Below are 111,094 nucleotides of genomic sequence, written 5' to 3' on the forward strand. Positions count from 1 at the left end.
CAGCCCGGCAATCGCGATGGCGTAGCCGATCAGCTGCGCGATCAGGCTCAGGCGGTAGAAACCGTGGTCGTCCCACAGCCAGAAGTTGCTCAGCAACAACGGCAGCAGCAGGATCGGCGCCAGACGGCGGATCAGTTTGTGGCTGATCAGCGCAATCGAATACAGGCCGTGCTTGAGTGGATTGAGCAGTTCGCGGCGCTGCGCCAGGCTTTGCAGGCCGCCGACAGTGACCCGCTGGCGGCGGCGAAACTGTTTGTCCGCTTCATCGACGCCGTGGTCGATCACCTGCGCTTCGGGTACGTAGACAATGCGCTTGAACGCCACCGGTGCACAGGTGCTGATGAAGAAATCGTCGTTGACCTCCGCCGGTACGTTCTGGAACAGCTCGCGACGCAGGGCGAGCAGCGCGCCGTCGGCCGAGACCATGCAGCCGGTGCGGTTTTCCACGCGGCGCAGCCAGCCTTCGTAATGCCGGTACAGGCTGTCGCCGACGCTCAGGCCGCCGCCGGTGACCGGGATCACCATATGCCCGGCGCAAGCGCCGACCTGCGGATCGCTGAGCGGCGCCAGCAAGTGGCCGAGGGTGTCGCGCGACCACTGGTTGTCGGCATCGGTGAACACCAGGATGTCGCCTTGCGCCAGGGCGGCGCCGGCATTGAGCGTCGCGGCTTTGCCCTGGCGTGGCAGGTCGAGAACGCTGATGCGTGGATCGACGACTTTGCGCGCGCAGGCCACGGTGGCGTCCGTCGAGCCGTCGCTGGCGAGAATGATCTGCAGGCTGGCCGGCTGGTAATCCTGGGCCAGCAGCGTGCGCAGCTTGTGCTCGATGTGCCGCGCCTCGTTGTGCGCGGCAATCACGATACTGATGTGCAGCGGCGGCGCCGGGGTGTGGCGCCACGCCGGGAACAGCGGCGCGAGCAGGGTCAGCAGCAGCGGATAGCCGACGTAGGCGTAGACCGGCAGCAGCAGGCACAACCAGAAAATGAATTCAGCCACGGGCAGGCCTCCTGGCGTTCCAATGACACAGACTGAGAATGAATGCCGCCCCGGCCAGGTGCAGACGCACCCAGTGCAGGCCCCACAGTTGCAGGGTCAGGCACAGATCGTGGTGCTTGCCGCTCTGGCGCACGCTGAGCACCAGCCCGGGCAGCAATGTCAGCATCACCATGATCGCGGCGTGGTGCGGGAAGCCGTCGAGCAGGGCCGAGATCGCCAGGAAATCCAGGAGCCAGACCACAATCGACAGCAGCGGAAAGCGCAGCAGGCGCAGGCTGAAACCGTGGGTGCGCAGCAGTTGCAGATGACTGCCCTGGCGCCACAATTCCTTGCCCATCCATTCGCGCCAGTTCATTTCGTAGCCCCAGTGCAGGGCCACGCTGTCGTTGACCGAGAAGATCTTCGCGCCCTGTTCGTGCAGGCGCAGGGTGAACTCCTTGTCTTCGCCGGTGCGCAGGCTTTCGTTGAAGCCGCCGACCTTGTCGAACCAGCGTCGGCGCATCAGCAGGTTGGCGCTGGGCAGCCAGTCGACGGCGTGCGCGGCAGCGGCCGACGGGCGCAGGGTGCGGCGCTGCCAGGCGGTGGCGTACCACGGCGCGGCGGCCGGGGTATGCAGATCCAGCCCGAATACATCGGCCTGGCCCGCGGCCTCCAGCTCGAACAGCGGTTTGAGCCAGTCTTCGGGCATCTCGATGTCGGCGTCGATGAACGCCAGCCATTCCCCGCGGGCGATGGCCGTGCCGCGATTGCGCAGGGCACCGATCAGCAGGCCCGGCAGCACCAGCACCTGGGCGCCGAACTGGCGGGCGATCTGCGGGCCGTCATCGCTGGAGCCGTTGTCGACCACAATCAGCTCGCAATCGATATTGGCCGCGTGGGCGGCCTTGCGGGCGGCGAGCAGGGTGCGGCCGATGTGCCGTGCCTCGTTGTACATCGGGATGACGATGCTGATCCGGCTCATGCCCTGGCCTCCGGTAGCGCGGCCTGCTCGGATTTCAGGCGCAGGACGCTGGTCAGCGCGAGCATGATCCACAGGTATTTCTGGTTCGGCGCGCTGAGGAACATCAGGAACAGCGTCAGCGACAGGAAACTCATGCCCAGGTGCGTCATCAGATCGGCCTGCTCCCAGTCGCCTCGCTGCATCCACGCCTTGCGCGCGCGCAGCAGGTTGTACAGGCCCAGGCCGAGCATGCCGACGAACAGCAGGCCGGCGGGGATTCCCAGTTCACTGAAGATTTCCAGGTAGGTGTTGTGCGCCCGGCGATACAGGTCGCCGATCTTGCGGTTAGCGGAAAACGCCTTGGCATAACCGGTGGTCGCGTAGTGCAGCGGAAAGGTGCCGGGGCCGGAACCGAGCAGCGGGTTCTCGCGGATCATCTGGCTGCCGACCACGATGTACGAAGCCCGGCGGCCGAGAGATTCGTCGTCGTGCCCCTTGGCACCGGCGCTGAGCACGCTCAGCGACTGAATGCGCGCGATGTAGCCGGCGGGCATCGCATAGATCGCCAGGGGAATCAGGATGACCACCGCGAGCATGGCAAAGCCGAAATGCCGTGGGCGGATGCGCTTGAGGTTGGCGCGGTAGTGCCACAGGCCGATGGCCAGGCTCAGGGCCAGTACCACCAGCCCGGAACGCGATTCGGTCTTGGTCATGCCGCCCAGCAACAGCAGGCAGCAGGCGCCCCAGAGCAAGCGTTGCAACAGGTTCGGGCTGCGGATCACCAGCAGCAGGCCCAGCGGCACGGCGAAAGCGATCAGCAGGGCGAAGGCGTTGGGGTCTTCGAGGAGGCCGGCGGCGCGGCCCTGGTCCTGGAATTTGCTGGAGAACATGGCCATGGCGCAGGTGGCGCTGACGGCCAGGGTGACCAGGCGGGCGAACAGCTCCAGGTTGAGTTCACGGCCGATCAGCAGGGTAATCACGAACAGGATCAGGCCGACGCTGAGTTCGCGCAGATGCCCCAGGGACATGCCGAGGTCATCGGTGTTCAGCGTGCTGAGCAGATACAGCGCGAGAAACCACACGAGGAAACGCCAGATGTTGCTGCGCAGGCGATCGGCGGGGATCTGGTGCAGCGCCAGTTGCAGCATCAGGATCACCGCCAGCGAAGCACCGAGCAGTTTGCTGCCGGACAGCGAGCTGTCCTTGAAGAAACCTTCGAACGGTACCAGTGCGGCGATGCCGAGCAGGCCCCAGGTGGGTTTGCGAAACAGCACCGCGAAACCCACCAGGCCCAGCACCGCTCCCGGCGCCAGGTACGGATAAGGGCTGGCCAGCAAAGCGATGCAGACCAGACCGAGCAGACTGACGATCGAGAGCGGGAAAATCATGCGCGTGCCTCCCGTGCCGTGCGGATGTACAGCTGCGACCAGCGTTCGGCCAGGGCCTTGAGGTCGTAGCGATCCTGTTGCGTGCGTTTTGCGTTGTCGCACAGCTTGCGCGCCAGGCCCGGTTCGCTCAGCAGCGTATCGAGCTGGCGGGCGAGGGCGGCGCTGTCGGTCGGCGCGGCCATCAGGCCGTTCTGCCGGTGTTCGAGCACATCGGGAATGCCGCCGACGCCGAACGCCACGACCGGCACCCCGGCCTGCATGGCTTCGAGCAGAATCATCGGCGTACCTTCGGTGCGCGAGCTGATCACCAGCGCATCGAGTTGCTGCCACCAGCGGCGCATGTCGGTCTGATACCCCGGCAGGCGAATGCGCTGCTGCAGGCCTGCGGCATCGATGCGCGCCTGCAGCGCTTCGCGTTCCGGGCCGTCGCCGAGCATCACGGCGTCCAGTTGCGGCTGTTGCAGACACAACGGGATCAACGCGTCGAGAAACAGATCCGGGCCTTTCTCGCTGCTCAGGCGCCCGACGTACGCGGCGAGCCAGCGCTGGCGGTCTGCGGTCGGAGTCAGCGTGGCGCTGGCCGGCAAGCCGTTGGGGATCACTTGCAGCTTCTCGGCCCGCACGCTGGCCTGGCGGTGCAGCACGGCGATGCTTTCGGCCACGCACACCACCCGATCCACCGAGGCGGTGCGGCACAGTTGCAGGCTCAGCCAGGTGTAGAACTTCTGCTTGCGACTGCGCGGGGTGAAGCCGTGCTGGGTGATGACCAGCGGCAGGCGCAACAGCGTCGCGCCGACCCAGCCGAACAGCAGCCCCTTGAAATTATGCGTGTTGAGCAACGGCCGCTCGGCCTGGCGCTGGCGCAGGTGCCGCAGCAGGCCACCGAGGCCGGCGCAACCCTGCGCGTCGACCCCGGCCTGGCGGAAGCGCTCGATCAACGTTGCCGGCGCGTCGAGGAATAGCACCTGATGCTGTCCCGGTGTCGCCAGGCAATGATCGAGCAACATCCGCTCGGCCCCATAGAAGCCGCCGCTGCTGAGCAAATGAATGATCGGCAGGGCGGCGTGCGGGGCGGCCGGCGTGTTCAATTGCGCACCCAGTGGACGAAGCTTGGCACGGTCCAGTTCTTGTGCGGATTGCTCGGCAAGGCATTTTCATCGTTGATCACCAGCAGGACCGGCAGGCCCAGCTCGTGGCTGATCTGCGCCGGATGCTTGAAGCGGTGATCGAAGAACTCACGCACATAGACCAGGGCAATCGCCAGCAGCAGACCGGTGAACAGACCGAACGGAATGATCAGCAGCGGTTTGGGGAACGCCGCTTCGGTCGGTTCGAACGGTGGGCTCAGCACCCGCGCATTGGACAGGTCATCGTTGAGGGCACCGGTGGTGCTGCTTTCGGCGAAGCGCTGGGCGTAGGTCGAGAACGCGGCGTGCAGGGCGTCGATCTCGGTGTCCATCTGGCGCAGCTTGCTCTGGGTCTGCTGCAACTGATGGATGCGGTCCTTGAACTCGGCGATGCGCGCGGTTTTCTGATCGATCACCTGCTTGACCACGGCCAGGTCGTTGGTGCGCTCCTGGATGCGGTTGCTCACCACTTTGAGGAACTGCTGGCGAGTGCGGGCGATCTGTTCGCGGGTCAGCAGCATCGGCTCGCTGCCGGGCTGGAACACGGCAAGGTCGTTCATGTAGCGGCTGACCTGGGTGGTCAGTTGCTCGCCGAGCTGTTTGATCTCGCGATCCTCGAACGCGACGTTATCCACGGTGGTGGTGAAGGTGTAGGGGAAGGTGTAGTCGTTGAGTTTGTTGTTGCTGGCGGCAGCCAGACTGGTTTTCAGGTACTCCAGCCAGCGTTGGCTTTGCAGCAGGCGATCCTGGTACAGGTTCAGCGCCTGCTCTTCGGTGTTGATCGCGTTCAGGCGGAAGGTGATTTCCTCCTTCGGATCGGAGGAGCCGACACTTTCCAGCAACGCCTGGCGGTTGCCTTCCAGGCCATCGAGACGCACCTGATACAGGTGCTTCTTGGTTTCGTAGAACGACTGCGGCAGGTCGATCGATTGCAGGGCCTGACGGCTGACCAGATAGTTCTGCAGCAGGGCGGCGACGAACGTCGTGCCTTGATGCGGATCGGGGAAGCTGTAGACGATCGAGATCACGTTGGAGCCGGGCAGGGTCTCGATCTTCAGGCTGTCGATGGCTTGCTGGGTCAGTGCGTCGAGCGCGGTGTCGCGCACCGGATCGGTCTCCAGGCCCAGAGCGTTGCGCACCGGATTGACCACGTACTGGCGCAGTGGCGAGCTGACATAGCGCTTGAACGGTTCGCTCACCAGGCGGTTGAACATGCCGGGCGGCGGGGTGTATTCACCCTTGTCGCGCAGTTCGCTGATGGTCTGGCGGATCAGCGCCGGCGAGCGGAGGATGTTGCTCTCGGTTTCCATGTCCGCCAGCGATGGCGGAATGAACGTGGCGTTGTCCACCGTCAGCGACGTGGTGGCGTCGCCCTGGGAGAGTTTTTTCGACTGCACGATCACCTGGGCGGTGATATCGAAGCTCTGTTTGAGCAACAGCGGCAGCACCAGCGCGATCACTGCAAAGATCAGGAAGACACGCTTCACCAGTTGCTTGTTGGCGAAGAAGATCCTGAAGAACTCATGCAGGTAGTTTTCCTTTGGGTTCATGTCGGTCACCTGAGAGTCAGTTGTTGTTGCTGTCTTTGTTGTCGACGCGGTAGCCGAAGCTGAACCCGACGCCCTGGAACAGCACCACGTCGGCCAGTTGCCGGGCGAGTTCGCCGGCGCTGGCCAGTTTGGTTTTCGGCACGTACAGCATGTCGTCCGGTTGCAGGTAGGCGATTTGCGGGGCGTCGCCGGACAGGGCCTTCTCGACGTCGTAACGCACGGCCTGCACCTGATTGCCGTTGCGGCGCATGATCACTACCGAATCCAGCCGCGCCTTGACGTTGGTGCCACGGGCCAGGGTCAGCGCTTCAAGCACCGAAACCGGCCGGCGGATCGGATACGAACCCGGCTGGGCGACCTCGCCGAGCACATAGATCTCGTTGCCGGCGGTGGACTTGAGCAGCACATCGACGGTCATCCTTCCCGGCAATTGCGCGTACTTCTGGTTGAGGAAGGTTTCCAGCTGATTGACGGTCATGCCTTGCAGTGGCACGGCGCCGATTTCCGGAAAGCTCGCGTAGCCGTCGGTGCCGACGGTGATCTCGCGGCTCATGCCGGTGGCCGGGTGATTGAGGGCGCTTTTCAGGTTCTGCTCGTTGGTCAGCGGGCTGATGATCTGCACCGTCAACTGATTGCGGTTGGGCTGAAACAGTTGTTTGCGCTGGTAGGCGCGCTGGATTTCCTCGCGTGCTTCGTCGCTGGTCAGTCCGGCGATTTTCACCGAGGTGTTGGCGCCGGGCAGTTCGATGGTGCCGTCGGGCAGCACCAGTTGATTGCCGTTGAGCTGGCTGGCCGCGGTGAAGTTGAGGCCGATCTGGTCACCCGACTGCACGCGGTAGGCGTCCGAGCCGCTGGTGCTGATGTGGAAGATCACATCCAGCACGTCTTGCGGGCGCAGGGTCTGCTCGACCTTGGGCATGTCGGTAGCCTGGGCGTTGGCCGGGGTGGCGGTGAGGATATTCACCGGCATGTTCTGCGTTTCGGAGGTGCTGGAGCAGCCTGCAAGCGGCAGCATCAGCAGCACAAGAATCTTGGCGTTCATGGCGTCATCCTTTGCGTTTGCTTACAGGTTTTTGTAGAGCCACTTGGGCATGTAGTACTTGCGGCGGTTGAAGACGCTGCCGACCACCTTCGCTCCGGCCTGGGTCAGCCGTTGCACCGCGGCCTGGGCGACTTCCCAGCGCGTGTCCTCGGCGCGGACCACAAACACCACGCCGTCGACCTGGGTGCTCAGCACCAGGGTGTCGGCGGCCGAGTACACCGCGTCGCCGTCGATCACCACGAAGCGGTACTGGCTGCCCAACTGGTCGAGCAGCGGGCTCAGGCGTTCGGCGGTCAGGTGTTCCGTGGTGCGCACCGGCCGGCCGTTGGGCAGCACATGGAACGGCAGGCTCGACACCTGCACCACGCAGTCCTGCAGCAGCGGCGGGTTGTCCGGGTTGAAAAGCAGGTCGCGCAGGCCGCGCTCCTTGCTCAGGTTCAACTGCTGGGTGAGGTTGTTCGCCGACTGACTGGCGTCGACCAGCAGCACCTGGCCGCTGCTCATCTGTGCCAGTTGGCCGGCCAGCGCCAGGGCACTGGTGGTGGTGCCGGCGCCAGGGTTGGCGGCGGTCAGGAACAGGATCCGCAGATCCAGGTCCAGCACGGTGGCGGTCAGGTTCGACTCGCTGGGGCTGGCGATGCTCAGGCTTTTGTTGGTTGAACCGTCCATTAGCTTGCTCCGTGGCCGCTGAATACTTTGAAGGGGGTTTTCAACAGAATCTTCAGATCAAGCAAAAGGCTCTGCTCGGCGATATAGCTGAGGTCCAACTCAACGCGCTGGTCGAAGTCGATATTGCTGCGCCCGGAGATCTGCCACAGGCCGGTCATGCCGGGGTAGATGCTCAGGCGTGCGAGGTGATTGTCCTTGTAGCGGTAGGCGTTGAACGAGGTCGGCCGGGGACCGACCAGGCGCATGTCGCCGGTCACCACGTTGATCAGGTTGGGCAATTCATCGAGGCTGGTACGCCGCAGGAAGCCGCCGATGCCGGTGATGCGCGGATCGCGGTCGATCTTGAAATCGATGGCGTCGACACCGTGCTTGTTCAGGTGGCGCAGCGACTCTTTCAGTTCTTCGGCGTTGGCGACCATGGTGCGGAACTTGAACATGCCGAACTTGCGCCCGCGGTAGCCGGTGCGTTTCTGCACGAACATCACCGGGCCCGGGCTGGTGAACTTGATGGCCAGCGCCAGACCGAGCAGCAGCGGCGAAATCAGCAGCAGAATCAGCAGCGCGCCGAGGCAGGCGACGACCCGGTTGGTGCGCGACAGGGTCCATGGCCGGCCGCCGTCGCGGCCGGTGACCCAGCCACGACCCTGGCGGTGGATCGCGGCGTCGAGGCGCATTCGTTGTTCCGGGTCCATGCGTTTGTCACGACGCAGTTCCTGAATCGGTACACCTTTCTCATGTCCAGTCATGGAGTCCTCCGCTGATGTTCAGCCGCGAGCGGCGCGTGGGCGATAGGCAGTGGGGTAGTAGTCGCGGAACCAGGCGACGAAGCGCCCCAGTCCCTCATCCAGCTCGATGCGTGGCTGGAATCCGGTGGCCTGGGCCAGGTCGGCCGTTTCGGCGCAGGTGTTGAGCACATCGCCCGGTTGCAGCGGCAGCAGCTCGACGATGGCTTTCAGGCCCAGGTGTTTCTCCATCAGCGCCAGGTAGGTTTTCAGCGCGACCGGGTGATGCCCGCCAATGTTGAACAGGCACCACGGGGCCATGCTGCTGCCGGCGTCGGGGTGCTCGCGGTCCCACTCCGGGTGGGCGTGCGGCGGATGCGTGACGAGGCGGGCGATGCTCTCGACGATGTCGTCGATGTAGGTGAAGTCGCGCTGATGCTCGCCGTAGTTGAACAGCTTCAACGGCGTGCCGTCGGTGATCGCTCGGGCGAACTGGATCGGCGACATGTCCGGCCGTCCCCACGGCCCGTACACCGTGAAAAAGCGCAGGCCGGTGCACGGCGTGCCGAACAGGTGGCTGTAGCTGTGAGCCATCAGCTCGTTGGCTTTTTTCGTCGCCGCGTACAGCGACAGCGGGTGGTTGACGCCGTCTTTCACCGAGTAGGGCGTGTGCTGGTTGGCGCCATACACCGAGCTCGACGAGGCGTAGATCAAATGCTCGACCGGATGATGGCGGCAGCTTTCGAGGATATTCAGGAACCCGTTGAGGTTGCTGTCCAGATAGGCCCGTGGATTCTCCAGCGAGTAACGCACGCCGGCCTGTGCCGCGAGATGGATCACCACTTGCGGCTGTTCGCGGACGAACACGCTGTCGATCGCCGCCGCATCGGCAAGATCCGCCGTGACCAGCTGGAAATCGCCGACCTGGGCGCGCACCCAGCTCACGCGGTCATGCTTGAGCTGTGGGTCGTAGTAGGTGTTGAAATTGTCCAGGCCGACCACGTGATGGCCGTCGCGCATCAGCCGCAATACGCAATGGGCACCAATGAAACCGGCCGCACCGGTGACGAGCACCTTCATGGCCGCAGACCTTCGGGCGCGATGTGCCGCAGGCCGATACCGCTGTAGTGCAGGCCGGCGGCCGCGACGTGTTCCGGGTTGTAGAGATTGCGCCCGTCGATCACCACCCGCGCGCGCAGCTTGCTGGCGAGCAACTCGAAATCCACCACGCGAAAGTTTTTCCACTCGGTGCAGATCACCAGGGCATCGGCATCCTCCAGGGTGTCGTCGCGCGTGGCGCACAGGTGCAGGTCATTGCGGTAACCGTAAAGACGCCGGCACTCGGACATGGCTTCCGGATCGTAGGCCTGCACGCTGGCGCCTTCGGCCCACAGCGCGTCCATCAGGTAGCGGCTGGGGGCTTCGCGCATGTCGTCGGTATTGGGCTTGAACGCCAGGCCCCAGATGGCAATCGACTTGCCGGCCAGGCCCTGGGGGAACTGCGCCTTGAGCTTGCTGAAGAGGATGTGCCGCTGCGCGTCGTTGACGTCGGTGACGCTGCGCAGCAGTTTCAACGGCATGCCGTTGTGCTCGGCGGTGTGCAGCAGGGCGCGCAGGTCCTTGGGGAAGCACGAGCCGCCAAAGCCGCAGCCGGGGTAGATGAAGTGGTAGCCGATGCGCGGATCGGAGCCGATGCCCTTGCGTACCGCTTCGATGTCGGCGCCGAGCAATTCGGTGAGGTTGGCCAGTTCGTTCATGAAACTGATGCGGGTGGCGAGCATCGCGTTGGCCGCGTACTTGGTCAGTTCGGCGCTGCGGTTGTCCATGAACATGAGTTTTTCGTGATTGCGGCAGAACGGCGCGTAGAGTTCGCTCATCTGCTCGCGGGCCTCGTCGTCACGGGTGCCGACGATGATCCGGTCGGGGCGCATGCAGTCGGCGAGGGCGCTGCCTTCCTTGAGAAATTCCGGGTTGGACACCACCCGTACCAGCAGGCTGCCCTTGCCGCGCCGCTGCAGTTCCTCGCTGGCAGTGGCCAGCACCTGGTCCGCGGTGCCCACCGGTACTGTGGACTTGATGATCAGGGTGCGATCGGCCTCCATGAAACTGGCAATCTGCCGGGCGACGTTGAGCACGTGGCTGAGGTCGGCGGAGCCGTCCTCATCGGCCGGCGTGCCGACCGCAATGAAGATCAGTTCGGCATGTTCCACCGCATCACTGGCCTGGGTGGTGAATAACAAGCGGCCGGCCTTGATGTTTTCTTCCAATGTCGCGGACAAACCCGGTTCGCTAATAGGCGGCACGGCTTGTTGCAGTTGTTTAATCTTGTTCGGATCAATATCAACGCATAAAACGCGATGTCCGACATCGGCAAGTGCCGCTGCTTGAATCAGGCCAACATAGCCCGTACCAAATACGCTCACGTCCATATTGGCGTGCCTCGTAAGACGGTGGAAGAAGATCAAATTGGAACTGTCAAAAGGGGTATAGCGCAGGGTGGGAAAAGCGTGTCAGCAAAATGACATGTTGCACGTGTATAACAGCCCCATTTTTGGGGGCGATTGGCCATCAAGTGCTTGCTGCTGCTGGATTTGTCGCAGTCTTGACGGGTTTTTCACAATTAAAAGAAAGCGATAAACGGTCGCAAGCCTCGAAATACAAGGCTTGTAGCCGCGCGAGTGTGTCAGATTTGAGTCAACGTTTTTTTGACGCTTTTGCTAAAAGTCCGACACTTCTTGCGCTTTGATGGCCGGGTGCTAGTGTCAGATTTTGACCGACAAACTATTGACCTCACGTCGTCGGACGCACCCGGAATCGCCATGTTTCGATATTTGAAAGAACTGCTTCTAGTTATTTATCTGCTGCTTTATTCCGATTATTACCTTGAGCGTTTAAACGCTATCGGCATCGGTTTGGCAGTACTTCTTTTTGGCGCGATGTTTTTGGCACTTACTTTCGCATTATTACTAACGGCCTATATACGTCAGACTTTCATTCGGCATTTATTCGCATTGGCGATGTTTGCCTCGGCAGTATTCTTCGATGTTTATAGTCGCGTCACGGCGGATTACCTGACCTACAGCAGTTTTGTCTCGCTGGTGTACTCCGGCGGCTTCATCCAGGAAGCGGCGTACCAGTATCGCGACGCGATCCTCCATGGCGTGCTCAATGGCCTGTTGCTGCTGTTCGGCGTCGGCCTCAAGCCGCGGCATCCGCTGGCCATTGCCAATGGACTGCGAGTGGCGGCGCCGTTTGTCGGGGTGCTGTTGCTCAGTGGCGTGTTGTTCGTGCGCGCCGGCGAAGGTGCCCGTGGCCTGCCGATCATGTTCACGCCGCTGGCCTATCTCAACCTGTTCGCCTATGAAGCGCTGCACAACACGGTCGGCCCGCGCGAGCCGGTGACCCTGGCGCGCACTGCGCAAGCAGTCGGCCATGACATCGTGCTGATCGTCGACGAAAGCATCTCCGGCAATTACCTGGACATCAACGCGCCGTTCGGTGTGCACAGCAACCTCAAGCAAGCGCCCCCGGGCGTCGCCATCTTCAATTACGGCTACGCCGCGTCCATCGCCAATTGCAGCGCCGACACCAACGTCACCCTGCGCTACGGCGGCACCCGTGACGACTACGTGCGGATCAACAGCACCTTGCCGTCGATCTGGCAATACGCCAAACAGGCCGGAATGCGCACCGTGTATATCGATGCCCAGCGCACCGGCGGCAACCTGCAGAACCTGATGAACGAAACCGAGAAGAAGGACATCGACGAGTTCGTCCAATTCGATCAGACCAGCGTGCGCGACCGCGACATGGCGGCGGCCGGCAAACTGATCGAGTTGCTCAACGACGACAAAGCCGAGCTGATCCTGATCAACAAGGTCGGCGCGCATTTCCCGGTGCACGACAAATACCCCGATGCGTTCATGGCCTATCGCCCGACCTTGCCGCGCGGGCAGTTCACGGAAGTGGCCGACACTGCCAAACGTGATGGCTTCAGCGGGCAGACGGATGACTGGGTGCTTTATCGCAACGCCTACAAGAACACCGTGCTATGGAATGTCGGGGAGTTTTTCGCTCGGGTGTTCGCCCAGGCCAACCTGAACAATGCGCTGCTGATCTACACCTCCGATCACGGCCAGGACCTGCATGAACGCGGCAACCCCGGGCTGAACACCCATTGCGGCGGCGATCCGGTGGAGGAGGAGGGGCTGGTGCCGCTGGTGGTGATCCAGGGCGAACAGTTGCACACGCTGGACTGGGCGGCGCAACTGGCGGCGAACAAGGACCGCTCCAGCCACTACAACATTTTCCCCACCTTGCTGCAGTTGATGGGCTACGACCTGGCGGCAGTCGAGGCGGTGTACGGCAAGCCGCTGACAGTGCCGACGGCGGACGCCTTCACCTTCAACTACCGCTTCAATGCACGCCTGGGCGCCACGCCCGAGTGGAAGCACATTGATCTGCACAGCATCGTGACGCCGACGCAGGCACCGACCAGTGTGGCGGTGGAGCAGCCCTCGCCGTAGTCCACCTCGGCGCAACGACGCAGCGCTCGGGTGATTTTTCTGTGCGCTGCAATTTGCAGTCGGGCTCAGGTGTTGCCAAGCATGCCGAACGGTGCGCGTTCCCTCTCTGCCCATACGCAGAGGACTGCAAGCGCGGCGATCCGCTATCCTTGGCCGACATTGACCGATCAGGTGGCGGCATGCTGCGCGTTGAAAATGTCTTCAAGAGTTACCTCACCCCGCAAGGGCCGTTGCCGGTGCTGCAAGGCGTCGACCTGACGCTCAAAGCGGGCAGCAGCCTGGCACTGATGGGCGAATCCGGCAGCGGCAAGAGCACGCTGCTGCACCTGATCGCCGGGCTCGACAAGGTTGATCGCGGCAGCATCCACAGCGGTGCGCATCGCCTCGAGCAAATGAACGAAACGCAACTGGCTCACTGGCGACGCAGCGAAATCGGCCTGGTGTTCCAGCAGTTCAACCTGATCGGCAGCTTGCGCGTGGAGGACAACCTGGCGTTTCAGGCGCGCCTGGCCGGCCGCCATGATCCGCGCTGGCAGCATCACCTGGTACAACGCCTGGGCTTGAGCGATCTGCTCAAGCGTTACCCCGAGCAACTGTCCGGCGGCCAGCAGCAGCGCGTGGCACTCGGTCGAGCGTTGGCGTCGCAGCCGAAGCTGTTGCTGGCCGACGAACCCACCGGCAGCCTCGACGAGGCCACCAGCGATGAAGTGCTGCGGCTGTTGCTGGAATTGCTCGACGATACCCCGACCACGCTGCTGATGGTCACCCACAGCCAACGCGTGGCGTCTCGCCTGGCGGAGCGGGCCGTACTGTCCAGCGGGCGGTTGACGTGATCGTTCTCCGGCAAACCCTGATCGCGCTGCTCAGCCACTGGCGGCGCCATCCGGTACAGTTTTTCAGCGTGCTGACCGGGCTGTGGCTGGCCACCAGTCTGCTCACTGGCGTGGAGGCGTTGAACAGCCAGGCGCGCGACAGTTATGCCCGCGCCAGTCAGTTGATCGGCGGCCAGCCGCAGGCGAGTCTCAGCGCCCCCAACGGCGCGACGTTCGCCCAGCAATGGTTCGTCGATCTGCGCCGCGAGGGCTGGCCGGTGTCGCCGGTGCTGCAGGGCCGGCTGATCCTCAAGGGCCACGAAACCCAGCGCCTGCAACTGATGGGCATCGAACCGGTGTCCTTGCCGGGTGACAGCGCCGTGGCGGGGCAGGCGATGCCGATCGAGCGCGTGGTTGAGTTCTTCAGCCCGCCGGGCAGCACCTGGATCTCACCGGAAACCCTGCGGGCGTTGAATCTGGCGGAGGGCGCCACGCCTCAGAGCGAAAGCGGCCGCACGCTGCCGCCGCTGCGCGCGCAACCCGACATGGCGCCCGGGGTGTTGCTGGTCGACATTGGCGTGGCGCAGTACGTGCTCGATCAACCCGGGCAACTGTCGCGCCTGTTGCTGCCCAAGGATTTCCACGGCGAGCTTCCCGCCGCGTTCAAGGGCCTGTTGCAACTCAAGAGCAGTGCTGAGGAAAACAACCTCGCGCGGCTCACGGAAAGCTTTCACCTCAATCTCGATGCGCTGGGTTTTCTGTCGTTCATTGTCGGCCTGTTCATCGTGCACGCGGCGATCGGCCTGGCCCTGGAGCAACGCCGCGGCCTGCTGCGCACCCTGCGCGCCTGTGGGGTCAGTGCGCGGCTGCTGATCGCTTGCCTGGTGGTCGAACTCGGCGTGCTGGCGCTGATTGGCGGTGTGCTCGGCGTGCTCAGTGGCTACTGGCTGGCGAGCGTATTGCTGCCGGATGTCGCCGCCAGCCTGCGCGGGCTGTATGGCGCGGAAGTGGCGGGGCAATTGCGCCTGAGCCCCTGGTGGTGGATCAGCGGGATCGGCCTGAGTCTGCTCGGTGCGATGCTGGCGGGCGCCAACAGTCTGCTGCGGGCGGCCCGTCTGCCGTTGCTGGCGGTGGCCGATCCGCAGGCCTGGCACCAGCAGCACGCACGCTGGTTGCGCCAGCAGGGTTGGGTGGCCACGGTGTTTGCCGCCGTGGCCGTGGTGGCGCTGATCTGGGGCGACAGCCTGGGCAGCGGGTTCGTGCTGATGGCCGGGCTGTTGCTCGGCGCCGCGCTGGCGTTGCCGGTGCTGCTCAGCGCGGTGCTGAACGGCTTGCTCGGGCGCAGCCGCTCGGTGCTGGGCCAATGGTTTCTCGCCGATTGCCGCCAGCAGTTGCCGGCCCTGAGTCTGGCCCTCATGGCGCTGTTGCTGGCGATGGCGGCGAACATCGGCGCCGGCAGTATGACTTCGGGTTTCCGCCAGACTTTCAACGACTGGCTGGAACAACGCCTGAGCGCCGAGCTGTACCTCAACCCGAGCAATCCGGCGCAGGCCCGCGAGATGTACAGCTGGCTCAAGCAGCAAGCGGACGTCACCGCGGTGCTGCCGAACTGGCAGGTGTCGGTCACTTTGCAGGGCTGGCCGGCGGACGTGTTCGGGGTGATCGATCATCCGCACTATCGCCAGCACTGGCCGCTGCTCGAAGCGCACGGGGACCATCCATGGGCGGCGCTGGCCAGCGATGATGCAGTGATGCTCAGCGAGCAACTGGCACGGCGGCTGAAGGTGCATCCGGGCGATCACCTGACCATCCCGACACCGGGCGGGCCGTGGTCGCCGCGCATTGTCGGGATCTACGCCGATTACGGTAATCCCAAGGGCCATGTGCTGGTCAGCAGCAACCATCTGCTGCGCAGCTGGCCGCAATTGACGCCGAACCGCTTCAACCTGCGCATCGAACCGAAAAAAATTGCGCCGCTGCTCGTGGCCTTGCAGGCACGGTTCCAGCTCGACGACAGCCGCATCGTCGATCAGGCGCAGCTCAAGGGCTGGTCGGTGCAAGTGTTCGAGCGCACATTCGCCGCCACGGCTGCGCTCAACAGCCTGACCCTGGCCGTGGCGGGTGTAGCGCTGTTCATCAGCTTGCTGACGCAGAGCCAGAGCCGCCTCGGCCAGCTTGCGCCGTTGTGGGCGCTGGGTGTCACGCGACGCCAGTTGATGCTGCTCAATCTCGGCCAGACCTGGTTGCTGGCCGTGCTGACGCTGGTCCTGGCGCTGCCGTTGGGCATTGCGCTGGCGTGGTGCCTGGACGTGGTCATCAACGTGCAGGCCTTCGGCTGGCGCCTGCCGTTGCGGGTATTTCCGTGGCAGCTGCTGCAACTGCTCGGACTGGCGCTGCTGGCGACTCTGCTGGCGTCGGCATGGCCGCTCTATTCGCTGTACCGCACCCAACCGGCGGATTTGCTGAGGACTTTTGCCCATGAGGATTAACGCCGTGCTGGTGCTGTTGGCGCTGTCGCTGGCGGGCTGTGATCAGCCAGTGCCGGAACAGAAAGGATTCGCCGGCCTGGGCAATCAGGCGCAGGCCTTTACTCCTGTGACACCGGGGCGCGTCTTCAGCTTCCCGGCGGATCACGGCGCCCATGACGGCTTTCGCATCGAGTGGTGGTACGTCACCGCCAATCTCAAGGATCAGCAAGGGCATGATTTCGGCGTGCAGTGGACCTTGTTTCGCAGTGCGCTGAATGCCAGGCCGCAGCAGCCCGGGTGGGCCAATCAGACCATCTGGCTCGGTCATGCGGCGGTGACCTCGGCGAGTGCGCATCACGCCGCCGAGCGGTATGCCCGGGGCGGCGTCGAGCAGGCTGGCGTGCGGCTCGCACCGTTCGAGGCGTGGATCGACGATTGGCGCTTCGCCAGTCAGGCCGACGATCCGCTGAGTGATATGCAGCTCAGTGCGCGTGACCGACAGTTCAGCTACCAACTGCACCTGACGTCCAGCCGCCCGCTGGTGCTGCAAGGCAGCGATGGCTTCAGTCAGAAATCCGAACAGGGCCAGGCCTCGTACTACTACAGCCAACCGTTTTTCCAGGCCAGCGGCACCGTGCAGATCGACGGCCAGACCCACACCGTCAGCGGCCCGGCATGGCTCGACCGCGAATGGAGCAGCCAGCCGCTGACCGCCAACCAGACCGGCTGGGACTGGTTTTCCCTGCACCTGGACAGCGGGGAGCACGTGATGCTGTACCGCATGCGCCAACGGGACGGCGCGCCGTACCTGACCGGCACCTGGATCGGCGCTGACGGCCAGACGCAAACGCTGCGCGCCGAGCAGATCCGACTCACCCCGCAGGCCACCGCGAAGGTGGCTGGCCGCACGATGCCGGTGGGCTGGTCGATCGGCATTCCCGAGCGGCACCTCGACATCCACCTCGAGGCACTGAACCCGCAAGCCTGGATGAACCTGCGCATTCCTTACTGGGAAGGACCGGTGCGCATCAGCGGCAGTCAGGGCGGGCAAGGCTACCTGGAAATGACCGGCTACTGACAGGCAGCGCGTATCACCACTCGGTAACTCGATGGAACCGCGCACGCCCTGACAGCCTCTACCGGGAAACCGGGCCAGTGATGCGGCCCGTTACCCCGTCGAGGAATTCCCATGAGCGATGACCTGCAACCTCCCGACCTCGCCACCTGGCAACGTCTGTTCGATGACGAAACCTACTGGCAGCAGTCCCCCGATGCGCACTATTTCGATCTGCAGCGCATTGCCGACGACATGCTGGGGCAGGGCGCCATCGACCTGGAGCAATGGCAACTCCTGCGCGCCAAGGCCGACGAGCTGCATCGGGATTCGCCCGGCGTCAACGTCACCCGGGAACTCGACGACCCTGAAGCCTGAGGACAACCACCATGAAACCTGTATCGCAGAACGAACATCCCGACGAGCCGCGTCCAGCCGGCGAGGTCGAGCGCGACAACGATGCGTTGCGCCCCACCGACCCCAATCGCCGCCAGGACAGCGGCAAGCCGACGCCGAGCGGCGAGTCCACTGCGCAAGAAACTGCGAAGGAGCGCTGAGCAGCGTCTATGCTCCTTGGCACGCACGGCACTGAAGCCGATTCGGCGCCGTGTGCTGCCATCCATCACAGGGAAAGTATCGCTCATGAAGCTCCATGCACTGACGCACGCCATCGCTCTTGTCACCTTGCTGTCCGCCACCAGCCTCTCGGCATTTGCCGCTGATATTCCGCTGTCCGCAGCGGTCGAAGCCGATCGGGTCACCACCAAGGTGCTGGCAGTCGACCCGGCCAACCATCAGGTCGTCCTTGAAGGCGCGGAAGGCCGGCAAGTGCATGTCCAGCTCAGCGACAAGGCGAAAAACCTCGATAACCTCGAGGTCGGTGACCTGGTCAAGCTTGAGGTCACCCATTCGGTAGCCGCTTATCTGGACACCGATGTGGATAAAGGTCTGCCTGGCTCCACCGAGCGTACTGGCGAACTGCGCAACGCACCGGGCAGCAGCAATCCCGGTGGCGAGGCATTCCGCCAGATTCAAGTGCAGTTGAAAATCACGAAAATTGATTTGAAGAAAAATCAGGTGACCTTGGAGAACCCGGCCGGGCAATCGAAAACCCTGAATGTCGAGAAGCCGGAAATTCAAGCCAAATTGAAAGACCTCAAAGTCGGGCAGAGCGTCGTGGTCACTTACACCGATGTATTAAAAGTGACCAGTCAACACGAAAGTTGAGCATTAACTCTACAGGGTGATTGTTCTTGTACAGGTTGTTGTATGAGAACAATCATATTAATTGCTCACTTTGCCGATCTGAAAGTTTCGCGAAAGCATTCGTCGATAAATATCTATTAACTCTTTTGTACATAAAATTTTATGTGTTTGCCTGACGACATATCTGCCAACTTCTATTAAAATCCTTCCCGTTCGCCCAGTGTCAGGGCTCTTTACCGGTGCATGGATTGCCAGGCCATTACACTGGGCGAACACCTCCCAGGAGCGAATCAATAGAATTCAGGCAGAAAAAAGGGCGACTTTGTAGTCGCCCTTTTTTCTACCCGTGAGTTAACCGGATATTTGCCACCCGGTCTTGCCGCGTTGGCTCTGCAAGCGCTTGAGCGTGGCCTGGTACATTTTCGTGCGCCGGTGATTTTTGCCGTAGGTGCCTGCCGCTGCGACCGTTCCTGCCTGAATGTGCTCCAGATAGCGGAATATCTTGCGCGGCGATAACAGCCTGATGCCATAACCCAAGCCCGTCATGCGATCTTGCAGGGTATAACCGGGCACTCGATCATCCATGCAAAAGTGCAGGCCTTCGGACTTGATCAAGCGCGCATTCCATAAAGTGCAGAAACTCTTGAGGTGAGTTTCCCGGTATGGCTTGGGTTCTTTGGAACGCCAGCCCAAGTGTATTTTTGCCCGCCGCACATAGTGTTTGCAGAATCGCGAAGTTAGACGCCAGGTGTCTCGCAGCAGCCCGCGATTGAGTTGTTCGACACAGCCGACGGCGGCGGTGTTCGGACTTTTCAGGCACGTCTGCATCATCATTTCGAACACTTCTGGATCGTGGATCAAGGTATCGGTGTGCAGTAAAAACACATAATCGGTTTCGATCTTTTCCAGCGCCAGATCCAATGCCTTGCCATGCGCAATATGACCGGCTTCCTTATTAGGTGCTGGGCGCTCGAGCAAATTGATCCAGTCGAGCGAGCGCAAGTAGTCGAGACTGGCATCCGCCGAATCATTATCCACGACCCACACCGCAATGCGCTGCGCCTTGACGTAGTCACGCAACAACTCCATGCACATCCGGGTCATGTCCGCAGTCTTGTAATTGACCAGAACCAGGCTGAAGTTCGAGAGTGGTTTGGTTGCTGAATCAAACGCTGTCATTTCCGAAGGACTCACTCGCAGGTCAAGGGGCCACAGGGGTTTCTTGAGCCGCAGAGTAGCGACGCAACCTTAGTTCAAGCTTAATGCCGGCCGAACGCGGCGAGTCGCGAGCCCGATTGCGTTGCGAAATACGCAAGTGCCGGCGAGCGTTACCGGCTAAAATGCGTGCCCCATCACGGCTCAAGGACGACCCGGCAATCGCCGTCGCATCACGGATGAAACCACTGTCGCTGTACCATCCCGCGCTGTACTGGCTGCGCGTCTGGCAAAAAAGACTGTTCCGCCAGATCGCCTGGCGCTGCTCTGGCAAACGCTACGCGCGCCCCCTGGCCGTGGCCGATCGCCTGCCGTTCCGCTACCTCAAACACACCTCAAAACTGATCCGTAAGCTCGGCGACTCCGACCTTGTCTTGCAGCACAACAAAGTCACCAACCTCAAACTCGCCGTTGCCGCCATCGACGGTGTGCTCATCGCCCCGGGCGAGTATTTTTCCTTCTGCCGCCTGGTCGGCCGTCCAACCCGCAAGCGCGGCTACGTCGAAGGCATGGAACTGTCCTTCGGCGAAGCGCGACGCGGCGTCGGAGGCGGTATCTGCCAACTGAGCAACCTGATCCACTGGATGGCCATCCATTCGCCCCTGGTCGTTGTCGAGCGCTCCAACCACAGCTTCGACCCTTTCCCGGACGACGGCCGCGTCCTGCCATTCGGTTCCGGCGCGGCGATCTTCTACAACTACGTGGACCTGGTCCTGCACAACCCGACCGACCGCTGCTTCCAGTTGAAGTTGAACGTGGGTGAAACACAGTTGGAAGGTGAGTTGCTGTGTGATCAGGTGCGCGATTACCGCTATCACGTGTTTCAGGAAGGGCATCGGTTTGTCAGAGAGGGCGAGCGGGTGTATCGAGAAAATGAAATTTGGCGCGAGGTGCGGCAGAAGGGGCAGGTCGGGGAGTTGGTCGAAAAGAAGAGGCTTTATCGCAATCGGGTGGTGGTCAAATACGAGGTTATTGATGAATGGGTAGAGCGTTGAGGCTTGCCTGGCAGGGTGAGCTTCAAAGCAACCTCACGGATCCTGGCGCCGGCTACCCGGTGTTACGCAAGACGTTTTATCGAATGGGTCTCGTGTCTGAGGCGGCAAGTTCTCAGTGCTGCGTAATGTTCGGTCTTGATGTGGAAGATGTTGAATTTGTAGTCTGAGCATGAGGCGCCAAGGTCTGCGCTCTGATGCACCTTATAAGGATATTGCTTGTGTTACGTCATTCTGTACTTAGCCTTTCTTTCATCGCGCTGCTGCTGGGTTGTGAGGCGAACTCGAATTCATTGCCAAGCAGCAAGAGCCTGCCCACGGAAAAAGTTGCCTCGATTGCGGCGACGATCAAAGCGAAATACCCCGAGCTTTCAAGTGAGATGCGCGGCAAGGTGCTCAACACGGTTGTGGCATCGATCGACAATATGGTTTTTGTCGAAGGCGGCGAATTTGACATGGGCGACTTCGGCTGGATATGTGAATATGACGAGAAAGATGTTTGTACTTGGCCTTGTGGACAGGAGCCGGAGCAGCTTTGTAATATTAGCCGCGATGGCGATGATGATTTTGTGCATCCGGTTAAATTGAGTTCCTACTATATTTCGAAATATCAAACCACTATTGGCGAGTTTGATCTGTTTTTTACAGCGAAAGGCAGAGAACTTTTTGATGCTGAATACCGCGGCAGAGAGGATTTAAGAGATAGGTACGCTCCTAGGCTGCCGACGCCTACCAAACATTGGCAGGAGGCCAAAGATTTTTGTAAGTGGGTAGGAGACTTAAGTGGCTATCCAGTAGACCTTCCAACTGAGGCTCAGTGGGAGTTTGCCGCGCGTAATCGTGGGTCGCATATACTCTTTCCAACGAGTAATGGAAACTTAGACTTCGGTAAAAATTTTCCGATTGAAGGGGAGGGAAAAACGTTTGTGGTGGACCGATTTTTACCAAACCCTTTGGGTTTGTATAATTTGTCCGGCAATGCGACGGACTGGGTAAATGATTGGTACGATAAAGATTATTATAAAAAATCTCCCATAGATGATCCTCAAGGACCGGAGTCTGGAACGCAAAAAGTAAAACGAGGTTCCAATTATCCTGAAGCGCCGTTATCAGCAGCGCCGATTGTGCGACGCTGGCCTGATAATCCAGACGAAGAAGCCTACTATCCAGGTACTGGATTCCGCTGCGCAGTTCAAACAGGAAATTCGCTTAAGTAACGGTGAAACGTAGGCAATATGCCCGGCGCCATAGGGTTGAAAGTAGCTTTTGTTGCCGCGCGCAGTTGTCTGCAGGCCTTGTGCGTCAAGGCCTGCAGCGCTCAAACCGGGGCGTTTGCGCGGGACAATGCGCAACTTCTTGCGCATAGGGGCTATATGCCAGTATCGAGCCAGTGAAACGAACGCCTGGCGGCGACGGTCAATCACTCACGCCCGCGCCGTCGAGCGTCTGTCCATTCCTCAACCCGAGTGAGAACGCCATGAAAATCCTGATGGTTCTAACGTCCCACGATCAACTGGGCGATACCGGCAAGAAAACCGGCTTCTGGCTGGAGGAGTTCGCCTCACCGTATTACGTATTTAAGGATGCGGGCGCCGAGTTGACACTCGCATCGCCCAAGGGTGGTCAGCCGCCGCTGGACCCGAAGAGCGATGAGCCGGACGCGCAAACGTCGTTCACCGAGCGGTTTCGCCAGGACGCCGCCGCCCAGTCGGCGCTGGCCTCGACCGTCAAGCTGGAGACGGTGCAAGCTGCCGATTTCGATGCCGTGTTTTACCCCGGCGGTCATGGTCCGCTGTGGGACCTGGCCGAAGACCGCAACTCGATTGCGTTGATCGAGGCGTTCTACAGTGCCGGCAAGCCGGTGGCTGCTGTTTGCCATGCGCCCGGTGTGCTGCGGCATGCCAAAGGGACTGATGGGCAGCCGCTGGTGAAGGGCAAGCAGGTCACCGGTTTCACCAACAGCGAAGAAGCTGCGGTGCAGTTGACCGATGTGGTGCCGTTTCTGGTGGAAGATGAATTGAAGGCCAAGGGCGGGATTTTCTCCAAGGGTGCCGACTGGTCGAGTTATACCCGCGAAGACGGTTTGCTGCTGACCGGGCAGAACCCGGCGTCCTCCGAGGAAACGGCGTTTGCGCTGGTCTCGAGATTGCGTTGATCACCACTGAACCCGGTGGCGAAGGCGCATGATCCCTCGCCACCCGGTGTTTTCAGATCAGTTTCACGCCCAATGCGTCGGCACACGCTGCAATCGAGCGCTGTTGTGTTTCGGCATACAGCGCCAACTCATCAAGGGTCGATCGGCCCAGCGCCTGCTCGAAGGCCTGGCGGTTGGCGTGCTCACCGTAGTGAGCCTGGGCTGCATCGCCCAGGTTTGACTGAAAAATCCCTGCCGCACTGACTGGCAGGAAATCTTCGTACACCAGCGGTTCGGCTTTCACCTGGCCGGTGTGCAGTAATTCTTCCAGCGATATCTGCTGCGCATGACCCGCCGTCTGCCCCTGTTCCGTCACGAAATAACGAAAGTACGCCAGTTGCTGTTCGCGCATGCCCTCGAGGGTGTCAGGGAATTCGCTGAAATGCTCAGTCATCAGCGCGTTGTAGTGTAGGGCGTTGCCCTCATGGGGGAAGTCCCCGAGTTCATCACGCGCGGCGTTCAGCAAGCGATCGTACAAGGCCCGGCCCTTGGGCGTGAGCGCGGCGCCGCGCTGTTCGATTTCGCCGAAACGGGCGCTGTGGCTGCCGTGGGCCTGCGCCTGGTCGGTAAAGGCGATGGGCTCGTCCAGCGCTTTGAAACTGGTCTGGCGCAGCAGGATCGGGCATTGGCGGCGAGGTGGCCCTTCGATCACCGCTTTCGGCGTGATGCCATGCACGGGCATCTGCGCCTGAACGATGTCGATGTCCAGGGTGCGCGGGGTCAGGTGGTTGATGTGCGGGCCCTTGAACGCCACGACATCGGCGATCAAGCGATGCTGGGCGCTGAGGCGCTGGTACTGCGCCGCGGTGACCGTGGCGCTGTGGTGCCAGCGAAAAGTCTCCAGTGCCTGCAGGACAAATTCCTCGGCCTCGGCTTCGGTCAGGCCACCAGCGGTTTCCGCCTGTTCGATCAGGCGCAGGGCTTTCTCGGTGAAGATCGACCGCTTCGCCAATACCGATTCGGCGAAGGCGCGCAGTTCGGCAGACTCGATCAGCTCCAGGCGCAGCAGTGAGGTGAACACCCGAAACGGACTGACCTGCAGCGCCGCTTCGTGCACCGCACGAAACGCCGTGGAATGCACGGGAACACCCGCCGGAGTCAGGTCGTAATAACCCACCGGCTGCATGCCCATCACCGCGAACAGGCGGGCGAGGGTGGCCAGTTCGCTGGCTGTGCCGACGCGGATCGCACCGTGGCGCTCCATGTCCAGGCGCGCGATTTCGCCGCTGCCGTGCAATTGCCGGGCGAGCTGGGGTTCGCGTTCGAGCACGTCGCGGTTGGTCTTTTCCACCAGTTCCATGAGCGCGCCGTACAGCGGCACTTCTTCGCGGTACATGTCGGACATCGCTTTGGAGAAGCGCTGGCGGATCAGGTCGGGGCTGACGAAAGGCTGCACGGTCATGAAAAAAATTCCTGGCACGGTCACGTAAAGGATGGGGAAAAGATCGCAGCCTTCGCGGACGCGGGCAAACGAAGAATCCTACGAACTTCATTCTGCCAACGACTGATCCCGGTCTCGATTCAACGTCCGTTCGTGCTCAGGAACTCGCGATACAGGCGCGCGGTGTTGGCCGGTTGCTCGACCATCGGCATGTGCCCGACGCCATCCCAGACATCGACCTGCAGATTGGCGATGCCCTTGCTCCACACCGGGACGCTGCTGACATCGATCAAGCGATCCTTGCGCCCCCAGAGCAGCAGGCCCGGACATTTGATCTGGGCCAATTGCGGCTCCATCGGCGGGCTGGCGCGGAAATCGCGGAAGATCTCCTCCAGTTCGTCGCGCGCCTGTTCGTAACGCTGGGCGATGGCGTCCAGCACCAGGCCGGGTACCCAGGGTGGCGAGGCCATGGTCATGGCGTAGAAACGGCGGAATTCCTCGCGGGAATTGATCAGGAACGGGTTATGGCCACGGGCCAGGTGGCGCTCCAGGTCGCTGGGCTCCGGCGCGGTGACACCGGCCGGGTCGATCAGCGCCACCGAGGCGATGCGGTCCGGGTAGTTCGCCGCCAGCCACGCGGCGATGTAGCCGCCCATGGAGTTGCCGATCACGTGCACTTTCTCCACGCCGCAGACGTCCAGCAACTGGATCATGCGCTTGGCCTGCACGCCGATGTCATAGCCGCCACCGGCCTTGAAGCCGGTCTCACCGTGGCCGGCCAGATCGGGAATGATCACCCGGTACTGGCCGACGAAATGCCGGGCGAAACGCAGCCAGAGATTCTTGTCGGCGCTGTAGCCGTGCAGCATGAGGATGCTGCTGGACGCCTCGTACGGCCCGCCTTGCCAGGTCGAGACGCTCATTTCACTGATCGGCACTTCGATTTTGTGCAGGCGATACAACTTGGCCTCCAGGGCCATGCTCAGGTCGTACAGCCAATGGCCGACCGCTGGGTAGCTCAACCAGCTCCAGGCCACGAAAACCGCGAGGGCGACAAACAGCACAAGCATCGACGTCTTCCTTTTACGTGTTCAGGACAGAATGTGATCAGCCGGTTTCAGCGCCCGGGTCAAGCGGTAATAGCTGAAACTGAAGCCCGGAAATATCGCGATCACGTGACCGCTCTTGCTCTGGTACCAACTGTGGCAGCCGCCGGTTTTCCACACCGTGCGCTCCATCTCCCGGTGAATCATCTGAGTGTAGGTACGTTCTGCCTCGGGGCGCACCTCAATGCTGCGCAGACCCTTGGCCTGTACCGTGCGAATGCAGTCGAGGATGTAGTTCATCTGCGCTTCGATGATGAACAGCGCCGACGTGTGGCCGATGCCGGTGTTCGGCCCGGTGACGATGAACAGGTTGGGAAACGCCGGCAGGCTGGTGCCGAGGTAGGCACGCGGATATTGCGCCCAGACGTCGCGCAGTTGCACGCCGTTCTTGCCGGTGACCGGGTAGGAAATCACCCCGTCGGTGGCATCGTAACCGGTCGACCAGACGATCAGGTCGACATCGATATGCACGCCATCGGTGGTGATAATGCCGGTTTCATCGAGAGCCGCGACGCCGTGCTCGCGGCTGTGCAGGGTCACGTTGGGCCGGGTCAGCGCCGGGTAGTAGGTACTGGACACCAGCACGCGCTTGCAGCCGATGGTGAAGTCCGGCGTCAGTTTTTGCCGCAGCTGCGGGTCCGCCACCTGGCGCTTGAGAAAGCGCAGCGCCTGACGCTGTACCAAGTGAATCGCCGGTCTCGAGTATTTGAAGGCGATCACCCGGGTTTCGAATTGCCAGTAGAGCAACCAGCGTAACAGCTTGTAGGCCGGTTTCACGCCAAGCAGCCAGCGCTGGAACCGGCCGAAGCTGCGATCGGCGCGGGGCAGGACCCAATGCGGAGTGCGCTGGAAGACATGCAGGTGCGCGACATCCGCAGCAATCGCCGGGATGACCTGGGCGGCACTGGCGCCACTGCCGATGATCGCTACGCGTTTACCCCGGTAGTCGTAGCCGTGATCCCAGTTGTTGGTATGAAAAGTCTTGCCTTGAAAGCGTTCCTGGCCAGGAAAGCGCGGGATCACCGGTTGGCTCAGGGGCCCGCTCGCGTTGATCACGAACTGCGCATGAAACGTGCCCTTGGCACCGGCGTGCAGCGCCCAGCGCTTATGCGCTTCGTCCCATTCGATGCGCTCGACGTTGGTCTGCAACAGCACGCGCTCGCGCAGGCCGAATCGCTCGGCGACGTGTTCGGTGTAACGCTGCAATTCGGCCTGGCCGGCGAACATCTGGGTCCAGGGGTAGGGCGCGAACGACAGCGAATACAACGGCGACGGCACATCGACGGCCGCCCCGGGATAGGTGTTCTGGCACCAGGTGCCACCGAAAAAGTCCCGCCGTTCGAGCAAGCGAAAATCGTCGATACCGGCCTTGAGCAGATTGATTGCCGCGCACTGGCCGCCAAAACCGCTGCCGATGATCAACACTCGATAGGTGTGCATGAGCCTCCTTCCTGGCGTGGTTTTGCCGTGTTCATCCTTTCATGTATAGCCAAACATTGGCCCGCCGTCGGCCGTTGATGGCGGGGTATTCGGCCCGCTGGCCGGTGATGGCTATTTAACGTCGCCCTGATAGACTCCCAGCACGTCTATTGTTGCGGTGTGCGCAGTGGCGTTGAGTGGTAGAGGCCCCTATGGGAAAGACGGGAGGAAAGGGACTTTCACTGGCCAGGAGGCTCTATACATCGCGAACCCTGGGCCTGGCGCTCGGGCTTCTGTGTGTGAGCGTGGCGATGTACCCGCTCGATCCCGCGCCCTGGGTCTGGGGCGTGATGCTGTTCAATGGCCTGATCTGGCCGCATCTGGCCTTTCAATGGGCGCGCCGCGCGACGGTGCCGTACCACGCCGAACACCGTAATCTGCTGATCGACGCCTTTTTCGGCGGCTTCTGGGTCGCCGCCATGCATTTCAATCCGCTGCCCAGTGCCACGACCATTTCGATGATGGCGATGAACAACGTCGCCATCGGCGGCCTGCGTTTCCTGCTGGCCGGTGCGGCGGCGCAGTTGCTCGGGGTGGCGGTGGGGCTGGTGGTATTTGCCCCGGCCTTCATTGCGTTCACCACACCCCGGCAGCTGTATGCCTGCCTGCCGCTGTTGATGCTGTATCCGCTGGCACTGGGCTGGATCTGTTTCCGACAGGCCTACACCCTGGGCCTGCACAAGCGCGAACTGCTGGCCCTGAGCCGCACGGACAGCCTCACCGGTCTGCTCAACCATGGCGCCTGGAAGGATCAGCTGGAGCTCGAGTTCCAGCGCTGCAAGCGACTGAAGCAGGGCGTGGCGATCGCGCTGATCGACATCGACCACTTCAAGGCAATCAACGACACCTACGGTCATGTCGCGGGCGACATCGTCCTGCGTCAGTTGAGCAAGATGCTCAAGCAGAACCTGCGGGTGGCCGACGTGGCCGGGCGTTATGGCGGCGACGAGTTCTGCGTGATCCTGCCGGATCTGGCGCTGTTCAACGCGGCGCAGGCCATGGAAGCGCTGCGGGAACGCTTTTCCCATCTCGGTTACGAGCAGAATCCGGGGCTGACAGTCAGTCTGAGCATTGGCCTGGCGACGCTCGACGCCTCCCACAGCGACGCCACCCTGTGGCTGAATGACGCCGACCTCGCGCTCTACGAAGCCAAGTCCACCGGGCGCAATCGAGTGATCTGCTGCGCCAATGGCAAGCCGCGCCGCGAGGTGCTCGATTCGGTCTGAGCACCTGGGCAGCGTTCGTTGTCGGCAGTGGAGAGGTCGCATTCGCTATAGAGCCTTGGCGCGATGTCGGGTACGGTTCAGAACCCGACACGAAACAAGGATCGATTCATGACGTTCAATTTCCCTCGCTCCCTGCTCGCCGCGGGCCTTGGCCTGACCCTGACCTTCGCGGCTTGCGGCGCATTTGCCGAACCGCACAAACAAGTGCTGGCCGATGCCGAACAGTACCAACCCGAAGCGCTGAAACTGCTGGAACGCCTGGTCAACATCGATTCCGGCTCAGGCTATGAGCCGGGTCTGAAACAGGTCAGCGAGATCGCCATCGATGAGCTGAAAAAACTCGGTGCGAGCATCGAACAGGTGCCTAACACGCCGGAAAAAACCCATCATGTCCTCGCCACTTTCAAAGGCACCGGAAAGGCGAAAATCCTCCTGATGGCGCACATGGACACGGTGTTCAAGGAAGGCTCCGCTGCCGAGCGTCCTTTCCATATCAAGGATGGCCGCGCCTACGGCCCCGGGGTGATGGACGACAAGGGCGGCATCGTGGCCGGGATCTACGCGCTGAAAATCCTTAAGAACCTCGACTTCAAGGACTACGCGCAGATCACTTTCCTGCTCGATGCCAGTGAAGAGACCGGCTCGGACGTCGCCACGGACCTGATCAAGAAAACCGCGAAACGGCACGACGTGACGCTGAATCTCGAACCGGGGCGTCCGGCCGATGGCCTGGTGGTCTGGCGTAAAGGCAGTGCCACCGCGCTGGTCGAGGTCCAGGGCAAGGCGGCCCACGCCGGGGTTGCTCCGGAACTGGGTCGAAACGCGGCGATGGAAGCGGCGCACCAGATTCTGCAACTGGGCAAGCTCGGCGACGAAACGAAGAAAACCACCATCAACTTCACCGTGCTCAAGGCCGGCGACCGTACCAACGTGATCCCGGATCAGGCCACGGCCAAGGCCGACGTGCGCGCGGCGGTGCCGGAAGAATTCGACCGGATCGAAACGGATCTGGCGCGGGTGTCCCAGGACAAGCTGATTGCTGACACTGAGGTGAAGACGTCATTGCAACGCGGTTTACCACCGATGCCACAGACAGCGGAGTCGGATCGTTTGATGGCGATGGCGCAGGGTATCTACGGCGAACTGGGGCGCAAGTTGACCGAGGAGGGCAGCGGTGGCGCGGCGGATGCGAGTCTGTCGGCCGCGGTCGGCACGCCGACGCTGGATGGCTTCGGGATTGTCGGCGGCAATATTCATACGCCGCAGGAGTACGCGGAGGTGGAAAGCGTGACGCCGCGGATTTATCTTTTGTCGCGGATGATCATGGAGTTGGCGAAGGGCAAGTAAGCGCGCACGGGGTCGTTCCCACGCCGCGCGTGGGAACGAGCATGCCGCACTTTCTGCCGGCAAAGCCTGTGGCAGTTACTCTTTGACGCTCATGTATTCCTTGGCCCACAGAATGTATTCCTCGGGCTGGGTATAGGTATGCGTCAGCTCGGTCGCGCTCAGGTCGGAAGCCTGGGTGAAGATCTGGCGTTGTTCGCGCAGGCTGTCGTAGGTCGCCTTGATCGCCGCGAAGTAGGCACCGTGGCCGTCGATGGTCACGCGTACGCCGAGTTCGGCCAGGCGTTTGTCATCGCGCAGCGCCGGGTTGCCGTAGGTGACCAGCATCAGCGGCACCGTCAGGTGTTCGGCGAGTTGTTCCAGGTGATCGAAGTCCTGCACGCCGACCATGCAGATGCCGTCGGCGCCGGCCTGCTGGTATTGGCGGGTGCGGCTGACCACTTCCTGCACCGGCAGGATGCCGGCGTTGGTCCGGGCGATGATGGCCATTTCGGTGTCGACCCGCGCTTCCAGCGCAGCGCGGATCTTGCCGACGCCTTCGGCCACCGAGATCAGATCGGTGGATTTGCGCCCGAATTGCGCAGGCAGCAGGGTGTCTTCGATAGTGAGTGCGGCAACTCCGGCGCGTTCCAGTTCAACGATGGTGCGCATCACATTGAGGGCGTTGCCATAGCCGTGGTCGGCGTCGGCGATTACCGGCAACTGGGCGACGCGGCCGATGCGGGTGGCTTGTTCGGCGAACTCGCTGAGAGTGATCAGGGCAAAGTCCGGAGCGCCCAGGACCTGCAGCGAGGCCACCGAACCGCCGAGAATGCCCACTTCAAAACCCAGGTCGGCAGCGATGCGCGCCGACATCGGATCGAACACCGAGGCCGTGTGATAGCAGGTGTCGGATGCCAGCAACTGACGGAAGTTACGGCGCAAATCTTGATGAGAAAGCCTGGACATACGAGTTCCACCATACAAAGGAATGGAAAGGCTTGAGCAAAGGTGTCAACGCCGAAGAGTGAAAAGGCTATCACGCGAACGGGTCATGGATCATGACGAATTTGCAAGGCAGGGGTTGCCAGGCTGAATGGATTCACCCGCGGCGCAGGCACGGCTTGCGCTCGGCGGCGGCGCAGTCGTACCGCGCCGGTCCCCGCAACGCCTGGAAAACACCGATGGCAGCTATCGGGTGGCCTGCGCGAGCGGGCTCCCTTGCCAGAGAAGAAGATCTTCTTCCGGCGTCGTCGCGGTTCAGGCCGCTGCAGCCTGCTTCTGCTGATTGGGCAACAGCACTGCGCGCACCGAGTTGCCCGGTTGCAACTGCAGGCGCTGGGCGGTGACACGGTCGACCACCAGGCTGCTGCCGACCCGCCGCGCCGGGGCGACGGTGATCCGGCAGTTTTCCAGACGCCGGTTGTGCAGCAGCCACAGCGGCGCCTGGTCGTCCGGGGTACCGAGGCTCAGGGCCAGTTCGAGGCTGTCGCGCACGGTGCGGATGGTGTGGATCGGTGCTTCGATCACCGGCCCGCCGTCGAAGATGTCGATGTAGCCTTTGTGGGCGAAACCCTCGGCGCGGAGAATCTTCAGCGCCGGCTCGGTGTTGGCGTGCGGCTGGCCGATCACAGCCTGGGCCTGTTCGGTGAGCAGGCAGGTGTACAGCGGCTGGCGCGGCATCAGTTCGGCGATGAACGCCTTGTTGCCCAGCCCGGACAAGTGATCGGCGTGGCTGAAATCCATCTGGAAGAAGTGCCGCCCCAGGCTGTCCCAGAACGGCGAACAGCCTTGCTCGTCGGCACTGCCGCGCAGCTCGGCGATCATTTTTTCGCCGAACAGCTGCGGAAACTCGGCGACGAACAGCAAGCGCCCCAGCGACAGCAGGCGACCGTTGCTGCCATGGCGCTGATCGTGGCGCAGGAACAGCGAGCACAGTTCCGATTGGCCGGTCAGTTCATTGTTGAGGAACAGCGTCGGAATCTGCCGCTGAATCCCCAGGTCCGGCGCCGAACTGACGGTCACGCCCACCCGGTAGTTGTACCAGGGCTCACGCAGGCCGACCGCGCCGGCCATGGCACTGACCCCGATCACCCGTTGCTCGTCGTCCTCGAGGACGAACAGGTAGTCGGCGTCGGCACGCTCGACCTGCCCGGCGAATGCCCGCCTGGCCCAGCGCACCCGGTGGGCCAGGCGTTCTTCGCTGGCCGGCAGGGTGGTGAACCCGGGGCCAGCCTGTTGCACCAGCGTCATCAACGCTGGCAGGTCGCTGACTTGAACCGGACGGACAATCATGCTGCAACTCCTTCTGCGCGCCTGCTCGGGCACTGTCGTTGGGTAGGGCCGTGGTTCACAGCGACGTCAACCGCACGCTGGCGCCGTCCGTGACGTTCAGCGCCGCGCACAGGGCCGGGGTGAGGGCCAGCGGTTGCCCCGGCTGGTAGTCCAGCTCGGCGACGATCGCGCGAAAGCCGTGCAGGGCGTCGTTGCTCAGCAGGTAGCGCCCGCGGGCATCGATCAGCGGCTGCTGGCGGACGCTGGCGAGCTGGCTGCGGGCGATCGAGCGGATGTTCGCGGTGCGTGCGTAGAGGGTCGGGCCGGCGTCGAACAGATCGATGTAGCTGTTGGTTTCAAAACCTTCGCGCTCGAGGATGTCGAACGCTTCCTGGCCATCCGGGTGTATCCGGCCGATGCAGTCCTGGGCGGCCTGCGGCAGCATCGGTACATAAATCGGGTATTGCGGCATCAGTTCGGCGAGAAACGTACGGCTCTGCAATCCGCACAGGCGTTCGGCCTCGACGTAGGGCAGGTCGAAAAAGTGTTTGCCCAGGGCATCCCAGAACGGCGAGTGGCCCTGTTCATCGCTGTAGCCGACGATTTCGGTAATCACCGCTTCGGCGAATCGCTGGCCGTGGGCGGCAATGAACAGCAGTCGGGCCCGTGACAGCAATTCGGAAAATGCCGAACGCACCAGCGCCGCATCGATGTGAAAACCGCGCAGCAGGGTATGTCCGCTCAGGTCATGACACAACGACAGCGCCGGCACGCCGTGCTCGATATTCAGTTCCCGCGAGGCACTGGTGAAGTGACGGTTGCGCAGGCTGTAGAACGGTTCGTCGAACCCGGCGGTGGCAAGGATTTCCGAGCAGCCGACCAGACGTCGGGCGTCGAGGTCTTCGAGGACGAAAAAATAGTTCTCCGGGCCCTGGGCCTCGGCCGGGCTGTCGAACGAGGCGCAGGAGCCGGCGATTTTCTCGCGCAGGCGCTCGGCGTCGTCCGGCAGCGACGTCACGCCCACCAGGCTGTCGCGGGCCAGTTGTTGCAATTGAGGCAGGTCGGTTGGCTCGACTGGACGTAAGACCAGCATGGATGCACTCCTGTATCAAAGGGTCCGGCGCATTCGCCGGACCTGACTATCACTGTCGGTTTCCACGCGTTAAATCGGCGGTCGCCTGATTCGCTGTCAGACGCCGCTCTTTTTCTTGTCAGCCGTTGCTCGGGTCAGGCAACGCGGTACTGGCGCCGAGCTTGTTGAGGAAAAACAGGTACACCAGGCCCAGTGCGATCCAGACCAGACCGAGTTTCTGTGCATCGACGCCCATGTTGTACATGATGGCCGCGACGATGATGAAGCCGATCACCGGGCAGATCAGGTGGCGGATCACCTGGCCGGATTTCTGCCGGCGCCAGTAGTAGTTGATGACGGTCAGGTGCAGCAGCATGAAGCCGCTCAGGGCGCCGAAGTTGACCAGCGAGGTCAGGGTGTCCACCGAGTTGATGAACAGGTAGCAGATCACCAGCGACAGCACGGCTACCAGGTAAATGCTCAAGTACGGCGTGTTGTGTTTCGGGTGCACCTTGGCCAGCACTTTCGGCAGCTTGCCGTCACGGGCCATGCCGAACAGCAGGCGCGACACCGCGGCTTGCGAGGTAATCGCGACAGCCACGCCCCAGGCCAGCGCCGTGGCGACGCCGGTCAACGTGGCCAGCCAGCTGCCGGCAGCGATTTCGGCGATTTCATAGAACGCGGTGTCGGCGGACTTGAAGCCCATGCCGGCCGCCAGATCAGTGGCGATCCAGGTCTGTGCGACGAAAATCACCCCCATCACCACCAGTGTGATCAACGCGGCTTTGCCGACGCTGCGCCCCGGATCGCCCTTGATCTCTTCGGCCAGCGTGGAGATGGCATCGAAACCGAGGAACGACAGCACGGCAATCGACACCGCTTGCATCAGCAGGGCGAAGTTGAAGGTTTCCGGGTGATACAGCGGCGCCAGGGTCAGCTCGCCGTTGCCGCCACCGTTGTGCAGGGCATTCCAGGCGTAGAACAGGAAAATCCCCAGCACCACCAGTTGCGCCAGCAGGAACAGGATGTTCATGCGCGCGGTGAAGGTAATGCCGCGCAGATTGACGAAGGTCGCGCTGACCAGAAATGCCAGGATGAAGCCGACTTTCGGGATGTCCGGGTACAAGTGGTTGAGCGCCATCGCCGCGTAGACGTAGAGCAGCGGCGGAATCAGCAGGTAGTCGAGCAGCATCAGCCAGCCGGCGATGAAGCCGACGTGTTGATTGAGGCCGCGCTGGGCGTAGGAATACACCGAGCCGGCGATCGGAAAGGCCCGCGCCATGCTGCCGTAACTCAACGCGGTGAACACCATCGCCACCATGCCGATGATGTACGCCAGCGGTACCATCCCCGGCGCCTCGGCATTGACGTAGCCATACACGCCGAACGGGGCGATGGGGATCATGAAGATCATCCCGTACACCACCAGGTCGGTCAGCGTCAGGCTACGTTTCAACTCCTGCTTGTAGCCGAATTCTTCGATTTCCATGAAGCGCAACTCCTTGTCAGCAGATCGGTCGTTTTTTAGTTGTTATATCGGTCCATCGTTTACAGCGGCAGCGGTGTTTCAAAACGCTTTACAGCAGTGGCGCAAGGAATCCGGCCCAGCGCGACACGGCCTCGGGCGTGCGCAGCAGGTCGTTGCGCACTTCGATCAGCACCGATTCCAGGCCGCGGGCATCGCCATGCACCGGCACGGTCATGTCGCCCAGCGGGTCGATCCGGTACGGCTGGTTGCCGGCGACTTTCAACGGGTGTTGCTCGAGGCCGTCGAGCAGACGCCGGGCAAAGTCCCGGGCCTGGCCGAACAGCACACCCACTTCCAGCTCACGCGGCTGGCCGTAGAACACCGGGGTAAAACTGTGAATCCCCACCACCCGGACCGGGCGACCCTGGGCCAGACGCTGGTCGATCAGTTGCTGCAGCCGGGTGTGAAACGGCTTGAACAACACCTGGCGCCGGTATTCGCGGGTGGCCTCGTCGAGATCGCGGTTGCCCGGCACCTGGTAGATCTCGCTCTGCGCCGGAATGCTGTCGGGGGCATGCCGTGGGCGGTTGAGGTCGATCAGCAGGCGCGAGTAGTTGGCGCTCAGCAGCGTTGCCCCGAGGGTCGCGGACAACTGCTCGGCCAACTCCAGCGCGCCGATGTCCCAGGCGATGTGCTCGCGCGCAGCGGCGTCATCCAGGCCCAGGTTGGCGAGGGCGTCGGGGATGTAGCGGCTGGCGTGTTCGCACACCAGGATCAGCGGATGCGCCGAGTCTTCGCGACTCAGGTTGTAGACCGGCCGGGTGTACAACCCCAGCTCGGCGGATTCAGTACAGGCGTGCATAGTGCTCACACAGGTCAGCGGGCGAGAGCTGTTCCGTCAGCGCCAGTTCCTCGGTTTTCAGGGCGAAATAGGTCTCGAGCAACGCGGCCGGCAGCGCCGCGCTCAGCGCTTCGCTGCGACGCAGGCAGTCCAGTGCCAGGGTCAGGGAGGCGGGCAGGGCGACGATGCCCCGCGCCGCGCGTTGTTCGTCGTTGAGTGAATCGGGAATCTCGTCGGTGATCGCGTTCAGCGCCAACCGCTGTTCGATGCCCAGGCGCCCGGCAATCAACAGCGCGGCCATGGCCAGGTGTGGCGAGGCCGTGGCGTCCATGGCGCGGAACTCCAGGTTGTACTGCGCCGCCACGGATTTATTGCCCAGGCTCACGGTCGGGCAGATGCGCAGCGCCGCTTCGCGGTTCTGCTGGCCAAGGCAGGCGTAGGATGCGCTCCAGTGGTGCGGTTGCAAACGCTCGTAGGACACCGGCGTCGGTGCGGTGAATGCGCACAGCGCCGGCAGGTAATGCAGCACCCCCGCTGCCCAGTGCTGGCCGAGGGTCGACAGGCCGTTGCTGGTCCCGGCGTCGTAGAGCAGCGGCTGGCCGCCGAGGTCGAGCAGGCTGACGTGCAGGTGCACGCCGTTGCACACCGCGTCGGCGGCGGTCTTCGGCGCGAAGCTCAGGTCGAGGCCCATCTGCCGGGCGATTTCGCGGGTGATTTCACGCACGTTGACTGCGCGATCCGCCGCCGCCACGCCGAGGGTCGGGCGGCAGGTGATTTCGTATTGGTGCTTGCCGTATTCGGGCAGGAACATCTCCGGCTCGACACCGCCGGCGCGCAGGGCGCTGAGCAGCCAGCCGCCGAACTCCGCGCCCTGGCGCTGGGCCTCGAGGGTGAACGCCAGGTGCTCGGCAAATCCGGCGTGCAGGTTGAATTCATGTTCGAACGCGGCGTTGACCTGCACGCCGAGTGCGTCGCGATAGCGCTCGATTTCATCGCGCAGCAGAGTGCGCGGGCAGGCGCCCCACGGCCGGCCATCGGTCTCGCGGATGTCGCCATGGATGAAGTCCAGGGCCGGCGCAGCGGCGTCCGGGCCGTTGCCGACGATGACGCGGCTGCTCAGGTCGGGGATCAGGCGCAGGTCGCCATAGGCGCCCCACGGGTTGCTCGAGGCGATGATGTCCTGCGGCGTCAGCGCACTGTTGGCCGGCACCCAGCCGCAACCGGCGGCCTGATAGTGCTCCAGTTCATCGCTGGGAAACGAGCGGCCACGGGTAATGCCGATCAGGTCGGTGGTGACGATGGTGGTCATCGGCAGCGGCGCCAGGCGTGCACTCATGGCTGCATCTCCTGCAGGCGGCCGAGCACGGTCTGGGTGTCGGTGATCCAGCAATAACCCTTGATCGCGTTGAGGCAGGCGTCATGCCGCGCCTGGCTGTAGGTGGCACAGGCGTCTTCGACCAGCGTGACCAGATAGCCACGGTCAGCGGCATCGCGCACGGCCATGTCGACGCACTGATCGGTGACGATGCCGGCGACGATCAGGTGGCGGGTTTGCAGGTTGCGCAGCACGTAGTCGATGTTGGTCGAGTTGAATACCCCGGACGAGGTCTTGGGCAGCACGATTTCATTTTCCACCGGGGTCAGGTCGTCGATGATCCGTGCCTGCGCGCTGCCCTTGGGCAGGTGCATGTCCGACAGCTTGTGATCCAGCGAACGGTCGCGGCCATCGGCGGTGAGGCTCTCGATGATGGTGTGTAGCACGTTCTGTCGCGCGTCGCGAAAGGCGCTGAGCAAGCGCCGTTGGTTGGGCACCACCTGCATGTGCGCGCGCGTCAGGAAATACTCCGCGTCCGGGGCGCTCAGGTGCGGGTCGAACTGCGGCTCGAGCCAGGCGCGCTGCATGTCCACCAGCAGCAGTGCCGTGTGGTCGGTGACGAACGGCAGGTCGCGCGGCGAGCGGTGGGGAAGGCTGAACATCCTTATTTATCCTCCAGCAGGTGGGTGTTGAACTCATTGCGCAGGGCGTCGATGCCTTCCAGGCGATCGGCCAGATCAGGGGTGCGCAAGGTCAGGCAGGCGATCAGCGCTTCGACCTGGGCCAGCGCCGGCACCATGGTGTCGAACGGCGAGGCCGATTCCACCGGGGCGCTGATGATCAGGTCGGCCATCTCGCGCAGCGGCGAGGCATAGATGTCGGTGAACAGCACCACCCGCGCGTTGCTGTTTTTCGCCGCGCTGGCCACGCGCAGGGCCTGGGTCTGGTAGCGGCGATAGTCGAACACCAGCACGACGTCCTGGCGTTGCAGGTCGAACAGCCGGTCCGGCAGTTGCGCGTTGTCCTCCAGGGCAAAGCAGCCGGGGCGCAACAGGCGCAGGTGATTGAGCAGGTACATGGCCATCAGGCTACTGAAGCGTCCGCCGTAGCAATACACCTGATGGCGGGCATCGAGCAGCCAGTCGGCGAGAATGCGCACGTCTTCGGGTTGGGTCAGGGCCTGGGTGTCCACCAGCAGGCGATGGCTGTCGGCCAGATAGTGACTCCAGGCGTCGTCCTTGTGCTGCTGCGAGCGCGGTTGCAACAGCGTGCGCGGGGAGCGCAGGCGGTGGTCCATGTCGCTGAGCAGGGCGTCCTGGAATTCGGCGTAACCGCCGAAACCGAGTTTTTTCACCAGGCGGACGATGGTCGGATCACTGACCCCGGCGTGTTCCGCCAGACGCGCCATGGGCCCGAGGCCATTGCGCGGATACTGATCGAGCAAGGCGCGGACGACTTTGCGCTCCGACGGCGTGAGATCCAGGCCGGGATCGGTGATCAGGTCTCTGAGAGGGGGCATCCGGGCTCCTGCTGGATGGGGGGGGTGTCGAATTCGTTTCATAATCCGTTAAAACAGTATTTATGTAACTCAGGTTACATGTCTAGTGAATTTTCTGCCGTTTACTGAACGCGCCAAAACAGGGCAGGACGCCCGTGTGCCGGGGGCTACACGGATGTCGATTGGTCTTGTAGTCCATCGCCCATAGCGGTGTCAGATATTGCCGATTTGCTGGCAGGAATCCATTGAGCGGAGTGCCCGCGGCCCTCCTGTTTACGGCACAATTGCCCCCTCTATCGGCATTGCGCCGTTCCTTGTTTGCTTCCCGACTGAGTAACCGATCGTGCAGGCGACCCGTTTGACCCTGATCTGCCATGCGCGAACCGTCGCACAGAAATTGGCGCGTTTTCCTACGAATGAGCCCGTTGAAAATGCCGGGCTGGCAGCCGACAGCCTGAGTGCCCGTTTCGGCGCGGCACGCCGCCTGTTGTGTGGCCCGGAATTACGCAGCCGCCAGACCGCCGCGTGGTTCGGTGTTGACGCCCAGGTCGACGCGGCGTTGCGCGATTGCGACTGGGGGCGCTGGCACGGCTGCGCGATCAAGGCTCTGCAACAGCAGGAGCCCGAGGCCCTGCAAGTCTGGCTCGATGATCCGCACGCCGCCCCCCACGGGGGCGAATCACTGACGCAACTGAGCGCGCGGGTGGTGGCGTGGCTGACGACACTGCAAGCAGCGCCGGGTCACGTGGTGGCGGTGACGCATCCGTTCGTCATCCGTGCGGTGTTGATGCACGTGCTGCAAGGCGCGGCGCTGCACAGCATCGATGTCGAACCCTTGGCGGCGGTCGAGCTGAGTTTCGTCGGGCGCTGGCGGCTACGCTTGTCAGCTATCGACTGCGAAGGGGCACTGTCATGAAGCGACTGCTGGTCATCGGCATCGGCGCCGGCAACCCGGACTACATCACCCTGCAGGCCGTGAAGGCGCTGAACCGGGTGGATGTGTTTTTCCTGATGGACAAGGGCCAGAGCAAGGACAAGCTGATTGATCTGCGGCGCGAGATCTGTGCGCGTCACATCACTGAGCGGGCGTATCGTTTCGTCGCTGCCGACAGCCCCGAGCGCGAGCGTGGCGACGTGGCCTACAGCGCCAGTGTCGAAGCGCTGAATCGTGCCAAGCAGCAAACCTTCGAACGGCTGATCAATGAAGAACTGGCTGACGATCAGTGCGGCGGTTTTCTGGTGTGGGGCGATCCGGCACTGTACGACAGCACGGTGCGTATCCTGCAGGCCATTCTGGCGGCCGGTCGCTGTGCGTTCGAATTCGAGGTGATCCCCGGCATCACCAGCGTCCAGGCGCTGGCAGCGCAGCACAAGGTGCCGCTGAACACGATTGGTCAGGCGATCGAGATCACCACGGGCCGTCGCCTGGCGGCAGGGCTGGTCAGTGACAGCGACAGCCTGGTGGTGATGCTCGATGCCGAGGATGCCTACCAGCAGGTGGCGGATCGGGACACCGAGATTTACTGGGGCGCCTACCTCGGCACCCCGGATGAAATCCTCATCAGCGGCCGGCTCAAGGATGTTGCCGACGACATCCAACGTGTGCGCAAGGCCGCGCGGCAGGCGCACGGCTGGATCATGGACACCTATCTGCTGCGCAAACCCTGAGGTTGCCGGTCGCTTGAACCGCGCGCCGCGCTGCCCGGCCAGCTCCTGCCGGACACCCGCCCTGGCGCTCCGGCAGCCGCGTCAGGAAATGCTTCTGGCTCCGCGGCCGAAGTGCTCGCGATACACCGACGGCGGCACGCCCACCACGTTGCGAAACGCCACGCGAAAACTCTCCACCGAGCGGTAACCACAGCGCAGGGCGATCTGTTCGGTGTTGTGTGCGCTGCTTTCCAGCAGTTCCCGCGCCCGGGCCAGGCGTTCATGTTGCAGCCAGGTCTTGGGCGACTGGCCGCTGGCCTCGGTGAACCGGCGCAGGAACGTGCGTTCGCTCATTGCCGCTTCGCTGGCCAGGTCGCGCACTTCCAGCGGTTGATGCAGGCGTTCGCGGGCCCACTGCATGACGCGCGACAAGTCGCTGCGCGGCGTCGGGCTGACCGGCGTGGGAATGAATTGCGCCTGACCGCCGGTGCGCTGCGGCGACATCACCAGGCGCCGCGCCACGGCGTTGGCCACCTGGGTGCCGAAGTCCCGCGCCACCAGGTGCAGGCAGGCGTCGATGCCGGCAGCGCTGCCCGCCGAGGTGATCAACTGGCCGGCGTCGACGTACAGCACGTCGGCATCCACGGTGATGGCCGCAAAGTGCTCGGCCAGTTCCGCGGCGTAGCGCCAGTGGGTGGTGGCGGTGTGGCCGTTGAGCAGGCCGGTCGCCGCCAGCACGAACACCCCGGAACAGATCGATAGCAGGCGCGCGCCACGCGCGTGGGCCTGGCGCAGCGCGTCCAGCAGCGCCTCCGGCACCGCGGCGCTACGGTCGCGCCAGCCGGGAATGATGATGGTGCGCGCCTCGCTCAACAGCTCCAGACCGCCGTCGGCCAGCACGTGGATGCCGCCCATGGCGCGCATCGGGCCTTGGTCGACGGCGGCGATGCAGTGCTCGTACCAGGGAAATTCGAACTCTGGCCGGGCCAGGCCGAAGATCTCCACGGCAATGCCGAATTCGAATGTGCAGAGGCCGTCGTAGGCCAGGATCGCGACCAGTCCGGGTGAGTCAGGCATTTGGCGGAAAATTCCCGATGAGTGTCTTGTGCGCCACTGTAGCGCCAAGCGGTGACTGGATAAAGTCTCTTCACACCCTCACTGACGTAGGAGCAACACCCCATGACCAGCCTGGTTCGCGCCATTCCCGCTGCCCCCTCGGCGATTGCCCTGATGCATTTCAGTAACCGCCTGACGTTCGAAACCGACTGTTCCGACGTCCACAGCAGCCAAGAGGCCGGCGAGGTGGATTTCGTCCTGCTCGACGTGCGCGGGCCCTTGGCCTTTGAGCGCGGCCATGTGCCCGGGGCGATCAACCTGCCGGGGCGCTTGCTCAGCGCCGAGGCGTTGGCGAGCTATCCGCAAAACACCTTGTTCGTGGTGTATTGCGCCGGCCCGCATTGCAACGGGGCGAACAAGGCGGCCGTGAAACTGGCGGCGCTGGGTTTTGCGGTCAAGGAAATGATCGGCGGCGTCACCGGATGGCTGGATGAGGGCTTTGAGCTGAGCGTGGCTGCCACCGCGTCGGTCCAGGCAGCGATCAACTGCGCCTGCTGAACCTGTGCCCCGGCAGGCGCTGCAAGCCGGCGCCTGCCGGGGCATTTGTGCCAGAAGGCAGGGCTTGTCCTACACGTTGCGCACCGCGCTGGCGCACACTTTTCCCACAGTCGTGTAGTCGCCGATTATCTGTAAGTATTTGTCGCTTAAACACAATTTGCCCCGTGCGTGGCGCCATAGACTGCCGGCCACTTCGGTATTTGCCTGGAAAAGGCCATGACCGAACGCTGAATCGAAAGCTGCCAATAAAAGCCTCCGCACACGGGAGTAATAAATGAAAAAGCTAGTGATGTTCGGTGCCCTGGCACTGTCGATGTTGTCCCTGACGGCCGTGGCCGATGACGCCAAGCCGATCCGCATCGGTATCGAAGCCGGCTACCCGCCATTCTCGATGAAAACCCCTGACGGCAAACTGGCCGGTTTCGACGTCGACATCGGCAACGCGCTGTGCGAGCAGATGAAAGTGCAGTGCACCTGGGTCGAGCAGGAATTCGATGGCCTGATCCCGGCACTGAAAGTGAAGAAGATCGACGCGATCCTGTCGTCCATGACCATCACTGACGATCGCAAGAAAAACGTCGACTTCACCATCAAGTACTACCACACCCCGGCGCGCTTCGTGATGAAGGCCGGTTCCGGCGTCAAGGATCCTCTAACCGAGCTCAAGGGCAAGAAAGTCGGCGTGCTGCGGGCCAGTACCCATGACCGCTATGCGACCGAAGTGCTGGTGCCGGCCGGCATCGAGCTGGTGCGCTACGGCTCGCAGCAGGAAGCCAACCTGGATATGGTTTCCGGGCGTATCGACGCGATGCTGGCCGACTCGGTCAACCTCAGCGACGGTTTCCTGAAAACCGACGCCGGCAAAGGCTTCGAATTCGTCGGCCCGACCTACGAAGACGCCAAGTACTTCGGCGGCGGCGCAGGCATTGCCGTGCGCAAGGGTGACAAAGAGCTGGCGGACAAATTCAACGCCGCCATCACGGAAATCCGCGCCAACGGCAAGTACAAGCAAGTGCAGGACAAGTACTTCGACTTTGACGTGTACGGCCATTAATACGCCGTAGAAAAAAGTGGCCCCGCACGCGCGGCGGCCACTTTTTTTTGCCCGTGATTTATCCTGCCAATACGTTTTTCTCTGTAGAACACCGGAGTTTTCCCATGCAACGCATTGATCATGTCCTGCCCTGGAGTCATCTTGGCAGCGAGCGCTCGTTGAGCGTGTTCCGTTATGGCGCCGGGCCGCGCAAGGTTTACATCCAGGCCAGCCTGCACGCCGATGAGCTGCCAGGCATGCGCACTGCGTGGGAACTGAAAAAGCGCCTGGCCGAGCTTGAACAGCACGGGCGGCTGCAGGGCGTTGTCGAACTGGTCCCGGTGGCCAACCCGATCGGCCTCGACCAGCACCTGCAAGGCAGCCACATGGGCCGTTTCGAACTGGCCAGCGGCAAGAACTTCAACCGCGCCTTCGTTGAACTCAGTGCACCGGTCGCGGCGCTGATCGGTGATCGCCTGGGAACCGATGCCACGGCCAACATTGCCCTGATCCGCCAGACCATGGGCCAGGTGCTCGACACGCTGCCGGCCCCGGCCTCGCAACTGGAAGCGCTGCACCGCCTGTTGCTGCGCCACGCCTGCGATGCCGATATCACCCTCGATCTGCACTGCGATTTCGACGCCGCCATTCACCTCTACGCGCTGCCGCAGCACTGGCCGCAGTGGCAATCCCTGGCCGCGCGTCTGCAGGCGGGTGTGGCGTTGCTGTGCGAGGATTCCGGCGGCAGTTCGTTCGATGAATCCTGCTCCTCGCCGTGGCTGCGCCTGGCGCGGGCGTTCCCTGCAGCGGCGATTCCCGCCGCCAACCTGGCGACCACCCTGGAACTGGGCAGCATGGGCGACACCCGAGTCGATCAGGCCCAGGCCAACGCCGAGGCGATTCTGGGGTTTCTCGCCGAGCAGGGATTCATCAGCGGCGAATGGCCGCCAGCGCCGGACGAATGCTGCGAAGGCATGCCGTTCGAAGGCACCGAGTACCTGTTCGCGCCGCACCACGGCGTGGTGAGTTTCCTGCGCAATGCCGGCGAGTGGGTCGAGCGCGGTGAGGCGTTGTTCGAGGTGGTCGATCCGCTGAACGACAAGGTCACCACCGTACGTGCGGGTACCAGCGGCGTGTTGTTCGCCATTGACCGTGGGCGCTACACCCAGCCAGGGATCTGGCAGGCGAAAGTGGCGGGGCGCGAGCCGATCCGGGCGGGCAAGCTGATCAACGACTGAGTGTCTGCTGGCGAGTCGTTGCCGACCCGCCAGCGCAACGTATGGCGTCGCGCCGCACAGTGTTAGGCTTTACCGCGAACCCTGCACCCGGTGAAGGAAGGCTCTATGTTGAAGGTGTTTGCCCTGTTGACCCTGCTGGCGTCCAGCGCCGTCCATGCTCAGACCACGCTGCAAAAGGATCTGCCACTCAATTACCTGGCGCAGGTGCATGCGGACGCCGAACAGCGCCCGCTGGTGATTTTCCTGCACGGCTACGGCAGCAATGAAGCCGATCTGATCGGCATGAAATTTCAGCTGCCGGCGCAGTACAACTACCTGTCGGTGCAGGCGCCGATGGCGCTGGGAGAAGGGCGTTTCCAGTGGTTTCGCAAGAAAGGCGAAGGTGCCTACAACGGCGAGACCGATGACCTGCGGGTTGCCGGGCAAAAGCTGCGGGCATTCATCTCCGCCGCGGCGCAGAAATATCACGCGCAACCGGACAAGGTGTACCTGATCGGCTTCAGCCAGGGCGCGATGATGACTTACGAGGTGGGTTTGCGGCAGCCAACGGCGGTGGGTGGTATCGCCGCGCTGAGCGGACGCGTGTTGCCCGTGCTCAAGCGCGAGCTCAAGGCCGAGGCCGCGCATCCGCCGTTGAGCGTGTTCATCGGCCATGGCACGGCGGACGACCGCGTGCCCTATGCTGACGGTACCGCGGCCAACACCCTGTTGCACACGCTCGGCTATCAACCGCAGTTTCATGCCTATCCGGGCGTCGGCCACAGCATCAGCGCGGCCGAGCTGCGCGATCTGAACGGCTGGTTGCAGCAGCTCAATCCGTGACGATCAACGCTCCTTGAGGATGGTTTTCACCAGCGCGTCGTGGCCGCTCTTGTCGCTGACCCGGGAAATGATCTGAATCAGCGCCATGCGCGTGCCAGCACCGGCCATCAGCGTGGTGTTGAGTGTCTGGCCGCCACCCTGGGTGGCGGTGCTGTCGACCTGGCGCAGCCCCAGGCCGTTGCCTTTCTGGGTGATGCTTTTTTCGCTGAGCTTGTTGAAGTCCGGCAGCGCCTTGCGCTGGGCTTCGATGAAGTCGGAGACGGTGCCGTCGAGGAACGCGCTGTCGTTGTCCTTGACGTTATTGCCTTCGGGAATCTGGTTTTCCGCGGCGATCACCACGGTCTTGGTGGTCTGGTTGGTGTACATCGTGCCCTTGGCACCGGTCGGGCCGGCCGGCAGCGGGTTGGCGATGAAGCCCTTGGGCAGGACGAACGAGAGTTTGCCGTCGAGCAGCGAGACTTTCTCGCTGGCGGCGGTGTCCTTGGCCTTGGCGGCCTGGACGTTGATGGCGCCGAGACAGGCGACTGCCGCCAGCAACAGGATGACGGCTTTCTTGCGGGGCAATGACATTCGGATCTCCGGTGAGTGGTCGTATCAGGCGGGCGATCATCCCACGGCGGGTGCATGGCACTCCAGCGCGTTTCGTCCATCTGCTTACCGAGCTTGGCCAGGCTCGGCGGTGGGCCGCGCCAGCAACTGCCGGGTGACGCCGAGCATCGCCACCGACACGGCCACGCCAACGGCAAAACCGCCAAGGCCCAGATGCGGCAGTGTCAGCGCCGACACCAGGCAAAAAGCCGAGAACGAATACATGCCGGTCGCCGTCGCCCGCAACAGGGCGGCGGTGAACGCCGGGCCGCGTGTCTGCTGGGAAAACACCGCCATCACGCTGCCCAGCACCGGGAATACCGCCAGCAGACCGCTCCAGCGTTCACCCACGGTGCTGGCGAGCATCGTCACCAGCAGCGTCAACGCCGCCCCGGCAATCATCCGCCAGAGCAGTTTGTCCGACTTTGGCGCCGGGCCGGCGACCAGCGGCTGCACCTTGGGGAACAGGTACGGCGCGGCGAGCAGGGCGCTGGCCGCGGCGGCCAGCGAAAACGCCAGCGACGGCGGCACCAGCGACAACAGCAGGGCCAGCACCGCCCACACCGCCAGCGACAGCGTCAGTGCCCAGGGCCAGTTCGCCCGCTGCGCCACCCGGGCATAGGTGACGCAGAACGCAATCATGGCAAACATCGCCGACAGCGCCGCCACCGCCGCTTGCGCGGCAAACGCCGGGCCTTGCTCGAGGCCGAGGAACAACAGAATCGGCCCGACCACCACCGGTAATCCCGACAGCCACCCGGCCACGCTCGGCCCCCAGCGCTTGCCCGCCAGGGAAATCAGCAGGAGAAAAGCGGGAATCAGCAGCAACTTGAGGATCAGCACGCAGGTGTCTCCGTCGGGTGAGAGACGGTCAAGGTAGCATTGCACTGACTGGATTGCTGCATATGTGTGCAGTTTTTGTATACAAAGTGCCGGCCACGATAGCCGGCTATGCTCTGACTATCAGGGTTTGGCGGAGTCGATGCGACGATGAACAGGACACCGAAGTTGTTGAGTGGGTGCTGTGGCATCGGCTTGTGGGCGTTGTTGCTGACGCCGACCTGGGCCAGTTGGCAGGACGCGGTGCCGGGTGCGCAGATCATCGGCACCGGCGATTTCAGCGTGTTCGGTTTCGACGTCTATAACGCCCGTCTGTGGAGTGCCGCGCGGCCACTGGCGGACGGGCAACCGTTTGCCCTCGAACTGATCTACCGGCGCAGGATTTCCCGCGATGATCTGGTACAGGCCAGTGTCGATGAGATCAAACGGCTGGCGGGCTCCAGTGTCACCCCCGCGCAACTGGCCGGCTGGCAGCAGCAGATGCAGCAGTCGTTCGTCGATGTCCAGGCCGGCACGCGCATCACCGGTGTGTACCTGCCGGGGCAGGGCGCGCGGTTCTTTGTCGGCCAGCAGTTGCAGCACGAAATCGCTGATCCGCTGTTCGCCCGGGCCTTCTTCAACATCTGGCTCGATCCGCGCACACGCAATCCACAGTTGCGCCAGCAGTTGCTCGGCAGCACCGCGCCCTGAGCTTCCACGGCAGGGGGCGAAACGTCTAAGCTGCGTCTTTAGCCTTATTTCTGGATGTGTGCGTGAAATTCAGTTTGCCCAAAATCGCCACGGCGCCGTTCTGTCCGCCGGAAGTGGCCGGCAGTGTCGCGGTCGATGCCAATGCCTCGTTCTTCAAACGCGTGCTGCGGTTCGCCGGCCCCGGTCTGCTGGTGTCCATCGGCTACATGGACCCGGGCAACTGGGCCACGGCCATCGAGGCCGGTTCGCGCTTCGGTTACAGCCTGTTGTTCGTGGTCTTGCTGGCGAGCCTGGCGGGCATGGTCGTGCAATGCCTGTGTTCGCGTCTGGGCATCGCCACCGGGCGTGACCTGGCGCAATTGTCCCGCGAACGCTACAGCACCCCGACCGCGCGCCTGCAATGGCTGCTGGCGGAAATCTCGATCATCGCCACCGATCTGGCCGAAGTGCTGGGCTGCGCGCTGGCGTTCCACTTGCTGCTCGGTTGCTCGCTGACCTTCGGTATCGCCCTGACCGCGTTCGACACGCTGCTGGTGCTGGCCTTGCAGAACCGTGGCTTCCGTCGGCTGGAAGCGATCATGCTGGTGCTGGTCGCGACCATCGGTGTGTGCTTCTTCGTCGAGCTGGTGCTGATCAAACCGTACTGGCCGGATGTCGCCCAAGGCTTCAAACCGTCGCTGGCGGCCATCGGTGATGCCGCGCCGCTGTACCTGGCCATCGGCATCCTCGGGGCCACCGTGATGCCGCACAACCTCTACCTGCACACCTCGATCGTGCAGACGCGAATGGTCGGCAAGGATCTGGCGAGCAAACGCGACGCAGTGAATCTGGCGCGCATCGATACCATCGGCTCGCTGGCGCTGGCGTTGCTGGTCAACGCGGCGATCCTGATTCTCGCGGCAGCGGCGTTTCATCAATCCGGGCACACCGACGTGGTCGACATCCAGGACGCCTACCACCTGCTTGATCCACTGGTCGGCGGCGCACTGGCCAGTGTGCTGTTCGGCGTGGCATTGCTCGCCTCGGGTCAGAGCTCGACGTTCACCGGCACCATCGCCGGGCAGGTGATCATGGAGGGCTACCTCAACCTGCGGATTCCCTGCTGGCAGCGGCGCCTGATCACCCGCGGGCTGGCGCTGATCCCGGCGTTCATCGGCGTCTGGCTGCTGGGTGACGGGGCGGTGGGCAAGTTGCTGGTGTTGAGTCAGGTGGTGCTCAGCCTGCAATTGCCCTTCGCGCTGTATCCGCTGATCCGCATGACCAACGACAAACAACTGATGGGGCCGTTCGTCAATCGGCTGCCGACGCGGCTGCTGGCGTGGGGCCTGTTTGTCGTGATCAGCGGGGCGAATGCCTGGTTGATTGTGCAATGGGCGGCGTAGCCGTCAGGCGCTGAACGCCGCGACCACAAAGTCGATGAACACCCGGGTCTTGGCCGGCAACAGCGTCCGGCTCGGGTAGTACAGGGAAATCAGCCCGGCGTCGGCGGCCCAGTCCGGCAGCACCCGCACCAGTTCACCGCGTTGCAGATGCAATTCGACGTCCGGCGCCACCAGCAGGGTGACGCCGAGGCCGAGCAGCGCGGCTTGGCGCATGGCCATCGGGTCGTTGAGCACGATGTCCTGGTTGAGGCTGGCGCTGGCCTGATCACCGGCGGCGTTGAGCATCTGCCACTGGCGGATGCGCCCGCTGCGCAGACCGCGCATGACAATCCCCTTGTGCGCTGCCAGTTCGCGCGGGTGCAGGGGCATGTCGCGTCCTGCCAGATAAGCGGGCGAGGCCACCGCCAACACCTGCGCCGAGGCCAGGGGGCGGGCGATCATTCCCGGCGTCAGCTCGAAACCACCGCCAATTGCTACGTCGTAGCCTTCGGCGATCAGGTCGACCTGGCGGTTTTCGAAATGCCATTCCGGGCGAATCAAGGGGTAGCGCGCGAGAAAGGCCGGCAGCAGCGGCAGCAAGTGATCGATGCCGAAGGTCGGCGGCAGGCTGACCTTGAGCACGCCGGCCGGCTCGCCACGCTCGGTGGCCACCGCGCTGATCGCCGCCTGCAGGCCCTCGAGGTTGTCCCGGATGCTGGTCAGAAAAATTTCGCCGGCCTCGGTCAGTGCCAGTTTGCGCGTCGAGCGCTGGAACAGCCGTACGCCCAGGTTGCGCTCGAGCATGGCGACATTGCGGCTGACCGCTGCCGGTGTCAGCGCCAGCAGGCGCGCGGCGCCCGAGAAGCTGCCGGTCTCGGCGCTGCGGACGAAGGATTCAAGGTTGGCGAGGGTTTCCATGCGCAGTACCTGATAGCAATGCTTGAAAATGATTAAAGGCATTACCGGCTAATCAAGTGGCAATGGCAAGCGCAAGATTCGCAGCGAGTCTTACCCCATTGTCAGGAGAACAGCATGAGCACTATCGGAATCATCGGCGCCGGCAACATCGGCGCCGCCTTTGCCAGAGCCTTGTCGCGCCAGGGCATCGCGCTGGTCATCGCCAACAGCCGTGGCCCGCACAGCCTCAGCGAACTGGTCGCGGAACTCGGCCCCACCGCCCGCGCCGGCAGCCGTGAAGAGGCTGCCGCACAGGACATCGTGCTGGTCGCGGTGAACTGGTCGAAACTGCCTACGGCGCTGGCCGGGTTGCCGGATTTCGCCGGGCGTATCGTCATTGACGCCAACAACTCGATTGAAGCTCCGTCGTATCAAGCGGTGGACCTGCAAGGCCGGCCGTCCAGCGAAGTGTTCGCCGAGTGGGTGCCGGGGGCACGCCTGGTCAAGGCCTTCAACCACTTGCCGGCGCGGCTGCTGGAGAGTGATCCGGCAGCGGAAGGCGGGCGTCGCGTGCTGTTTCTGGCGGGCGATGATGCGGCGGCGAAAACCGAGGTCGCGGCGCTGATCGACCAGCTCGGCTTCTTCCCCGTCGATCTTGGCGAGCTAAGCGTGGGCGCACGGCTGACGCAGTTTCCGGGCGGGCCGTTGCCGGTGCTCAACCTGGTCAAGTTCGCCTGAGGTGCAGGCAAAAAAATACCCGGTGCAACGTCAGTTGCACCGGGTAGGTTGCCAGTGAGCAGCGGATGTCGTGGATCCGCCGCCCGCTGTGCGAACGTCTGGCTTACGCGCGTTCCAGCGCCAGGGCGACACCCTGGCCGCCGCCGATGCACAGGGTCGCCAGACCCTTCTTGGCGTCGCGCTTGAGCATTTCATGCAGCAGGGTGACCAGCACGCGGCAGCCCGAGGCACCGATCGGGTGGCCGAGGGCGATGGCGCCGCCGTTGACGTTGACCTTGTCCAGATCCCATTGCAGATCCTTGGCCACCGCCAGCGATTGCGCGGCAAAGGCTTCGTTGGCTTCGATCAGGTCGAGTTGCTCGAGGCGCCAGCCGGCCTTGTCCAGGCAGCGGCGGGTGGCCGATACCGGGCCGATGCCCATGATCGCCGGGTCGACCCCGGCGTTGGCGTAGGCGGCGATTCTGGCCAGCACCGGCAGGCCCAGGGCCTGGGCTTTCTCGGCGCTCATCAGGATCACGGCGGCGGCGCCATCGTTCAGCGAAGAGGCGTTGCCGGCGGTGACGCTGCCGTCCTTCTTGAAGGCCGGACGCAGTTTGGCCAGCGATTCGGCCGTGGTGTCGCCACGCGGCTGCTCGTCGACCTTGAAGGCAACCGGGTCGCCCTTGCGCTGCGGAATCAGGATCGGGGTGATTTCATCGACGAAACGCCCGGCTTCGATGGCCGCGGCGGCCTTGCGCTGCGAAGCGGCGGCGAAGGCGTCCTGCTGTTCGCGGCTGATCGCGTACTTGTCCACCAGGTTCTCGGCGGTGATGCCCATGTGGTAATCGTTGAACGCATCCCACAGGCCGTCGCTGATCATGGTGTCGACGATTTGCGCGTGGCCCATGCGCAGGCCGGTGCGTGCGCCCGGCATCACGTAGTTGGCCAGGCTCATGTTCTCCTGGCCACCGGCGATGATCACCTCGGCATCGCCGCAGCGGATCGCCTGCGCACCGAGGTGCAGGGCCTTGAGGCCGGAGCCGCAGACCTTGTTCAGGGTCATCGCCGGCACGGCGTGGGGCAGGCCGGCCTTGATCGCGGCCTGACGCGCCGGGTTCTGCCCGGCGCCGGCGGTCAGCACCTGGCCCATGATCACTTCATCGACCTGAGCGCCATCCAGACCGGTCTGTTCGAGCAGCTGGCGGATCACCGCCGCGCCCAGATCCACCGCGGACACGTTGGCCAGGGAGCCTTGAAAACTGCCGATCGCGGTGCGCGTGGCGGCAACAATTACGACGTCTTGCATTTTCGAATTCCTCACTCGGCTGCGAACTGCATTTCCGGCACGTGATCCGGGACGATCAGTTTACCTGCGGTTTTGCTGACGATTTCCTCGACGCTGACGCCAGGTGCGCGTTCCTTGAGGACAAAAGCGCCATTTTCGATTTCCAGGTAGGCGAGGTCGGTCAGTACACGCTTGATGCACCCGGCGCCGGTCAGCGGCAGGCTGCACTTGGACAGCAGCTTGGACTCACCGTCCTTGGACGCGTGGGTCATGATGACGATGATGTTTTCGGCGCCGGCGACCAGGTCCATCGCGCCGCCCATGCCCTTGACCAGTTTGCCGGGAATCATCCACGAGGCGATGTTGCCTTCGACGTCCACTTCGAACGCGCCGAGCACGGTCAGGTCGACATGGCCGCCGCGGATCATCGCGAAGGATTCGGCGGAGTTGAAAATCGATGCGCCGATGCGCGCGGTCACGGTCTGTTTGCCGGCGTTGATCATGTCGGCATCGATGGTGTCTTCAGTCGGAAAAGGGCCCATGCCGAGCAGACCGTTTTCCGATTGCAGCATGACTTCCATGCCTTCGGGGATGTAGTTGGCGACCAGGGTCGGAATGCCGATGCCGAGGTTGACGTAGTAGCCGTCCTGCATTTCGCGGGCGACACGCTGGGCCATTTGTTCGCGGGAAAGTGCCATATTGTTGTTCTCCGTCAGCCTGAATTATTTGCGGATGGTGCGCTGTTCGATGCGCTTTTCGAACGTGCCGCAAATGACCCGGTCGACGTAGATGCCGGGGGTGTGGATCTGCGACGGATCCAGCTCGCCGGGCTCGACGATTTCCTCGACTTCGACCACGGTGATCTTGCCGGCGGTGGCGGCCAGCGGGTTGAAGTTCTGCGCGGTGTGGCGGTAGACGACGTTGCCGAAGTGGTCGGCTTTCCAGCCTTTGACGATGGCGAAGTCGCCGGTGATGGACTCTTCCATCAGGTACTTGCGCCCTTTGAATTCGCGCACTTCCTTGCCTTCGGCGACCGGAGTGCCGACGCCGGTGGCGGTGAAGAAGGCCGGGATGCCGGCACCGCCTGCGCGCATTTTTTCGGCGAGGGTGCCTTGCGGGGTCAGGATGACTTCGATGTCGCCCTTGAGCAGCTGCTCTTCGAACAGTTTGTTTTCGCCGACGTAGGAGGCGATCACTTTGCTGATCTGGCGGTCGGTCAGCAGCACGCCGAGACCGAAGCCGTCGACGCCGCAGTTGTTGGAAACGACGGTGAGGTCTCGGGTGCCCTTGCGCTTGATCTCGGCGATCAGGTTTTCCGGGATGCCGCACAGGCCGAAGCCGCCGGCGATCACGGTCATGCCGTCTTCAAGCCCGGCGAGGGCTTCCTCGTAGGAACTCACGCGCTTGTCGAAACCTGCCATATGCACCTCTTTTATTGTTTGCCGGCGGCTGGCTAGCCGAATGACTGGAGTGTCGCGCCGCGGGATATATTTGTTAAGTTGATTTTTAAGGTCGATTGATTGATAAAGCTCATCAAATCACTGTTCTCCGTGCTGATCGTTCCCACGCTCTGCGTGGGAATGCCTCTAGGGACGCTCCGCGTCCCAGTGACGCAGAGCGTCATGTCTGCGTTACGCCAAAGAGCGTGGGAACGAGCAAACACCGATACGGAAGCATAGCGTCCATGACCATCAAGCAGATCCGCGCTTTTCTCGCCGTGGCCCAGAGCCTCAGTTTCGCCGTGGCCTGCGAGCGCCTGCATCTGTCGCAGTCAGCCCTCAGCCTGACGATCAAGGCGCTGGAGGAGGGCCTGGGTGGGCGCCTGTTCAGCCGCAACACACGCAACGTCGCGCTGACCGCCGAAGGCGAGTCGCTGCTGCCACTGGCGCGCCGGCTGATCGCCGACTGGGACAACGCCGAGGACGAGATGCGCCAGCGCTTCAGCCTGCAACGCGGGCGGGTGACGCTGGCGGCGATGCCGTCATTTGCCGGCAACCTGCTGCCACCGATTCTCAAGACTTTCCGCGCGCGCTATCCGAACGTCAACGTCACGGTCAACGACGTGATCAACGAGCAGGTGCTGGAGATGGTGCGCGACCGCCAGGTAGAACTGGGCGTGGCGTTCGAGCCGATGCAGAACACATCGCTGTCGTTTACCGCGCTGTACATGGATCGTTTTGTCGCGGTGGTGCCGCGGGATTCGCCGCTGGCCGAGTTAGGCGAAATCGATTGGCAGACCTTGATGCAGCAACCGTTCATCACTCTGCAACGCCCGTCCACGGTGCGGGTGATGCTCGAGGAACACTTGCAGGCGCGGGGCATGAAGCTGCCGGTGGCGTTCGAGAGCCATCAACTGGCGACGGTCGGGCGGATGGTCGCCAGCGGCCTGGGCGTCAGCGCGGTGCCGGCCTTGTGCGCCACGCAGATGCAGGAACTGGGCGCGCGCTGCCTGATCCTGCAAGACTCGGTGGAACGGGCAATCGGCGTGCTGACCGAACCGGGCAATGAGCTGTCGGCGGCGGCGCAGGCGTTGTTCGATATTCTCAAGGCCGAGGATTTTGCTCGTCTGTAACAACCGTTGCCCTCGGCCGAGCCTTCCCAGGGACGGCGCGAACAGACCACGCGCTCGGTGCCTTCTCCATCGGCTGAGGGACTGGCCTCAGCGAGTGAGCTTCTGCGCCAGCACCGGCAACAACTGCTCGCAGGACGCCTCGATCTTCATGTCCAGCAAATCATCGGCGCGGGTCTTGCCCAGGTTGATGGCGATCAGCGGCTTGCCCCGGTCAGCGATCACCCGGCACAGGCGGAACGCCGAATAGGCCATCAGCGACGATCCGACTACCAGCATTCCCGCCGCATTTTCCACCGCGGCCATGGCCTTGGCGGCGGTGGCCTGGGCGACGTTTTCGCCGAAGAACACCACGTCCGGTTTCAGCCGTTCGCCGCCACAATGCGGACAGTGCGGCACCTGAAACCGCGCCTCGAACGCCGGATCGAGCAGGGTGTCGCCATCCGGCGCCTGCACCGCGTCGACCCCGGCCAGATACGGATTGTGCATTTCCAGCAGGCGCTGAATCGCATCGCGCTCGCTGCGTTGACCGCAGTCCAGGCACACCACCCGGTGCAGGCTGCCGTGCAGTTCGATGACATCATGGCTGCCGGCCTGATCGTGCAGGGTGTCGACGTTCTGCGTGATCAGCGCGCTGAGCAGGCCTTGCCTCTGCAGCGTGGCCAGCGCCTGATGTGCCGCATTCGGCTGGGCCTGGCGCACCCGCGGCCAGCCGAGCATCGCCCGCGCCCAATAGCGGCGGCGCGATTGCGCGGCCGAAAGAAACTCCTGATACATCATCGGCTGCCGGCCGCGGCGCACACCGTCGCTGTCACGGTAATCGGGAATGCCCGACGGCGTGCTGATGCCGGCGCCGGTCAGCACCACGAAGTCGCCGTCGGCCATCGCCTCGAGCAGAAAGTCGAGGTGTTCGCAAAGCGGGCTGTCGAGCATGGTCAGCACTCCGGGGCACATGAATGCCTTGCAGGTTAGCACTGACTTTGTGGCCAGGGTGCCTGCGCCCCCGGCATTGCCTGGCAGGCTTGTCGTTTGCCGGCGCGTTTTGCACTCGCGCGCAAGCCGACGCGGTCGCCACAGGGTGACTGATTTCTGCGCTTATTTGCGTGCCTCCAGAATCAGGTTGAACGGCGTCTGCGTGGCGCGGCGGAACTGCTTGAACCCGGCCTCGCTGAACACCTTGCGCAAACGCAGCTCACCGGCCTGGGCGCCGAGCCCGAGGCCGACTTCCTGGGACAGCGAATTCGGTGTGCAGATAAACGTCGAGGCCGCATAGAACAGTCGTCCGACCGGGTTGATGTTGTCATCCAGCGCATCGTTGGCGAACGGCTCGACCAGCAGCACCGTGCCATCGTCCTTGAGCGAATCGTAGGCATGCCGCGCGGCGCCGACCGGGTCGCCCATGTCGTGCAGGCAGTCGAAGTAACAGATCAGGTCGTAATCGTTGCCGGGAAAGCTTTTCGCGCTGCCCTGGAAGAACCGCGCACGGCTGCTGACCCCGCCTTCTTCGGCGCGTTGCGTGGCGACCGTGACCGACGGTGCGTGGTAATCGAAACCGACGAACCGCGAGTTCGGATAGGCCTGGGCCATGATCACCGTGGAGGCGCCGTGGCCGCAGCCGACGTCGGCGACTTTGGCGCCGTCCTCGAGTTTCGCCACCACGCCGTCCAGCGCCGGCAGCCATTCGGCGATCAGGTGCCCCTTGTAGCCGGGGCGGAAAAACCGTTCGGTACCGGTGAACATGCACGGGTGGTGATCGCCCCAGGGCAGGGCGCCGTTGCCGCGCATGGCTTTGACCAGTTTGTCCTTGTCATGGAAAAACGACGCCACCACGCCGAGACCGCCGGCGACATATACCGGCGAGTCCTCGACGGCCAGCGCCAGGGCCTGTTCTTCGGGCAGGCGGAATTTGCCGTCGAGGTGTTCCATGTAGCCGGAGGCGGCGTGGGCGCTGAGCCATTCGCGCACCAGGCGAGCGTTGCAGGCGGTTTTTTCGGCGAGGGATTCCGGGCTGATCGGCTGGCTGTCGGCCATGGCTCTGTACAAGCCGAGTTCTTCGCCGACGATGACATTGGCCAGCATCGCCGCGCCGCCCATGTCGTTGACCAGTTTGCCCATGAATTCGTTGAGTCGGGCCTCGTCCATCTCATGTGCTCCTGTTACAGGATCACAGTCCGGCGGCATTGAGGGTCGAGGCAGTTGCCACCGGGCGGTGGTCGTGGAAACGGGCAGGGCGCCAACAGCGCCTGCGGCCCCCTCGACTGGGTAACCATTGAGTCTAGTCGGTCCACCGCACGCCGGCGCGCTCCCTGGCGAATGGGTGCGCACGCCAGGTTTGTATCGCTGTGTATCAGCGTCGGAGCCGGATACACAGTGCGGTAATTGGCGCCGTGGGCGAACACAGCGGCGATACAGCGCACGCATTAACTGGACTCCCGGTCGTCACCCCGGACGACCGCAACTTGAGGTCCTGCCCATGCCCACTCGCCCATCCACCTTGCAGGCCAGCGTCGGCCTCGGCCTGCGTCGCGGCCTGATCAAGGATCTGCTGGCCGCCCGTACGACTGATCTCGACTTTCTCGAAGTCGCCCCGGAAAACTGGATCGGCGTCGGTGGCGCCCACGGCGCGGCGCTGCGCGAACTGGCCGAGCGTTTCCCGTTGTCCTGTCACGGCCTGTCGTTGTCGCTGGGCGGCCCGGCACCGCTGGACGTCGATTTCCTGCGCGAGGTGCGCACCTTTCTCGATCAGCACCAAGTGCCGCTGTACAGCGAACACCTGAGCTACTGCAGCGATGACGGCCACCTCTACGATCTATTGCCGCTGCCGTTCACCGAAGAGGCGGTGCATCACGTCGCCGCGCGCATCCGTCAGGCCCAGGACATCCTGGGCCGGCGCCTGGCGGTGGAAAACGTCTCCTACTACGCCGCGCCGCAGCAGGACATGGACGAAGTGAGCTTCACCAACGCCGTGCTGCGCGAGGCCGATTGCGACCTGCTGCTGGATGTCAACAACGTCTACGTCAACGCGATCAACCACGGTGTTGACGCGCATGCCTTCCTTGCCGGGATCGAGCCCGGCCGGGTGGTCGGCATGCACGTGGCCGGGCATTTCGATGAATCCGCCACGCTGAAGATCGATACCCACGGTGCGCCGGTAAAACCGGAGGTCTGGGCGCTGCTGGCCGAGGCCTACACGCGGTTCGGCGCACAACCGACCCTGCTCGAACGGGATTTCAACTTTCCGGCATTTTCCCAATTGCTGGGGGAAGTGCAGACCATCCGCCGCTTGCAGAACGAGGAGCGCCGCCATGGCTGATCTGGCCCGGCAACAACAGGCACTGACCCGCTACCTGCGCGATCCGGACAACCAGGCACCACCGGCGCAGATGAATGCGGCGCGGGTCGCGGTGTATCGCGATCTGGTGTTCAACAACCTGTCGCAGCTGCTCGGCGGCACGTTTCCGGTGCTGATCCGAATCATCGGCGAGTCAGGCTGGAAAACTCTGGTGCGGGGTTTCCTGCGGGACTACCGGGCGCAGACGCCGAAGTTCGGCGAGATTGCCGAGGCGTTCATCGACTACCTGTCGGCGCAACCGGCGGTGTTGCGCGAGGGCCATTGGCCGCCGTTCCTGCTGGAGCTGGCGCATTACGAGTGGGTGGAAATGGTCTTGCAGCAGTCTGCCGCCGAGCCGCTGCCGCCGAGCGATCCGGCGCTGTTGTTGCAGCAACCGCTGCGGGTGTCGGCGCTGGCCTGGCCGCTGGCATACACCTGGCCGGTGCATTTGCTCGGCCCGGATCGGCAACCCGTCACGCCACCGGCGCAACCGACCCTGTTGCTGGTGCGCCGTACGCCGGACTGGAGCGTGAAATTTTCCGAATTGAGCCCATTGGCCTGGCGCTTGCTCGAGCGCATTGGCGAGTTCCCGAGCCTCAGCGGTCGCGCGCAATTGCACGCCCTGGCCGCGGAAGCAGGCTTGCCGGCGACCGCAGCGTTCACCGACAGCGGCATGCAGTTGCTGCAGCAGCTGCACGCCGACGGTGTCATCGGCTGCACCCCCTGAAAACCTCACTCCGCCGTCAGCGTCGGCTTGTCGGCGCTGACGGCGGGGCAACAGCTGATCGCCTGATCGACCGCTGTGCCAGCGAGCCTGCCTGTGCAGGGTTCGGGATGGATTCAGGCGCTGAGCGGCAGCCTCAGCTCGGCACACAACCCGCCACCGTCGCGGTTGCTCAGGGTCAGCGAACCGCCGAGAGCCATGGCCAGTTGCTGGGCGATGGCCAGGCCGAGGCCGGTGCCGCCGGTGCTGCGGTTGCGCGAGTTCTCCACGCGGTAGAACGGCTGCATGACCTGAGCCAATTCGGCTTCGGCGATGCCCGGACCGCGATCCATGACCTTCACCGACAGCCCGCCATGCTGCCGCTCGACCTGCAACTGAGCGCTGCCGGCGAATTTCAGTGCATTGTCGGTAAGGTTGACCAGCACCCGACGCAGGGCATGCGGGCGCGTATCGATGACGGCTTCGCTCTTGCCAGCCAATTGCACGTCCTTGCCCATGTCCTGATAGTCGAACACCAGGCTGTCGAGGAACGAGTCGAGGTCGGTGCGTCGGCTTTCTTCGGTCGAGCCATGGATGCTGCGGGCATAGGCCACACCTTCGCGCACCAGGTGCTCCATCTCGCCGAGGTCGTTGCACAGTTTGTCTTTCTCCGGCGAATCGTCCATGAACTCGGCGCGCAGTTTCATCCGGGTGATCGGGGTTTGCAGGTCGTGGGAAATCGCCGCGAGCAATTGCATGCGCTCTTTCAGGTAAGCGGCGATGCGCGCCTGCATCGCGTTGAACGCGCGGGCGGCGTACACCACTTCGTTGGGCCCGTGTTCGTCGAGGTGCACGGCATGGGCATTGGGATCGAGGGTTTCCACGGCATTGGCGAGGCGGGTGAGCGGGCGGATGGCGATGCGCACCGCCAGCCAGGTGCAGGCCAGCATCAGTGCCAGTTGCCCGAGCAGCACCGCCGGCAACCACGGCGACAGCGGCACCATCGACGGACGCACATCGATGGTCACCGGGCTGCCGTCGCTCAGGCGCAGGTGGCCTTGAAAATGTTTGATCGGCCCGGGGATGTCGGTGAAGGTCAGCGGATAGGCGGCGCCGATCGCATCGGTGATCGAAGTGACGGCAATCGGCACATCGCCCGCGCCGATCGGCGTGCCCGGTTCGCCTTCGCTCAGCAGGTAAGCGTAGTTGGCCCGGGCCAGGCGCTTGAGCCAGGCGGGACGTTCTTCGGCGGGCAGGCGATCGAGGATGGCAATCGACGTCGAGACGTCGGTTTCGAGGTTGCCGAGCATGGTGTTTTTCGCGCTCTGGTAGCGCTCGTAATACTGCGCGCCGAACGACAGCGCCTGGGCGAGGATCAGGCCGACGAGGAATATCAGCGACAACCGCGAAGCCAGGGTGCGTGGCCAGCGCAGGGCGACACTCATGCCGGGGCTCCGAGAATCTCCACCGGCAGCGAGAACACATAACCTTCGCTGCGCACGGTCTTGATATAGGCCGGCTCGCGGGCGTCGTCGAGCAGACGCTGGCGCAGGCGACTGACCAGCAGATCGATGGAGCGGTCGAACAGATCGGCGTCGCGGCCCTGGGTCAGGTTGAGCAGTTGGTCGCGACTCAGCACCCGTTGCGGGTGGTCGAGAAACACCCGCAGCAAGCGGTATTCGGCACCGCTCAGGGCGACCATGGTGCCGTCCTTGTCCAGCAAGTGCCGGGCCGAGGTGTCCAGCTGCCAGCGGCCGAAGGCGAGCAGGCGGCCGCTTTCGGTGACCACCAGGTTCGGCGGCAGCATCCGCGTACGCCGCAGCACGGCGTTGATCCGCGCCAGCAGCTCGCGGGCGGCGAAGGGTTTGGTCAGGTAGTCGTCGGCGCCCATTTCCAGGCCGATGATTCGGTCGGTTTCATCGTTGCGCGCGGTGAGCATCAGCACCGGTGTGGCCTTGTGTTTGCCGGCGCGCAACTCGCGGCACAGCAGCAGGCCGTCGTCGCCGGGCATCATGATGTCGAGCACGATCAGGTCGACCGTATTGGCTTCGAGAAAGCTGCGCATCTGGCGGCCATCGGCGACCACGGTGGTGCGCAGACCGTTTTTCTTCAGGTAATTGCCGACCAGTTCGCGGATCTCGCGGTCGTCGTCGACGATCAGGATGTGATCGACATGTTCCATGGGCCAACCTCTAGCAAAAGGGGGAATGCCGCGCAGTCTATCGAGCCTTGGCCGGCGCGCCTGCGGGCCTTTGTATTGCAGTGTATCTGGCGCAACGGCGGATACACGGAGACGCAAAAAGACGATTTTTCCAGGCTTTTGTATCGCTGTGTATCTCCGGGCGGTGGGGACACACAGCGATTTATAGCCGACGTTTCCCGACACAGACGCGATACCTCGCGAGCTTTAAATGAGCTCCATCGAGGCACACCCCAACCGCCTCGGCTCAACCAACCGATCTACCTAATTGAAGCCTTGAGGGACACACCATGAACAAGTCATCCGTGATCGCCGCCTGCCTGTTCGCTGCACTGAACATCTGCACCCTGTCGGCCCGCGCCGAAGCAGCCGAGGTTACCCCGCAAACCTACACCTACGGTACCCACCTGGACATCCAGAAAGTCATCTCGCTGAAACAGGACAACTCGACCACCTGCGGCATCGTCGAGGCGCGCATGACCTACCTGGATTCGACCGGCCAGACCCGCGTGCTCGACTACAGCAAATTCGCCGACGGTTGCCACAACGAAAACTGATTGATCACTTTCTTCAGGAGTATTGCCATGAACAACGTAGCGCGTTTTTTCACTGCCATCGCCTTCGCCCTGGCCGGTGTGGCGGCACATGCCAACGCTGCCGTCGAACAGAGTAGCTGCACCGCCAGCATTTGCTTCCAGCTCAGCCCGCTGGCCAAGTCGGCCAGCGATGCGTTGATCGCCGCCGATGGCTCCAGCCGCACGCCGCAAGGGCAAATGGTGGCCGAGGACGGATCGAGCCGCACGCCGCAGGGGCAAAGGGTGGCCGAGGACGGCTCCAGCCGCACGCCGCAGGGGCAGAGGGTGGCCGAGGACGGTTCCGGCCGCACGCCGCAGGCGCAAAGGGTGGCCGAGAACGGTGCCAGCCGCACCCCGCAAAGCCAATGGCTCGACAGCCAGAGCGCCTGAAACGCCTCTGACCATTCACTGGGAGGACGGGAGCCAGATCCCACCCCCGGCCACCGCTGTTCAACATTTTTCCCAGGGTGATCCGCATGTTCCTCATTGCTTTCCTCGGCGGTCTGCTGACCGTCCTCAGCCCGTGCATCTTGCCAGTGGTGCCGTTTCTGTTCGCCGGCGCCCAGCGCAGCCGCGCTTCGATCCTGCTGACCCTCGGTGGCATGGCCCTGACCTTTGCCGTGATCTCGAGCCTGGCAGTGGTCAGCAGCGAATGGGTGATCCAGGCCAGTAACAGCGGCCGGCATATCGCCCTGATCGTGATGGCGCTGTTTGCCCTCTCGCTGATTTCCGCGCGAGTCGGTGACTGGCTCTCCCGGCCATTCGTTGTGCTCGGCAATCGCCTCGATCCGGACACCCGCAAGAAGGCCGGGCCGATGGGCTCGATCATGCTCGGCGTCGCCACCGGTCTGTTGTGGGCACCGTGCGCCGGGCCGATCCTCGGCGTGATTCTGACCGGGGCCATGCTGCAAGGCGCCAACGCCCAGACCAGCCTGTTGCTGCTGGCGTATGGGGCGGGCAGTGCGCTGTCGCTGGGTACGTTGATCTTCGCCGGTCGCGGCCTGGTCAATCGCTTGAAACCGTCGATCCCGTTCACCGGCTGGTTGCGCCGCGGCGCAGGCGTTGCGGTGCTGGCGGCGGCCGCGGTCATTGCCACCGGTGCCGACAAAACGCTGCTGGCCGGGACGTCTTCCCAGGGTGTCGCCAGCGTCGAGAAAAGCGTGCTGGAGAACGCGCCGAAAGTGCTCGACTACTTCATCAGCAAAGTGCGCGCCGACGTCATGAGCGAGGACGCCGGCAAAGGTGCGATGCCCTCACTGGCCGGCGCGGTGCAATGGCTCAACTCGCCCGAGCTGAGCGCCGATTCGCTGCGCGGCAAAGTGGTGCTGGTGGATTTCTGGACCTACGACTGCATCAACTGCCAGCACACGCTGCCGTACGTCAAGGAGTGGCAGAAGAAGTACGCCAGCGACGGCCTGGTGGTGATCGGCGTGCACACCCCGGAATACGGCTACGAGCGGATCATCGATAACGTCAGGGATCAGGTGCGCAAGCTCGGCATCACCTATCCGGTGGCCATCGACAACAACTACGCGATCTGGCGCAACTTCGACAATCAGTACTGGCCGGCCCATTACCTGATCGACGCCAAGGGCCAGGTGCGCTACAGCCACTTCGGCGAGGGCAGCTACGACGCTCAGGAACAAATGATCCGGCAGCTGCTGGAAGAGGCCAAGGCGCCGGCCGCGTAAGCCGAGGCAAACATCAATGGCTCACAGGTCTCGCACCATGAGCCATTGTTCGTTGTCCCAGGCGCGAAAGCGCTCCAGCACTGTCCAGCCGCGTTTGCCGTAGTAGTCCTGCTTGTTCTGCGTATGCAGGTAGAGGCGTGGCAATCCGCGCTGTTTCGCGGCCTGACTGATGCCATCGATCAGTTGTTCGGCGAGCCCTTGGCCACGTGCCTCGGGCGTGACGAATACGCAGGCCAGCCATGGCCCGAGGTCCGGGCGCAGGGTCAGGTCGGCGCGGGCCAGTGCCGCGCCGCCGAGCAGACGTTCGCCGTCCAGGGCAATCAGGCACGGCCAGTCACCATTGGTTTGGCCGTCGGCGAACTCGCGTTGCCACTCGGCCAGGGGTTGCGCGGCGTATTCGTAGGCGAATTGCTGGTGAATCCAGGCGGCGTAGGTGTCACTGTGCTGCAGGTGATCGGCAAGCCATTCCAGGCGCAAAGGCATGAAGGGATTCCATTCGTTAAGGACGAGTCGGCATGAGAGCCGATCTCCCGGCGTGCTGGCAATCACGACAGTGTCTCGGTGGCTTTACAAATAGCCGCCATTCATCGGCCAGGCCCCGATTTTACGGGCTCTCCGGACGATTGGCAGGGACGCCGACCGGCCCCCGCGCGATAGTGGGCGAGCGGGTTCATCAGGGCCTGCCACCGAGAACAAGCAAGCGAGGTTGCCATGCCGAAATTCGTGATCGAACGCGAGATTCCAGGGGCCGGAAAGCTGTCGCAGCAAGAGCTCAAAGCCGTTTCGCAAACATCCTGCCAGGCGTTGCGCGAACTCGGGCCACAGGTGCAGTGGCTGCAGAGTTATGTCACCGCCGACAAAGTCTATTGCGTGTACATCGCTCCCGATGAAGAGCAGGTGCGCGAGCACGCCCGGCTGGGCGGATTCCCGGCCAACAGCGTGGCGCGGGTGGTCACGGTGATCGATCCGACCACGGCTGAGTGAAGCCCATCCAACCTGCAGCGGAGCAAGATTCATGAGTACCCCCATTGATCTGACGGCCCTGAAGGAACGCCAGAAAGTCGCCTGGGCCAGCGGTGATTACGCGTTGATTGGCACCACGTTGCAGATCGTTGGCGAGAACCTCGCCGAGGCCTGCGACCTGCGCTGCGATGAAGAGGTGCTGGATGTCGCCGCCGGCAACGGCAACGCGACCCTGGCGGCGGCGCGGCGTGGTTGCCGGGTGATGTCCACCGACTACGTCGCGGCGCTGCTCGAACGGGGCCAGGATCGAGCGCGGGCCGAGCACCTCGACGTCACCTTTCAAGTCGCCGATGCCGAGGCACTGCCGTTCGCCGATGGCAGTTTCGACGCAGTGCTGTCGACCTTCGGCGTGATGTTCGCGCCGGACCAGGCCACGGCGGCCCGGGAGCTGGCCCGCGTGTGTCGGCGCGGCGGCCGCATCGGCATGGCCAACTGGACCCCGGACGGTTTCGTCGGGCAGATGTTCAAGACCCTCGGTCGCCACCTGCCACCGCCGCCCGGCGCGCAGCCGCCGTCGAACTGGGGCGCCGAACCCTGGCTGCACTCGCACTTCGACGAGCGCCACTTTCTGATCCAGGTCGCCCAGCGGCATTTCAACTTCCGCTACCGCTCGGCGGCGCACTTCATCGACATCTTCCGCCACTGGTACGGCCCGGTACACAAAGCCTTCGCCGCGTTGCCACCGGAGAGTGGGCAGGCGCTGGAAAACGATCTGACGGAGCTGATCGAACGCTTCAACCGGGCAGGGCCGGACTCGCTGGTGGTACCGAGCGATTACCTGGAGGTGGTGATTACCAAGCGTTGAGCGAGGGCAATGCGGATGTGAGAGCGAGCAGGCTCGCTCTCACACGGAGGTTGAATGAGTCACGCAGGCACAGACGACACGGAATGACTCCAGAACATCAGGGCTGCGGTGAAAAGAGCAAACAATACCGGAAAGACTATTTCCGCCGTTACATACAGGATGCGCATGCTCTTGAGTTGTGCGAAGACCTTGATGAGTTCCTTGAGCATCTGCTGCTCTTCAGAACTGTCGAAGTTTCGTATGGAACGACTGAACAACTCGTCCATCAGGCTGTTGCGGGCGATGAACCAAGGCTCCAGCCATTTATCGAACGCGGCGGTGATTCGGTTGTACGAGTCATCTGATCGGAACGGGGAAGGGTCATTCTTGATGGCTTCATGGGCGAGGAGAATCGGCTCGCACTCGGCTTCGAACGCCTGGGTCAGCCCCTTCAGTTCGGTCTGAAGGTCCTTGAGCCAAGTCTCCTTGATGGCGACGACTGGCTTGAGTGCGGCGGGCAGATTCAGGCTGTTGATGTCGAGAAGAGCGGCGCTTGATTGAATGCTGACATCCTTGTAGCCCACCAGGACTTGTTCCTTGGCGGCGCTGTACGGCTCGTAGCATTGACCGATCATGTCGAAGGTTTTGCCCCAGTAATGATTTTCCAGCTGTTTTCTCGCCAGACCGAGTCCCACCAGTTCCTGCAGGTTTTCAGCAGCGTCGGAATGTTTACGGCGTATCAGGTTCCAGCGCTGGAAGTCGAACCAGGCCTTGCAGGAGAACGCCAGGGAGATCAGGCCGATGAAACCGGCATAGATAATGAAAAGCTCCCGGCTGACAGCAACTTCAACATCGACAAATTTCAAGTGTTTGATGTCGAGAAAGTACACGGCCGCGAAAGCGAGCGAGACATAAAGAAGGATGGACTGATAGCGGATGGCTTCCGCCCCGAGGATCGGGTTGGAGACGGAAATGGCATCGTCAATGAACGTCTTGAACTCCCGGCGATATTCCTTTTGGTCAACTGACGTCGTCTGATTGAACAGGATCGGAAAATGATCTCTCAGGCGTTGTTCGATAGCTTTGTGCATGCTCACGCCCTCCCTGGGCGCCAGAAATATCGGTGGCGGGTTCGCATCGACGCGCCGCCGCCGTATGAGCGACGGCAACCCGATGGCGCAGCAAAGCTACTGGTTTGATATCACTGTGTCCATCGCTGGGTATTCAGCGCTTGGCTGCGGTTCCCGGCAACGGAGTCGAGGGGAGGGACGGAGGTTTTTCGATATCGACGGCGATGTCAGCGTTACGTGCCAGCAACAACTCCCGCAACACCGAGCGATGGCAATGCGCTTCTTCGGCGCAGTAGCAACCGAGCGCGAAGGAAGTCTGGTGCGACAGCGCTGCCAGCAGGTCGAGCAACTGACTGGCCGCTGGCTGCTTCATTTCAGTCTTGAACTTGCGGACGAACGCGTTCCAGGCCTTGGCATCCTTTGCGTCCAGGGCTTCGGCCACCAGTTCGGCGCTGGGTGACAGCAAGGGCTGCCAGACGTCATAAAAATCGCGGCTGGCGAACTGCGCCTTGGGCACGCCCCGTGGCGGGCGCCGCACGGTGCCCAGGCGCAGGCCTTCATCGGGGGCGCGCGGCGCGCCAAGGCGGACGATATGGATCGGCATGGCGCCGGCTATTTCGGCGCTGCGCCGTCAAACCACTCCAGTGCCGTGCGCCAGATGCAGATGCCGAGGAAATACGCCGACATCAGCAGCCACAGGCCCATCACCAGCGGGTTGATGACCGGGTGGTTGACCACCAGCGACAGGCTGCACAGCAGCCAGATCGCCGTCACCGCAATATTGATCGGCATGAACCGGCGCACGCGGAACGGGTGCAGGAATTTCATCCGGGTGACGGTCAGCAGCGCCAGGCCGATGACTGTCAGGAAAGTGATCCACGGTCCCGGACCAATGATGTACAGACACAGGGCGACGACGTTCCATGCGGCCGGGAAACCGACGAAATAGTTGTCCTTGCTCTTCATGTTGACGTTGCAGAAGCAGAACAGCGACGACACCAGAATCAGCGACACCGTCAGCAACAGCGTGTAGTCCGGCAGCGGAATGTAGCGATAGATGAACAGCGCCGGAATGAACACGTACGTCAGGTAGTCGATGACCAGGTCGAGGATCGAACCGTCGAAGCTCGGCAGCACCGATTGCACATTGACCTTGCGTGCCAGCGCGCCGTCGAGGCCGTCGACGATCAGCGCCACGCCCAGCCACATCAGGCAATGGGTCGGCTGGTTTTCCAGCAGGGCGAGGGTGGCCAGGAAAGCGGTGACCACGCCAGTCGCGGTGAAACCATGGGCGCCCCAGGCCTTGAGCCTGGCAATGTGGACGGTCGATATCACAGGGGCGTTCTCCAGAAAATGCAGCAAGCCGGGTATCACCCTTGGGCAGCAAGGGCGCCGGCAAACCGGGTCGGGGTTGCAGCTATCGACCGGTCTGGCCGGGATAAGGTTCAGCCTCCATGAATCTTAGCTGGCCGCGAAAAAAATACGCTGGAGAAATCTTCCCTCGCCACCCGGCGTCAGCCAAACGGTGCTGGCGCAACCCGTGCGGCGGTCTATCGTTGCCAGACGCAGTCACGCCCATGCCTGAGGACGACGTCATGAACACCAGCGATCTGCTCGAACAACTGCTGCGAGGCCAGGCCTCGGCGGGACAACCCAATGGCGCCGCGGCCGGAGGAGGCCTGGGTGGCCTCGGCGGTTTGCTCGGCGGCCTGCTGGGCGGAGGCGCGGTCAGCGGCGGTGGCGGTGCCCCGGCCGGTGGCCTGGGCGGATTGGGCGGCTTGCTCGGGGGCTTGCTCGGTGGCGCGGGTGGCCTGGGCGGCGGCACGCAGAGCCGGTCCGGCGCCAGCAATTACGCGGCGCTGGCGTCGCTGGGGATGATGGCGTTCCAGGCGTACCAGGCCTGGCAGCGTAGCCAGGCGGCCGCCGCGCCGCAGCAGGCCCCGCAAACGGCGAATCTGCTGGCCGGCCCGGAAGTCGAGGCGCACAGCCACGCGGTACTGCGCGCACTGATCGCCGCGGCCAAGGCTGACGGGCGCATCGACGAGTCGGAAAAACACCTGATCGGTAGCGAGATCGGCCGCCACACCGACGACCCGCAATTGCAGCAATGGCTCGACGCCGAAGTCGCCAAGCCACTGGATGCCAATGAAGTGGCCCAGGCCGCCCAGGGCGACCCGGCCATGGCCGCCGAAATGTACCTGGCCAGTGTGATGCTGGTGGACGATCAGCAAGACGCCGAACGCAACTATCTGGACGAACTGGCGGCGGCCTTGCAGATCGACCCCGAGTTGCAGGTGCATCTGGAGCAGCAGGCCAAGGGCACTGCCTGAAACAAAGATCTCCACCTTCGGCAGCGCCTGCAGGCAAAGATGGCATTTGCGGTAGGCGCTGGCGTCATTTCCCGATGTAACTGCCGGGCCGTCACTGCTCCGTCCGTCAGGGCAATTTTCACGTCGATTGAATTTTTGGCAGGCGCCACCTCTCTGCTGCTGTAGAGGCGTGTGACTCAGCGTCCTGCCAACCGAACGAGAACTTTGCCATGACTGTCCTGACTCGCCTGCAAGACGCGCCTGCCCAACTGCACCCGATGAATTCCGCGGGTGAACTGCGGCGCATCCATGAAACTCTGTTGCTTGAGGACAATCCTCAGGACCTCGCGCGGACTTTGCTCGACGAGCAACTGCAGCGTGCCGCGCAGTTGCCGGAACCATTGCCGCAAGACCCTTCGACATGGCACGCCTGGGTGGCCGAACATTCTGCCGAAGTCGCCCGCCAGTACGCTGATTATCTGCAGCAGCGCAAGGCAGGCGGGCCGCGGCAGTTCTTCAGCAACAAGGCCCAGGCGTTGTACTTCCTGCAAGCGGTGGCACCGACCAAACTGGTCGACGGTGCCTGGCTGTATGGCCTGTTGCAGCAATGGCGCGATCCGCGTTTCAGCGGTTTGCTCAATACCTACCTCGAAGAGTTGGGCGAGGGCAATCCGGCGCAGAACCATGTGGTGATCTACCGCAAACTGCTCGCCGAACACGGGCTCGAGCACAGCAGCCCGCTGCCCGATGAGCGCTACCTGCAAGGCGCGATTCAACTCGCCCTGGGCGCCTGCGGCATGGATTGCCTGCCGGAGGTGATCGGTTACAACCTCGGCTACGAACAGCTGCCGCTGCACCTGCTGATCAGCAGTTACGAACTCAGCGAATTGGGCATCGATCCCTACTACTTCACCCTGCACGTGACCATCGACAACGCCAGCACCGGCCATGCGCAAAAAGCCGTGCAGGCAGTGCTCGAGCTGTTGCCGCTGGAGGCGGATCGCGCCGATTTCCTGCGCCGGGTGTCGCTGGGCTACCGGCTCAATGACCTGGGGCAGGGCAGTCGCGCGATCATCGAGGACTTTGATCTCGAACGCGAAGTGCTGGCGATGCTCGAGCGTAAATGCCCGTTCGCGCAGCATATGCATTCCGATTACTGCCGCTTCGACGGCAAGACCGTCAATGAATGGCTGGCGGCACCCGAACAACTGCCGGGTTTCCTCCAGGCGCTGCAGGACAAAGGCTGGATCAAACGCCACGAAGATCCGCAGGCCAGTCGCTTCTGGCAATTGATCGACGGCGATGGCGCGGCAATGTTCGGCGTGTTCAGCGCCTATGAAAAACAATTGGTGCACGACTGGATTGCCGGTGACTGGACGCCGGCGAAAAAAACCACCGCGTTCCGCCGCCAGGCCCCGAGCAAACCGCCGATCGAGGTGCCCGAACAGGATCCGGACGTGCAACGTCTCACCGCGGCGTTGCAGGGCCAGGACGCCCACGCGCAAATGGCGACGCTGATGCCGTGGCTCGCGCCGGCACGCCACGCACACCCGGCCGGGCTGCTCGCCACTCGCCGGTTCATCGAACTCAAATCCAGCCTGCGTTAAGGAATCGTCAATGAATCAGGAAGAACTGTTGCCCGCCAACGACCTCGCGCTGCTGCAACTGGGCCGGCGCCTGCAGGCCGATGGTTATCGTTTCATCACCCCGACGCCGCTGACCCATCAGCGGGTCAACCAGCGCGACGAAGGTCAGGCTGCCGACTGCCTACGGGATGTGTTCGGCTGGTCGCGGCCGTTCGAGCCGGGGTTGTTGTCCGCCGATGAACAGCGGCAATTGCAAGACGCGCAGATCATCGATAGCTACGCCGGGCAGCTGAAAAGCCGGGTGCGCTGGTCGAGCCTGGATGATCTGCTGTTCGTGCATTCGGCGTTTCCCACGGACGCGGCGGATGCAGTGTTCTTCGGCCCGGACACCTATCGTTTCGCCCAGTTGATCCACAGCCATCTGCAGCAGACCTTCGCACCTGTCCAGCGGGCGGTGGACATCGGTTGCGGGGCCGGTGTCGGTGCGATCCTGATCGCCCGAGCGCGGCGCGAGGCGCAGGTGCTGGCAGTGGACATCAACCCCGCCGCATTGCGCCTGACCGCGATCAACGCGGCGCTGGCCGAAGTGGCCAACGTCGAGGTGCGCGCCAGTGATGTGTTGCAAGGGGTCGACGGCGAGTTCGACCTTATCGTCGCCAACCCGCCGTACATGGCCGATCCGGCCGGTCGCGCCTACCGCCATGGTGGCGGCACGCTGGGCGCGGGGTTGTCGCTGCGCATCGTCGAGCAGGCGCTCAATCGCCTGGCGCCTGGCGGTTCGCTGGTGCTCTACACCGGTGTGGCGATGGTTGACGGGCGCGATCCGTTTCTCGACACGGTAATCCCGCGCCTGGACGCTGCGAGGTTCGCCTGGACCTACCGCGAACTCGACCCCGACGTGTTTGGCGAAGAGCTGCTCAATCCCGGCTATCAACGGGTCGACCGGATTGCCGTGGTGGCGCTGACCGTGACCCGAACTGGCTGAAACAAGGCAGGTGCACCATGAGCAGGAATCTCGACGACTACAACCGCATGCGTGATTTCTCGGCGACCTCGGAACCGGCGGCGGTCAAGCGTCGCGGCAAGAAAACCGCCGGCGAGCACGCCTTGCAGTTCTGTATCCAGAAGCACGACGCTTCGCACCTGCATTACGACTTTCGCCTGGAACTCGATGGCGCGCTGAAAAGCTGGGCGGTGCCCAAGGGGCCGTCGCTGGACCCCAAGGTCAAGCGCCTGGCCGTGCACGTCGAGGATCATCCGCTCGATTACGCGACATTCGAAGGCAGCATCCCCGAGGGGCATTACGGCGCCGGCGATGTGATCGTCTGGGACCGTGGCGTGTGGATTCCCCTCGACGATCCACAGCAGGCCTACGCCAAGGGCAGGCTCAAGTTCGAGCTGCAGGGAGAAAAACTCGCTGGGATCTGGAACCTGGTGCGTACCCACATGCCGGGCAAGAAGGAGCAGTGGTTCCTGATCAAGCACCAGGACAGCGCCGCGCGCCCGCAGGATGATTACGACGTGCTGACAGCCGAACCGGACAGCGTACTCAGCGAACGCACGCTGGTGGACAAACCGAAACTTGCCGCCAAACAGGTCAAGCCGCTGCAGAGCGCACCGGTCAAGGCGCCCAAGGCCGCGGCGGGCAAACCGGCCGGCGCGCACAAGGCGAAGCTTCCGGCCCAGCTCAAACCGCAACTGGCGACGCTGGTGGACAGCGCTCCGGGGGGCGAGTGGAGCTACGAAATCAAATTCGACGGCTACCGGATCCTGGCGCGCATCGATCATGACCAGGTGCAGCTGTTCACCCGCAACGGTCATGACTGGACGCACAAGTTGCCCAGACAGGCCGAGGCTCTTGCGGCGCTGGGGCTGGAATCGGCGTGGCTGGACGGCGAGATGATCGTCGCCAACGAGCAGGGGGTGCCGGACTTCCAGGCGCTGCAGAACGCCTTCGATAGCGGGCACAGCAGCCAGATCATCTACTACCTGTTCGACCTGCCGTATCTCAATGGCGTCGACCTGCGTGAGGTACCGGTCGAAGAACGCCGGGCGGCCCTGGCCACGGTGTTGAACGGGCACAAGGATGGGCTGCTGCGCTTCTCCGAAGCCTTTGACGAAACCCCCGAGGCGCTGCTCAACAGCGCCTGCCAGATGCAGATGGAGGGCTTGATCGGCAAGCGCCTGGGTTCGCCTTACGTGTCGCGGCGCAGCAGCGACTGGATCAAGCTCAAGTGCAAGCATCGCCAGGAATTCGTGATCGTCGGTTACACCGATCCGAAAGGCTCACGCAGCGCCTTCGGTGCGCTGCTGCTGGGCCTGCATGATCGCGACAGCGGCGAGTTGCGTTACGCCGGCAAGGTCGGCACCGGATTCAATGAAACCACCCTGAAAAGCATCCTCGCCCAGCTCAAGCCGTTGCGGGTGAAGAAAGCGGCGGTGAGCAATCCTCCCAGCGGTTTCGAAGCCAAGGGTGTGCACTGGCTCAAGCCGAGTCTGCTGGCGGAAGTGGCATTCGCCGAAATGACCAAGGACGGTTCGGTGCGTCACGCGGTTTTTCATGGCCTGCGCAACGATAAACCGGCCAAGCACATCACTGAAGAGCGAGCCAAGCCCATGAAGCAAGCGTCAGCGAAAACCGCCGCGAAGAAATCGCCCCGGCAAGCCGCCAAAAGCTCGGCCGAACCTGCCGCCCCCGCACCGTCGCAGTTGGGTATGGCCAGCGGCAAGGTGCGCATCACTCACCCGGATCGGGTGATCGACGCGAGCAGCGGCACGACCAAGATGCAACTGGCCGAGTATTACGCCAGCGTCGCGGACTTTATCCTGCCGCAGCTCAAGGAGCGTCCGGTGGCCCTGGTGCGCGCGCCGGACGGCATCGGCGGCGAGCTGTTCTTCCAGAAGAACGCCGAGCGTCTGGCCATCCCCGGCATCACCACGTTGGACAAGGACGTCACCGGCCAGCCAGTGATGCTCATCAACAACGCCGAAGCGCTGATCGGCGCGGTGCAGATGAGCACCGTCGAGCTGCACACTTGGAACGCCACCACGGTGGATCTGGACAAACCCGACCGCTTTGTCCTCGACCTTGACCCGGACCCGGCGCTGCCGTGGAAAAGCATGGTCGAAGCCACCGCCCTGACCCTCACCGTGCTGGATGAACTGGGGCTCAAGGCGTTTCTCAAGACCAGCGGCGGCAAGGGCATCCACTTGGTGGTGCCACTGACCCGCAAGCTCGGCTGGGACGAGGTCAAGGACTTCAGCCACGCCATCGTCAGCCACATGGCCAAGTTGCTGCCGGATCGCTTTTCGGCGGTCTCCGGGCCGAAAAACCGCGTCGGACGTATCTTTATCGACTACCTGCGCAACGGGCTGGGCGCCACGACCATTTGTGCCTATGCGGCGCGCACCCGCGAGGGTCTGCCGGTGTCGGTACCACTGTTTGCCGATGAGGTGAAGGAGCTCAAGGGCGGCAATCAGTGGAACATCCATAACGTCCATGAACGCTTGCGCGAGGTCGGCGATGAGCCGTGGGCGGACATGAAAAAGACCCGCCAGAGCATCACCGCCGACATGCGCAAACGCCTCGGCCTGAAAAAGTGATCAGGCGTCGCGCAGCAAGTCGTGGGCGTTGAGCAGTTCGAAGGCGATCTGCGGGTTTTTCTCCAGGCCACGGCGAATGGCGGCGGGGATGGTCTGGCGGGTCTTGCGACACAGGCCCGGCAGCTCGTCGATCTGAATGCTGATGCCGCGCATGGTGCGTACTTCGTTGAACCCGGGGGCCACCGCGACACGAATGCCCAGTTGCTCGAACATGCGCTGTTGCAGGCGTTCGAGATCAGCGAGGCTTTGCAGGTTTTCCAGGCGTTCGAGCAGGCGTCTTTCTTCTTCGCGGGTCAGGCGCAGAACACGTATGTCGGCGCCGCCGACTTCGAGCAATGACTCACGCCCGCAAATGCAGGCACCGGGCGGGCAGGGCGAACGGATGGGTGCGGAAATCGTCATGGCCTCCATCATAGAGGCCGTTCAACGGTTTTGCCCATGGTTGGCCGATGGCCGTCCATCGGCAGCGTAGAAGGCGTGGTCAATCCGCTCGACCAGCGCCCTCGACGTTGCAGATTTACTGCGACTGGCCTTCGTAATGCACCAGGATGGCGTTGGCCAGATCTTCATCGCTGGCATTCAGGCCCGGATTGTCCTGGCGTACCTGCTGCAGCACCGACTCCAGGTAGACGCCACGGATCGCACCGCCGCTGGCGACGAACGCAGACAAGTCGTCACGGGCAGGAATCACCATTTTGTGATCCTTGAAGGTCGAGTACAGCGAGGCCGAGACACCTGCGGAGGTGGCGACATCGCCCGCGTCAACGCGAGCCATGGCCGAACCGAAGGGCAGGCACAAAAGAAGAGACGAAACGAGTAATAAACGGCGCATGACGGTGTTCCTCCAGCAGCGTAAAGCGAAAAGGAAGTACCACATAACGTCAGAGCAGCGCGGGAGCCCGGGAGTTCCGTGCGAAGCGGCGGACGGTCACCCGACCAGGTGTGACGCATCGCACATCCCGGCGCGGCGTCGCCGGGTGAGGACACACGTTGCCATGCTCTTGGCCGGCACACCGGCGCAAATAGGCTTAACTGAAGGCTGACCAGCGCATTCCAGCGTGCCCAGGGAGGATTCCACGGTGTCGATCAAATTGCGTTTGCTGTTGCTGATTGCGACCAGCCTGCTGACGGCGCTGATTGTCAGCCTGGTCAGTTATGTCGGCAATGCGCGGATGTCCGCCGCGGTGAGCGACAACGCGGTGAGCATGAGTGCACTGCGCAATCACATGGAGGCCGACATGATGCACGACGCCCTGCGCGCCGACGTCTACTCGGCGTTGCTGGTGGGCCTGGGCAAAAGCACCAGCAGCGCACAGGACGTGCGCGCCTCCATCGAGGAGCACGCCGGGCATTTTCGCGAAGTGCTGGGCGATAACCTCAAGCTGCCGGTCAACCCGACCCTGCGCACCGCGCTGGAGCAGATCAAGCCGAGCCTCGATACCTATATTGCCGCTGGCGAGCAGATTGTCGGCCTGGCCCTGGACAACCCGGACGCTGCGCAGCAGCAACTCGGCACCTTCAACAGTGCGTTCAGCCAGCTCGAAGGGCAGATGGCTGCCCTCAGCGAGCAGATCGAAACCAATACCCGGCAGACCAGCGAGGCCACCGAAGCGGCCATTCGCAACGCCAACATCGCCCTTGGCGTGGTGTTGCTGGCCAGCCTGTTGCTGCTGGCGGTGCAGGGCCGCTGGGTGATTCGCAGCATCATGGGCCCGCTCCAGACCGCCAGCCGCATCGCCGACAGCATCGCCCACGGCAATCTCAGCGAGCCGATCAGCGAACCGCCCGGCAAGGACGAGGCCAGTGCGTTGATCCGCACACTGGCGACCATGCAGCGCGATCTGCGCAACATGATCGACGTAGTACGGCGCAACGCCCACGGTGTCAGCGGCATGAGCGAGCAACTGAGCCAGGGCTGCCACCAGGTGGCCGACAGCAGCCAGCAGCAAAGCGTCGCCGCCGGCACCATGGCGGCCGCCGCCAGCCAGATGACCGCCAGCATCGAGGAAATCACCCGCCACGCCGAGCGGGCGCTGGGCATGGCCAATCAGGCCGAGTCACTGGCCAAGAACGGCGGCCAGGTGATCCATCAAGTGGTCAGCGACATGGACGACATCGCCCGCTCGGCACAGCAGTCGGCGCAGGTCATTCGCACCCTGGACCAGGAATCCGAGGGCATCTTCAACATCATCCAGGTGATCAAGAGCATAGCCGACCAGACCAACCTGCTGGCGCTCAACGCCGCGATCGAGGCCGCGCGGGCCGGCGAGCAGGGGCGCGGTTTCGCGGTGGTGGCGGATGAAGTGCGCAGCCTGGCTGCCCGCACCAGCGCTTCGACCCAGGAAATCGCTGCGATGGTCGCGCGTATCCAGCACAGCACCCGCGAAGCGGTCAGCAGCATGGAGGCGGGCGTGGCCCAGGTCGACAAGGGCATGGCGGTCACCGCCGACGTTGAACGGGCGATCCGCGAAATCCTCGAAGCCACCCTGAACACCACGCAACTGGTCAACGACATCACCCGCACCATCGGCGAACAGAGCCAGGCCAGCAACGAAATCGCCCATCAGGTGGAAATGATCGCCGGCATGTCCGAAGGCAACAGCAAAGTCATCGGGCAGACGGCGAACACCACTGATGAGCTGTCGAGCCTGGCCGGGGCGCTGGCGTTGTCGGTGGATCGGTTTCGCCTGTGAGGCGGCCACTGCTCGGGCCAGCCTGCGCAGGCGCCGACTCACGGCGTGTGGATCAGAACTTGAACGCCTGACGCCCAATCAGCAGCCATTTGCCCTGCTGCTTCTGCCACACCTGCAGGTTCTCGATTTCGGTCGGCACCACCTCGCTGCCCTTGAGCGCCTGCGCCGAGAAGTGGTGGCGCACCAGTGCGGTGTCGCCGGAGAGGGTGATGGTCTGGTTGTGCATTTCCAGGGTCTTGAACGCGCTTTTGCCGGTTTCGATGTCGGCAATGAAATCCTGCTTGTCCTGAATCTTGCCGCTCGAATGGCCGTAGCTGAGGTTGGCGGCGGTCAGTGCTTTGAGTTCGCTGATGTTCTTGTGCAGCATCGCCTGGGTCAGATGATCGACGGCTTGGGCGACGTCTTGTTCGTCAGGGGCCGGGGCAGCGGCGACGTAGCCGCTGAAGACACAGAGCAGGCCGAGCAGCAGTTTGCCTTTGTTCATGGGGATTCCTTTTTGTTGTAGGGAGGCGCAACGACTGTTTATTTGTCAGTCGTCGTACAACTTAGCAGGTTTATTCCCGGTGAAGAAAGCCCTCGCGGAACCTCTCGGAAACTCTCCGGTCGCGAACAGACGCGCGGGTTTGCCCTGACGTGATATTCTTCGCGCCAACTTGGTTTGACCTAATTCAGTCTGCCTGCCTTTTCGGCGGGCTGACGGAATCCCTGTCGCTCAAGTAGCTGAAGCCAATAATGATAAAAAGTCAGTTCAGAAGGGACATTAACTGAGGTCGATGCAGTACGTCGGCCTTGTGTGCCCACCCGTCAATATTGAAGTGTGCCGAAGCCCCGCGACGCTAGCCTGAGTGTCGCAGAACAAGGGGACTCCACACGTACAACAGCGGCGGGCGGAAGGCGTTTTATCATAGGTGCAACGGATGTTTAAGAAAGTGAACACAGCCTTGCTGGGGCTGGCTTTGTCGATGGGGCTGTCGTCTGCGCACGCAGAAGAGGCAAAGAAAGTTGATGTGCTGCTGATCGGCGGCGGCATCATGAGCACCACCCTGGGTGTCTGGCTCAACGAACTGGAGCCGAGCTGGTCGATGGAAATGGTCGAGCGTCTCGATGGCGTCGCTCTGGAAAGTTCCAACGGCTGGAACAACGCCGGTACCGGTCACTCCGCTCTGGCCGAGTTGAACTACACCCCGGAAGACGAGAACGGCAAAGTGTCGATTCCCAAAGCCGTGGAAATCAACGAAGCGTTCCAGGTCTCCCGTCAGTTCTGGTCCTGGCAGGTTCAGCAAGGCGTTCTGAAGAACCCTCGCTCGTTCATCAACACCACGCCGCACATGAGCTTCGTGTGGGGCGATGACAACATCAAGTTCCTGAAAAAGCGCTACGAAGCCCTGCAGGCAAGCCCGCTGTTCGCTGGCATGCAGTACTCCGAAGATCCGGAAGTCATCAAGAAGTGGGTCCCACTGATGATGGAAGGGCGTGACCCGAACCAGAAGATCGCGGCCACCTGGAGCCCGCTGGGCACCGACATGAACTTCGGCGAAATCACCCGCCAGTTCGCCGGTTACCTGCAGACCAAGCCTAACTTTGACTTGAAGCTGTCCAGCGAAGTGCAGGACATCACCAAGAATGCCGACGGCAGCTGGCGCGTCACCTACAAGAACCTGAAAGACGGCACCAAGACTGAAACCGACGCCAAGTTCGTGTTCATCGGCGCCGGCGGCGGTGCCCTGCACCTGCTGCAGAAGTCCGGTATCGAAGAAGCCAAGGAATACGCTGGCTTCCCGGTAGGCGGCTCGTTCCTGGTGACCGATAACCCGGCCATCGCCGAGCAGCACCTGGCCAAGGCCTACGGTAAAGCCTCGGTGGGCGCACCGCCGATGTCCGTTCCGCACCTGGACACCCGTGTCCTGGACGGCAAGCGCGTGATCCTGTTTGGCCCGTTCGCGACCTTCAGCACCAAGTTCCTCAAAGAAGGCTCGTATCTGGACCTGCTGACCAGCACCACCACCCACAACATCTGGCCAATGACCAAGGTCGGCATCAAGGAATACCCGCTGGTCGAGTACCTTGCCGGTCAACTGATGCTGTCGGATGAAGACCGCATGAACGCGCTGAAGGAATACTTCCCGAACGCCAAAGCCGAAGACTGGCGCCTGTGGCAGGCCGGCCAACGCGTGCAGATCATCAAGCGTGATGAAGCCGCTGGTGGCGTGCTGAAACTGGGCACCGAAATCGTCGCTTCGCAAGACGGCACCATCGCCGGCCTGCTGGGCGCATCGCCAGGCGCCTCGACGGCTGCACCGATCATGCTGAGCGTGCTGCAGAAAGTCTTCAAGGACAAAGTCGCGACCCCTGAGTGGCAAGCCAAGCTGCACCAGATCGTGCCAAGCTACGGCACCCAGCTGAACAACGATCCGGCGAAAGTGGCCGAGGAATGGGCTTACACCGCCAAGGTCCTGGAACTGCCAACCCCGCCGGTGATCGGCCAGGCTGCGGCTCCAGCGCCGGCTGCCGATGCCGACAAGGCCAAGGCTGTGAAAGAAAACGCTGCACGTGACATGGCGCTGTAAGCAGACGCCTGACACACGAAGCCCACTGCACCGGTGACGGTCAGTGGGCTTTTTTGTGGCGCAAATTTGCGCTTGCGCGGTGGTCCGATCAGGCTTTGGCGGCCGCCAGGTACGCCCCCAGCCGCCGTCCCATCTCTTCACCCAGCGCCTGCAAGCCGCTCAACGGCCGCACCATCACTTCAAACTCGACGATCTTGCCCTGTTCATCGAAGCGGATCATGTCGATGCCTTTCAGTTCTCTGCTGCCAACCCGGGCGCTGAATTCCAGTACGACATTGAGGCCGTCGGCGGTCGCCAGCTCACGGTGGTATTGGAAGTCTTCGAACACGTTGAACACGGTGTTGAGGATCATCGCCACCACGTTGCCGCCGGGGTATGGCGTGTGCGCCATCGGCGAGCGGAACACGGCATTCGGATCGAGCAGGTCGGGCAGGGCGCCGAGGTCGCCGGTGCGGATCATCGCGTGCCAGCGGCTCAGGGATTCGGCGACATTGCGCTGCAGGTTCAGTTCGGACATGGGTCACTCCGGGGTTTTGTTGTTCTTCGCGGGACGCCACTGACTGTAGATCAAAGTGCTGCATTGGAATCCTTGTCTGGCGAGCTGAATATCGGTGCATGAATCAGCAGGATCCACGCAACGCGGCAGGTTCATCTGATCCGCTTTTTTCTAGCTGATCTGCATCTGTAACCGTCTCAGCCAAACGCCCAGAATAGCCCTGCCTTTCGGCCACGCGCGACACGCTTCATCCCGAAGCCCGCAGTGCGCCGGACATTCAGCATTCAGGAGGCCTTCATGGCTAAGATGGCGATTTTCCTCGGTGGGTTTCTGACCCTGACCATTCTGATCGGCGTGCTGGCGACGATTTCTCCGGTTTGACCACCACACCTGGCGACGTCAGTGGTTTCACGGCGGGTGGTTATGCAGCACGTCAGCGGCGGTAAAACGGCCAGGGGCCTCGATGGTCTGCATTCTTGTCCGCCATTGCGCCTCGGTGTAATTGGCCTCCATCGCGGCCTGCCCGAAGCCTTTGGGCATCCTGTTGGAAACCGAGCCGTCGTCCTTGATCCAGCACCAGCTTCGCCAGCCAGGGATGAATGCTGCAGCAGGGTCCACCTGCAAGGCGTCGTCCAGCGTGCAATTGATGCGCGGATAGGAAAAGGTCGTGTCGTAACAGTGGTAGACGTCACCCGGATAGCGCATCAGCAAAACGCCGTGGGTGGGCCAGTCGTCTTCCGGTGCGGGCTTGCCAAAGTAACGCAGAAACGTTCGCGGATCGCCGGGATAGCGGCATTTGAGTTCGAAATCCCGCGCACGCACGCCCAATACCCCCAGCACGTCGGCAAAAAAACTGGCCAGCTGCGAGCAATCCGCGGTTTGCGCCGCAGCATCCCAGACGTTCCAGCCATCATGGTCGGCGTAATAATCCTGGCCTTCGGCGTAGGTGATGGCGGGGATGTTGGCAACCACCTTCAACACGATGTCAGTGGCCGCATTGTGTGATCCGAGCAAGGACGCGCCTCGTGCCCAGGTGCAGGCCTGCTCGACATGCTGCACGGTGAAGAACGGGTTGAGGCGAACGACCTGATCGGCAGCGGCGACCGCCCCGGGGTCGATCAGGGTGGATTCCATGACGTTATCCGCCAAGGGGGCGGAAAAAATCGTATAGATATCCAACTGCACCAGCGGCGCATCGTTGTGGATCGGCGTGTGCGCAGTGTCGGTCAGCGTCAGTGCAGTGAGCGCCACCGTGGTTTTGTCGATTGTCGCGTTCACCACCGGCGTGTTGACGGCAAACTGTACTTGCGCGCCGACAGCGATCGGGCCTGCGACATTGACTGGCGGTAGCGCCACGGCGGCCGCACCCCCGATGGAAACCTGGCAGGTCAGCGTCAAACCGCCGGGCACGGCTGGCGTCAGACTGTCGTGCTGCATCGTCAGCCGCAGGTTGAGTGGGTTGCCGAGGTTGATGCAGGCAGGTTTTGCCGGGGTGTTCGGTAGCCATTCCGCTGCCTGGATGGGGGTATTGTCGGGTGCGGTGAGCGTATGACGATTGAGCACCTCTACCGAGACCAGCGTGAACGCGCTCGCGTTCATGCAAGGTTTTTTGATCGTCACCGGTGACGCCTTGAAGGACGGAGCACTGGCACTGCTCATCGGTCTTTTCAGCATGGATTACTCCTCGACCGTCGGGCCAAGCTGGTTGGCGATATAGCCAATGCGTTCCGTAGCACTGCCGAGTGAGGTGTTCTGCATGACCGCGGCTGCCCAACAGTCCGCTGCCGTATCGAAGCCGATCCCCAGGCGGATACCCGCCTCGGTGAAACGCACCAGATCCACCTCGTTTTCAAGGCCATACACGGCGGCCCTGGCCAGGCTGGTGGCGATGAACTTCATTTGCCAGTCTCGCGGCTGGTGCGCGAATTTCTCCGGAAATCGTTCTCCCAGGTAAGCGGCGACCGCCTCCTGAAAGTTGTCTTCGGCCGCTTTCTGGAAGGCATCCAACTGCTCCTGGCGCATGCTCAGCATCGTCGGCTCCGGTCAGGGCAAGGTGTCGGCAGACGGCAACAGGCTGACGCGCGCACTTGGCCCGCCCGCCGGGTCCGCCAGGTAACTGATCAGCGAATTTCCCGTCCCCGTTTCAGCAATCAGTCGGATGGCCGGGCCGAATACCGTCCGGCGTTCCTCTGCCGTACACGTCGGCAAATACACCCGCAACACCCGCGGATCATAGAAACGAAACACCAGCAGATTGCCCTGCGGATCCTTCACCCGCAGCAGGGTACGGAAATGCTGGCGCAGTTCGTCCAGCGTGACGTACGCCGGGGCGACGGCAAAACAGCCCCAACTTTGCCCCCAGCTCTGTTCCAGCAGCTGCCGGGTATAAGGCCGGTGGGGTTCCAGATGCAGCAGGTAAGGGGCGGCAGCGGACAGATCGGCGGAGAGTTCTCCGCTGTACAGGCAGGAAAAGGGCGCGTCGCTGTTGCGCACCAGCGGTTCGATGCCGGCGTCGCGGGCGCCGTCGAGCAGGGCATAGACCTTGGGCGCGTCCGGCTTGACGCCATGCGGCCAGAGTTCGCTGCTCAGCCACTCGGCGAGGTCTGGACGGAACTGGGTCATTGATTGCAGATCTCGCAGAACGGATCGCCGTTTTGCGCGGCTGCCTTGAGTGTCCTGGCCTGCAGGTTCTGCTGGATAAGCCGGGTTTGCGCGGCCGTCGGCGGCGGTGTCTTGCTCGCGGAGGCTGTTGCCGCCGCGGGCGCGGCCTTGCCGGGCACGGCGCTTGCGGCGGTGAGGGCGCTGTTGACCGGTGCGGCCCCCAGGGTTCTTCCGGCGGCATCGGTGTCCGCCGGTGTCACCGGTGTCGGCAACTTGATCGCGATACCACTGCCAGCACCCGGCCCACCGCCGGAATTGACCTTGACCTGCGCACCACTGATGGTCACCCCACCGGCATCGACCTTGACGAAGCTGCCACCAGCCTTGGCGGTCATTTCCATGCCGGCGTCCACGACGACTTTTTCGCCGGCGTGGTAATGAATTTCCGTACCGGCCTCAACGAACTGCGCGGTGCCCACTTTCAGGTGACGGGTCACGCCCACCGTGAGGTGGTCGTCGGCGCGGGTTTCGGTTTTGCGGTCGAGGTGGGTGATGCGGTGTTCTTCCACCCTGAACTCGCTCAGGGTGTTGGCCTCGACCGTGTCATGCCGCTCATTGCCGATGCGGATCTTCTGGTCGTGCTCGATGTTTTCGTCCCAATCGCGCTGAGCGTGGAGGTAGATCTGCTCGACGCCCTTTTTATCTTCGATGCGAAATTCGTTGTAGCCCTTGCCGCCCGGGGAGCTGAGGGTCTTGAAGGTGCTGCGGGTCTTGTTCGCCGGCAGGTCGTAGGGGACGACGTTTTCCTTGTGGTACAGGCAGCCGGTGACCAGCGGCTGGTCGGGGTCGCCTTCGAGGAAGGTGACCAGCACTTCCATGCCCACGCGCGGGATGGCGATGCCGCCGTAGGCACTGCCGGCCCAGCCGCTGGCGACGCGCAGCCAGCAGGTGGTCTGGTCGTTGGCCTGGCCGTCGCGATCCCAGTGGAACTGCACCTTGACCCGGCCGTACTCGTCGCAGTGGATTTCTTCACCGGGCGGACCGGTGACGATGGCGGTCTGGCTGCCTAGGACCTTGGGTTTCGGGTGCTCGAGGGCAGGGCGGTAGTGCGCATCCCACGGGGTGGCGAGGAAGCTGTTGCGGTAGCCCTGGTGGAAATCACTTTTGTTGTCGGTGACGTCGCTGGTGACGTTCTCGCCCAGCACTTGCGGTTGTTTGCCTTCGTGGAAGACTTCCAGCAGCAGCCACAGGTCGTTCCACTCGGCGCGCGGGTGTTCGGCCAGGGTCAGGAAGTGGCCGCTGGTCAGGGTCGGTTCGTCACCTTTGCCTTCGGCGAGTTTGTAGTCGCTGCGATGGCGTTCCAGGGCGCGGGTCGAGAGGAACTTGCCGCGCTCGCGGGTGGTGAAGCGGCCGGGGTAATCGTAATCCTCGAGGTCCGGGGCGAACGCGGACTTGGCCGCGCCTTCGGGGAGGATCTTCGGTTTCTCGAAGTCGTAATCGCGGCGGCTGACGCGGCTGGTGCGGGTTTCCAGACGCAGGTTGAAGCGCTTGATCACCGGTTTGTCGGCGCTCATGCCGGAGTCTTGCTGGTAGCTCACGGCCTTGAGTTTGCGGAACACCGTCTGGTCGTCGCCGAACACCAGTTTGTGCCCGCTGCTGCTGTGCTGGAAGTGGAAGTGAATGCCTTCTTCTTCGCACAGGCGCTGGATGAAATGCAGGTCGGACTCGTCGTACTGCACGCAGTAGTCGCGCTCGGGGTACTCGGCACCGAGCTGGAAGCTGTAGGCGTCGGCCAGAATGCCGCGGTCTTCCAGCACCTGGGCGATGATTTTCGGCACGCTCAGGTGCTGGAAGATCTGCTGGTCATGGTTGTGCCGCAGGTAGGCCAGTTGCGGCACCAGGCTCAGGCTGTAGCGGGTCAGGGTCTTGCCGGAGTCGCCTTGCTCGATGCGATAGACCAGGCCGTGGATCTTGCCTTCGCCGGTGGCGCCGAAGGTCAGCACGCCGGGCTTGTGCAGCAGTTCTTCGAGCTTGAGGTCGGGACGCGCGCTGACCAGTTCGAGGTCGAAACGGAAGGGTTGGTTGAGGGCTTCGCGACCGATAAAGCTCAAGACCTGCAGGTCGCTGGAAACACCCTCAAGCGCAAGGGTAATGTGGATAGCGTTTGCGTCCAGCATGCCGGGCTCCTTCCATGGAAAGCTGCGCCGATGGTGCAGCAATACTAAAGTGCTATCAAGTGGTTTTAAACGTACTTAAACACTGATTTTCAACATAGACGTTAAAGCGGATTTTCACCGGAGCGCCCGCAGAGATGAATGCACCATGGACTCACTGATCAACGCCGCTGGCCGAGCATTGGCGGCGGGTGAGCCGCTGGCCGCGTTGAATCTGATCGCGCTGCGCGAAGATCCGCCGGCATTGGCCCTGCGCGGTATCGCCATGGCGCAGCTCGGTGAACTGGCCCGCGCCAAGGCGTTGTTGCAGCGAGCGGTGAAAGCATTCGGCGCCAATGAGCCGCTGTTCCGGGCGCGGTGTGTGGTGGCCGAGGCGGAAGTGGCATTGGCTGCGCGCGATCTGGGCTGGCCGGTCAAGGCACTTGAGGCTGCGCGGCAGATCTTGCAGGAGCACGGTGACAGGCCAAACGCTTTCCACGCGCGCTATCTGCAGATTCGCCGCTTGTTGCTGATCGGTGAACTGGACCAGGCCGAGACGTTGCTCGTTGAGCTTGATCCGGCAGCGTTACCCGCGGCTTTGCGCGCTGCCCATGAACTGTTGACCGCGGGCATCGCCTTGCGCCGGGTGCAGGCGCGCAAGGCCCGGGCGGCGCTGCAGCAGGCGCAACACGCTGCGCAGCTGGCCGGCATCAGGGCACTGACTGCCGAGGTCGAGCATGCCCAGCGTCTCCTCGATGTTCCCTGCGCCCGGTTGCTCTGCGGTGGTCAGTGGCAACCGATCACTTTGCCTCAGGTAGAAACACTGTTCGCTTCGCCGACGCTGGTGGTCGATGCCTGTCGCTACAGCGTCCGTGGCGCCGGTATGACGGTGACGCTGGCGACGCGACCGGTGTTGCTCATCTTGGCCCGCTCACTCGCCGAAGCCTGGCCGGGTGATGTTTCGAGAGAGGCACTGGTCGCCAGGGCCTTTGGCTTGAAACTCGATGATCAATCCCAGCGCGCCCGCCTGCGGGTCGAAATCGGTAGGTTGCGCTCGGTGTTACAGGGGTTGGCCGGGATCAGCGCGACCGCTCGGGGGTTTACGTTGGTGGCAGCGGATGTGGCGGTTCTGGCCTTACCGGTCGAAGACCGCCACGCCGCGCTGTTGGCGTTGCTGGCTGACGGTGAGGCATGGTCGAGTTCCGCCCTTGCGCTGGTGCTGGGGTGCAGCCAGCGTCAGGTGCAGCGCGAACTGCAAGTGCTGGCGGCAAACGACAAGGTTCAGGCATTTGGCATGGGCCGCACGCGACGCTGGATGACGCCGCCGGTGCCGGGTTTCGCGACGATCTTGTTACTCCCGGTGTCGTTGGGCAATGGCTAGGCTGGACTCACCCAGACTTACCCACCCGCGAGGAAGGCAGCATGAAACAGACAAACGCAGAAATCCTTCGTGAGTACGGCCCGTTCGACGGCGTCGAGCGTGTCCACGGCGTGACTTTCGACGGCCAGCACGTGTGGTTCGCCAGCGACGGTCAGCTCAATGCGCTGGATCCGGCCAGCGGTGAAACCGTGCGTACGATCAAGGTCGGTGCTGACGCCGGCACCGCATTCGACGGCAAGCATCTGTTCCAGATCGCCGACAGCCGGATTCAGAAAATCGACCCCACCACCGGGCAAGTGCTCAATACGATCCCCGCGCCGGGTGGCGGCAACGATTCGGGGATGGCCTGGGCGGAAGGTTCGCTGTGGATCGGCCAGTATCGCGAGCGCAAGATCCATCAGGTTGATCCGGATACCGGCGAGATCCTGCGCACGCTGGCGTCGAACCGTTTCGTCACCGGCGTGACCTGGGTGGAAGGGGCCTTGTGGCATGGCACCTGGGAAGGTGATGAAAGCGAGTTGCGGCGCATCGATCCGCAAGACGGCGAGGTACTGGAAAGCCTGAAGATGCCCGCCGGGATGGGCGTTTCCGGTCTGGAAGCGGATGGCGGCGAGCGCTTTTATTGTGGCGGCGGAGGGAGTGGGCGGCTGCGGGCGGTGCGGCGGCCCAAGTGATTGGTGTTGTCTGTTGCAACCCTTTCGCGAGTAGGCTCGCTCCCACATTTGTCCGGTTAACGCTGAACCCATGTGGGAGCGAGCCTGCTCGCGAAGGTGCCAGTTGCAGCACTGAAATCTCTCAAGCGAATCAAGGCGCACCGAACACCATCGTCCAGTACACCCCCTCATCACTGCGCGCCTCACTGGCAAACCCGGCGCCGACCTGGGTGAACATCGGGTTCATCAGGTTGGCGCAATGCCCGGGGCTGGCCAGCCAACCGGCCATTGCCTTGCTGGGCGAGCTCTGTCCGGCGGCGATGTTTTCACCGATCTGCCGCCCACGGTAACCCGCCGCCCGGGCGCGATCCGCCGGCAGGTCGCCGTCCGGGTCGCGGTGGGCGAAGTAATTGCCGTAGGCCATGGCCTTGCTGTGTCCCTGGGCCGCTGCGCCGAGGGCGGCACTCCAGCTCAGCGGTCGCGCGGCGGCAAAGCGCTGGCGGCCGCACATCCGCGGGCGCGCCCGGGCGGCGTTGACCTCGGCGAGCAAGGCCTGGCCGACGCTGCGGCTGTCACCCACGCGACTGTCGAGCACCGGCCGCGCCAGCACCACTTGCCACTCGCTGCGCGTGCGGCTGACGCCGATGTCGGCGTACTGGCCGTCGAGCAGCGCGCCACAGTGAGTGCTCTGCAACTGATCGAACGCCTCTTCGGCATCTGCGGCACCGATGATGCGGATGCTGCGCACTGTGACCGCCGCATAACCCGAGGCTTTCAGCGCCTCACGCAGGCCACCGCCGTAGCCATAACCGATCGGCAGCGCCAGATTCGGCTTCAGCGCCAGCGGCGCCAGGCGTTGTGCCGGGCGGCGATCGCAGCGCTGGGGGTGGGCACGGAAGTCGTTGATGGCCGCCACCAATTGCCGTTCCGCACTGGCAGTGGCGTAAGAGGCGAAAAGGGGCGACAGGAGCAACAGGCACAGCGAAACGAAGCGTGATGAGCGAACGGCATGGCGCATGGGACGGCAGGCTCTGGAAAAAAGACAGTGCTGAAGGAGGCAGCCGCAGAATACGGCGCCACTAGGACTGGGCTTTTGCGACTTGGTTCATGCTGGCCACCTGGCTTTTTTGCTGGGCTGATGCGGGGCAGGCGAGCCGGATATTGTGTTGTCTGTAATGGCGCCTTCGCGAGCAGGCTCGCTCCCACAGGGGTAACGCATTATCGAGGTGGGTGGGCAGGGCACGCGTGGATTTTGTGTTGTTTGCGCTGGCGTCTTCGCGAGCAGGCTCGCTGCCACAGGGGTAACGCATTGCCAAGATGGGAGGGCAGGGCAAGCCTGGATTTTGTGTTGTTTGCGCTGGCGTCTTCGCGAGCAGGCTCGCTCCCACGGGGGGATCGCATGGCCAAGGTGGGAGCGAGCCTGTTCGCGAAGGGGCCGGTTCAGCCAACGCGATTATCGGCTATCAGCGATTGAGCACTTCCTGCATCCACTGCAGATACTGCACCCGCTCGGAAATCGAGTTGTGCCCCGAATCCGGCACCACCCGCAGGGTCGCCACGCCTTTGGGGAAGCTCTCGAGCAACCGCTGGGTGCCGGCCCGTGGAATCACCTCGTCATCGCTGGCTGCCAGCAGCAAGGTCGGCACGCGAATGTGCGCGGCATAGCGGCCCGATTCGAAACGATCCCGCAGCAGCCACTTCACCGGCACCCAGGGGTATTGCCGGACGGCGAGTTCTTCGAGGCTGTTGTACGGCGTCACCAGAATCAATTGCGTTGCCGGGCGCTGACTTGCCAATCGCACCGCCACCCCCGATCCCAAACTGCGCCCGATCACGGCGATTTGCGGATGGCTGGCGTACACCTGATCGAACAACGCCAGGGCATCTTCGGCAATCGCTTCTTCCGAGGGGGAGCCACCACTGCCGCCGAATCCCCGGTAGTTGAGCAGAAACACCGCGTAGTCGGGAAACGCTTCACTGAACGACGGCAGATTGCGCGACACGTCCTCGGCATTGCCGCCGAAGTAGATCAGTGCCTTCGGTCCGGCATGCTCGCGTACGGTCACCCAGACATCTGCATCCGGCATCTCCAGTTTCATCCGCGAATCCGGCGCTGTGACGGCGCTGTCGGCTTGCGGGAAATAGATCAGCGAGCGCTGAAAAATGAACAGCGCTGCGCACAGCAACAGGTACAGGGCGATGAGCAAGGCGACGAGTGACATCAGCTTTCTGGACATTCGGCTAACTTTAACGGGGCACGGGTGTTCGCTGTCGCAGTGTAGTCCAGCGTCGCGGACGGGCAGCCGTCGCACACAAGGTGCAACAGATCCATGCAGCAGGGGAACCGGCATGAGCCACACTCAAGGTTACTCGCGCCGCCGCTTGCTTACGCTGGCTGCCGGGGTTTCGGCGGTCTTCACCTTTGATCGGGCGTTGGCCGCCGCCACGTCGCCGAGCGTCACCGGAGGCCCTACCATGCAGACCCGCGCCATCCCGTCGAGCTCCGAGCCATTGCCGTTGGTGGGGCTGGGCACCTATCGCGGCTTCGACGTCGCCCCTGGCGAGCCGGCCTACAGGCAATTGCCGGCGGTGCTCGCCGAGCTGTTTCGCAAGGGCGGTACGGTGATCGACAGTTCGCCCATGTACGGCCGCGCCGAGCAAACCACCGGCGAACTGCTGTCGATCCACGAACCACGGTCACCGGCGTTCCTGGCTACCAAGGTGTGGACGCGCGGCCGGGAGGCGGGCATCGCGCAGATGGAGCAGTCGCTGCGTCTGCTGCGCACCGAACGCATTGACCTGATGCAGATCCACAACCTGCTCGACTGGCAGACCCACCTGCCCACCCTGCGTGAATGGCAGGCGCAGGGGCGCATCCGCTATATCGGCATCACCCACTACACGCCGTCGGCTTACGATGAAGTGGAGTCGGTACTGAAGGCCGAACAGCTCGATTTTTTGCAGATCAACTACGCCCTCGATGATCGCGGCGTCGAGAAGCGCATCCTGCCGCTGTGCCGCGAGCGCGGGGTGGCGGTGATCTGCAACCGGCCGTTCGGTGGCGGCGACCTGCTCGCGCGGCTCAAGGGCAAGCCGTTGCCGGCGTGGGTGTCGGACGTGCAGGTCAACAGCTGGCCGCAACTGGCGCTGAAGTTTCTCCTGGCACACCCGGCGGTGACCTGCGTGATTCCCGGCACCGGCAATCCGCGCTACATGGCCGACAACGCTGGCGCCGGGTTCGGGCCGATGCTCACCGATGCGCAGCGCCAGCAGTTGATCGCACTGGTTGGCTAGGCCTCAGCCGCGATAGCGCAGCGCCTCGAGCAATAACGCAAACGCCGGCGCTGCCTGGCGTCGGCTCGGGTAGTAGAGGTGGTAACCGGCGAAGGTCGGGCACCAGTCCTGCAGCACCTGATGCAAACGACCGCTGGCCAGATGCGGGGCGACGATGTTTTCCGGGATGTAGCTCAGGCCGAAGCCGTCCAGTGCCGCGTCGAGCAACGGGTACACGCCATTGAGGGTGATCTGCCCGGAGACGCGCACTTTGAGGCTGTCGCCATCCTTCTCGAACTCCCAGGTGTACAAGCCGCCGTTGGTGGGCAGGCGCAGGTTGTTGCACGCGTGACGGGTCAGGTCGCGTGGGGTTTCAGGGACGCCGTGGCGCTCGAAGTAGGCGGGCGCGCCGACCACTGCCATGCGCATGTCCGGGCCGATGCGGGTGGCGATCATGCCCTGCGCGACGTCTTCGCCCAGGCGCACGCCGGCGTCGAAGCCTTGTCCGGCGATGTCGACAAAGCCGTAGTCGCAGCACACCTCCACGCTGATGTCCGGGTACTTGGGCAGGAATTGTTTGAGCACCGGGCGCAGCAGCCAGTCCAGCGAATGATCGGTGGCGTTGATCCGAATCTTGCCGGCGGGCGTTTCGCGCAGGGTGCTCAGGGCGGCCAGTTCCTGCTCGATTTCCTCGAAGCGCGGGCCGACGGTTTGCAGCAGGTGTTCGCCGGCCTCGGTCGGCGAGACGCTGCGCGTGGTACGCGTCAGCAGGCGCAACCCGAGGCGGGCTTCGAGGCTGCGAATGGTGTGGCTCAGCGCCGATTGCGAGACGCCGAGCCTGGCTGCCGCTTTGGTGAAACTGCGCTCGCGGGCCACGGCAAGGAAGGCGAGCAGGTCGCTGGCGTTTTCTCGGAGCATTGATGAGTGTCCTGCATAAGTTTTTTCGAATTCTAGTCGATTATCTGAAGAGTCTGGCTGGTTACAGTGATGCCTGGCCCTTTTGGAGAGCATTGCCATGAACCCGATTACTGCTTCGGCGCTGACCCTTTCCCTGCTTGCTGGTGAGGCGCAGGCCAGTGAAACGCCCCGCGTCACTGTCACCCCCAACGGCTCGCAACCGTCGGCCAGGGGCCCGGCCGACTGGTTCACCGGCACGGTGCGCGTTGACGCGCCGTTCAAGGGCAGCGATGCGGCGCGCGTCAGCGGCGCCACGGTGACTTTCGAGCCGGGCGCACGCACCGCATGGCATACCCATCCGCTGGGTCAGACGCTGATCGTCACCGCCGGTTCAGGTTTTGTGCAGGAGTGGGGGCAACCGGTTCGCCAGATCCGCCCCGGCGATACCGTGTGGATCGCGCCGCAGGTGAAGCACTGGCATGGCGCTGCGCCGACCACGGCGATGACGCACATTGCGATTGCCGAGGTACTGGACGGTGAGGTGGTGGAGTGGATGGAGCAGGTGAGTGCGGCGCAGTACCCAAGATCGGAGTAACTTCCGCATCCTCGACCACTAGCATCCCGTGCTAGTGCGCTACCGAAGCCCTCACCCCATATCGCTCGGGGAGAGGGCTTGGATGTGCAACTGACTAGATCATCTCCGGCAACGAATCGAGGATCTTGTCGAGAGTGATCGGATAGTCACGTACCCGCGCTCCGGTGGCGTTGTAGATGGCATTGGCGACCGCCGCACTCACCCCGCAAATCCCCAGTTCCCCGACGCCCTTGGCTTTCATCGGTGATGAAATCGGATCGGTTTCGTCGAGGAAAATCACTTCCTGATGCGGGATGTCAGCATGCACCGGCACCTCGTATCCCGCGAGGTCGTGATTGACGAAAAAGCCCAGGCGCTTGTCCACCGCCAGCTCTTCCATCAGTGCCGCGCCGACGCCCATGGTCATCGCGCCGATTACCTGGCTGCGCGCGGCTTTCGGGTTGAGAATCCGCCCCGCTGCGCACACCGCGAGCATACGCCGCACGCGGACTTCGCCGGTCGCCGCGTCCACCGCCACTTCGACGAAATGCGCACCGAACGTCGATTGCTGATACTGCTTGGCGAGGTCGGCGAATTCGATGCTGTCCTCGGCCTCGATCACGCCATTTTTCGCCGCATCGCGCAGCGGCAGTGCCTTGCCGCCGGCCCGGACCTGACCGTCGGTAAACTCGATGTCGCTGCCGCTCATGCCGAGTTTGCCGGCGACCGCTTCGCGCAGTTTCATGCACGCAGCGTAGACGCCCGCCGTCGAGCAGTTACCGCCGAACTGGCCACCGGAGCCGGACGACACCGGGAAGGACGAATCGCCCAAATGCACGCTGACGTCTGCCAGGTTCACGCCCATCATCTCGGCCGCGGTCTGGGCAATGATGGTGTAGCTGCCGGTGCCGATGTCCGTCATGTCGGTTTCCACCGTGACCTTGCCGTCACGCTCCAGCCGCACCCGGGCGCCGGACTTCAGCAGCAGGTTGTTGCGAAACGCCGCAGCGACCCCCATGCCGATCAGCCAGCGGCCTTCGCGACGGCTTCCGGGCGTGGCATTACGCTGATTCCAGCCGAATTTCTCAGCGCCTGTCTGCAGGCATTCGATCAGGCGCCGCTGGGAGAACGGGCGCTCGGTTTTCACCGGATCGACCTGCGTGTCATTGAGGATGCGGAACTGGATCGGATCGAGCTTGAGCTGCTCGGCCATTTCGTCCATGGCGATTTCCAGTGCCATCAGCCCCGGCGCCTCACCCGGTGCGCGCATGGAATTGCCTTCCGGCAGATCCAGCGGCGCCCGGCGCATGGTCACCCGACGGTTTTCCCCGGCATACAGCAGCTGGCTCGGTTGTGCGGCGACCTCGACTTTGCCGTCCTTGAGGTTGCCCGACCAGCCTTCGTGAGCGATGGCGCTGAGCTTGCCGTCCGCCGTGGCGCCCAGGCGAATGCGCTGGATCGTGGCCGGGCGGTGGGTAGTGTTGTTGGCCATCTGCGGGCGGGCGAGGGCGACTTTCACCGGGCGGTTGGCCAGGCGCGCACCGAGGGCGGCGAGGATCGCGTCGGCACGAATGAACAGTTTGCCGCCGAAGCCGCCGCCAATGTAGGGCGAGATCAGGCGCACGTTTTCCTTGGGCAGGCCCAGGGTGGTGGCGACGTCGCCGACGCTCCAGGCGATCATCTGGTTGGAGGTCCACAAGGTCAGATGATCACCTTTCCATGCAGCCAGCGTGGCGTGCGGTTCCATCATCGCGTGGGATTGATCGGGGGTGGTGTAGGTCTGGTCGAACTTGACCGGCGCGGCGGCGAAGGCCGAGTCGAAATCGCCGTGGGTGACGTCGGGCAACTCATCGTCTTCAACGCCCTGGTCACGTACGTTGGCCAGTTCAAACTCGCCTTTGGCGGCGACGTAATCGACCTTGACCAGTTGCGCGGCAGCACGGGCCTGTTCGAAGGTTTCGGCGACGACCAGCGCCACGGCCTGGTGATAGTGCTGCACCTCGGGCCCGGCCAGCAGCGGCGCCGAGTTGTACTTTCCTTTGCCAAGCTTGCCGGCATTGGCGGCGGTAACGATGGCCAGCACGCCGGGCGCCGCTTCGGCAGCGTCGAGATCAATGTGGCTGATGCGGCCCTTGGCGATGGCCGAACCGACCATGAAACCGTAAGCCTGATTCGCCACGGCCTGATGTTGCTCGTAGGCATACGGGGCCTGGCCGCTGGTTTTCAGCGGCCCTTCGATGCGGTCGGTGGGCTTGCCGATGACCTTCAACTGGTCGATCGGGTTGGTGGTGGCGGGCGTGTCGAATTTCATGCTTCATCCCTCGCTTGCGCCAACACCGAGCCGAGCGTGCGCTCGACCAGGGTCAGTTTGAATTGGTTGTCGTGGGTCGGTGTGGCGCCGTCAAGCAGGCGTTCGCTGACGGCTTTGGCACCTTTGGCCAGCAACGCGTCAGCGGCTTCGACCCGCCACGGTTTCGGCGCGATACCGCCGACCGCGACACGGCCGCTGCCGTCCTTGTGCAGAATCAGACCGACCGATACCAGAGCAAAGGCGTACGACGAGCGATCGCGCACCTTGTGATAAATATGCGTGCCGCCGACCGGCGCGGGCAAAGTCACCGCAGTGATCAACTCGCCGGGCGTCAGGCTGGTTTCGATGTGCGGCGTGTTGCCCGGCAGTTGATGGAAATCGGCGATGGCGATGCTGCGGGTGCTGCCGTCGGGTTTGACCGTTTCAACCTGCGCATCGAGGGCACGCATGGCAATCGCCATGTCGCTGGGGTGGGTGGCGATACAGGCCTCGCTGACACCGATGATGCCGAGCTGTCGACTGACCCCGCCAATCGCTGCGCAACCGCTGCCGGGCTGGCGTTTGTTGCAGGCCTGATTGACGTCATAAAAATACGGGCAACGGGTGCGTTGCAGCAGATTGCCGGCGGTGCTCGCCATGTTGCGCAGCTGCCCGGAAGCGCCGGCAAGCAGGGCGCGGGAGAGCAGGGCGTAGTCCTTGCGTACGCGGCTGTCGGCGGCCAGGTCGGTGTTGCGCACCAGCGCGCCGATACGCAAGCCGCCGTCGGGCGTGGCTTCGATCTGGTCGAGACCGAGGTGATTGACGTCGATCAGTTGTGGCGGCGTCTCGATGTCGAGTTTCATCAGGTCCAGCAGGTTGGTGCCGCCGGCGATGAATCGGGCGCCTTGCACTTGTGCCGCCAGCGCGGCGGCTGCGGCGGGGGAGTCGGCGCGGCTGTAATTGAACGGTCTCATGCCGGCACCTCCGCGACTTCACTGATTGCTTCGATGATGTTCGAGTAGGCGCCGCAGCGGCAGATGTTGCCGCTCATGCGTTCCTGGAATTCGCTGGCGATCAATTGCGGCGCTTCGGTCAGGCTGGGGCTGACGTGGCTGGGGATGCCGTCGCGGATTTCCTTGAGCACCGCCACCGCCGAGCAGATCTGCCCCGGCGTGCAATAGCCGCATTGATAACCGTCGTGCTTGATGAACGCCGCCTGCATCGGGTGCAGGTTGTCCGGCATGCCGAGGCCTTCGATGGTGGTGACGGCGGCGCCGTCGTGCATCACCGCCAGGCTCAGGCAGGAATTGATCCGCCGGCCGTCGGCGATCACCGTGCACGCGCCACACTGGCCGTGGTCGCAGCCCTTTTTGCTGCCGGTCAGGTGCAGGTGTTCGCGCAAGGCATCGAGCAGGGTGGTACGGGTATCGATTTCCAGGGTCTGCGGTTTACCGTTGACCGCGATTGTCACCTTGGCCATGGCCGGTTGCTCCAGATTGGCCGCGTAGGCCTTGAGGCTGATGAAAGGGGGCATCGCAAACGCGGTGGCGGTCACGACGCCGAGAATCAGGAACCGGCGTCGGGAAAACGCTCGGGGTTGCTGGTCGTTCATGGCTGGTCTTCCTCTGAATCAGGCGGCAGGTTTCGAATGACCCGCTCGGGCACGCCGGCGTGGTTGCCAGTCTCGTTCTGTTCTAGGAATGACCTGTACGGAGGGGAAAAGGTTTTTGCCGATTTGCGCTATAGAGTTATGCGCAGAATTCATTAATAAGCGGGGATGCTTGACCCCGTGGGAGCTGGCTTGCCAGCGATGACGTCGTCTTAGTCAGCCTATTGCTGAAATGAGACACCACCATCGCGGGCAAGCCCGTTCCCACAGGTATTGTGTTTAATGCCCGCCCACCACCATGTGGGTGAACGGCGCGACGTACGCCTGCAACGTCACCAGCCCGCCCACCAGAATCGCCAGCACGATCGAGTGGAAGAACACGTAGCGCAGAATCTCGCCCTCGTGGCCGTACCAGCGCGTGGCGGTAGAGGCGACGACGATCGACTGCGCGTCGACCATTTTGCCCATCACCCCGCCAGAGCTGTTCGCTGCCGCCATCAGCACCGGGCTCAGGCCCAGCTGTTCCGACGTGACCCGTTGCAGACCACCGAACAGCACGTTGGAAGCCGTGTCGGAGCCGGTCAGCGCCACGCCGAGCCAGCCGAGCAGGGTGCCGAACATCGGGTAGAAGATCCCGGTCGCGGCGAACGCCAGGCCCATGGTCGCATCCAGTCCCGAATAGCGCGTGAGGAAACCCAGCGCCAGCATCGCCGCGATGGTGATCAGCGAAAAGCGCACCACCCACAACGTGCGCAGGTATTGCCTGAGCAATTGTGGGATCGAATAACCCATCAGCAAGCCACCGACGATGGCGGCGAGCAGGATGCCGCTGCCGGTGGCGGTGAACCAGGTGAACTTGTACACCGCCTCTTCGGCCTTCGGCGCAGGCACCACGGGCGGCACTTTCTGCACTTGCAGATGCAGCGTGGTGAAGGTCACGGCCGGGGCGAAAATCGGATTGGCTTCATTGACCGGTTTGCCTTGCGCATCGAGTCTGGCCGACTGGGTGACCGGGTCGATGGCCGGGCGCACGTCGAAAATGTTCTTGAAGCCCTGGGTGCCCCAGGCGAACACGAACACAGTGAGGATGATCCATGGCATCCACGCGCGCATCACTGCCGGCCGTGCCTGGTCGCTGAACGCCGCGGTGGCGGTGATCTTTTCCTCGGCGACTTGCGAATTGTCGACGCGGCCCGACAGCGCGGCCGAGGTGTGGATGGTCGCCGGTTTCCACACCTTGAGGAACAGTGTCAGGCAGGCCATGGAAATCAGCGCGGCGATCACGTCCACCAGCATTGGCCCGTGATAGTTCGACACTAGGAATTGCGGCACGGCGAAACTCACCCCGGCCACCAGGATCGCCGGCCAGATCTCGAGCATCTTGCGCCAGCCGGCGAATGCCCAGATCAGCCAGAACGGCACCAGCACCGAGAAGAACGGCAACTGCCGGCCAACCATCATCGACAGCTCCATTTCATCCAGCCCGGTGACCTTGGCCAGGGTGATGATCGGTGTGCCGAGCGCGCCGAAGGCGACCGGCGCGGTGTTGGCGATCAGCGCCAGGCCGGAGGCTGCCAGCGGCGAAAAACCCAGGCCAATGAGGATCGCCCCGGTGACGGCCACCGGTGTGCCGAACCCGGCGGCGCCTTCGAAAAACGCGCCGAAACAGAACGCGATCAACAGCAATTGCAGGCGACGGTCATCGGTGATGCGCGCGAGGGAATCCTGCAGCACCTTGAACGAGCCGTTCTCGGTGGTCAGACGGTGCAGAAAGATGATGTTGAGGACGATCCAGCCGATCGGCAGCAAGCCGTTGGCCGCGCCGAACAACGCCGCCGAACCGGCCATGCTCGCCGGCATGCCGAAGGCGAAAATCGAGATCAGCAGCGCCGAGGCCAGGGCCAGCAGGGCCGCCAGGTGCGCCTTGACGTGGAAGAAGGCCAGCGCCGCGAGCATCACCACCACCGGCACGGCGGCCATGAGCGTCGAGATCAGCGGGTTGCCGAACGGGTCGTAGATTTGCTGCCAGACCATGGTCCACCTCTGCTTTTTGTTATCGAGGGTGCAGATCCATTGCATGGGGGTAGGTAGCAAGCAGTATAGGTGGCATTTCGCCGCCGTTCGGGCCGGGGCGCCGGGCCGATCAACGGTCGTGCGCGGCCAGTGAATCATCGACGATTTACCCGGTCGTATCAGCGGCTGCGCGGACCACGCCGCGAAGAGGTGGCTGCGCTGGCCGTTTCCGTCGTCAAGACCTCGGTTTTAGGGAAAATTTGAATGAAGCGCGCTACCACGCTGTTGCTCACCGTTTCCGCCGCCGTACTGCTGGGCGGTTGTGTGGCGGATTTTGATGATGACCACCGCCATGGCCGGCATTACGACCGCGACCATGGACGTTATTACGATCACGACCGGCGTGACCGTTGGGACGATGGTGACGACGACCGCCGCTATCACCGTCGCGACCGCGACGACGACTGAGCGAATGCTGTCCGGCGCAAGCCGGACCCGGCAGGCGGGGCGGGATGGACGCAATGATGGCAATTCAGTAGCATCGGCGCCTTTTCGCCCCTTCCTACAAGGATGATCATGCCTGCCGCTTCATTTCTGCGCGGTTTGCCCGCGCTGTTCAGCGTTGTGTCGAGCGCTTTGTTGCTCGTCGGTTGCTCCCAGATGGGCACTTATCAGGACTCCAGCGCACCGGACGCCGCCAAGTTGCGTTTCGTCGCCAGCACCGACAACGCCACCATCGATTACTTCGACGCCGAGCATTGCGACGGCCAGACCACGGGTGTGTTGAACAATCTGTTTATCGCCAACAGTCAGCGCCGGGTCGGCATGAGCGTCGCGGCGCCGGAGAAGGCGCGCGGCTACCTCGAAATCAAATTGCCGCCCGAACAGGACGTGCACCTGCGCATCCATACCCAGACCGGATACGCCACTTGCGGCTCGGGCTTCACCTTGAAGCCGGAACGCGGTGCCGAATACGAGGTGAGCTTCAGTCTCGTCGGGCGCCAGTGCTCGATTATGCTGCAGCGCCTGCAACGGGTCGACGGCGAGGACGTGCGCACCCCGCTGCTGATCAAACCGGGCAGTCTGCCGGCGTGTTACGGGCGTAACCCGATCTTCCCGCAACCGCCGGTGGCGCTCGCGGACACCCCCGAGCGCACGGCGCTGATCGAGCGCCTCGTCAGTCGCAGCCTGATTGTGGTGATGACGGCCAAAACCATCAACGACAACCCGGTGGCCTTTCCGCCGGAAAAGCTCGATTCGCTGATCAGCGAGCGCAAGGCCAAAATCGGCTTCGCCATGCCGGACGACTACTGGGCGCTGTATCGGCAGAACCTGGTCACGTTCGATCAAGCGGTCGGCAGCCACACGGCACGCGCGTTGCAACGCGCCAACGACGAATACCGCCAGCGCCTGCGCAGCGTCGACGACAAGCAGCTGCAAGCGTGGGCCGGCACCGACGCTGCCTCGGACAAGCGCAGCACCGCGGCGCTGATCGAGCGTGAGCAGGCGATGATCCCGTTCTTTTTCCAGGCGAAGAAGGAGGTACTGGCCGAGACCGTCGATCAGCACCTTGCGCGCATGGCTCAAATGGATGCGCAGTACGATGTTTGCTCGCGCTTCCCCAAGTGCTGGAGACACTGACCTGGAGCCTTGAGCCAAAAAAGCCCACTGCGCCGTTAAGGCCAGTGGGCTTTTTCATGTCCGCTGTCGCGGTCTGCGGCGCGGGGTGCTGCGGCGATTAAAAATGAGCGCTCGCCCGGACGCGGGAACGCGCAGGCGCTGCGGCCTCGAGATCCAGCAAATGGGTGGCGAGTATGTCGCTCAGAAAGCGGAACTGATCGTTGAGGCCGACCACTTCATTGCTGAAATGATTGCTGGCGGCGGGCATCAGCAGATCTTCGAAATCATCGTTGAACACCAGCGCCCGGGCCTTGCGTGGCACGACGTGCTGGTCGTAGTAGTTGCTGCCGAACACCGGGAAACTCACGGAGAGGGTGACGGTACGAATCATGATGTGAACGCCTCGTTGTGTGTCGGATGAGTGAATCCTGAGCCATGCGCCCGGGTGGCGGAAGGCAATCGTCGCAATGGTGAATATCGACGTCAGTGATGGTTGCGCGTTGTCGCGCTCCGGCAGACCGGCGGATAAACGGCGGGCAGCGCGCACCTATACTCATGTCATCTCCTCGAGATTCTTCCGGGCATCCGGCCCGAAGGCCATTGAAGGACACCGCCACCGTGAACCTGCGTGCGCTGATCGTTGCCGCCCTGGTGTTACTGGCCGGCTGCGCCACCTCGGCGCGGGCCCCGGTGACGGCGCCGGCGGTGGTGGTCGCACCGGCAACCTGGCAGCAGATCGACCGCGAAATCCTCGCGGCGTCACAGCAGGCCACCGAGCAGGTCAAGGTGTTCGCCCGTGGCTCGATGGAACATTGGCGCACTCGCGTCTATGAGCAAACTGAAGAAAATTTCATCCCCTGGTTCAGCAGCTACTGGACCCAGGAATGGCTGTCGATGAAAGTCAGCTGGTACACCATCAGTGCCGGCGGCGAGCAGGACGCCTCGGCCAGGCGTCTGGCGGCGTATCTGCTTGAGCAATATCAACAAAGGGTGCTGGCACCGGTGGCGGTGGAAATCGATCCGGATGCAATTCTCGGCCAGTCGACGGCCTACTACGCGCAACTGATGGCGCAGCAGATGCCGCTCATCGCCCAGCGTCACGGCGTGCCGCTGGCCCAGCTCAACGGCCATTTGCAGAAGATCCCGGCCATCAGCCTCGGCCCGCCGCCGGCCCGCGATGCCTCGCTGTACCAGATCGTCAGCACCGAGCCGCTGAACACTTTGCCGGCCTACGCCGCGCTGATCGACAAGATCCACACTGACGGCGGCGCCAAGGGCATTGCCTCGACCGACGCCGGCATGGCCCCGGTGGCCAAGCGCGCCAGCCAGCGCATGGAAGCGGAAATGGCCCCGCGCGGCGCGGCCAGCGCGGTCGCAGCGGCGGCGGGGAAACTTGCCGGGGCGATGATCTCGGTGGGCGTGGCGGGCATCCGCGCGATCATCCAGGCCAACGACCGCCCGGACAGCGAAGCGCTGATCCGCAGCAGCCTGGGCAACACCTTCGACAAGGCCTGGCTGAAACTGGTGCAAAACCCCACCACCGGCGTGATGGCCGGGACGCTGCACATGGCGGGACAGATCGAGGGCAATCTCGACGGGCGCGAGCAACCGTCGGTCGGACTGGGCGCCAACCGTGTCGAATGGCGGCCGCCGGAAACGACCAATCAGCAGATCGTCCCCACCGTAACCGGAGAATAAGCATGTCTTACGTCGATATTTTTGTTGCACCCGTGCCGAACGCCAATCGTGAGCAGTACAAGCAGCACTGCGAGGTCGCGGCGAAACTGTTCAAGGAATACGGCGCCCTGAGCGTGGCCGAATGCTGGGGCGATGACGTGCCCGACGGCAAGGTCACTTCATTCCCGATGGCGGTGAAACTCAAGGAAGGCGAAACCGTGGTATCCGGCTGGCTGGTCTGGCCGGACAAGGCCACCCGCGACGCCGGCATGGCGAAAATGATGCAGGACCCGCGCATGCAGCCGGACGCCAATCCCATGCCGTTCGACGGTCAGCGAATGATCTACGGCGGGTTCAATTTCCTGCTTCAGGCCTGATGCCGGCGCGCGGGCGCCGTCAACCTGCGCCGCGCTGTACGCGCTCGCCGGCGAAGGCGATCGTCGTGTCGCGACGCCTGCGCCGGCAAGGCCGCGTGCGCCTGCCGGTCATTCTGCCGACGGTGTGATCCGGCAGCCCTTGCGGTTGCGAATCTGCTCGTCGGTGGGCCGTTCGCGGACGAATTCGAAACGCGGCTCGCCCTCGCTGTAATGCACCAGCCAGCCCCATTCCAGTTCCTGTTCATTCTGTCCGGGGTGCGGCGGTCGGGCCCACCAGGGTTCTTTGCTGAGGATCTCGCGCATGATGTCCTCCGGTCGATGGCAATGGCTGAACTATAAACCCGCTGTGGCGAGTCGGCGGAAAATCGCCGTGTAGAATCTCCGGATCGACACTTGTGAAGGAGAGGGGCCATGACGGATGAAAAGCATGCGCAGCAGCCGTCCAAGCGGCTGTTTTTCGCCCTGGACTGCCCGCCGGCGCAACGCAAGGCCATTGCCCAGTGGCGCGGCGCGCTGGGTCTGCGCGCCGGCAAACCGGTGCCGGCGGCCAATTTTCACCTGACGTTGCTGTTCCTCGGCGCGGTGCCGCTGGCGCAGATCAGTGAAGTCTGCGAAGCCGCGAGCAACGTGCGCACGTCGGGCGAGGTATTGAAGATTTCGCTGGATCGCTTGCAGGTCTGGCACCGTGCCGGGGTCCTGTCGCTGGCGCCGGAGCAGGCCCCGCCGAGCTTGCTGCGGCTGGTCTATGCGTTGGAGCAGGCGATGTTGCCATTCGGCTTCGAAGAGGTGACACGCGAGTACCGTCCGCACCTGACGCTGGCCCGCGATTACCGGGCAGCGGAGCCCGAGGCCACGACGCCGCCGGCATTCTTTCTGCGTGCCGAGCGCTTTGCCTTGTTCGAATCGCACAAGGGGCAATACCGGGTGCTGGCCGATTGGCCGCTGATTTGAGGCAATAAAAAAGGCGCCCGAGGGCGCCGAAGTCACCTGAACCGAGGGAGCCAGGTGAGGCCGTTCCTAGAGAGGGTGCAGCGGTGGTAAGGCGCTGCGTGAACGGAAATCCTGGCTGGTCGTTGCCCCGCCCGGCGTGGCAGCGATCAGTGTGTGGGTTACTTGCCGAGTTTCACTCGCGTCCAGCCGCGGGTCATGATGCGCTGGGTGGCAATCGGCTGATCCGGCACCGCGTACAGCGTGGCCATCACCGCTTGCGACGGGTACGAGCCCGGGTCGTTGCGGATCGCTTCGTCCACCAGCGGCGTGGCGGCCGCGTTGGCGTTGCTGTAGCCGTTGCTGTTGGTGATCTCGGCGATGATGTCGGGACGCATCAGGAAATCCATGAACAGGTAGGCGTTGTCGACGTTCGCCGCATCCCGGGGGATGGCGACCATGTCATAGAAACTGCCGGCGCCTTCCTTGGGAATGCTGTAGTCGATCTTCACCTGGTTGCCCGATTCCACGGCGCGGGCCTTGGCCTGCAGCACGTCACCGGAGTAACCGACCGCCACGCAGATGTTGCCGTTGGCCAGGTCCGAGATGTACTTCGACGAATGGAAATACGCCACGTACGGACGGATCTTCATGAACAGCGCTTCGGCTTCGAGGATGTGCGCCTTGTCCTTGTCGTTCACCGGATAGCCCAGGTAGTGCAGGGCGGCGGGGAGCATTTCGGTCGGCGAATCGAGGAAACTGATGCCACAGGCTTTGAGCTTCTCGGCGTTCTCCGGTTTGAACAGCAGGTCCCATGAGTTGGTCGGGGCGTTGGCACCGAGCACTTCCCTGACCTTGTCCGGGTTGTAGCCGATGCCGATCGAGCCCCACATGTACGGAAACGCGTGGGCGTTGTCCGGATCACTGGCGGAGGCGTTTTTCAGCAGCACCGGGTTGAGATTCTTCCAGTTCGGCAGCTTCGATTTGTCCAGGGTCTGGTAGACGCCGGCCTTGATCTGCTTGGCCAGGAAACTGTTGGACGGCACGACGATGTCGTAGCCGGATTTGCCCGCCAGCAGCCGCGCCTCGAGGGTTTCGTTGCTGTCGAAGACGTCGTAGGTCACCTGGATGCCGGTCTCGTCTTCGAACTTCTTGACGGTGTCCGGGGCGATGTAATCGGACCAGTTGTACACACGCAAAACCTTGTCGTTGGCCTGGGCGCCCATAGCCATTGCGCCCATTAAGGACAGTGTCAGCAGAGTCCTGCCAAACATTTTCATCGGTGAAACTCCATTCTTTTTATTCAAAAACACTTAGCTGAAACTTGATCGACAAGTGCCTTTCTCTAGGCGCTGTCGACTGAAACGACGCTGCGATCCTTTGCGCTGCAACAACAGAATCAAAGGATCGCAGCGTGCCGTAGCGTCTACAGGTCAGGCAGTGGCTGCACGTTGCGGCTGCTGCCACGACTCGTTCGCGGTCTGATCCATCGCTTCCTGAATCGCCTTCTTGCGGCTGGCCTCTGCCTTGCGGCCGAAGTACCAGACCAGGAACGTCACCAGCGACACCGCCAGCAGAATCAGGCTGGCCACCGCGTTGATTTCCGGCTTCACGCCCAGGCGCACCGCCGAGAACACTTCCATCGGCAGGGTGGTGGAGCCCGGACCGGAAACGAAGCTGGCCAGTACCAGGTCATCCAGCGACAGGGCGAACGACATCATCCCGCCCGCCGCCAGCGACGGCGCGATCATGGGGATGGTGATCAGGAAAAACACCTTGAACGGCTTGGCGCCCAGATCCATCGCGGCTTCTTCGATCGACAGATCCAGCTCCCGCAGGCGCGCGGAGACTACCACCGCCACATAGGCGGCACAAAACGTGGTGTGGGCGATCCAGATGGTGACGATGCCACGCTCCTGCGGCCAGCCGATCAACTGCGCCATCGCCACGAACAGCAGCAACAGCGACAGACCGGTGATCACCTCAGGCATTACCAGCGGCGCGGTGACCAGACCACCGAACAGCGTACGACCCTTGAAGCGCGTAACGCGGGTCAGCACGAACGCGGCCAGCGTACCCAGCGCCACGGCGGCCACGGCGGTGTAGCAGGCGATTTCCAGCGAGCGCACTACCGAGCCCATCAGTTGCGTGTTGTCGAGCAGGCCGACGTACCACTTCACCGACCAGCCGCCCCACACCGTCACCAGTTTCGAGGCGTTGAACGAGTAGATCACCAGAATCAGCATCGGCAGATAGATGAACATCAGGCCGAAGATCAGCATGAACTTTGCAAAACCGAAGCGTTTCATCCCCGTCCCTCCATCTCTTTGGCCTGGCTGCGGTTGAACAGCAGGATCGGCACAATCAGGATCAGCAGCATCACCACCGCCAGGGCGGACGCCACCGGCCAGTCGCGGTTATTGAAGAACTCTTGCCACAGCACGCGACCGATCATCAGGGTCTCCGGGCCACCCAGCAGCTCCGGAATGACGAACTCGCCGACCACCGGAATGAACACCAGCATGCAACCGGCGATGATGCCGTTCTTGGCCAGCGGCACGGTGATTTTCCAGAAGTTGTTGAAGTTGCTCGAGCCCAGGTCGGACGCGGCTTCCAGCAGGCTGCCGTCATGCTTGACGAGGTTGGCGTACAGCGGCAGCACCATGAACGGCAGGTAGGCGTAGACCACCCCGATATACACCGCGGTGTTGGTGTTGAGGATCTCGATCGGGTGATCGGTCAGCCCCGTCCACATCAGAAACGCGTTGAGCAGACCGTTGTTGCTGAGAATGCCCATCCACGCATACACGCGGATCAGGATCGCGGTCCAGGTCGGCATCATGATCAACAGCAGCAGGACGTTCTGCGCTTCCTTGCTGGCCTTGGTGATCGCGTAGGCCATCGGGAAACCGATCACCAGGCACATCAGCGTGCTCAGGGCGGCTACCTTCAGCGAGCCGAGGTAGGCCGACAGGTACAGCTCGTCTTCGCCGAGCATGGTGTAGTTGCCGATGTTCAGCAGCAGCTGGAATTTCTGTTCGGCGTAGGTGTAGATCTCCGAGTACGGCGGGATCGACAGGGCGGCTTCCGAGAAGCTGATCTTCATCACCAGGAAAAACGGCAGCATGAAGAACAGGAACAGCCAGAGGAACGGAATGCCGATCACCAGTTTGCGTCCGCTGGGCACCAGGCGCAGGAATTGCTGATTGAATGTTTTCATGAGCGCAGTACCACGCCGCTGTCGTCTTCCCACCAGACGTAGACCTTGTCGTCCCAGGTCGGACGGGCGCCACGGCGTTCGGCGTTGGCCATGAACGACTGGACGATCTTGCCGCCAGGCAATTCGACGTAGAACACCGAGTGGCCGCCGAGGTAGGCGATGTCATGCACCTTGCCTTCCGACCAGTTGTAGCGCACCTCTGGTTTGATCGTGCTGACGAGCATCTTTTCCGGGCGGATCGCGTAGGTGATCGACTTGTCCTGCACCGACGTGCTGACGCCGTGACCGACGTAGATTTTCTGCTGCAGGTCCGGGCTGTGAATGATCGCGTGGCCTTCGAGGTCTTCCACCACGGTGCCGTCGAAGGCATTCACGTTGCCGATGAACTCGCAGACCATGCGGCTGACCGGCGCTTCGTAGATGTCCACCGGGCTGCCGATCTGGGCGATCCAGCCCAGGTGCATGATCGCGATGCGTTCGGCCATGGTCATGGCTTCTTCCTGGTCATGGGTCACCATCACGCAGGTCACACCGACGCGCTCGATGATCTGCACCAGTTCCAGTTGCATCTGTGAGCGCAGCTTTTTATCCAGCGCGCCCATCGGCTCGTCGAGCAGCAACAGCTTCGGCCGCTTGGCCAGGGAGCGGGCGAGGGCGACGCGCTGGCGCTGACCGCCGGACAACTGATGGGGTTTGCGTCGGGCGTATTGGGTCATGTGCACCAGGCGCAGCATCTCTTCGACACGGGCGTCGATTTCGCTGGCCGGCAAACGGTCCTGCTTGAGGCCGAAGGCAATGTTCTGCGCCACGGTCATGTGCGGGAACAGCGCGTAGGACTGGAACATCATGTTGATCGGCCGCTCGTACGGCGGCATGTCGGTGATGTCCACGCCGTCGAGCAGAATCCGCCCTTCGGTCGGCCGCTCGAAACCGGCAAGCATGCGCAGCAGGGTCGATTTGCCCGAACCGGAGCCACCGAGCAGGGCGAAGATTTCGCCCTGGTGGATCTCCAGGGACACATCGTCGACGGCGGTGGTTTCGTCGAACTTCTTGGTCACGCGATCGACTTTCACCAGAACCTTTTTCGGTTGCTGATGACCTTCAAGGGCCTTCCTGTAAGTGCTGGAGGCGTTTGCCATGTGAAACTCCCAACAGGTTTCGTTCGCTCGGCCAACGTGGCCGGGCTTAAGTGGATTGCAAGCCTGCAGGTGCATTTGCGCTCGGATCACATTCCCTGTGGGAGCTGGCTTGCCAGCGATTGCGGTGGGTCATTCCCCAACAGTGTCGGAGGTGATGGCCTCATCGCTGGCAAGCCAGCTCCCACAGGGTTTTGCATTGATCTGACGGTCTTGCTCCTGCCATCCGGCTTGGTCGGCGCCGCCGTCCTGGCTGCCTGGGTCGTACTTGTTGTTATTACGGTTTGTTGTTTTCACGGATGACGGATACGCACACGCGTCGCCGCCGACCCCGTGGGGGCAGTAATCGTTAATCGGGTGGTGCTTGAGTCAGCGCTTGTGGCGTTGCGCCGCCCGTTGCCGGCAGGCCTCACCGAACGCCTGGAAAATCCGCAGGTAGTTCGGGTTGTCCAGCACTTGCCATTCCGGGTGCCATTGCACGCCGAGGGCGAAGGTCGGGCTGTGCTCCACCGAGATCGCCTCGATCAGGCCATCCGGAGCTACGGCTTCGGCCCGCAGGCCGGGCGCGAGACGGTCGATGCCCTGGCTGTGGATCGAGTTGACCTGGAATTCACCGGGCAACTCCAGGGCGGCGAACACGCCGCCGTCCAGCACCGTCACGGCATGCGCCGCAGCGTACTGCACGGCCAGGTCCGGACTGTCGGCCTCGCGGTGGTCGAGCATGCCCGGCAACTCGTGCACCTTCTGGTGCAGGCTGCCGCCGAAGGCCACGTTCATTTCCTGGAAGCCACGGCAGATGCCGAGCACCGGAACGCCCGCCGCGATGGCTGCACGCAATAAAGGAAGGGTGGTGGCGTCCCGCGCCGGATCGTGATCCGTGCCGGGTTCGCTGGCCGGGCCTTGATAGTGGAAGGGCTCCACGTTCGACGGCGAGCCGGTCAGCAACAGACCGTCGAGCTGACCCAGCAGGTCGTCGATTTCAGTCAGTTTGCCAAGGGAAGGAATGACCACCGGCAACCCCAGGGCCGCGACGCTGACAGCACGCAAGTACTTGTCGCCGCTGACGTGATAGGGGTGCAGGCCAATCTGTTTGACGCACGCAGTAACGCCGATCAATGGCTTGAATGCCATTTTTATTCACCTCGAAGTTTGACACTTGAACGAGCTTTTCCGGAGCTTAGCCTCGTTGATTTTAATTAACAACTGCCATGTAAAAAATTCTAAACGCCGCTCATCAAATCTTCATGATTCCAGGCCTTGCGGCGCCTGCATTGGCACGAGAGTGTTAAAAAAAGCCGGAAAAATAAACGCTGGACGGCTGGGTGTTCGCTATTGACTTCACTTTGCCTTTCGGATTGACTGGCTCGGCGAAACAGCGGTGAACATAATAATTAACAGCTAAATAGGTGCATCATGTCGGTCCCTCTGCGTGCCGTTCAACTCAACGAAGCAAACGCATTCCTTAAGAAACATCCTGAGGTTTTGTACGTCGACCTTCTGATTGCAGACATGAACGGTGTGGTGCGCGGCAAGCGCATCGAGCGCACCAGTCTTCACAAGGTTTACGAGAAAGGCATCAACCTGCCGGCCTCGCTCTTCGCGCTCGATATCAATGGCTCCACGGTGGAAAGCACCGGCCTGGGCCTGGATATCGGCGACGCCGACCGCATCTGCTACCCGATCCCCGGCACCCTGAGCATCGAGCCATGGCAGAAGCGCCCGACCGCGCAACTGCTGATGACCATGCACGAAATCGAAGGCGAGCCGTTCTTTGCCGACCCGCGGGAAGTGCTGGCTAATGTGGTGCGCAAGTTCGACGCATTGGGCCTGACCATCTGCGCCGCGTTCGAACTGGAGTTCTACCTGATCGACCAGGACAACGTGAACGGCCGTCCGCAGTCGCCACGCTCGCCGGTGTCGGGCAAGCGTCCGGTGTCCACTCAGGTCTACCTGATCGACGACCTCGACGAGTATGTCGACTGCCTGCAGGACATCCTCGAAGGCGCGAAAGAGCAGGGCATTCCGGCCGACGCCATCGTCAAGGAAAGCGCCCCGGCGCAGTTCGAAGTCAACCTGCATCACGTCTCCGACCCGATCAAGGCGTGCGACTACGCCGTCCTGCTCAAGCGTCTGGTGAAGAACATCGCCTATGACCACGAGATGGACACCACCTTCATGGCCAAGCCGTATCCGGGCCAGGCGGGCAATGGTCTGCACGTGCACATTTCGATCCTGGACAAGGACGGCAACAACATCTTCGCCAGCGAGGATCCCGAGCAGAACGCCGCGCTGCGTCACGCGATCGGCGGTGTGCTCGAGACCCTGCCGGCGCAGATGGCTTTCCTCTGCCCGAACGTCAACTCGTACCGGCGTTTCGGCGCGCAGTTCTATGTGCCGAACTCGCCGAGCTGGGGCATCGACAACCGCACCGTGGCCGTCCGTGTGCCGACCGGTTCGCCGGATGCCGTGCGCATCGAACACCGCGTAGCGGGTGCCGACGCCAACCCGTACCTGCTGATGGCGTCGGTGCTGGCCGGTATTCACCATGGCCTGACCAACGAGATCGAACCGGGCGCGCCGGTTGAAGGCAACAGCTACGAGCAGAACGAACAGAGCCTGCCGAACAACCTGCGCGATGCGTTGCGCGAGCTGGACGACAGCGAAGTCATGGCCCGCTACATCGACCCGATGTACATCGACGTCTTCGTCGCGTGCAAGGAAAGCGAGCTGGCCGAGTTCGAAAACTCGATCTCTGACCTTGAGTACAACTGGTATCTGCATACCGTCTGACGCTCAGGCGCTATCTCGCTAACACCGCAAACTCCTGTGGGAGCGGGCTTGCCCGCGAAGAGGCCAGCACCTTCAACATTGCAGGTGACTGGCCCACCGTATTCGCGAGCAAGTCGAATCGTCGCACCGTCGCTCCCACAGGGATATCGGTCACTAATTCTTATATGTGAGTCACCCCCATGACCATGACCCGCAACGACTGGGAACAGCGTTTCCAGTCCCTGACCATCGAATCCCGCGCCTTCATCAACGGTGAATACCGCCCGGCGATCAGCGGCGACACCTTCGAATGCCTGAGCCCCGTCGACGGCCGTTTCCTCGCCTCCGTGGCCAGCACCGATGAAGCCGACGCCAACCTCGCCGTCGAAGTCGCGCGCCAGTCGTTCAATTCCGGCGTGTGGGCCAACAAGGCCCCGGCCGAGCGCAAACGCATCCTGATCCGCTTCGCCGACCTGATCCTGCAACACCAGGAAGAACTGGCGCTGCTGGAAACCCTGGACATGGGCAAGCCGATCAGCGACTCGCTGAGCATCGACATCCCGGCGACCGCCAACGCGATCCGCTGGAGTGCCGAAGCGATCGACAAGATCTACGACGAAGTCGCCGCCACCCCGCACGATCAGCTCGGTCTGGTGACCCGCGAGCCGTCCGGTGTGGTGGCGGCCATCGTGCCGTGGAACTTCCCGCTGATCATGGCCAGCTGGAAGTTCGCCCCGGCCCTGGCGGCGGGTAACTCGTTCATTCTCAAGCCGTCGGAAAAATCCCCGCTGACGGCGATCCGCATTGCCCAACTGGCGCTGGACGCGGGTATTCCGCAAGGCGTGTTCAACGTCCTGCCAGGCTTCGGCCACACCGTCGGCAAGGCGCTGGCGCTGCACATGGACGTCGACGTGCTGGCCTTCACCGGCTCCACGGCGATTGCCAAGCAACTGATGATCTACGCCGGGCAGAGCAACATGAAACGCGTCTGGCTCGAAGCCGGTGGCAAGAGCCCCAACGTGGTGTTCGCCGACGCGCCGGACCTGCGCGCGGCAGCCCAGGCCGCCGCGGGCGCCATCGCTTTCAACCAGGGCGAAGTGTGCACCGCCGGTTCGCGCCTGCTGGTCGAGCGCTCGATCCGCGAGCAATTCATCCCGCTGCTGGTGGAAGCGCTGCAAGCGTGGCAACCGGGGCACGCCCTCGATCCGGCGACCACCGTTGGCGCCGTGGTCGATCAGCGTCAACTGGACAACGTGCTGCGCTACATCAGCATCGGTCGCGAGCAGGGCGCCGAGCTGATCGCCGGTGGCCGCCGCACCCTCGAAGAAACCGGCGGCACTTACATCGAGCCAACGATTTTCGACGGCGTGACCAACGCCATGACCATCGCCAAGGAAGAAATCTTCGGCCCGGTGCTGTCGCTGATCACCTTCGACACGGTCGAGGAAGCGTTGCAGATCGCCAACGACAGCATCTTCGGCCTCGCTGCCGGGGTCTGGACCAGCAACCTCAGCAAGGCCCACACCTTCGCCCGTGGCCTGCGCGCCGGCAGCGTGTGGGTCAACCAGTACGACGGCGGTGACATGACCGCGCCGTTCGGTGGCTTCAAGCAGTCCGGCAACGGTCGCGACAAGTCGTTGCACGCGTTCGACAAGTACACCGAGCTGAAAGCGACCTGGATCAAGCTCTAACTCTTTGACAACGGTGGTCGCCGGCAACCGGCGACCTTCGGAGAACAATAAAATGAAGCAACAACACGTCAACAGCTACTACGCCGCCACCCGCAACGAAGTGATCGATTTCCCGATCCTGGAAGAAGCGGTGGACTGCGATATCTGCATCATCGGCGCCGGCTACACCGGCCTGTCCTCGGCGCTGTTCCTGACTGAAGCCGGTTACAAAGTGACGGTGCTGGAAGCGGCGAAAGTCGGCTACGGCGCCAGCGGTCGCAACGGTGGGCAACTGGTCAACTCCTACAGCCGCGACGTCGACGTGATCGAAGAGCGCTACGGTGACAAGACCGCGGAAATCCTCGGCAGCATGATCTTCGAAGGCGCCGACATCATCCGCTCGCGCATCCAGGAGTACGACATCAAGTGCGACTACCGCCCGGGCGGCATTTTCGCCGCGATGAACAAGAAGCAACTCAATGGCCTGGCCGAGCAGAAACGCAACTGGGAGCGCTACGGCAACCGCAACCTGAAGCTGCTCGACGCGGCGGATATCCGTCGTGAAATCGGCTCCGATGCCTACGTCGGCGGCCTGCTCGACATGCAGGGCGGCCACGTCCATCCGTTGAACCTGGCCCTCGGTGAAGCCGCGGCCATCGTGCGCCTGGGCGGCAAGATCTACGAACAATCCGCCGCCGTGGAAATCACCTACGGTGAGCCGAACGTCGTGCGCACCGCCAAGGGCCAGGTGCGCGCCAAGTACCTGCTGATCGCCGGCAACGCCTACTTGCCGCAAGGTCTCGACAACCGCGTGACCGCGAAGAGCATGCCGTGCGGTTCGCAAATCGTCGTCACCGAACCGTTGAGCGAGAAACAGGCACGCAGCCTGATCAGCAACAACTACTGCGTCGAGGACTGCAACTACCTGCTTGATTACTACCGCCTCACCGCCGACAACCGTCTGCTCTACGGTGGCGGTGTGGTTTACGGCGCGCGTGAACCGGACGACATCGAACAGCTGATCCGGCCGAAGATCCTCAAGACCTTCCCGCAGCTCAAGGACGTGAAAATCGACTACCGCTGGACCGGCAACTTCCTGCTGACCATGTCGCGCATGCCGCAATTCGGCCGTATCGAAAAGAACGCCTACTACATGCAGGGCTACAGCGGCCACGGCGTCACCTGCTCGCACCTGGCCGGCAAACTGATCTCGGAAATGATCCGTGGCGACGCCGAACGCTTCAACGCTTTCGCCTCGTTGCCGCACATGCCGATGATTGGCGGACGCACGTTCTCCGCACCGCTGACCGCCCTCGGCGCGGTGTACTACTCGCTGCGCGACCGCTTCGGCATCTGAGTTACCTCCCCGGCGGCGGCCCCCAAGGCTCCGCCGGTTTTTATTCCCAGCAATACCGCAAATGTCCAACTGTGCGAGCTAGCCTGCCAGCGATGAGGCACCCTCGACCCACAGAAACACTGCAAACCCTGTGGGAGTCTGGCCCGCCAGCGATAGGGCACCCTCGATCCAACAGAAACACTGCAAACCCTGTGGGAGTCTGGCTTGCCAGCGATGACGGCCTGACAAACTTCACAAAGCCAATTGACACAAAAGAGATCCAACTGTGGGAGCGAGCCTGCTCGCGAAGAGGCCATATCAGCCAACCTGCATGTCGTCTGACACACCACTTTCGCGAGCAGGCTCGCTCTCACAGTGACTGTATTACCAAGGCAACAAGGACTTTTGCTCCACCGTCCATCGAACCTGCTGAGCAACACCGGCAAACGTGATTTAATAGCCGCCTTTCACGGTTCCGGGACACGGGAGCAACGTGATCCGCGCCCTCGGCGCGTCACCCGCCACCCACCCCCATCGCCCTTAAGTCGTTTTCACATAAGGCTGTCATGGATACGGGTTCTCGACTCAAACTAGTACGCGAAAGCTACAAACTGTCCCAGCGCGAGCTGGCGCGGCGTAGCGGCGTGACCAATGCCACCATTTCCCTGATCGAACAGAATCGCGTCAGTCCTTCCGTCAGCTCGCTGAAAAAGCTGCTCGAAGGCATACCGATGTCCCTGGCCGACTTCTTCACCTTCGACCAGCCGCCGCGCGAACACCAATACGTCTTCCGCGCCAACGAACAACCCGACCTCGGCCGCCACGGCCTGCGCCTGCTCCTGATCGGCGCCTCGGTCCCAAGCCGCCAGATGCGCTTGCTGCGCGAACAATACGCACCGGGTGCGAGTTCCGGGGAAGAGCCAATCGTGCACGCCGAAGGCGAGGAGTGCGGACTGGTTACCCGTGGCACCGTGGAATTGACGGTGGACGGGCAGGTGAGTGTGTTGAGTGCGGGCGATGGCTACTACTTCCCGACGACACTGCCGCACAAATTCCGCAATATCGGCGCGGATGAGGCGGAGATTATCAGTGCGAATACACC

General features: G+C 63.0%; 106 protein-coding genes and 2 pseudogenes (2 of these 108 running past the window's edge). 49 read left to right on the forward strand and 59 right to left on the reverse strand.

Annotated elements, in window-relative coordinates:
- The 10 genes in view from QRN70_RS22455 to QRN70_RS22500 are tightly spaced (at most 21 nt apart) and all read right to left on the reverse strand, a layout consistent with a single transcriptional unit that may run on beyond the window.
- A protein-coding gene (locus QRN70_RS22455) for a glycosyltransferase (protein ID WP_285420079.1) crosses the window boundary here: on the reverse strand, positions 1–996 show its 5' portion. The gene continues 141 nt to the left of window position 1, outside the view; the window shows 996 of its 1,137 coding nt (coding positions 1–996); it begins with the start codon at positions 994–996; the stop codon falls past the left edge of the window.
- Positions 989–1,957, reverse strand: coding sequence for a glycosyltransferase (locus QRN70_RS22460; RefSeq protein ID WP_285420080.1), 969 nt, complete (start codon positions 1,955–1,957; stop codon positions 989–991). Before QRN70_RS22460 ends, QRN70_RS22455 begins: the two co-directional genes overlap by 8 nt.
- Positions 1,954–3,324, reverse strand: a complete 1,371-nt coding sequence (locus QRN70_RS22465; protein WP_285420081.1) for an O-antigen ligase family protein — start codon at positions 3,322–3,324, stop codon at positions 1,954–1,956. The genes QRN70_RS22460 and QRN70_RS22465 overlap by 4 nt, the downstream gene beginning before the upstream one ends.
- Positions 3,321–4,412 carry a glycosyltransferase family 4 protein gene (locus QRN70_RS22470; RefSeq protein WP_285420082.1) on the reverse strand — a complete coding sequence of 364 codons (1,092 nt, stop codon included), beginning with the start codon at positions 4,410–4,412 and terminating at the stop codon, positions 3,321–3,323. Before QRN70_RS22470 ends, QRN70_RS22465 begins: the two co-directional genes overlap by 4 nt.
- Positions 4,409–6,001: a GumC family protein gene (locus QRN70_RS22475; RefSeq protein ID WP_285420083.1), complete on the reverse strand. Its 1,593-nt coding sequence runs from the start codon at positions 5,999–6,001 to the stop codon at positions 4,409–4,411. The genes QRN70_RS22470 and QRN70_RS22475 overlap by 4 nt, the downstream gene beginning before the upstream one ends.
- Before the next feature lie 16 nt (positions 6,002–6,017).
- A complete protein-coding gene (locus QRN70_RS22480; RefSeq protein ID WP_285420084.1) occupies positions 6,018–7,043 on the reverse strand; it encodes a polysaccharide biosynthesis/export family protein in 1,026 nt (341 codons plus the stop codon).
- Between the two features lie 21 nt (positions 7,044–7,064).
- Positions 7,065–7,712 (reverse strand): CpsD/CapB family tyrosine-protein kinase, encoded by a 648-nt coding sequence (locus QRN70_RS22485; protein ID WP_285420085.1) that lies wholly within the window; start codon positions 7,710–7,712, stop codon positions 7,065–7,067.
- On the reverse strand, positions 7,712–8,458 hold the full coding sequence (locus QRN70_RS22490; protein ID WP_285420086.1) for a sugar transferase: 747 nt from the start codon (positions 8,456–8,458) through the stop codon (positions 7,712–7,714). The genes QRN70_RS22485 and QRN70_RS22490 overlap by 1 nt, the downstream gene beginning before the upstream one ends.
- Positions 8,459–8,476: 18 nt before the next feature.
- Complete coding sequence (locus QRN70_RS22495; RefSeq protein WP_285420087.1) at positions 8,477–9,514, reverse strand: NAD-dependent epimerase/dehydratase family protein; 1,038 nt, start codon at positions 9,512–9,514, stop codon at positions 8,477–8,479.
- Positions 9,511–10,863 carry a UDP-glucose dehydrogenase family protein gene (locus QRN70_RS22500; RefSeq protein ID WP_285420088.1) on the reverse strand — a complete coding sequence of 451 codons (1,353 nt, stop codon included), beginning with the start codon at positions 10,861–10,863 and terminating at the stop codon, positions 9,511–9,513. The genes QRN70_RS22495 and QRN70_RS22500 overlap by 4 nt, the downstream gene beginning before the upstream one ends.
- Before the next feature lie 390 nt (positions 10,864–11,253).
- Between QRN70_RS22500 and QRN70_RS22505 the strand changes: the two genes are divergently transcribed.
- The 7 genes from QRN70_RS22505 (at position 11,254) to QRN70_RS22535 (ending at position 18,521) form a co-directional block, all read left to right on the forward strand.
- Positions 11,254–12,960, forward strand: a complete 1,707-nt coding sequence (locus QRN70_RS22505) for a sulfatase-like hydrolase/transferase (RefSeq protein WP_285420089.1) — start codon at positions 11,254–11,256, stop codon at positions 12,958–12,960.
- 179 nt (positions 12,961–13,139) lie between these two features.
- Positions 13,140–13,793 (forward strand): ABC transporter ATP-binding protein, encoded by a 654-nt coding sequence (locus QRN70_RS22510; RefSeq protein WP_285420090.1) that lies wholly within the window; start codon positions 13,140–13,142, stop codon positions 13,791–13,793.
- On the forward strand, positions 13,790–16,261 hold the full coding sequence (locus QRN70_RS22515) for an ABC transporter permease (RefSeq protein ID WP_285420091.1): 2,472 nt from the start codon (positions 13,790–13,792) through the stop codon (positions 16,259–16,261). The genes QRN70_RS22510 and QRN70_RS22515 overlap by 4 nt, the downstream gene beginning before the upstream one ends.
- Positions 16,251–17,318, forward strand: coding sequence for a lipocalin-like domain-containing protein (locus tag QRN70_RS22520; RefSeq protein WP_285420092.1), 1,068 nt, complete (start codon positions 16,251–16,253; stop codon positions 17,316–17,318). Before QRN70_RS22515 ends, QRN70_RS22520 begins: the two co-directional genes overlap by 11 nt.
- Before the next feature lie 111 nt (positions 17,319–17,429).
- Positions 17,430–17,672 (forward strand): hypothetical protein, encoded by a 243-nt coding sequence (locus QRN70_RS22525; protein ID WP_285420093.1) that lies wholly within the window; start codon positions 17,430–17,432, stop codon positions 17,670–17,672.
- An 11-nt stretch (positions 17,673–17,683) separates the two neighbouring features.
- Entirely contained in the window at positions 17,684–17,851 is a 168-nt protein-coding gene (locus tag QRN70_RS22530; RefSeq protein WP_285420094.1) for a hypothetical protein, read from the forward strand.
- Positions 17,852–17,936: 85 nt separating this feature from the next.
- Positions 17,937–18,521, forward strand: a complete 585-nt coding sequence (locus QRN70_RS22535) for a hypothetical protein (protein WP_285420361.1) — start codon at positions 17,937–17,939, stop codon at positions 18,519–18,521.
- A 330-nt stretch (positions 18,522–18,851) separates the two neighbouring features.
- On the opposite strand, the gene QRN70_RS22540 is transcribed toward QRN70_RS22535, so the two are convergent.
- A complete protein-coding gene (locus QRN70_RS22540) occupies positions 18,852–19,679 on the reverse strand; it encodes a glycosyltransferase family 2 protein (RefSeq protein WP_285420095.1) in 828 nt (275 codons plus the stop codon).
- 215 nt (positions 19,680–19,894) lie between these two features.
- Between QRN70_RS22540 and QRN70_RS22545 the strand changes: the two genes are divergently transcribed.
- The 3 genes from QRN70_RS22545 (at position 19,895) to QRN70_RS22555 (ending at position 22,862) form a co-directional block, all read left to right on the forward strand.
- Positions 19,895–20,710, forward strand: a complete 816-nt coding sequence (locus tag QRN70_RS22545) for a VanW family protein (RefSeq protein WP_285420362.1) — start codon at positions 19,895–19,897, stop codon at positions 20,708–20,710.
- Positions 20,711–20,928: 218 nt separating this feature from the next.
- Positions 20,929–21,924: a formylglycine-generating enzyme family protein gene (locus QRN70_RS22550; RefSeq protein ID WP_285420096.1), complete on the forward strand. Its 996-nt coding sequence runs from the start codon at positions 20,929–20,931 to the stop codon at positions 21,922–21,924.
- Between the two features lie 260 nt (positions 21,925–22,184).
- On the forward strand, positions 22,185–22,862 hold the full coding sequence (locus tag QRN70_RS22555; protein ID WP_285420097.1) for a type 1 glutamine amidotransferase domain-containing protein: 678 nt from the start codon (positions 22,185–22,187) through the stop codon (positions 22,860–22,862).
- A 52-nt stretch (positions 22,863–22,914) separates the two neighbouring features.
- Here the strand turns inward: QRN70_RS22555 and hglS are convergent, their stop codons facing one another.
- The 3 genes from hglS to QRN70_RS22570 form a co-directional block, all read right to left on the reverse strand.
- Positions 22,915–24,303, reverse strand: coding sequence for a 2-oxoadipate dioxygenase/decarboxylase HglS (gene hglS / locus QRN70_RS22560; RefSeq protein WP_285420098.1), 1,389 nt, complete (start codon positions 24,301–24,303; stop codon positions 22,915–22,917).
- Positions 24,304–24,422: 119 nt separating this feature from the next.
- Positions 24,423–25,352 (reverse strand): alpha/beta fold hydrolase, encoded by a 930-nt coding sequence (locus QRN70_RS22565; RefSeq protein ID WP_285420099.1) that lies wholly within the window; start codon positions 25,350–25,352, stop codon positions 24,423–24,425.
- A gap of 21 nt (positions 25,353–25,373) precedes the next feature.
- The gene (locus QRN70_RS22570; protein ID WP_285420100.1) at positions 25,374–26,828 is read right to left on the reverse strand and encodes a flavin-containing monooxygenase; all 1,455 of its coding nucleotides are present in this window, start codon (positions 26,826–26,828) and stop codon (positions 25,374–25,376) included.
- Positions 26,829–27,019: 191 nt separating this feature from the next.
- Here QRN70_RS22570 and QRN70_RS22575 point away from each other — a divergent pair, with 191 nt between their 5' ends.
- Positions 27,020–28,093, forward strand: coding sequence for a diguanylate cyclase (locus QRN70_RS22575; RefSeq protein WP_285420101.1), 1,074 nt, complete (start codon positions 27,020–27,022; stop codon positions 28,091–28,093).
- A gap of 108 nt (positions 28,094–28,201) precedes the next feature.
- Positions 28,202–29,440, forward strand: a complete 1,239-nt coding sequence (locus QRN70_RS22580) for a M20/M25/M40 family metallo-hydrolase (RefSeq protein ID WP_285420102.1) — start codon at positions 28,202–28,204, stop codon at positions 29,438–29,440.
- 75 nt (positions 29,441–29,515) lie between these two features.
- Here the strand turns inward: QRN70_RS22580 and QRN70_RS22585 are convergent, their stop codons facing one another.
- From QRN70_RS22585 to QRN70_RS22620, 8 genes are all read right to left on the reverse strand, one after another.
- Positions 29,516–30,385 carry an oxaloacetate decarboxylase gene (locus QRN70_RS22585; protein ID WP_285420103.1) on the reverse strand — a complete coding sequence of 290 codons (870 nt, stop codon included), beginning with the start codon at positions 30,383–30,385 and terminating at the stop codon, positions 29,516–29,518.
- 291 nt (positions 30,386–30,676) lie between these two features.
- A complete protein-coding gene (gene astA / locus QRN70_RS22590; protein ID WP_285420104.1) occupies positions 30,677–31,711 on the reverse strand; it encodes an arginine N-succinyltransferase in 1,035 nt (344 codons plus the stop codon).
- 55 nt (positions 31,712–31,766) lie between these two features.
- Complete coding sequence (locus QRN70_RS22595) at positions 31,767–32,783, reverse strand: arginine N-succinyltransferase (RefSeq protein ID WP_285420105.1); 1,017 nt, start codon at positions 32,781–32,783, stop codon at positions 31,767–31,769.
- A 118-nt stretch (positions 32,784–32,901) separates the two neighbouring features.
- Complete coding sequence (locus tag QRN70_RS22600) at positions 32,902–34,251, reverse strand: APC family permease (protein WP_285420106.1); 1,350 nt, start codon at positions 34,249–34,251, stop codon at positions 32,902–32,904.
- 88 nt (positions 34,252–34,339) lie between these two features.
- The gene (locus QRN70_RS22605; protein WP_285420107.1) at positions 34,340–35,092 is read right to left on the reverse strand and encodes an N-formylglutamate amidohydrolase; all 753 of its coding nucleotides are present in this window, start codon (positions 35,090–35,092) and stop codon (positions 34,340–34,342) included.
- Positions 35,076–36,407: a type I glutamate--ammonia ligase gene (locus tag QRN70_RS22610; RefSeq protein ID WP_285420108.1), complete on the reverse strand. Its 1,332-nt coding sequence runs from the start codon at positions 36,405–36,407 to the stop codon at positions 35,076–35,078. The genes QRN70_RS22605 and QRN70_RS22610 overlap by 17 nt, the downstream gene beginning before the upstream one ends.
- Positions 36,404–37,048: a cysteine hydrolase family protein gene (locus QRN70_RS22615; RefSeq protein WP_285420109.1), complete on the reverse strand. Its 645-nt coding sequence runs from the start codon at positions 37,046–37,048 to the stop codon at positions 36,404–36,406. Before QRN70_RS22615 ends, QRN70_RS22610 begins: the two co-directional genes overlap by 4 nt.
- Before the next feature lie 2 nt (positions 37,049–37,050).
- Positions 37,051–37,905, reverse strand: coding sequence for a MurR/RpiR family transcriptional regulator (locus QRN70_RS22620; RefSeq protein ID WP_285420110.1), 855 nt, complete (start codon positions 37,903–37,905; stop codon positions 37,051–37,053).
- Between the two features lie 322 nt (positions 37,906–38,227).
- Here QRN70_RS22620 and QRN70_RS22625 point away from each other — a divergent pair, with 322 nt between their 5' ends.
- Both QRN70_RS22625 and cobF read left to right on the forward strand, forming a co-directional pair.
- Positions 38,228–38,800, forward strand: a complete 573-nt coding sequence (locus tag QRN70_RS22625; protein ID WP_285420111.1) for a histidine phosphatase family protein — start codon at positions 38,228–38,230, stop codon at positions 38,798–38,800.
- Positions 38,797–39,552, forward strand: coding sequence for a precorrin-6A synthase (deacetylating) (gene cobF / locus QRN70_RS22630; protein ID WP_285420112.1), 756 nt, complete (start codon positions 38,797–38,799; stop codon positions 39,550–39,552). Before QRN70_RS22625 ends, cobF begins: the two co-directional genes overlap by 4 nt.
- A gap of 81 nt (positions 39,553–39,633) precedes the next feature.
- Here the strand turns inward: cobF and ftrA are convergent, their stop codons facing one another.
- Positions 39,634–40,608 (reverse strand): transcriptional regulator FtrA, encoded by a 975-nt coding sequence (gene ftrA, locus QRN70_RS22635; RefSeq protein ID WP_285420113.1) that lies wholly within the window; start codon positions 40,606–40,608, stop codon positions 39,634–39,636.
- Between the two features lie 102 nt (positions 40,609–40,710).
- On the opposite strand from ftrA, the gene QRN70_RS22640 reads away from it, so the two are divergent.
- The 4 genes from QRN70_RS22640 (at position 40,711) to QRN70_RS22655 (ending at position 44,238) form a co-directional block, all read left to right on the forward strand.
- Entirely contained in the window at positions 40,711–41,145 is a 435-nt protein-coding gene (locus tag QRN70_RS22640; protein ID WP_285420114.1) for a rhodanese-like domain-containing protein, read from the forward strand.
- 274 nt (positions 41,146–41,419) lie between these two features.
- On the forward strand, positions 41,420–42,199 hold the full coding sequence (gene aotJ / locus QRN70_RS22645) for an L-arginine-binding protein AotJ (protein ID WP_285420115.1): 780 nt from the start codon (positions 41,420–41,422) through the stop codon (positions 42,197–42,199).
- Positions 42,200–42,303: 104 nt separating this feature from the next.
- The gene (locus QRN70_RS22650; protein ID WP_285420116.1) at positions 42,304–43,416 is read left to right on the forward strand and encodes a succinylglutamate desuccinylase/aspartoacylase family protein; all 1,113 of its coding nucleotides are present in this window, start codon (positions 42,304–42,306) and stop codon (positions 43,414–43,416) included.
- Positions 43,417–43,521: 105 nt separating this feature from the next.
- A complete protein-coding gene (locus QRN70_RS22655; RefSeq protein WP_285420117.1) occupies positions 43,522–44,238 on the forward strand; it encodes an alpha/beta hydrolase in 717 nt (238 codons plus the stop codon).
- Between the two features lie 3 nt (positions 44,239–44,241).
- Here QRN70_RS22655 and QRN70_RS22660 read toward each other — a convergent pair whose 3' ends face one another.
- Entirely contained in the window at positions 44,242–44,808 is a 567-nt protein-coding gene (locus tag QRN70_RS22660; protein WP_285420118.1) for a DcrB/PsbP domain-containing protein, read from the reverse strand.
- An 84-nt stretch (positions 44,809–44,892) separates the two neighbouring features.
- Complete coding sequence (locus QRN70_RS22665) at positions 44,893–45,669, reverse strand: hypothetical protein (protein WP_285420119.1); 777 nt, start codon at positions 45,667–45,669, stop codon at positions 44,893–44,895.
- Positions 45,670–45,816: 147 nt separating this feature from the next.
- Here QRN70_RS22665 and QRN70_RS22670 point away from each other — a divergent pair, with 147 nt between their 5' ends.
- Together QRN70_RS22670 and QRN70_RS22675 are read left to right on the forward strand one after the other, a co-directional pair.
- On the forward strand, positions 45,817–46,356 hold the full coding sequence (locus tag QRN70_RS22670) for a chalcone isomerase family protein (RefSeq protein ID WP_285420120.1): 540 nt from the start codon (positions 45,817–45,819) through the stop codon (positions 46,354–46,356).
- A gap of 113 nt (positions 46,357–46,469) precedes the next feature.
- A complete protein-coding gene (locus tag QRN70_RS22675) occupies positions 46,470–47,738 on the forward strand; it encodes an Nramp family divalent metal transporter (protein WP_285420363.1) in 1,269 nt (422 codons plus the stop codon).
- A gap of 3 nt (positions 47,739–47,741) precedes the next feature.
- Here QRN70_RS22675 and QRN70_RS22680 read toward each other — a convergent pair whose 3' ends face one another.
- Positions 47,742–48,635, reverse strand: coding sequence for a LysR family transcriptional regulator (locus tag QRN70_RS22680; RefSeq protein ID WP_285420364.1), 894 nt, complete (start codon positions 48,633–48,635; stop codon positions 47,742–47,744).
- Positions 48,636–48,686: 51 nt separating this feature from the next.
- On the opposite strand from QRN70_RS22680, the gene QRN70_RS22685 reads away from it, so the two are divergent.
- Entirely contained in the window at positions 48,687–49,352 is a 666-nt protein-coding gene (locus tag QRN70_RS22685) for an NADPH-dependent F420 reductase (RefSeq protein ID WP_285420365.1), read from the forward strand.
- A 103-nt stretch (positions 49,353–49,455) separates the two neighbouring features.
- Here the strand turns inward: QRN70_RS22685 and QRN70_RS22690 are convergent, their stop codons facing one another.
- Genes QRN70_RS22690 through QRN70_RS22700 form a run of 3 tightly spaced genes read right to left on the reverse strand, consistent with a single transcriptional unit; the run spans position 49,456 to position 52,037 of the window.
- Positions 49,456–50,637: an acetyl-CoA C-acetyltransferase gene (locus QRN70_RS22690; protein ID WP_285420121.1), complete on the reverse strand. Its 1,182-nt coding sequence runs from the start codon at positions 50,635–50,637 to the stop codon at positions 49,456–49,458.
- Positions 50,638–50,648: 11 nt separating this feature from the next.
- On the reverse strand, positions 50,649–51,314 hold the full coding sequence (locus QRN70_RS22695) for a CoA transferase subunit B (RefSeq protein ID WP_285420122.1): 666 nt from the start codon (positions 51,312–51,314) through the stop codon (positions 50,649–50,651).
- A gap of 24 nt (positions 51,315–51,338) precedes the next feature.
- Positions 51,339–52,037, reverse strand: coding sequence for a CoA transferase subunit A (locus tag QRN70_RS22700; RefSeq protein ID WP_007919568.1), 699 nt, complete (start codon positions 52,035–52,037; stop codon positions 51,339–51,341).
- Between the two features lie 263 nt (positions 52,038–52,300).
- Between QRN70_RS22700 and QRN70_RS22705 the strand changes: the two genes are divergently transcribed.
- Positions 52,301–53,188, forward strand: coding sequence for a LysR family transcriptional regulator (locus QRN70_RS22705; RefSeq protein WP_285420123.1), 888 nt, complete (start codon positions 52,301–52,303; stop codon positions 53,186–53,188).
- Positions 53,189–53,275: 87 nt separating this feature from the next.
- Here QRN70_RS22705 and QRN70_RS22710 read toward each other — a convergent pair whose 3' ends face one another.
- Both QRN70_RS22710 and QRN70_RS22715 read right to left on the reverse strand, forming a co-directional pair.
- Positions 53,276–54,118 carry an NAD-dependent protein deacetylase gene (locus QRN70_RS22710; protein ID WP_285420124.1) on the reverse strand — a complete coding sequence of 281 codons (843 nt, stop codon included), beginning with the start codon at positions 54,116–54,118 and terminating at the stop codon, positions 53,276–53,278.
- 162 nt (positions 54,119–54,280) lie between these two features.
- Positions 54,281–55,327 carry a class I SAM-dependent methyltransferase gene (locus tag QRN70_RS22715; RefSeq protein ID WP_285420125.1) on the reverse strand — a complete coding sequence of 349 codons (1,047 nt, stop codon included), beginning with the start codon at positions 55,325–55,327 and terminating at the stop codon, positions 54,281–54,283.
- A gap of 331 nt (positions 55,328–55,658) precedes the next feature.
- Between QRN70_RS22715 and QRN70_RS22720 the strand changes: the two genes are divergently transcribed.
- Together QRN70_RS22720 and QRN70_RS22725 are read left to right on the forward strand one after the other, a co-directional pair.
- Positions 55,659–56,498, forward strand: a complete 840-nt coding sequence (locus tag QRN70_RS22720) for an HvfB family MNIO-type RiPP peptide maturase (RefSeq protein ID WP_285420126.1) — start codon at positions 55,659–55,661, stop codon at positions 56,496–56,498.
- Entirely contained in the window at positions 56,491–57,243 is a 753-nt protein-coding gene (locus tag QRN70_RS22725; RefSeq protein ID WP_285420127.1) for an HvfC family RiPP maturation protein, read from the forward strand. The genes QRN70_RS22720 and QRN70_RS22725 overlap by 8 nt, the downstream gene beginning before the upstream one ends.
- Positions 57,244–57,356: 113 nt before the next feature.
- On the opposite strand, the gene QRN70_RS22730 is transcribed toward QRN70_RS22725, so the two are convergent.
- Both QRN70_RS22730 and QRN70_RS22735 read right to left on the reverse strand, forming a co-directional pair.
- Positions 57,357–58,664: an ATP-binding protein gene (locus tag QRN70_RS22730; protein WP_285420128.1), complete on the reverse strand. Its 1,308-nt coding sequence runs from the start codon at positions 58,662–58,664 to the stop codon at positions 57,357–57,359.
- A complete protein-coding gene (locus QRN70_RS22735; RefSeq protein ID WP_285420129.1) occupies positions 58,661–59,401 on the reverse strand; it encodes a response regulator in 741 nt (246 codons plus the stop codon). The genes QRN70_RS22730 and QRN70_RS22735 overlap by 4 nt, the downstream gene beginning before the upstream one ends.
- A gap of 308 nt (positions 59,402–59,709) precedes the next feature.
- Here QRN70_RS22735 and QRN70_RS22740 point away from each other — a divergent pair, with 308 nt between their 5' ends.
- The 3 genes from QRN70_RS22740 to QRN70_RS22750 all read left to right on the forward strand — a co-directional run bounded on the left by QRN70_RS22740 (position 59,710) and on the right by QRN70_RS22750 (position 61,685).
- Positions 59,710–59,976, forward strand: coding sequence for a DUF2790 domain-containing protein (locus QRN70_RS22740; protein WP_285420130.1), 267 nt, complete (start codon positions 59,710–59,712; stop codon positions 59,974–59,976).
- Between the two features lie 27 nt (positions 59,977–60,003).
- Positions 60,004–60,384, forward strand: coding sequence for a hypothetical protein (locus QRN70_RS22745; RefSeq protein ID WP_285420131.1), 381 nt, complete (start codon positions 60,004–60,006; stop codon positions 60,382–60,384).
- A gap of 86 nt (positions 60,385–60,470) precedes the next feature.
- Positions 60,471–61,685, forward strand: a complete 1,215-nt coding sequence (locus tag QRN70_RS22750; protein WP_285420132.1) for a cytochrome c biogenesis protein DipZ — start codon at positions 60,471–60,473, stop codon at positions 61,683–61,685.
- Between the two features lie 21 nt (positions 61,686–61,706).
- Here QRN70_RS22750 and QRN70_RS22755 read toward each other — a convergent pair whose 3' ends face one another.
- On the reverse strand, positions 61,707–62,168 hold the full coding sequence (locus QRN70_RS22755) for a GNAT family N-acetyltransferase (protein WP_285420133.1): 462 nt from the start codon (positions 62,166–62,168) through the stop codon (positions 61,707–61,709).
- A 228-nt stretch (positions 62,169–62,396) separates the two neighbouring features.
- Between QRN70_RS22755 and QRN70_RS22760 the strand changes: the two genes are divergently transcribed.
- Together QRN70_RS22760 and QRN70_RS22765 are read left to right on the forward strand one after the other, a co-directional pair.
- Positions 62,397–62,669, forward strand: coding sequence for a DUF4242 domain-containing protein (locus QRN70_RS22760; protein ID WP_285420134.1), 273 nt, complete (start codon positions 62,397–62,399; stop codon positions 62,667–62,669).
- A 31-nt stretch (positions 62,670–62,700) separates the two neighbouring features.
- Entirely contained in the window at positions 62,701–63,513 is an 813-nt protein-coding gene (locus tag QRN70_RS22765; protein ID WP_285420135.1) for a class I SAM-dependent methyltransferase, read from the forward strand.
- Between the two features lie 59 nt (positions 63,514–63,572).
- Here the strand turns inward: QRN70_RS22765 and QRN70_RS22770 are convergent, their stop codons facing one another.
- The 3 genes and pseudogenes from QRN70_RS22770 to pcsA form a co-directional block, all read right to left on the reverse strand.
- Entirely contained in the window at positions 63,573–64,583 is a 1,011-nt protein-coding gene (locus tag QRN70_RS22770; RefSeq protein WP_285420136.1) for a hypothetical protein, read from the reverse strand.
- A gap of 202 nt (positions 64,584–64,785) precedes the next feature.
- A pseudogene (locus QRN70_RS22775) lies at positions 64,786–65,166 on the reverse strand (DUF488 domain-containing protein); the annotation flags it as partial.
- Positions 65,167–65,174: 8 nt separating this feature from the next.
- Positions 65,175–65,897: a phosphatidylcholine synthase gene (gene pcsA, locus QRN70_RS22780; RefSeq protein ID WP_285420137.1), complete on the reverse strand. Its 723-nt coding sequence runs from the start codon at positions 65,895–65,897 to the stop codon at positions 65,175–65,177.
- Positions 65,898–66,157: 260 nt separating this feature from the next.
- On the opposite strand from pcsA, the gene QRN70_RS22785 reads away from it, so the two are divergent.
- The 4 genes from QRN70_RS22785 to ligD all read left to right on the forward strand — a co-directional run bounded on the left by QRN70_RS22785 (position 66,158) and on the right by ligD (position 72,060).
- Positions 66,158–66,892, forward strand: a complete 735-nt coding sequence (locus QRN70_RS22785) for a tellurite resistance TerB family protein (RefSeq protein WP_285420138.1) — start codon at positions 66,158–66,160, stop codon at positions 66,890–66,892.
- A 209-nt stretch (positions 66,893–67,101) separates the two neighbouring features.
- Entirely contained in the window at positions 67,102–68,478 is a 1,377-nt protein-coding gene (locus QRN70_RS22790; protein ID WP_285420139.1) for an iron-containing redox enzyme family protein, read from the forward strand.
- 10 nt (positions 68,479–68,488) lie between these two features.
- Positions 68,489–69,442, forward strand: a complete 954-nt coding sequence (locus QRN70_RS22795) for a methyltransferase (protein ID WP_285420140.1) — start codon at positions 68,489–68,491, stop codon at positions 69,440–69,442.
- Between the two features lie 17 nt (positions 69,443–69,459).
- Positions 69,460–72,060: a DNA ligase D gene (gene ligD, locus QRN70_RS22800; protein WP_285420141.1), complete on the forward strand. Its 2,601-nt coding sequence runs from the start codon at positions 69,460–69,462 to the stop codon at positions 72,058–72,060.
- Here the strand turns inward: ligD and QRN70_RS22805 are convergent, their stop codons facing one another.
- Positions 72,061–72,462 carry a hypothetical protein gene (locus QRN70_RS22805; protein WP_285420142.1) on the reverse strand — a complete coding sequence of 134 codons (402 nt, stop codon included), beginning with the start codon at positions 72,460–72,462 and terminating at the stop codon, positions 72,061–72,063.
- A 115-nt stretch (positions 72,463–72,577) separates the two neighbouring features.
- Positions 72,578–72,892: a DUF2388 domain-containing protein gene (locus QRN70_RS22810; RefSeq protein WP_285420143.1), complete on the reverse strand. Its 315-nt coding sequence runs from the start codon at positions 72,890–72,892 to the stop codon at positions 72,578–72,580.
- A gap of 247 nt (positions 72,893–73,139) precedes the next feature.
- Here QRN70_RS22810 and QRN70_RS27875 point away from each other — a divergent pair.
- Together QRN70_RS27875 and QRN70_RS27880 are read left to right on the forward strand one after the other, a co-directional pair.
- Positions 73,140–73,895, forward strand: a pseudogene (locus QRN70_RS27875) (HAMP domain-containing protein); the annotation flags it as partial.
- Positions 73,896–74,027: 132 nt separating this feature from the next.
- Positions 74,028–74,753: a methyl-accepting chemotaxis protein gene (locus tag QRN70_RS27880; protein WP_502941674.1), complete on the forward strand. Its 726-nt coding sequence runs from the start codon at positions 74,028–74,030 to the stop codon at positions 74,751–74,753.
- 52 nt (positions 74,754–74,805) lie between these two features.
- Here the strand turns inward: QRN70_RS27880 and QRN70_RS22820 are convergent, their stop codons facing one another.
- On the reverse strand, positions 74,806–75,237 hold the full coding sequence (locus tag QRN70_RS22820; RefSeq protein WP_285420145.1) for a nuclear transport factor 2 family protein: 432 nt from the start codon (positions 75,235–75,237) through the stop codon (positions 74,806–74,808).
- A 433-nt stretch (positions 75,238–75,670) separates the two neighbouring features.
- Here QRN70_RS22820 and mqo point away from each other — a divergent pair, with 433 nt between their 5' ends.
- On the forward strand, positions 75,671–77,320 hold the full coding sequence (gene mqo, locus QRN70_RS22825; RefSeq protein WP_285420146.1) for a malate dehydrogenase (quinone): 1,650 nt from the start codon (positions 75,671–75,673) through the stop codon (positions 77,318–77,320).
- Positions 77,321–77,408: 88 nt separating this feature from the next.
- Here mqo and QRN70_RS22830 read toward each other — a convergent pair whose 3' ends face one another.
- From QRN70_RS22830 to QRN70_RS22850, 5 genes are all read right to left on the reverse strand, one after another.
- Positions 77,409–77,837 carry a nuclear transport factor 2 family protein gene (locus QRN70_RS22830; protein ID WP_285420147.1) on the reverse strand — a complete coding sequence of 143 codons (429 nt, stop codon included), beginning with the start codon at positions 77,835–77,837 and terminating at the stop codon, positions 77,409–77,411.
- A 387-nt stretch (positions 77,838–78,224) separates the two neighbouring features.
- Positions 78,225–79,490: a hypothetical protein gene (locus QRN70_RS22835; RefSeq protein ID WP_285420148.1), complete on the reverse strand. Its 1,266-nt coding sequence runs from the start codon at positions 79,488–79,490 to the stop codon at positions 78,225–78,227.
- A 3-nt stretch (positions 79,491–79,493) separates the two neighbouring features.
- Positions 79,494–79,847 carry a hypothetical protein gene (locus QRN70_RS22840; protein ID WP_285420149.1) on the reverse strand — a complete coding sequence of 118 codons (354 nt, stop codon included), beginning with the start codon at positions 79,845–79,847 and terminating at the stop codon, positions 79,494–79,496.
- A 12-nt stretch (positions 79,848–79,859) separates the two neighbouring features.
- A complete protein-coding gene (locus QRN70_RS22845) occupies positions 79,860–80,438 on the reverse strand; it encodes a DUF4123 domain-containing protein (protein WP_285420150.1) in 579 nt (192 codons plus the stop codon).
- A complete protein-coding gene (locus QRN70_RS22850) occupies positions 80,435–82,594 on the reverse strand; it encodes a type VI secretion system Vgr family protein (RefSeq protein WP_285420151.1) in 2,160 nt (719 codons plus the stop codon). Before QRN70_RS22850 ends, QRN70_RS22845 begins: the two co-directional genes overlap by 4 nt.
- A gap of 145 nt (positions 82,595–82,739) precedes the next feature.
- On the opposite strand from QRN70_RS22850, the gene QRN70_RS22855 reads away from it, so the two are divergent.
- Both QRN70_RS22855 and QRN70_RS22860 read left to right on the forward strand, forming a co-directional pair.
- Positions 82,740–83,951: a helix-turn-helix domain-containing protein gene (locus QRN70_RS22855; protein ID WP_285420152.1), complete on the forward strand. Its 1,212-nt coding sequence runs from the start codon at positions 82,740–82,742 to the stop codon at positions 83,949–83,951.
- 41 nt (positions 83,952–83,992) lie between these two features.
- Positions 83,993–84,625 carry a Vgb family protein gene (locus tag QRN70_RS22860; RefSeq protein WP_285420153.1) on the forward strand — a complete coding sequence of 211 codons (633 nt, stop codon included), beginning with the start codon at positions 83,993–83,995 and terminating at the stop codon, positions 84,623–84,625.
- 130 nt (positions 84,626–84,755) lie between these two features.
- On the opposite strand, the gene QRN70_RS22865 is transcribed toward QRN70_RS22860, so the two are convergent.
- Both QRN70_RS22865 and QRN70_RS22870 read right to left on the reverse strand, forming a co-directional pair.
- Complete coding sequence (locus QRN70_RS22865; RefSeq protein ID WP_285420154.1) at positions 84,756–85,622, reverse strand: CAP domain-containing protein; 867 nt, start codon at positions 85,620–85,622, stop codon at positions 84,756–84,758.
- A gap of 445 nt (positions 85,623–86,067) precedes the next feature.
- Entirely contained in the window at positions 86,068–86,841 is a 774-nt protein-coding gene (locus QRN70_RS22870) for an alpha/beta hydrolase (protein WP_285420155.1), read from the reverse strand.
- A gap of 112 nt (positions 86,842–86,953) precedes the next feature.
- On the opposite strand from QRN70_RS22870, the gene QRN70_RS22875 reads away from it, so the two are divergent.
- The gene (locus QRN70_RS22875) at positions 86,954–87,898 is read left to right on the forward strand and encodes an aldo/keto reductase (protein ID WP_285420156.1); all 945 of its coding nucleotides are present in this window, start codon (positions 86,954–86,956) and stop codon (positions 87,896–87,898) included.
- Positions 87,899–87,901: 3 nt separating this feature from the next.
- Here the strand turns inward: QRN70_RS22875 and QRN70_RS22880 are convergent, their stop codons facing one another.
- A complete protein-coding gene (locus tag QRN70_RS22880; protein WP_285420157.1) occupies positions 87,902–88,795 on the reverse strand; it encodes a LysR family transcriptional regulator in 894 nt (297 codons plus the stop codon).
- A 97-nt stretch (positions 88,796–88,892) separates the two neighbouring features.
- Between QRN70_RS22880 and QRN70_RS22885 the strand changes: the two genes are divergently transcribed.
- Positions 88,893–89,369, forward strand: a complete 477-nt coding sequence (locus QRN70_RS22885) for a (R)-mandelonitrile lyase (protein ID WP_285420158.1) — start codon at positions 88,893–88,895, stop codon at positions 89,367–89,369.
- 94 nt (positions 89,370–89,463) lie between these two features.
- On the opposite strand, the gene paoC is transcribed toward QRN70_RS22885, so the two are convergent.
- The 4 genes from paoC to QRN70_RS22905 all read right to left on the reverse strand — a co-directional run bounded on the left by paoC (position 89,464) and on the right by QRN70_RS22905 (position 95,281).
- Positions 89,464–91,659 carry an aldehyde oxidoreductase molybdenum-binding subunit PaoC gene (gene paoC, locus QRN70_RS22890; protein ID WP_285420159.1) on the reverse strand — a complete coding sequence of 732 codons (2,196 nt, stop codon included), beginning with the start codon at positions 91,657–91,659 and terminating at the stop codon, positions 89,464–89,466.
- Entirely contained in the window at positions 91,656–92,612 is a 957-nt protein-coding gene (locus tag QRN70_RS22895) for an FAD binding domain-containing protein (protein WP_285420160.1), read from the reverse strand. The genes paoC and QRN70_RS22895 overlap by 4 nt, the downstream gene beginning before the upstream one ends.
- The gene (gene paoA / locus QRN70_RS22900) at positions 92,609–93,250 is read right to left on the reverse strand and encodes an aldehyde dehydrogenase iron-sulfur subunit PaoA (protein ID WP_285420161.1); all 642 of its coding nucleotides are present in this window, start codon (positions 93,248–93,250) and stop codon (positions 92,609–92,611) included. The genes QRN70_RS22895 and paoA overlap by 4 nt, the downstream gene beginning before the upstream one ends.
- A gap of 276 nt (positions 93,251–93,526) precedes the next feature.
- Positions 93,527–95,281: an L-lactate permease gene (locus QRN70_RS22905; RefSeq protein WP_285420162.1), complete on the reverse strand. Its 1,755-nt coding sequence runs from the start codon at positions 95,279–95,281 to the stop codon at positions 93,527–93,529.
- 243 nt (positions 95,282–95,524) lie between these two features.
- On the opposite strand from QRN70_RS22905, the gene QRN70_RS22910 reads away from it, so the two are divergent.
- Both QRN70_RS22910 and QRN70_RS22915 read left to right on the forward strand, forming a co-directional pair.
- Positions 95,525–95,728, forward strand: a complete 204-nt coding sequence (locus QRN70_RS22910; protein ID WP_285420163.1) for a hypothetical protein — start codon at positions 95,525–95,527, stop codon at positions 95,726–95,728.
- A gap of 108 nt (positions 95,729–95,836) precedes the next feature.
- Positions 95,837–96,901 carry a hypothetical protein gene (locus QRN70_RS22915; RefSeq protein ID WP_285420164.1) on the forward strand — a complete coding sequence of 355 codons (1,065 nt, stop codon included), beginning with the start codon at positions 95,837–95,839 and terminating at the stop codon, positions 96,899–96,901.
- Between the two features lie 97 nt (positions 96,902–96,998).
- On the opposite strand, the gene QRN70_RS22920 is transcribed toward QRN70_RS22915, so the two are convergent.
- Positions 96,999–97,271 carry a hypothetical protein gene (locus QRN70_RS22920; protein ID WP_285420366.1) on the reverse strand — a complete coding sequence of 91 codons (273 nt, stop codon included), beginning with the start codon at positions 97,269–97,271 and terminating at the stop codon, positions 96,999–97,001.
- A gap of 227 nt (positions 97,272–97,498) precedes the next feature.
- Between QRN70_RS22920 and QRN70_RS22925 the strand changes: the two genes are divergently transcribed.
- A complete protein-coding gene (locus QRN70_RS22925) occupies positions 97,499–98,578 on the forward strand; it encodes a hypothetical protein (RefSeq protein WP_285420165.1) in 1,080 nt (359 codons plus the stop codon).
- A gap of 2 nt (positions 98,579–98,580) precedes the next feature.
- Positions 98,581–98,934 (forward strand): DUF1428 domain-containing protein, encoded by a 354-nt coding sequence (locus QRN70_RS22930; protein ID WP_285420166.1) that lies wholly within the window; start codon positions 98,581–98,583, stop codon positions 98,932–98,934.
- A gap of 108 nt (positions 98,935–99,042) precedes the next feature.
- On the opposite strand, the gene QRN70_RS22935 is transcribed toward QRN70_RS22930, so the two are convergent.
- Entirely contained in the window at positions 99,043–99,237 is a 195-nt protein-coding gene (locus QRN70_RS22935) for a hypothetical protein (protein WP_285420167.1), read from the reverse strand.
- A 108-nt stretch (positions 99,238–99,345) separates the two neighbouring features.
- On the opposite strand from QRN70_RS22935, the gene thpR reads away from it, so the two are divergent.
- Positions 99,346–99,885, forward strand: a complete 540-nt coding sequence (thpR, locus tag QRN70_RS22940) for an RNA 2',3'-cyclic phosphodiesterase (RefSeq protein ID WP_285420168.1) — start codon at positions 99,346–99,348, stop codon at positions 99,883–99,885.
- Between the two features lie 158 nt (positions 99,886–100,043).
- On the opposite strand, the gene QRN70_RS22945 is transcribed toward thpR, so the two are convergent.
- The 5 genes from QRN70_RS22945 to QRN70_RS22965 all read right to left on the reverse strand — a co-directional run bounded on the left by QRN70_RS22945 (position 100,044) and on the right by QRN70_RS22965 (position 105,348).
- Positions 100,044–101,141 (reverse strand): polyamine ABC transporter substrate-binding protein, encoded by a 1,098-nt coding sequence (locus QRN70_RS22945; RefSeq protein WP_285420169.1) that lies wholly within the window; start codon positions 101,139–101,141, stop codon positions 100,044–100,046.
- A gap of 153 nt (positions 101,142–101,294) precedes the next feature.
- Positions 101,295–102,170 carry an ABC transporter permease subunit gene (locus QRN70_RS22950; RefSeq protein ID WP_285420170.1) on the reverse strand — a complete coding sequence of 292 codons (876 nt, stop codon included), beginning with the start codon at positions 102,168–102,170 and terminating at the stop codon, positions 101,295–101,297.
- The gene (locus QRN70_RS22955; RefSeq protein WP_285420367.1) at positions 102,167–103,048 is read right to left on the reverse strand and encodes an ABC transporter permease subunit; all 882 of its coding nucleotides are present in this window, start codon (positions 103,046–103,048) and stop codon (positions 102,167–102,169) included. Before QRN70_RS22955 ends, QRN70_RS22950 begins: the two co-directional genes overlap by 4 nt.
- Positions 103,049–103,077: 29 nt before the next feature.
- On the reverse strand, positions 103,078–104,220 hold the full coding sequence (locus tag QRN70_RS22960) for an ABC transporter ATP-binding protein (protein ID WP_285420171.1): 1,143 nt from the start codon (positions 104,218–104,220) through the stop codon (positions 103,078–103,080).
- 366 nt (positions 104,221–104,586) lie between these two features.
- On the reverse strand, positions 104,587–105,348 hold the full coding sequence (locus QRN70_RS22965) for a gamma-glutamyl-gamma-aminobutyrate hydrolase family protein (RefSeq protein ID WP_285420172.1): 762 nt from the start codon (positions 105,346–105,348) through the stop codon (positions 104,587–104,589).
- 282 nt (positions 105,349–105,630) lie between these two features.
- Here QRN70_RS22965 and QRN70_RS22970 point away from each other — a divergent pair, with 282 nt between their 5' ends.
- The 4 genes from QRN70_RS22970 to QRN70_RS22985 form a co-directional block, all read left to right on the forward strand.
- Positions 105,631–107,007, forward strand: coding sequence for a glutamine synthetase family protein (locus QRN70_RS22970; protein WP_285420173.1), 1,377 nt, complete (start codon positions 105,631–105,633; stop codon positions 107,005–107,007).
- 179 nt (positions 107,008–107,186) lie between these two features.
- Positions 107,187–108,677, forward strand: coding sequence for an aldehyde dehydrogenase (locus QRN70_RS22975; RefSeq protein ID WP_285420174.1), 1,491 nt, complete (start codon positions 107,187–107,189; stop codon positions 108,675–108,677).
- 52 nt (positions 108,678–108,729) lie between these two features.
- Complete coding sequence (locus tag QRN70_RS22980) at positions 108,730–110,013, forward strand: NAD(P)/FAD-dependent oxidoreductase (RefSeq protein ID WP_285420175.1); 1,284 nt, start codon at positions 108,730–108,732, stop codon at positions 110,011–110,013.
- Between the two features lie 545 nt (positions 110,014–110,558).
- A protein-coding gene (locus QRN70_RS22985; RefSeq protein WP_011333561.1) for a cupin domain-containing protein crosses the window boundary here: on the forward strand, positions 110,559–111,094 show its 5' portion. Its footprint extends 13 nt past the window's final position; the window shows 536 of its 549 coding nt (coding positions 1–536); its start codon is at positions 110,559–110,561; the stop codon falls past the right edge of the window.

The sequence above is a fragment of the Pseudomonas sp. efr-133-TYG-5 genome, assembly GCF_030209175.1.
Taxonomy (GTDB): domain Bacteria; phylum Pseudomonadota; class Gammaproteobacteria; order Pseudomonadales; family Pseudomonadaceae; genus Aquipseudomonas.

What these genes read in the sequence shown, in the direction of transcription:
- QRN70_RS22460 (WP_285420080.1), bottom strand. Translation starts at nt 1,957, where the DNA reads ATGAGCCGGATCAGCATCGTCATCCCGATGTACAACGAGGCACGGCAC.
- QRN70_RS22465 (WP_285420081.1), bottom strand. Translation starts at nt 3,324, where the DNA reads ATGATTTTCCCGCTCTCGATCGTCAGTCTGCTCGGTCTGGTCTGCATC.
- QRN70_RS22475 (WP_285420083.1), bottom strand. Translation starts at nt 6,001, where the DNA reads ATGAACCCAAAGGAAAACTACCTGCATGAGTTCTTCAGGATCTTCTTC.
- QRN70_RS22480 (WP_285420084.1), bottom strand. Translation starts at nt 7,043, where the DNA reads ATGAACGCCAAGATTCTTGTGCTGCTGATGCTGCCGCTTGCAGGCTGC.
- QRN70_RS22485 (WP_285420085.1), bottom strand. Translation starts at nt 7,712, where the DNA reads ATGGACGGTTCAACCAACAAAAGCCTGAGCATCGCCAGCCCCAGCGAG.
- QRN70_RS22490 (WP_285420086.1), bottom strand. Translation starts at nt 8,458, where the DNA reads ATGACTGGACATGAGAAAGGTGTACCGATTCAGGAACTGCGTCGTGAC.
- QRN70_RS22495 (WP_285420087.1), bottom strand. Translation starts at nt 9,514, where the DNA reads ATGAAGGTGCTCGTCACCGGTGCGGCCGGTTTCATTGGTGCCCATTGC.
- QRN70_RS22500 (WP_285420088.1), bottom strand. Translation starts at nt 10,863, where the DNA reads ATGGACGTGAGCGTATTTGGTACGGGCTATGTTGGCCTGATTCAAGCA.
- QRN70_RS22505 (WP_285420089.1), top strand. Translation starts at nt 11,254, where the DNA reads ATGTTTCGATATTTGAAAGAACTGCTTCTAGTTATTTATCTGCTGCTT.
- QRN70_RS22510 (WP_285420090.1), top strand. Translation starts at nt 13,140, where the DNA reads ATGCTGCGCGTTGAAAATGTCTTCAAGAGTTACCTCACCCCGCAAGGG.
- QRN70_RS22520 (WP_285420092.1), top strand. Translation starts at nt 16,251, where the DNA reads ATGAGGATTAACGCCGTGCTGGTGCTGTTGGCGCTGTCGCTGGCGGGC.
- QRN70_RS22525 (WP_285420093.1), top strand. Translation starts at nt 17,430, where the DNA reads ATGAGCGATGACCTGCAACCTCCCGACCTCGCCACCTGGCAACGTCTG.
- QRN70_RS22530 (WP_285420094.1), top strand. Translation starts at nt 17,684, where the DNA reads ATGAAACCTGTATCGCAGAACGAACATCCCGACGAGCCGCGTCCAGCC.
- QRN70_RS22535 (WP_285420361.1), top strand. Translation starts at nt 17,937, where the DNA reads ATGAAGCTCCATGCACTGACGCACGCCATCGCTCTTGTCACCTTGCTG.
- QRN70_RS22540 (WP_285420095.1), bottom strand. Translation starts at nt 19,679, where the DNA reads ATGACAGCGTTTGATTCAGCAACCAAACCACTCTCGAACTTCAGCCTG.
- QRN70_RS22545 (WP_285420362.1), top strand. Translation starts at nt 19,895, where the DNA reads ATGAAACCACTGTCGCTGTACCATCCCGCGCTGTACTGGCTGCGCGTC.
- QRN70_RS22555 (WP_285420097.1), top strand. Translation starts at nt 22,185, where the DNA reads ATGAAAATCCTGATGGTTCTAACGTCCCACGATCAACTGGGCGATACC.
- hglS (WP_285420098.1), bottom strand. Translation starts at nt 24,303, where the DNA reads ATGACCGTGCAGCCTTTCGTCAGCCCCGACCTGATCCGCCAGCGCTTC.
- QRN70_RS22565 (WP_285420099.1), bottom strand. Translation starts at nt 25,352, where the DNA reads ATGCTTGTGCTGTTTGTCGCCCTCGCGGTTTTCGTGGCCTGGAGCTGG.
- QRN70_RS22570 (WP_285420100.1), bottom strand. Translation starts at nt 26,828, where the DNA reads ATGCACACCTATCGAGTGTTGATCATCGGCAGCGGTTTTGGCGGCCAG.
- QRN70_RS22575 (WP_285420101.1), top strand. Translation starts at nt 27,020, where the DNA reads ATGGGAAAGACGGGAGGAAAGGGACTTTCACTGGCCAGGAGGCTCTAT.
- QRN70_RS22580 (WP_285420102.1), top strand. Translation starts at nt 28,202, where the DNA reads ATGACGTTCAATTTCCCTCGCTCCCTGCTCGCCGCGGGCCTTGGCCTG.
- QRN70_RS22585 (WP_285420103.1), bottom strand. Translation starts at nt 30,385, where the DNA reads ATGTCCAGGCTTTCTCATCAAGATTTGCGCCGTAACTTCCGTCAGTTG.
- astA (WP_285420104.1), bottom strand. Translation starts at nt 31,711, where the DNA reads ATGATTGTCCGTCCGGTTCAAGTCAGCGACCTGCCAGCGTTGATGACG.
- QRN70_RS22595 (WP_285420105.1), bottom strand. Translation starts at nt 32,783, where the DNA reads ATGCTGGTCTTACGTCCAGTCGAGCCAACCGACCTGCCTCAATTGCAA.
- QRN70_RS22600 (WP_285420106.1), bottom strand. Translation starts at nt 34,251, where the DNA reads ATGGAAATCGAAGAATTCGGCTACAAGCAGGAGTTGAAACGTAGCCTG.
- QRN70_RS22605 (WP_285420107.1), bottom strand. Translation starts at nt 35,092, where the DNA reads ATGCACGCCTGTACTGAATCCGCCGAGCTGGGGTTGTACACCCGGCCG.
- QRN70_RS22610 (WP_285420108.1), bottom strand. Translation starts at nt 36,407, where the DNA reads ATGAGTGCACGCCTGGCGCCGCTGCCGATGACCACCATCGTCACCACC.
- QRN70_RS22615 (WP_285420109.1), bottom strand. Translation starts at nt 37,048, where the DNA reads ATGTTCAGCCTTCCCCACCGCTCGCCGCGCGACCTGCCGTTCGTCACC.
- QRN70_RS22620 (WP_285420110.1), bottom strand. Translation starts at nt 37,905, where the DNA reads ATGCCCCCTCTCAGAGACCTGATCACCGATCCCGGCCTGGATCTCACG.
- cobF (WP_285420112.1), top strand. Translation starts at nt 38,797, where the DNA reads ATGAAGCGACTGCTGGTCATCGGCATCGGCGCCGGCAACCCGGACTAC.
- ftrA (WP_285420113.1), bottom strand. Translation starts at nt 40,608, where the DNA reads ATGCCTGACTCACCCGGACTGGTCGCGATCCTGGCCTACGACGGCCTC.
- QRN70_RS22640 (WP_285420114.1), top strand. Translation starts at nt 40,711, where the DNA reads ATGACCAGCCTGGTTCGCGCCATTCCCGCTGCCCCCTCGGCGATTGCC.
- aotJ (WP_285420115.1), top strand. Translation starts at nt 41,420, where the DNA reads ATGAAAAAGCTAGTGATGTTCGGTGCCCTGGCACTGTCGATGTTGTCC.
- QRN70_RS22650 (WP_285420116.1), top strand. Translation starts at nt 42,304, where the DNA reads ATGCAACGCATTGATCATGTCCTGCCCTGGAGTCATCTTGGCAGCGAG.
- QRN70_RS22655 (WP_285420117.1), top strand. Translation starts at nt 43,522, where the DNA reads ATGTTGAAGGTGTTTGCCCTGTTGACCCTGCTGGCGTCCAGCGCCGTC.
- QRN70_RS22660 (WP_285420118.1), bottom strand. Translation starts at nt 44,808, where the DNA reads ATGTCATTGCCCCGCAAGAAAGCCGTCATCCTGTTGCTGGCGGCAGTC.
- QRN70_RS22670 (WP_285420120.1), top strand. Translation starts at nt 45,817, where the DNA reads ATGAACAGGACACCGAAGTTGTTGAGTGGGTGCTGTGGCATCGGCTTG.
- QRN70_RS22680 (WP_285420364.1), bottom strand. Translation starts at nt 48,635, where the DNA reads ATGGAAACCCTCGCCAACCTTGAATCCTTCGTCCGCAGCGCCGAGACC.
- QRN70_RS22690 (WP_285420121.1), bottom strand. Translation starts at nt 50,637, where the DNA reads ATGCAAGACGTCGTAATTGTTGCCGCCACGCGCACCGCGATCGGCAGT.
- QRN70_RS22695 (WP_285420122.1), bottom strand. Translation starts at nt 51,314, where the DNA reads ATGGCACTTTCCCGCGAACAAATGGCCCAGCGTGTCGCCCGCGAAATG.
- QRN70_RS22700 (WP_007919568.1), bottom strand. Translation starts at nt 52,037, where the DNA reads ATGGCAGGTTTCGACAAGCGCGTGAGTTCCTACGAGGAAGCCCTCGCC.
- QRN70_RS22705 (WP_285420123.1), top strand. Translation starts at nt 52,301, where the DNA reads ATGACCATCAAGCAGATCCGCGCTTTTCTCGCCGTGGCCCAGAGCCTC.
- QRN70_RS22710 (WP_285420124.1), bottom strand. Translation starts at nt 54,118, where the DNA reads ATGCTCGACAGCCCGCTTTGCGAACACCTCGACTTTCTGCTCGAGGCG.
- QRN70_RS22715 (WP_285420125.1), bottom strand. Translation starts at nt 55,327, where the DNA reads ATGGACGAGGCCCGACTCAACGAATTCATGGGCAAACTGGTCAACGAC.
- QRN70_RS22720 (WP_285420126.1), top strand. Translation starts at nt 55,659, where the DNA reads ATGCCCACTCGCCCATCCACCTTGCAGGCCAGCGTCGGCCTCGGCCTG.
- QRN70_RS22725 (WP_285420127.1), top strand. Translation starts at nt 56,491, where the DNA reads ATGGCTGATCTGGCCCGGCAACAACAGGCACTGACCCGCTACCTGCGC.
- QRN70_RS22730 (WP_285420128.1), bottom strand. Translation starts at nt 58,664, where the DNA reads ATGAGTGTCGCCCTGCGCTGGCCACGCACCCTGGCTTCGCGGTTGTCG.
- QRN70_RS22735 (WP_285420129.1), bottom strand. Translation starts at nt 59,401, where the DNA reads ATGGAACATGTCGATCACATCCTGATCGTCGACGACGACCGCGAGATC.
- QRN70_RS22740 (WP_285420130.1), top strand. Translation starts at nt 59,710, where the DNA reads ATGAACAAGTCATCCGTGATCGCCGCCTGCCTGTTCGCTGCACTGAAC.
- QRN70_RS22745 (WP_285420131.1), top strand. Translation starts at nt 60,004, where the DNA reads ATGAACAACGTAGCGCGTTTTTTCACTGCCATCGCCTTCGCCCTGGCC.
- QRN70_RS22750 (WP_285420132.1), top strand. Translation starts at nt 60,471, where the DNA reads ATGTTCCTCATTGCTTTCCTCGGCGGTCTGCTGACCGTCCTCAGCCCG.
- QRN70_RS22755 (WP_285420133.1), bottom strand. Translation starts at nt 62,168, where the DNA reads ATGCCTTTGCGCCTGGAATGGCTTGCCGATCACCTGCAGCACAGTGAC.
- QRN70_RS22760 (WP_285420134.1), top strand. Translation starts at nt 62,397, where the DNA reads ATGCCGAAATTCGTGATCGAACGCGAGATTCCAGGGGCCGGAAAGCTG.
- QRN70_RS22765 (WP_285420135.1), top strand. Translation starts at nt 62,701, where the DNA reads ATGAGTACCCCCATTGATCTGACGGCCCTGAAGGAACGCCAGAAAGTC.
- QRN70_RS22770 (WP_285420136.1), bottom strand. Translation starts at nt 64,583, where the DNA reads ATGCACAAAGCTATCGAACAACGCCTGAGAGATCATTTTCCGATCCTG.
- QRN70_RS22785 (WP_285420138.1), top strand. Translation starts at nt 66,158, where the DNA reads ATGAACACCAGCGATCTGCTCGAACAACTGCTGCGAGGCCAGGCCTCG.
- QRN70_RS22790 (WP_285420139.1), top strand. Translation starts at nt 67,102, where the DNA reads ATGACTGTCCTGACTCGCCTGCAAGACGCGCCTGCCCAACTGCACCCG.
- QRN70_RS22795 (WP_285420140.1), top strand. Translation starts at nt 68,489, where the DNA reads ATGAATCAGGAAGAACTGTTGCCCGCCAACGACCTCGCGCTGCTGCAA.
- ligD (WP_285420141.1), top strand. Translation starts at nt 69,460, where the DNA reads ATGAGCAGGAATCTCGACGACTACAACCGCATGCGTGATTTCTCGGCG.
- QRN70_RS22805 (WP_285420142.1), bottom strand. Translation starts at nt 72,462, where the DNA reads ATGACGATTTCCGCACCCATCCGTTCGCCCTGCCCGCCCGGTGCCTGC.
- QRN70_RS22810 (WP_285420143.1), bottom strand. Translation starts at nt 72,892, where the DNA reads ATGCGCCGTTTATTACTCGTTTCGTCTCTTCTTTTGTGCCTGCCCTTC.
- QRN70_RS27880 (WP_502941674.1), top strand. Translation starts at nt 74,028, where the DNA reads ATGGCGGCCGCCGCCAGCCAGATGACCGCCAGCATCGAGGAAATCACC.
- QRN70_RS22820 (WP_285420145.1), bottom strand. Translation starts at nt 75,237, where the DNA reads ATGAACAAAGGCAAACTGCTGCTCGGCCTGCTCTGTGTCTTCAGCGGC.
- mqo (WP_285420146.1), top strand. Translation starts at nt 75,671, where the DNA reads ATGTTTAAGAAAGTGAACACAGCCTTGCTGGGGCTGGCTTTGTCGATG.
- QRN70_RS22830 (WP_285420147.1), bottom strand. Translation starts at nt 77,837, where the DNA reads ATGTCCGAACTGAACCTGCAGCGCAATGTCGCCGAATCCCTGAGCCGC.
- QRN70_RS22835 (WP_285420148.1), bottom strand. Translation starts at nt 79,490, where the DNA reads ATGCTGAAAAGACCGATGAGCAGTGCCAGTGCTCCGTCCTTCAAGGCG.
- QRN70_RS22840 (WP_285420149.1), bottom strand. Translation starts at nt 79,847, where the DNA reads ATGCTGAGCATGCGCCAGGAGCAGTTGGATGCCTTCCAGAAAGCGGCC.
- QRN70_RS22845 (WP_285420150.1), bottom strand. Translation starts at nt 80,438, where the DNA reads ATGACCCAGTTCCGTCCAGACCTCGCCGAGTGGCTGAGCAGCGAACTC.
- QRN70_RS22850 (WP_285420151.1), bottom strand. Translation starts at nt 82,594, where the DNA reads ATGCTGGACGCAAACGCTATCCACATTACCCTTGCGCTTGAGGGTGTT.
- QRN70_RS22855 (WP_285420152.1), top strand. Translation starts at nt 82,740, where the DNA reads ATGGACTCACTGATCAACGCCGCTGGCCGAGCATTGGCGGCGGGTGAG.
- QRN70_RS22860 (WP_285420153.1), top strand. Translation starts at nt 83,993, where the DNA reads ATGAAACAGACAAACGCAGAAATCCTTCGTGAGTACGGCCCGTTCGAC.
- QRN70_RS22865 (WP_285420154.1), bottom strand. Translation starts at nt 85,622, where the DNA reads ATGCGCCATGCCGTTCGCTCATCACGCTTCGTTTCGCTGTGCCTGTTG.
- QRN70_RS22870 (WP_285420155.1), bottom strand. Translation starts at nt 86,841, where the DNA reads ATGTCCAGAAAGCTGATGTCACTCGTCGCCTTGCTCATCGCCCTGTAC.
- QRN70_RS22875 (WP_285420156.1), top strand. Translation starts at nt 86,954, where the DNA reads ATGAGCCACACTCAAGGTTACTCGCGCCGCCGCTTGCTTACGCTGGCT.
- QRN70_RS22880 (WP_285420157.1), bottom strand. Translation starts at nt 88,795, where the DNA reads ATGCTCCGAGAAAACGCCAGCGACCTGCTCGCCTTCCTTGCCGTGGCC.
- QRN70_RS22885 (WP_285420158.1), top strand. Translation starts at nt 88,893, where the DNA reads ATGAACCCGATTACTGCTTCGGCGCTGACCCTTTCCCTGCTTGCTGGT.
- paoC (WP_285420159.1), bottom strand. Translation starts at nt 91,659, where the DNA reads ATGAAATTCGACACGCCCGCCACCACCAACCCGATCGACCAGTTGAAG.
- QRN70_RS22895 (WP_285420160.1), bottom strand. Translation starts at nt 92,612, where the DNA reads ATGAGACCGTTCAATTACAGCCGCGCCGACTCCCCCGCCGCAGCCGCC.
- paoA (WP_285420161.1), bottom strand. Translation starts at nt 93,250, where the DNA reads ATGAACGACCAGCAACCCCGAGCGTTTTCCCGACGCCGGTTCCTGATT.
- QRN70_RS22905 (WP_285420162.1), bottom strand. Translation starts at nt 95,281, where the DNA reads ATGGTCTGGCAGCAAATCTACGACCCGTTCGGCAACCCGCTGATCTCG.
- QRN70_RS22910 (WP_285420163.1), top strand. Translation starts at nt 95,525, where the DNA reads ATGAAGCGCGCTACCACGCTGTTGCTCACCGTTTCCGCCGCCGTACTG.
- QRN70_RS22915 (WP_285420164.1), top strand. Translation starts at nt 95,837, where the DNA reads ATGCCTGCCGCTTCATTTCTGCGCGGTTTGCCCGCGCTGTTCAGCGTT.
- QRN70_RS22920 (WP_285420366.1), bottom strand. Translation starts at nt 97,271, where the DNA reads ATGATTCGTACCGTCACCCTCTCCGTGAGTTTCCCGGTGTTCGGCAGC.
- QRN70_RS22930 (WP_285420166.1), top strand. Translation starts at nt 98,581, where the DNA reads ATGTCTTACGTCGATATTTTTGTTGCACCCGTGCCGAACGCCAATCGT.
- QRN70_RS22935 (WP_285420167.1), bottom strand. Translation starts at nt 99,237, where the DNA reads ATGCGCGAGATCCTCAGCAAAGAACCCTGGTGGGCCCGACCGCCGCAC.
- thpR (WP_285420168.1), top strand. Translation starts at nt 99,346, where the DNA reads ATGACGGATGAAAAGCATGCGCAGCAGCCGTCCAAGCGGCTGTTTTTC.
- QRN70_RS22945 (WP_285420169.1), bottom strand. Translation starts at nt 101,141, where the DNA reads ATGAAAATGTTTGGCAGGACTCTGCTGACACTGTCCTTAATGGGCGCA.
- QRN70_RS22950 (WP_285420170.1), bottom strand. Translation starts at nt 102,170, where the DNA reads ATGAAACGCTTCGGTTTTGCAAAGTTCATGCTGATCTTCGGCCTGATG.
- QRN70_RS22960 (WP_285420171.1), bottom strand. Translation starts at nt 104,220, where the DNA reads ATGGCAAACGCCTCCAGCACTTACAGGAAGGCCCTTGAAGGTCATCAG.
- QRN70_RS22965 (WP_285420172.1), bottom strand. Translation starts at nt 105,348, where the DNA reads ATGGCATTCAAGCCATTGATCGGCGTTACTGCGTGCGTCAAACAGATT.
- QRN70_RS22970 (WP_285420173.1), top strand. Translation starts at nt 105,631, where the DNA reads ATGTCGGTCCCTCTGCGTGCCGTTCAACTCAACGAAGCAAACGCATTC.
- QRN70_RS22975 (WP_285420174.1), top strand. Translation starts at nt 107,187, where the DNA reads ATGACCATGACCCGCAACGACTGGGAACAGCGTTTCCAGTCCCTGACC.
- QRN70_RS22980 (WP_285420175.1), top strand. Translation starts at nt 108,730, where the DNA reads ATGAAGCAACAACACGTCAACAGCTACTACGCCGCCACCCGCAACGAA.